Source organism: Jilunia laotingensis (assembly GCF_014385165.1).
Lineage (GTDB): Bacteria > Bacteroidota > Bacteroidia > Bacteroidales > Bacteroidaceae > Bacteroides > Bacteroides laotingensis.
In genome coordinates this window covers 4,498,374-4,613,716 of record NZ_JACRTF010000001.1, presented here as the reverse complement: position 1 = coordinate 4,613,716, position 115,343 = coordinate 4,498,374, and the positions used below count along the sequence as shown (strand labels likewise).

Here is a 115,343-nt window from a genome sequence, read left to right as displayed (position 1 = left end):
CTATTTAGGAGAACCGACTCCTTATTATACTGACTGGCCCAGCCACTCTTCTTTATTCGGCATCGTGGACTTGGCAGGTTTGCCTAAAGATCGTTATTATTTGTACCGTAGTCATTGGAATAAGAAGGAAGAAACGTTACATATTTTACCTCATTGGAATTGGAAGGGACGTGAGGGAGAAATAACGCCTGTGTTTGTATACACGAATTATCCCTCTGCAGAACTGTTTATTAATGGTAAAAGCCAGGGCAGACGTACGAAAGATCTGTCTGTGACAGTTGATAACAGTGCGGATTCTGTTTCTATGATGAATTTTAAGCGGCAACAGCGTTATCGGCTGATGTGGATGGATACGAAATATGAACCGGGAGTAGTAAAAGTCGTAGCTTATGATGAAAATGGAAACGCTGTTGCTCAAAAAGAAATGTACACAGCAGGCGAACCTCATCATCTTGAGCTTGTACCGGATCGAACTCTATTAAAAGCTGATGGCAAAGATCTTTGTTTTGTGACGGTGAAAGTGGTGGACAAAGATGGACGGTTGTGTCCGGTGGCCGATAATGAACTACGTTTTAAGGTGAAAGGAGCTGGTACTTATCATGCCGGTGCCAATGGGAACCCTGCATCTTTGGAATCTTTCCAATTGCCTAAAATGAAAGCTTTCAGCGGCATGATGACTGCAATTGTACAGACACAGGATAAACCGGGAGATATTACTTTAGAAGTTACCGGCAAAGGCCTGAAAAAAGGAAGTTTGAGTTTAAGGAGTGAATAAATAGTTTACTACAGTTGTCGAAACGAATAAGTTACCTCTTCTTGTCATTTTTCCAAAAAAAGTGGTGTAAGGGAGTTAGTAATTTATTCGTTTCGGTTGTATTATATATAAATTGCACTAAAATATCGTTAACCGATAAAATACTAAGTTGATGAATAGAAAAAATTTCGACCCTGTAACGTGGGTTCCTACTGTATACTTCGCTATGGGGTTACCTTTTGTAGTCTTGAATATGGTTTCTGTCCTAATGTTTAAGGGCTTGGGGATCTCTGATGCGCAAATAGCCCTTTGGACTTCGTTGATTATGATGCCATGGACATTGAAATTCCTTTGGAGTCCGTTTCTTGAAATGTATAAGACTAAGAAGTTTTTTGTGGTACTGACCCAGATACTGTCCGGTGTATTTTTCGGATTGGTGGCACTATCATTACAATTGCCGCATTTCTTTGCCTGCTCTATTGCTTTATTGGCAGTGATCGCCTTTAGTGGTGCAACACACGATGTAGTTACCGATGGTGTTTACATGAACGAATTGAGTAAACAGGAACAAGCTCAGTATATCGGTTGGCAGGGAGCTTTTTATAATATAGCCAAGATTGTAGCATCCGGTGGATTGGTTTGGATAGCTGGTTGGCTTGTGAAATATTTTGGAGGAACGGAAGGGGCTTCTCCGGAAGTGATGCATGGGGCAAATGTACACGGATGGATGATCGTGATGTTTATTATGGCAGCAGTCATGATACTCTTGGGTATTTATCACACGCGTATGCTTCCTTCGGGCGGTGCAGCGGCTACGGCAGAAGGGCGATCGGTTAAAGCTACATTTGATAAACTCATGAGTGTTATTCTTGATTTCTTCAAGAAAAAGCATATTGTCTATTACATTGCATTTATTATTCTTTATCGATTTGCAGAAGGGTTTGTGATGAAAATCGTACCCCTATTCCTGAAAGCAGGTCGTGAAATCGGTGGATTGGGACTTAGTGAACAGCAGATCGGTATTTATTATGGAACGTATGGAGCGGCAGCATTTGTATTGGGATCTTTGCTTGCGGGTTATTATATTTCGCATAGGGGATTGAAGAAAACACTATTTTCACTATGCTGTATTTTCAATCTGCCTTTTATCGCGTATACTTTATTGGCTATTTATCAGCCTACTAACAGTATGTTGATTGGTAGTGCCATTGTTCTTGAATATTTTGGATATGGATTTGGGTTTGTGGGCTTGACATTGTTTATGATGCAACAGGTTGCCCCAGGAAAACATCAAATGGCTCATTATGCTTTTGCTTCAGGGATTATGAATCTGGGAGTCATGCTTCCGGGAATGATCAGTGGTTTTGTCAGCGACTGGCTTGGGTATAAGGATTTCTTTATCTTCATTCTATTTGCAACAATTCCTGCATTCCTGATTACTTATTTTGTGCCCTTCACATATCCGGATGCGCCTAAGAAATAATAATGAATATATACATATAAATATAAAAAAACTATGAGTGAGAAATTTAATATGCCTTGGGAAGATCGTCCGGTTGGTTGTAAAGATGTCATGTGGCGGTATTCTAAGAATCCGGTTATTGAACGTTACCAGATCCCATCATCAAATAGTATTTTTAATAGTGCGGTAGTTCCGTTTAAGGATGGATTTGCCGGTGTGTTCCGTTGCGATAACAAAGCGGTACAGATGAATATTTTTGCCGGTTTTAGTAAAGACGGTATCAACTGGGATATCAATCATGAACCGATCCAATTCAAAGCCGGTAATACGGAAATGATCGAGTCGGAATATAAGTACGATCCACGTGTGACATGGATAGAAGACCGTTATTGGATAACTTGGTGCAATGGTTATCATGGACCTACAATCGGTATAGGCTATACATTCGATTTTAAAGAGTTTTTTCAGTGTGAGAATGCTTTTTTACCTTTTAATCGTAACGGAGTACTTTTCCCGCAGAAGATAAATGGTAAATATGCAATGCTTAGCCGTCCGAGTGATAATGGACATACTCCTTTCGGAGATATTTATATGAGTTATAGTCCCGATATGAAATATTGGGGCGAACATCGTAGTGTTATGAAGGTAACTCCGTTTCCTGAAAGTGCATGGCAATGTACAAAGATTGGTGCGGGTTCTGTTCCTTTCCTGACTGAAGCCGGTTGGCTTATGTTCTACCATGGAGTTATCACTACTTGTAATGGTTTCCGTTATTCCATGGGAGCAGCTATTTTGGATAAAGACAATCCAGAGAAAGTACTATATCGTACGCGAGAATACCTACTTGCTCCTGCTGCTCCGTATGAATTGCAAGGTGATGTTCCCAATGTGGTATTCCCTTGTGCAGCTCTGCAGGATGGTGAAAAGGTTGCTCTGTATTATGGGGCGGCAGATACAGTCACAGGACTTGCATTCGGATATATTTCCGAGATTATTGAGTTTGTAAAAACAAAAAGCTTATAAAAGAGAGGAGAAGTGAGAGGGACTAAGAATTGATCCTTCTCCCATCTCCCTTATCGATTCTCCCTTCTCTTACAGTTTTGTTATGAATAGAATATTGTTAACTTGCACATTAGTTTTGTCTCTGCTTCCTGCTTATGCAGGCGGTGGAGACAAACTTACCCCTGTTGATTATGTCAACCCTTTTGTCGGTACTACCAATTTTGGTACGACTAATCCGGGGGCGGTCTGTCCCAATGGGATGATGTCTGTCGTTCCTTTTAATGTAATGGGTTCTGCTGACAATAAATACGATAAAGATGCCCGTTGGTGGTCTACTCCTTACGAATATCATAATTGTTTCTTTACTGGTTATTCGCATGTCAATCTAAGCGGTGTGGGCTGTCCTGAATTAGGCTCTTTATTACTGATGCCTACTACGGGAGAATTGAATGTGGATTACAAAGAGTATGGTAGCCAGTATAAAGATGAACAAGCTTCTCCCGGCTATTATTCGAATTATCTTACTAAATATAATGTAAAGACAGAAGTTACAGCCACTCCCCGTACCGGAGTTACCCGCTTTACATTCCCAAAAGGTAAAAGCCACATCTTACTTAATTTGGGTGAGGGACTTACCAATGAAACCGGTGCAATACTTCGTCGGGTAAATTCACAGGAGATAGAGGGTATGAAATTACTAGGTACTTTCTGTTATAATCCGCAAGCTGTATTTCCAATCTACTTTGTGATGCGTGTCAACAAGCAACCTTCCGGGATAGGTTATTGGAAAAAACAACGACCAATGAGTGGTGTCGAGGCAGAATGGGACCCTGATAATGGTAAGTATAAACTGTATACCAAATATGGAAAAGAAATAGCTGGTGATGATATTGGTGCCTATTTCACTTTTGATACCGAAGAAGGTGAACAAGTGGAGGTAGAGATGGGAGTTTCATTTGTCAGTATAGAAAATGCACGACTTAACTTGGATAAAGAACAAAAGGAGAAAAATTTTGACCAGATACATACTGAAGCGCGTAACCATTGGAATAATGATTTGTCTCGCATTTTGGTAGAAGGTGGAACAGAAAACCAAAAGATCGTTTTCTACACCGCTTTATATCATTTACTAATCCATCCCAATATCCTTCAGGATGTGAATGGAGAATATCCAGCAATGGAAAGTGACAAAATATTGACTACAAAAGGAAATCGGTATACTGTTTACTCTTTATGGGATACTTATCGGAACGTGCATCAATTACTGACACTTGTTTATCCGGAACGTCAGATAGATATGGTACGTACTATGCTCGATATGTATCGTGAGCATGGGTGGCTTCCAAAATGGGAATTGTACGGGCGTGAGACTCTTACTATGGAAGGTGATCCGAGTATTCCTGTAATTGTGGACACATGGATGAAGGGTTTACGTGATTTTGATATTGATCTGGCTTATGAAGCGATGTATAAATCCGCTACTCTTCCAGGTGCTGAGAATTTAATGCGTCCTGACAATGATGATTATATGTCCAAAGGATATGTGCCTCTTCACGAACAATATGATAATTCGGTTTCTCATGCTTTGGAATATTACATTGCAGATTTTGCTTTGTCCCGCTTGGCCGATGCTTTGGGTAAAAAAGAGGATGCCAAGTTGTTCTACAATCGTTCATTAGGTTATAAACATTATTATTGTAAGGAGTTTGGAACACTTCGTCCGATTCTTCCCGATGGTACTTTCTATTCTCCTTTCAATCCGAAACAGGGAGAAAATTTTGAGCCAAGTCCTGGATTTCATGAAGGTAATTCATGGAATTATACTTTTTATGTTCCCCATGATGTTTATGGGTTGGCACGTTTGATGGGTGGAAAGAAACATTTTGTTAATAAATTGCAAAAGGTATTCGACGAAGGTTTGTACGATCCGGCTAATGAACCTGATATAGCCTATCCATATCTTTTCTCTTATTTTAAGGGTGAAGAATGGCGTACTCAAAAAGAGACCCAGCGATTGTTAGCCAAATATTTTACAACTCAACCGGATGGTATTCCCGGAAATGATGATACGGGAACAATGTCTGCTTGGGCTATTTTCAATATGATGGGCTTTTATCCGGACTGCCCCGGATTACCTGAGTATACATTGACTACCCCTATATTTGATAAGGTTACGATCAAGCTTGATCCGAAATGGTATAAAGAGAAAGAATTGATAATTACAACGGCCCGTCAACAGCCGGACGCATTATATATAGAAGACGCAAAATTAGGTAATAAGAAAATCAATCGCTTCCGTATCACCCACGATGAGTTGGTGCATGGAGGGTGCTTGGAGTTTTCAATAAAATAAAAGTTGGTTTAAAAGGTAAAAAGTAGAAAGACTGTCCGGACATGGTTTGTTAGGACAGTCTTATTTTTTAGTATGTTTATGCTTTGGATTGTATTATTATAAAACATTTTAATTGCTATGAGAAATTTAGTCAACCTTTTCTGGATTACTGTCTTCATGTTGTCAGGTTGTGCCAAGGAAGAACCTGCTTGTTGCATAATACCACAACCACAATCTGTGGAGGTTTCTGAAGGTAATCTAACATTATTTAAACCTTTGCTTTTCATTTCCGATTTGAAAGGAAATGAAGGGGAAGAGTTTACTTCTTATCTGAAACAATCACCATTGGCTCTAGAGCCCCAAAATGGGAATGTACAAGACGCTCCTATTCGATTTTGTATAGTAGATTCGATTCCGGGATACTCTTCGGAGGAAAGTTACCAGTTACAAATAGATAAAGGCTTTCTTACTATATCCGCAACTTCTGCTGTCGGATTGTTCTATGGTTTCCAATCGCTACTTCAATTGGTGCAGCAAAATACGGATAATTCGGTTGTTTTTGCATTAGCGAAAATAAAGGATGCACCCCGTTTCCCATACAGAGGTTTACATCTGGATGTTTCACGTCATTTCAAGACAAAGGAGTTTGTGAAAAAACAGTTAGATGCGATGGCACGGTACAAACTAAACCGCTTTCACTGGCATCTGACGGATGGTGCCGGGTGGCGTCTTGAAATCAAACGTTACCCTGAACTTACCGAGCAAACGGCCTATCGTCCTTATCCGAATTGGAAAGCGTGGTGGGAAGGGGGACGTACTTATTGTACAAAAGATGCTCCAGAAGCTGATGGTGGATATTATACACAAGACGATGTGCGTGAGATAGTTGAATACGCCCGTTTGCGCCATATTACAGTGATTCCGGAAGTAGAAATGCCGGGACATTCGGAAGAAGTCTTAGCCGTATTCCCACAACTGTCATGCTCCGGCAAACCCTATGTGAATTCAGAGTTTTGTATCGGCAATGAAGAGACTTTTACCTTCTTGGAAAATGTCTTGTTGGAAGTGATGGAACTGTTTCCTTCAGAATATATCCATATCGGAGGAGATGAAGCTAATATGGAAATTTGGAAACATTGTCCTTTGTGTCAGAAACGGATGAAACGGGAGGGGTTGAATAATGAGAAGGAACTGCAAAGTTATCTGATCCATCGGATGGAGAAATTCTTGTCAGCTCATAATCGCCGTTTACTGGGATGGGATGAGATTTTGGAGGGTGGTTTAGCTCCAGAGGCTACCGTAATGTCCTGGCGTGGAGAGCAAGGTGGCATTGCCGCTGCAAAAGCTGGCCATGATGTAATTATGACTCCGGGAAGTCATTGTTATCTGGATGCTTATCAAGATGCTCCTACTACGCAACCGGAAGCGATAGGGGGATATCTTACAATTGATAATGTCTATTCTTATGATCCTGTATCGTCAATGTTATCTGCAAAAGAAGCCACTCATGTCAAAGGGGTACAAGCCAATGTATGGGCAGAATATATGCCAACTCCGGAACATATGGAGTATATGATTTATCCTCGTCTTTTAGCTATAGCAGAGGTGGCATGGACACAACCGGAGAAGAAGAACCTGGAACATTTCAGAAAATGTGTGCTAAAAGAAACAGAATGGTTACAGGCTAACGGGTATAATCCGTTTGATTTGAAACAAGAAATAGGAGAACGAGCTGAGGTAAAGGAAACGGTAGAACATTTAGCCAAAATGAAACCGGTATATTATGTAAATCGCTATGCCGACCAATATACTGCCGGAGGTGATTCTGCCCTAGTGGATGGTTTGCGAGGTGGATGGACTTATGGTGATAAACGGTGGCAAGGTTTTCTTAATAAAGACATGGATGTGACGATCGATTTAGGGAAAAAGACCGATCTCCATCTTATTTCCGCTGAATTTATGCAGTTGAGGGGACCTTACGTATGGCTGCCTCGTGAGGTTGTAATTTCGGTGTCTGATGATGGAAGTTCTTTCATGGAATTGGAACGGTTATCGACAGATGTACCTGTGACGGAAAGTAAGCTTACTTTTCGTACCTATCGTTGGGAAGGAGAGATTCAGGCCCGGTATGTGCGATATCATGCCTTTTCTAATGACATAGAAGGAGGATGGATTTTCACAGATGAGATTATTGTAAAATAGATGATTGGATAAATAAATATTGAACCTTACTTTTATTTTCTGAAATAATACGTATTTTTACGCAAGTTAGAAAAAATGCGGACTATGAAGAAATTACTATTTGCAATTTGGAGCATGTTATTCGTTATGGCTATTCAGGCTCAACAAGCGGATATGAGGGTAGGGGAGTTGATTAATCGGTCTGATTGGTTTTCTTTGGAAGAAGAATATCCGGTATTGAAAGATTCTATTCAGGCAGACTTTCTTAAATTATTGGCTGAGGCTATGCTCGCTACTAATTTTAATCAGCCTGATAGAGCTATTGAATGTATCGGTCAATTGATGGCGGAACATCAGGGGGAATTAGGTTTTGGTAATATACAAAATTTAGTAACCCTCGCTTCGAGTATCGATTGGAATCGTGGAAATTATGCTCGTTCCGCAGATGGTTTAAAGGATTTTATATCCGGAGTGAAAGCTGCGGGGATGACTGAAGATATAGAGCCTGTTGCTAATCTTTATGAATTTTTCAATCAATTTCGGGATTTGCCTTCACCGGCACTTACTCGTCCTGATAAAGATGTAGAAGTTGCTGTCTCTATTGAAAAAGTCAAACTGCCTACATCGGTAGATGAAAAAGGGTGGAGAGGAACGCAAATACTAATGCCGGTGACAGTACATGGAAAGGAGTATCATTTTATTTTTGATACCGGAGCAGGTACGACCTATATGTCCGAACGATTTGCCAAAGAAGTAGGAGTCAGTATTGTCAAGGATTCATTTCTTATCAATGGCGGGCTTCCGGGAGCAAGTTATGGAATGTTAGGATATCTGGACAGTCTCCAAGTAGGAGAGATGACATTCCACAACGCAAAGGTTACTATCGCGCGTCCCAATGCAATGGATAGCGTTTTGCAGGTAGATGCAATTCTTGGGATTGATTTTATGAACTTGACGGGAGAGTTCCAGATTTATCCGAAAGAGGGAAAAGTAGTATTTCCATTGCAATCGACACGACTTCCGGCAACGGGTAGAAATCTTATGATGCCTAATGGTTGCCCTGTGCTGAAAGCATATTCCGGTAACGATCTATTAAAATTTATTTTTGATACGGGATGTACTACAGGGGAGCTTTATTATCCCTATTACCAAAAATATAAAGACCGATTAGACAGTATCGGTAAGAAAGATTCCGGTATCGGTGGAGGGTTTAATTTCATTGAGAAAAAGGAAATACTTCGTATCCCTTCTGCGTCATTCAGCATTGGAGATATTCCTGTCGAGATTAGTGATATCAGTGTCAGTTATGTCCCTGTAACCTATGGTGGAAACGAGGATGGAATACTGGGTATGAGTTTGGTCAATCTATTCAGGAAAGTTACTGTCAATCTGAAGGATATGTTTGTGACATTTGAATAAGGGTGAAGATAGGAGAGCCAAGATGCCTTATAAAAAAGACCTGAACCCTTCAGTTCGATTAAAACTATCGGGGTCCAGATCAAAAATTTCAGGAGGTAAAATCTACGGGAATAAAACTTACTTTGTGTTGTAAGCTGTCAACATCCACACCATCTTTTCCTGTTCCTTCAGATAATCGCTCATCAAGGCTACGGTAACTTCATCACCTGCTTGTGAAGCAACGGATAGCAATTTCCGCTCTTCACCAATCAGGTGGCTATATGTTTTGAGAATATTCTGCAGAGCTTCGTCACCATTACTTATATGGTCTACTTCATTGACTTTGGACATTTTCAGGTAATCGCTGAACTTATTGGCGGGTGTACTTCCCAACTGAAGGATACGTTCTGCAATTTCGTCAACTTTCTCGGCTGCGTCATTGTACAATTCTTCAAACTTACTGTGCAGCACGAAGAAGTCGTGCCCTTTTATGTTCCAATGGAAACCGCGAAGGTTAGAGTAATATACTTGGAAATCTGCCAGCAATTGATTTAAAGATGCTACTACGCTGTTTGCTCCCGATTCACTTAAGTGGATGTAATCTAAAGTTTTCATATTGTTTTTATTTTATTGATTAATACTATTTTTCTTTTTCGTACTGCAAAGATAAGGCGGAAATGTATGCGTGTCAAACTGATAATTTCTATCTTTGCATAGACAGAATCTATAACTCTTAAAACTTTGATTGATGACTATACAACAATTGGAATATATCTTGGCCGTAGACCAGTTCCGGCATTTTGCAAAAGCAGCGGAATATTGCCGGGTGACGCAACCTACATTGAGTGCCATGATACAGAAACTGGAGGATGAACTCGGAGTGAAGCTTTTTGACCGTGCCGTACAGCCGGTGAGTCCTACTAAAGTGGGAGAGAAAGTGATAGCCCAGGCTCGGGTCATTCTGTCAGAAACCTCTCAGGTGAAAGATATTATCAGTGAAGAGAAACAATCTTTGTCAGGTACATTCCGTCTGGGAGTCTTGCCCACCATTGCACCTTATTTACTTCCGAGGTTTTTCCCACAGTTGATGGAGAAGTATCCGGAATTGGATGTACGTGTTACCGAGATGAAAACGCAAGATATCCGCCAGGCGCTCCGTGATGGTGAGATCGATGCTGCTATTCTGGCAAGTATACTGGATGAACCTTCGCTTTCGGAAGAAATCCTTTTCTATGAACAATTTTTCGGATATGTGTCGCGTAAGGAACCTCTGTTCAAGCATGAGGTTATCCGTACATCGGATATAACAGGCGAACGCTTATGGTTGCTTGACGAAGGGCATTGCTTCCGTGACCAGTTGATGCGTTTTTGCCAGATGGAGGCAGTGAAGTTGAATCAAATGGCTTACCGATTAGGAAGTATGGAGACGTTTATGCGTATGGTGGAGAGCGGGAAAGGCATTACGTTTATCCCTGAACTGGCAACATTCCAATTATCTGCCGAACAGAAAGAACTGGTACGTCCGTTTGCCATACCGCGTCCTACACGTCCGGTTGTGCTTACCACCAACAAAGACTTTATCCGTACCAGCCTGTTGACTGTGCTGAAAGACGAAATACGTGCGGCCGTTCCGAAAGAGATGTTGAGTCTGCAAGCTGTACAGTTTTTGGTATGATCTATTCGCTGCTCTCGGTTTTATTAAATTGAATAGACAATGTATATGCATGAAAAACGGCTACTTTCACAAAGAGGAAAGTAGCCGTTTTCACATTTTATTAATCAGAATTAATAGTATGTATTGTCTGTATAGTTAGATGGATTAAGTTGTTGTGTTGTCATTGCCTCGTTGCTTCTGGTATCTTTCTCAAGGTCGATCTTATAATATTTTATACCATCGTAAATGGTATTTACACGTATCTTCAATCCTTTGGCTGTTTCCATCTCCTTGGCCACTTTATCCAGTTTAAAAGAGACAAGGCCTTCACCCAAATCGGCTTTTCCATCATCGTAAGCATTGTGGCGGAATTCGAGGTTGATGTACCCTTCTTCATCTACCAACTCGGTATCTTCATTGTCCACCAGGTTTAGCATATGTTTCTGGTTTGGGTTGTGAGTACCGTAATACTGGAATTCCATCGTCAGATAGCCCTGTGCCACCCAATGGTGGGTCATGTTGATACGATCGTCTCCGATGCTATCGGCTGTCTTTTTTGTCAATGGAATGATGGGTTTGGTCAATATGGTTTCTATGTAAAACAGCTCGGCATTCAAATCATATCCTTCTACCGCCTCGGGACTATTGTTGTCGATCGTTTTTATATAGATGAATGCACGCTGACCTTCTATGATTTTCTTACTGTCATTGTATTTTTTAATGGCAGGATATACGGTCTTTCCATTGTCTAATGTGAAGTAATACTCGTTGGTAGAATTCTCATCTGTCAGATGTATTGTTGCGATACCGAGTTCTGTGTCCTCAGGAAAACAATCGAATCCGTTGCAATCGTCATCAAGGCAGGATTGCAAGAAAGGTACAAGCAATAAAAGCAGAGTTGCAGCAATTAATTTCAATCTTTTCATGATAATGTTTGGTTTTTTAGTTTCTGTTTTTGTAAGGTAAATGCTTTAAATGGCAGAATATTGCGCATTAAAATGTTAAAGAAATAAAAGCCATAAAAGATTTGTACTCTCTATGCAGTATTTCTATCTTTGCTGCATTTATAGTGTAAACACGTGTTTAAGAGAATGGAAGAACAGGAACTGGCGGCACAATGCAGACAAGGAAATAATAGTGCCCGCAAGGAACTTTATGAGCAATATGCAGGGCGGATGCTCGGCATCTGTCTTCGGTATGCCGGTGACAGGGATACGGCACAGGACTTGCTGCATGATGGTTTCCTGAAGATTTTCAGTTCTTTTGATAAGTTCACCTGGCGTGGTGACGGTTCTCTAAGAGCGTGGATGGAACGTGTGATGGTAAATGTGGCATTGCAGTATTTGCGCCGGAACGATGTGATGAGTCAGGCTATGGGTTTGGAAGAAGTCCCTGAAACTTACGAAGAACCCGATGCAGCAGCGATAGATGTCATTCCGCAAAAAGTGCTGATGCAATTTATAGAAGATTTGCCTGTGGGATATCGTACTGTATTCAACTTGTATACATTTGAAGATAAGTCACATAAAGAGATTGCCCAATTATTGGGCATTAATGAAAAATCCTCAGCTTCACAATTGTTTCGTGCTAAAAGTGTGTTGGTCAGGAAGGTGAAAGAATGGTTAATGACGAATGACAGATGAAAGATGAGAATATAAAAGATAAAGAACAGTGGATGGACAAGCTGAAGGAGAAGTTAGAGAACTACTCCGAGCCTGTACCCACTTTCGGTTGGGAACAGCTGGAAAAGGAGCTGGTATCCCCTGCTGAGAAACGGATTATATATCCATACCGTAGATGGGTAGCAGTAGCAGCGGTAGCGATATTGCTGATTGCTTCGTCCGTAAGTGTTTATTTCCTTAATAGCCCTGTGGCAGATGAAATACGCTATGCGGTAGTCCCTGAATTGCCTGCCGAACCCGATCACTTGCCGTTGACAGCTAAACCGAATATGGAAGTTCCTGAAGTGGAACCTGTAAAAGAGATGCGTCCTATAGTAGCTGTAGTCAGAAAAAATACGAAGAGAGCGGCTCTCGAACCCTCGGTACTTGATGGAACCACGCTGTCTGATGAGGAGAAAGGAGAACACGAAGTTGTTGGAGAAACTGTGGTTCCCCCTAAGGAAAAGAAAGAAACCGTTGAAGAAGCAAAAACGGAAACTAAGGACGAACGTGCCACAGTACGCCCGCGTAGACCTTCAGGTAAAGATAAATTGCATTTGCCGGTAGGGAAACCTGTAAGGGAAAAAGGTCGTTGGTCGGTAGGTGCAGCCGTTGGTAATGCAGGAGGTAGGATGGATTCTGAAAACCCTAAAAGTAATATGAACGGTCAGGAAAATGGGGCACGAATTAATCTGGCATCCGATCAGGAAGACGGAACGATCCGTATCCCTTCCGATCAGATGGTCGTTTTTAAAGAAGGTGTGCCCTATCTGCAGAATGCAAATGATATAGTGGACATTAAGCATCGTCAGCCGATTGCTTTCGGCCTGTCTGTACGCAAAGAGTTGCCTAAAGGCTTTTCGGTGGAGACGGGAGTGACATATACATTACTGTCCTCGGATGTGAAAATGGTGGGGAACACTGCTGAAATAAACCAGAAGCTGCATTACATAGGCATTCCTCTTCGTGCTAATTGGAATTTTCTGGATAAAAATCGTTTTACGCTGTATGTGGCTGCCGGAGGAATGATAGAGAAATGTGTTTATGGAAAAAGAGGCAAGGATAAGTTGACGATAGATCCGTTACAGTTCTCAGTATCAGGTGCTGTGGGTGCGCAATTTAATGCAACGAAGCATGTCGGTATCTACGTGGAACCGGGTGTTGCTTATTTCTTTGATGATGGCTCGGATATCCAAACGATTCGTAAGGAGACACCTTGTAACTTTAATATTCAAGGGGGAATTCGTTTTACTTATTGAAAAATCTGTCAAGAGCAGATTTATTAATTATTAACGTCTGCTGCTTTCGGTTGACGGCTTGTTGCTAAATTATATTTTGGGCACCGAGGAAGGATGGTCTCATCACCGATGAACCTGGCTTTCCTCACCGATGAAGATACCCTTCCTCACCGATGAAGATTTTCTTCCTCACCGGGGGAAAATATATAAATAAATCATATTCCCCTTTTTGACTGCTTTAAGAATGGATTGTTAATAAAAAAGGAGAAAGCCATGGCTTTCTCCTTTTTGTGTAGTTTAACTGAAACTATTTTATGATTACGTCCGTAAAGATACTGCTTTAAAAAGTGAAAGTCAAGCTTTTCTGCATATATTTGTGTTTAAAAAGCTTCCCTTTTTTATGTTCTCAATTGACTTGCACTGTTTTGAAATACTCTTTGAACAGTTTGGCTGCTTGCTCAAGCTGTTCGGGTGTATTTTCTTTCACCCCTTTAAGCAGATAATCCTGTCCCATGGCATCATATTTATGTACACCCAATGTGTGATAAGGGAGTATTTCCACTTTTTGGATCATCCGGTATTTCCCTAATTGCTCACCTAATCCGCGGATATCCGTTTCAAAATCACTATATCCCGGTACGAGAACGTATCGTAACCAAAATGGTAGGTGGTTCTCTTCCATCCATTCGGCTGTGCGTAAGGTCTGTTCATTGCTTCTTCCCGTCAGCTTCTGATGGTGTATGGGATTGAATTCTTTAATGTCCAACAATACCAGATCTGTCAATTTCAGCAATTCCTCCACCTGCTCGTTCCATAGTCCGCCATTGCTGTCCAAGCAGATATGTATATTTTCTTCTTTCAGCCTGCGGAATAAAGGTAGTAATGCTTCTGCTTGCAATGTCGGTTCTCCTCCCGAAAACGTGATCCCCCCTCGTTTGCCGAAGAAAGGTTTTTGGCTGACTGCCATGCGTACAATCTCTTCCGGATCGGTAAGTGTTCCCCCTTTCGTGGTGATCGTATCCGGATTGGCGCAATACAAGCATCTAAAATTGCATCCTTGAAGAAAAACAACGAGCCGGAGTCCCGGCCCGTCGAATGTTCCCATACTTTCGTATGAATGTACTTTTATCATTTTACAAACAAATTACATACGTTCGTGGAAACTGCGAGAGATTACTTCCAATTGATGTTCACGGCTCAATTTGATGAAATTGACCGCATAGCCTGACACACGTATGGTCAGTTGCGGATATTTCTCAGGATGTTCCATGGCATCTTCCAGCATTTCACGGTTCAGGACATTCACGTTCAGATGGTGCGCTCCTTTTGTGAAGTATCCGTCCATCATCGTCACCAAGTTCTCAATGCGGTCTTCCAGAGTTGCACCCAGTGATTTCGGCACGATGGAGAAAGTATTGCTGATGCCGTCCTGTGAATCACGGTACCGCAGTTTGGCTACCGAACTCAGCGAGGCGATTGCACCGTTCTTATCACGTCCATGCATCGGATTTGCGCCCGGAGCAAAAGCAACACCTTTGGCACGTCCGTCAGGAGTAGCACCGGTCTTTTTGCCATACATCACGTTGGAAGTGATCGTCAGCAACGAAAGTGTGGGACGGGCATTCTTGTAAACAGGTAATTTCTTCAGTTCCTCACTGAAATAATACACTAAGTCGACTCCCAGATGGTCCACTTTGTCATTATCGTTGCCGAAACATGGAAATTCTCCATCAATATCGAAACCTTCCGTCAGTCCGATTTCATTGCGTCGAGCTTTTACTTTTGCATATTTGATGGCGGACAGTGAGTCGAGTGCGATAGAAAGCCCTGCAACTCCATAAGCCAGGTTGATGCGAGGATCGGTATCTACAAATGCCATTTGAGCCTTTTCGTAATAATACTTATCGTGCATATAGTGGATGATATTCATGGCATCATTGTATACCCGGGCTATCTGTGTCAGCACTTTCTTGTAATTGTTCATTACTTCTTCAAAATTCAGAACATCGTTTGTCAACACGGGGATATCTTTTACCATTACCGTACCGGTGTTTTCACAGCGTCCGCCATTGATAGCAAGCAGCAATGCCTTGGCCAGGTTGCAACGTGCCCCGAAGAATTGTATTTGCTTTCCGATTTCCTGATAGGATACACAACAAGCGATGCCGTAATCATCCGATTGGCGTACTTCACGCATCAAATCATCGTTTTCGTACTGGACGGAAGAAGTGTCAATCGATACTTTTGCACAGAACTCTTTGAAACCTTCGGGCAGGTCGGGGCTCCAAAGTACTGTCATGTTTGGTTCCGGTGATGGTCCCAGATTATACAGTGTTTGTAAGAAGCGGAAGGAAGTCTTTGTAACCTTTGTGCGACCATCATTGAAGCGTCCGCCAATAGATTCTGTAACCCATGTAGGATCGCCTGCAAAGATATCATTGTACGATTGCATACGCAGATGGCGTACCATCCGCAACTTTATGACAAACTGGTCGATCAGTTCCTGAGCAAAACTTTCATCTATATTTCCATGTGTCAGATCATATTCAATATATATATCAAGGAAAGACGAAACGTTACCCAACGACATGGCAGCACCGTCTTGTTCTTTCACGGCAGCCAGATAAGCCATATATACCCATTGGATGGCTTCTTGTGCAGTATAAGCCGGGCGACTGAGATCCAGACCATAATATTCGCCCATAACCTTTATATCTTTCAAGGCCTTGATTTGTTCGGCTACTTCTTCACGAAGTCTGATGCGGGCCTCTGTCATAGGTCCGGTCAAATGGTGTAAGTCTTCCTGTTTGGCTGCAATCAAACGGTCGATGCCGTAAAGGGCCAAACGGCGGTAGTCACCGATGATACGTCCGCGAGCATAATTATCGGGTAGCCCGGTCAAGAATCCTAATGAACGGAACGAACGAATCTCTTCCGTGTATACATCGAATACACCGTCATTGTGGGTTTTACGGTAATGTGTGAAGATGTCTTTTACACGTTCGTCAACTTCAACACCGTTTTCATGACAAGCCTTTGCCACTACATTGATGCCACCAAACGGCTTGATTGCACGTTTCAGCAACTCGTCTGTCTGTAATCCGACAATCAGTTCATTTTCTTTATTAATATATCCGGCTTTATGAGAAGTGATGGTTGATACAGTCTTGTGGTCGAGAGAGCGTACCCCATTATTGGCTCTTTCTTCTTCAAGTGCTTTGAGGCAACAATTCCAAACCGCTTTCGTCCGTTCTGTAGGTCCTTGTAGAAAGGATGCATCCCCGTAATAAGGAGTGATGTTGTTACTAACGAAATCTCTTACGTTGATCTCCTTGCTCCAAAGTCCGTCTTTAAAGTTCTTATTCAATTCCATAAATTAATTGGTTAGTCATTGAGTTATCCATTCATCTTTAGAGCGCGCAAAGTTACAACCAATTTTCATATTATAAATATGAATATCCTCTATTTTATGTTTAAGAGCATAAAATACCTATTGATAGGGATGAAATGTATAATTTCATATCAACTTTTTTAGTGAAATATTTGCCGTATTAAAATCTCTTCGTATCTTTGCACCGCTTTTAACGAAAAGCTCTTCTTTGATAAGGAGTTTTGGAGAGGTGGCAGAGTGGTCGATTGCGGCGGTCTTGAAAACCGTTGTACTGCGAGGTACCCGGGGTTCGAATCCCTGTCTCTCCGCGATAAAGGGTGTAAATCAAGCATTTGCAAGATTTACACCCTTTTTACACCCCAAATTTTGATCCCTGTTTTGGACTTCCTAATATATTATCGAAGTGTTGTGCGGTCTGCAAGCATGAAATAATTCTAACAAATATTCTTTTTAATATAGAATCATCAAATTCATTCTATATTGTTGTTGAATACATTACAATTGTTTAATTTTATAGCCCCAATAAAAAATTGCCAATTAAGCTGTTTATGTAAAATAAGAAATATAATGAATATAAAGAATTACTATGGTAGCCTGTGTACAGAAATGTATGAAATCCTGCATGATAAAGCACCGCAAGACGAATTGGATTTTTACCTTTCATATGCAGGAAAAAATAAAAAAATCTTAGAAATAATGTGTGGAAGCGGTCGCTTCCTTGTCCCGTTTCTGGAACATGGATATGACATTCGTGGGATTGATTTTTCAGTTGAGATGCTTGAAAAGCTGAAACAAAAAGCTCCTGAAGCTGATGTGGAGTATGCTGATTTCGCAGAATATACGACCGATGAACAATTTGACTATATATTTATTTCTTCCGGGTCAGTATCATTATTTACAGATATGATTCTTTGCCAAAAGATCTTGAAGAAAATAAAAGGCATGTTAACCCCCGCAGGACAGTTTGTCTTTGCGGTAGATACTATTGCGGATAAATGTCAGGACAATGATGATTATGAAATGTCTGTCTCTGTAAAAATGAAAAATGGCCTTGATCTGGTCTTGAAGACTAAAAACTATTTTGATGTACAAAGACAGATACAGTTTTCACCGGGAATATATGAACTTTATGATGGGGGAAGACTGCTGAAAAGTGAATATATGGACTTCCAGACCCATCTTTATAAGTTCGGTGAAATGGAAGGTTATTTGAGAGAAGCCGGATTTGCGGAAATCAGTACCTATTCCTCTTTTGAAAAGGAAACAGCCATTAATGATTGTTGTGAAATGTTTTTGTTTGAATGTAAGTTATAATATGAACACCCCTACACTTGAAACAGGACGCTTGATTTTGAGGAAATTTACAGAATATGATTTAGAGGCGCTTTTCCTCATTCTCAAAGACGAAGAAGTCAACAGATTTTTGCCCTGGTATCCTATAAAGGACCTTGAAGAAACGAAAAAGTTTTATGAAGAACGATATGCTTCAAAATATGCACAGCCGCAGGCATATGCGTATGCAATCTGTTTGAAAGAGGATAACTATCCCATCGGCTATATCAAAGTCGATATGGAGGAACATCACGATTTTGGTTACGGATTACGTAAAGAATTTTGGCATAAAGGCATTGTTTCGGAGGCTGGCAAGGCTGTTGTCGAACAGGTAAAGAATGATGGATTGCCGTACATTACTGCCACACATGACAGGAACAACCCAAGAAGCGGTAACGTAATGCGGGCTTGCGGAATGAAATACTGTTACACATATCAGGAATTGTGGCAACCTAAAAACTTTTTAGTTGAATTTCGGTTGTATCAGCTGAATTTCACTAAAGAAGATAACTGGATGTATAAAGAATACTGGGATAAATATCCGATTCATTTTATTGAAAAGTTGTAGCCCTATAGGATAGTGGGCTATTTTTCGCTATATTAGTTATGATTATTTTGATTGCTGGTGACACGCATACGGGAAAAACCTTGCTTGCACAAAGACTGTTGGAGAAATACAAATATCCCTATCTGTCAATAGACCATCTGAAAATGGGGCTTATCAGGAGCGGACGGACAAGTCTGTCGCCAGAAAGCCCGGATTCAGTCCTGACAGATTTTCTGTGGCCTGTTGTACGGGAAATCATAAAGACCTGCGTTGAAAACGGACAGAACCTGATTGTGGAAGGATGCTATATACCGTTTGGCTGGGAAAAAGACTTTGCGGATGATTATCTGCGGAATATAAAATACATTTGTTTGATATTCAGTGAAAAATATATAAGACAGCACTTTGCGGACATTGCAAAAAACGAAAGTGTAATAGAGAAAAGGCTGTCTACAGACATTGTTGCCGATGACATGATTAAGTCCAACGTATATAATCTGGAACAATGCAAATTGAGAAGCTACAACTATGTTCTTATTGATGACGTATATCAAATAAATACGGATATAAAATAAGCACCCCAGTAACCTGAAGTGCCCCCCAAAAAGTTGGACTGGTTAAACATTATCCAATTATAGCAAGAGTTCGGTATTTTACCGGACTCTTTCCTTTTAACCGGTATTTTATTCTTTTATTGTTATAGTAGTCTATATATTTATCTAAAGCCTTTATGAAGGCTTTAGGCGATTCAAACTTTTCGGCATAAAGCAGTTCGTTCTATAGTAGAAACAAATTTGTATCATAAATTAGTTGAAGTGGCGAAAAGCTGAGCTTTCAGTTTAATCTATGTTTATTCTCAAACATTCGATAAACCTTCTAACGACTCGTATTGTTTGTAGTGAAATTATTCATTTAAAGACGAAAATAATATGGACGAAAAGAAGAAAGCTCGTGAAGGGAGAAACAAAGAGAAACTTACTCAAGGTGATTGGGTAATGGCTGAATTTTATGCAACATGGTGTCCCCATTGCCAACGTATGCATCCTGTTGTTGAAGAGTTTAAGAAGATGATGGAAGGAACACTTGAAGTGGTAGAAGTGGATGTGGATCAGGAAAGCGCTCTTGCTGATTTTTATACGATAGAAAGTACACCTACCTTTATATTATTAAGAAAAGGCGAACAATTGTGGAGACAATCCGGTGAATTGTCCCTGGAAAGACTAGAAAGGGCAGTAAAGGAATTTAAAAATGAATGATAATATGTACTTTCTGCAAAAGTAATATTTAAATATGATATGGCTTCATTGATCATTAGTCAATGAAGCCTTTATTGTATATTTTCTTCGTTATTAAAGTACGTTCTTTTGGCCCTTAAAATAAGTATTTCCTGAACATAAAGTATCTATTTTAAGATATCGTTAAAATACTAATCTATTAAGGTATAAAAATAGTCGTTGTCTATATAGCTATTTAGAGTACGTCACATAACAAATAAGGCAAAAAAATAGGAGCTGCTTTAAAAGCAACTCCCATCTCTTCGGGATAAATTCCTTTTATTTAACTCTTATGATGTCATAATTCAAATTGCTTACAGCTTCCTGAAGACTATCGTTGGTCAAGGTCAAAGTAGTATCATTAGCTATGATGAAATATACAGGTTCACTACCGTCACTAGGATTCAACTTAATAGCTTTTTTCGGTTGGTTCTTTACGGTCTTTTGAATCATCTGCGGCTTGCCTTTGGAAGTAAAAGTCTTATCTTTCCCTTTACCGTCTGCATCCAGATAAGTCATGTCCAAAGTATAGACAGTATCCACTGGATTCGCCTGCATGTTCAGAGTCAGGATGTAACGTATGCCCGGGCCGTCGGCAGCTGGGAGAACACCTTCATAAACAGCTGTTTCGTCTACAGTGGGTGTTAATGCCTCAATAGCGAGGCTGTCTGCTTCAGCTTCTGCGGCTTTGTTTGCTTTTGATTGGCAAGATGCCAGTGCAGCTACAAGTGCTGCCAACATAATTACTTTTTTCATTGCTAAGTGCTTTAAGTTAATATAATAAGTGAGTTGCTTAATTACTCTTTCTCATTTTTACGTATGACAAGCAGCTTATCAACTCTTCCACGATCCATGTCCACTACTTCGAATTGCAGGTTCTTGTAGGTGAAGATATCTCCCGCTTTAGGAATGCGTCCTATGAGGAACATTGCCAATCCGCCCAACGTAGTGAAGTCTTCAGAATCTATATCGTCGTAAGAAAGGATACCCATTTCTTCCATAAAGTCACCGATGTTCATCGAGGCTTCTACCAACAGCGAACCGTCTTGTCTGCGGACTATTTCTTCTTCTTCCGTATCATCTTCTTCAAGGATATCTCCAAAGATGCTTTCGGTAAGGTCGTGAAGGGTTATGATACCTTCTGTACTGCCATACTCGTTAACAACAACTGCGAACTTGTTTTTGTTCTTCTTGAATAGCTCTAAAACTTTCTTTGCGTATAAACTTTCAGGAATGAACAAGGCAGGACGTGCGATTTTTCGTAAATTAAACTCTTGGTTTGAGCCTACCATCAGGATAATATCCTTGACGGTTACTACCCCGATGATTTCATCTTTACTCTCGTTCACCAACAGATATTTGCTGAAGTGTTTATCATCGATGGTATGCAAAACCTCTTCTTTACTGTCGGAAGGATGAAGTACCACCAAGTCGCGGCGGTGAGTCATCAGTTCATTGGCACGCTTGTCAGCAAAACGGAAAACGTCTTTCAGCATTTCTGTTTCTTCTTTGTCTATCACTCCCTGTTCGGAACTTTGATGAAGTATCATTTTCAGTTCTTCTTGAGTCATTAACCGTTCTTCGCTTTTCAGACCAATGAGTTTGTTCAACAAGCGGGTGGAGATACTAAGCAACCAGACAAAAGGATAGGACACCTTTGTCAGCAATATCATGATAGGGCTCAACAGAGTGGCATAACGTTCGGGATTACTCAAAGCAATGGACTTTGGAACCAATTCACCTATAATGAGTGAAAGATAAGTAATGGCAGCTACTGTAGTAATCATTGCCAAATTCTTTGCATAAGCTTCCAGTCCGGGAATCATGGCGAAAAGAGGTGTCACATCATCGGCAATGGCAACACCTCCGAAGGCACCCGATACAATACCAATCAGCGTAATACCTATCTGTATGGTGGAAAGGAACTTTTCAGGTTCTTCCAATTGTCTAAGTACTCCGCGTGCTGACTTGTTCCCTTTGCTTGCCAAGGTTTCAAGACGTGCTTTGCTGGAAGAGACTAAGGCAATTTCATACATGGCAAAGATGCCGTTAAGGACGAGTAAAAGTAGAATGATTATAAATTCCATAAATTTATATGAATAGTTTCTGCCCCGAAAATTACACCAATCTGTTGGAATAATATTAACATCAAAGTTATATTAATGAATCTTTAACTTTTATTTCTTTGTATATTCGTCCGCTTTGGCTTTCATGCGTGCTACTCGCTTTTCCGTTTCGGGATGCGAGGAGAACAACTGGCGGAACTTTGATGACTTCGGAGCATCTTCGGATAGTTTTAACAATTTATTCAAGGCATTGTACATTGCATATGGGTCGATATTGTTTTTAATGCAGAATTCGAAACCATAATCATCGGCTTCATTCTCTTGCTTTTGTGAGAATTGGGCTCCGGCAAGGGATTCGGCCAAAGCACCGAGATCGGAATCCGTTAATTTGGCTACCGTTTCATTTGCAGCACCCGCTGCATTCTTTGCTGCAGAACGGAGGTAGGCACTTTTCATCGCATCTTTGGAATCTGTGTGAATGACATGCCCGATTTCATGACCTATTACAGACATTACTTCATCATCTGTCATCAGATCCATAAGACCTGCACAAATGCGTACACTACCGTCTCCACAAGCAAAAGCGTTTACATCAATCACTTCATAAACTCCGAAGTTTACTTTCAGCCCATCTACTTCTTTGATATTTCCGGTCAGTTTCTCAAGGCGTTTGCCGTATTCGCTGTCGGGTGCTGTCAGTGGGTTGTGTTGGTCCATCCATTGCATGTACTCTTTACTCATGGCTGCTACATCGGCATCGGACAGTGTGATGGCTTTTGCTGCATCGGCTCCTGCCTGCACTACTTTACCCACATTGATTTTCTTACCACCGATTTTAAATTGTGCGGATGCTGTGGTACTTAGTCCGCACATAAGTGCCATCATCAAAATAACTCTTTTTCTCATAATTGCTTTTAGTTTATAAATTATTATATCAATGTTGTTTCTTATGCGTTAGTATTCGAAAGTAATGCCGAGTGTCGGCATCAGCGTACCGCTTTTTTGTTCGATATACTTCATCTTGTAGCGTTGTTGAGCTTGAGGGGCGGTCGGATTTTCAATTTCTCCGGTACTCATCAGGATATCCGGTTGTTTGAAAGTGCTTTTTGTCACATTTTGCAAGTCAATATAGAATCCCAGCATGTAACGCTTGATATAGAATGTTTTGTCTACCCGCACATCTATCTGCCCGAAAGCCGGAAGCCGGCCGGTATTGTATTTACTATAGTCATAGTAAGGTCTGCCCTGTGCATTCCAAGCATTGACCAAAGAAGATTTTTCCACATCGTAAGGTGTATAAGGTGCGCCACCGATACAACTGACTTTCATCCCGAAACTCCAATGGTGAGGGAAATTATAGGTGCCGCTTAAATTGAATATATACTTGTTGTCCCATGCCGAGGCGATGTATTCACTTCTTTTGTCTTTCCTGTATTCGCTTTTGAAGAGTGTGAAGGAGGACGCCAGATTTAGCTTTTTGGCAATGAGCCATCTCAATAACACTTCTATACCATACGAACGTCCCTGTGCCGTGGAGGTAAGTTCTTCATTTCCTATCACGCCATAATCGTTTCCTTTACACGCTAACGGGATGCCATCTACGATGGAATAGGGAATGCGGTCGTATTCTTTATAGAATCCTTCCGCGGAAAGTTCGAAAGTGCTGCTCTTCCTCCAGCTTAGTCCGATACTTCCCTGGCTGACACTCATATAGCGTAACTGCTTGTTCACCAGTTCGCCATCATTGTTTTTAAAGCCCAGTCCGGTGTAAGGTGGCAGTTGGTAGTATAATCCTGCACTACCACTGGCATAAAGTCCTTCGATGAGTCGGTAGGATAGGGACAGACGGGGTGATAATTGTTCGGAGAGCTTGTTCATCCGAGAAGAATAATTGTTGGCATCGGCCCGTACCCCCAACGATGCTGTAAACTTTTCATCAGGCGATGCATAGCTCATGGTACCGAAGATGCCCCACCGTAATAACCCCAACGCTGTGCGGTAGTCGAATGTGTTCGCTTGTTGTATATACACCCTTTGGAGACTGGTATTGGTGTATTGGCTGTAATCAAGATTGAATCCGAGGTTTACTCTCCAAGCTCCGAAAGTTGAACTGTTTTCCAGTCGCAATTTTGTTTCCTGTTCGACAGAGCGCAACCGAAGCATCAGATTCTCTTCTGTAGATTCGTCATTATGCAAGTATTTGGTGTTCCGGTTGTTTAGATAGCTATGGCTGATGACAGCGGTCTGTACATGCGCATCGGCATAATGACGATATACGGCTCCCAATGTAAAGGTTTCCTGCTGAATTTTAGGGAGATAACTCAGGATATACTCTGCTTTCTCACCTTCCAGTTTGGTGTTGAGGCGCATGTTGTTGATTCCGGTGAGTCCCAGTACGGTCAATTCGTTTCGTTCGTTGAACCGGGTTTTCAGTTTGAATTGGGCATCGGTAAAGGTTGGCAGGAACGGAAGTCCTAACATGTCGAACAGGAATTGCAGGTAGGACTGACGTACAGATACCAGATAGGATGTTTTTCTCCCTAAGTGCCCGTTGGATGCGAGTGATACTTCCGAAGCACCGAGTGTAGCTTTCAATGAATTTCTTTCCATGTCGCCGTCACGCAATTTGAAGTCGAGTACGGAACTTAGCGAGTTGCCCCGATCGGCAGGAAAAGCACCCGTATAGAAGTTTACTTCCCGGATAAAGTCGGCATTGATAATGCCTACCGGCCCTCCTGATGCCCCCTGTGTACTGAAATGATTGATATTCGGTATCTCTACTCCATCCAGATAGAAACGGTTTTCGGAAGGAGACCCTCCTCTTACGATAAGGTCGTTGCGGTAACCTGCAGGTGAGAAGGCAACACCCGGATAAGACTGGACAACTCGGGAGATGTCTCTATTTGCTCCGGGACTTTTCTCTATTTCCTGTACACCGATGATACGTAACCCGACAGGACTTTCCAGGTCGCGCCGGAAAGGAGAGGCTGTTATGGTGACTCCTTGTAACTCGGTGGAGTTTTCTTCCATTTCAATATCTACATTTAGATTTTTTGTGGAGAGGATGTATTCGGAAGTAATCGTTGTCTTATAGCCTATGGCAGATGCCTGTAGGCGGTAAATACCGGGTGGAATGTCATCGATAATGAAATGTCCCACGGAGTCTGTGACGCTTCCTCGATCTGTCCCAATGATCAGTACATTGATGAATTCCAATGGTTGGCGGGTGCTTTTATCAATAACCACACCTTTTATCTGATGGGTAGGTTGTGCTGTCACCGAAGTGAATATACAGATGACAAGCATTGCGAATGCTAACAGTTCTTTCATGAGTTGGTTTTACTGTAATGAATAGATGTGCAAAATTAGTGAAAAAACATGTCTTATTGGATTTTTTCGGTAATTTTGTCCTCCAAAAACACATAATACAAGCCATGAAAAGAAAAACTTTATTGATTGCCAGCCTTTTGTTGCTGGTACTTTCGTCTTATGCTGCGAAGGTAGATACCTTGCTGGTGAAAAGTCCTTCGATGAATAAAGATATAAAAGTAATTGTCGTCACTCCTGATATAGCTATGGAAAGGAATGCGATCGCCTGTCCGGTAGTGTATTTGTTGCATGGTTTTGGAGGAAATGAAAAGAACTGGATTCAAGTGAAGCCTAACCTGCCGGAGATTGCAGATGAGAAAGGGATTATCTTTGTTTGTCCTGATGGCAGTAAAAGCTGGTATTGGGACAGCCCGATCAACAAGGACTGTCGTTATGAGACATTTGTCTCTTCGGAATTGATAGATTATATCGACGGACATTACAATACGATTGCCAACCGGAAAGGGCGTGCTATTACGGGACTGAGCATGGGCGGTCACGGTGCATTGTGGAATGCAATCCGTCATAAAGATGTGTTCGGAGCTGCCGGAAGTACCAGTGGAGGTGTCGATATCCGACCGTTCCCCCAGAACTGGGAAATGTCGAAACAATTAGGTGAAATGGCTGCAAATAAAAAAAGGTGGGATGACTATACGGTTATTAACCAGCTTGATAAGATAGAAAACGGGGATTTGGCATTAATTATCGACTGTGGCGAAGCGGACTTCTTCCTAGAGGTCAATAAAGATTTGCATAAGCGTTTATTGGGTAGGAAGATCGATCATGATTTCATTACTCGTCCTGGAGGGCATACCGGTGAGTATTGGAATAACTCAATTGATTACCAGATATTGTTTTTCAGCAAGTTCTTTATGAAATAAAGGGCACAATGCTTGATTCTTACAATTTTTTCCATTTCGTCATTCACTCATTTCCGAAGGCTTATCCGCAAAGGTAAACACAGCCTTTATATGAAAGCGGAAAGGTCGTGGCGGCAAGTTGTTTCGGTCAGGATCTTTCTTTTTCAGAGCATATGCAGCCCGAAGACCTTTTCTCCTTTCAATATTGTATTTGAAAACGCAGACTAGCAACGGAATGAGGGACTGACGAAAAGACAGGGAGTTATCCCAAGTCTTGGTATGTGCCTCTGCACTCCTGTTTCAATGCTTGCTCAATCTTGCTTCTCTTGTACAAGGCCTTATTGCCGAGAACATGGTACGGAAGTGTGCCGTTCCCCTGATACTCGCTCAAAGTTCTGCGTCTGTCTTCCACCTTGGTGACAACACGTTCCACGTCTTCAGGCAAATAATAGGTACGGCTACTGATTTTGGCATAGCAAGCATTCCATTATCACACAAGGTCTGCAATGTCCGCTTGCTGATTTTCAATTTCCGGCAGACATCTTAATGGGCAGACTATTCGATTGCTTTATTCTCACTTTTCAGGTGTGGCAGATTTGATACTCGCAGGATAAACTGCTCGATCTTGTTGGCAAATTCCTAGAAGACCTTTTTCTCAAAACAGATTATTTCCATTGCTTCTATATATTTATAATTACACATGTTTTTCGTTTCACGTCGCTAATATAATGCCCATTCGATCATTACTTCAAGCGTTTTGAATAAGTGGCAACTTGTTGTTTCGATTATGTTGGGGGTGAGCGATTCATAAACTCCCGTCTTTGTTCATACAGCAAATGAATACAAGAAAAACATACTGCCATAACATCGTCTACACATATCATATAGTGACATCACGTTTCATTTCCGATATGACATGAAAACAGTTTAAACTATTATTTGTTGTGCGTAATGATTCATAGTTTGTATACATAGCATTGTAATCAAACTTATGTATAAATATATAAAGCGGCTCGCCAGGATGGACAACCGCTTGCCAAAAGAAGAAATAGCTGAAAGCCAAGAATGTTTGAGTTTCACATAGGATTCAAGATTTAACTTAAAAGCAACTATAATGAAAGAAAATATGGAACCCATCATTGTAATGTTAGATGAACTGCTGACCATCGGCAAGTGCCAACTGACACCGCGAACGGTCAATGCAAACATAGATATTACCCTTATCCAGGCATTGATTGAAAAAAGCAACAGGCAAGAGCATACCGCGACTAAATTGATGATGTTTACCGAAACCATAGCAGGTGACTTAAACGCTATCAACAACCAGATAGGAGAGATAATCCAGAGGGAACAACCGGATTTAGAGGAAATCAAAAAGTTGTTGGTACAGACTGCTCGGAAGATGGACGAGGCAAACATACAGCATAACATCAACGAGGTTAGACACTCTTTCGCTCTCGAAACTAAATGGGATTTGGCAATCGTCATCAGTATTGTTCTCCTTGTAGATTCGTTAATATCAGCACTCTATTTCGTGTCAAGACCGAACTATAAGCATACTGACAACGATCTGAAGTACCGCTACATCAAAATGAAAGGTGAAGTGTTGCCCGAACGGATGGTTACATTGAGGGACATTTTGGAACTCAATGGTAATAATGGGAAGATAAGCCAAATGCGTAAGGATGTGAAAACTTACGAGGAAGCACTGTGGAAGCAAACCGCCCTTAATGAGCAAGCACGCTTAAAAGAGCAGGCTGTAAAGGAGCAAGAGAACAAATCCCAATTTATTAAGGATAAGCAGGAACTGTCAAAGGATAACCCAAGCAAAAAATCAAAACCGTAAGTTTATGACAAGTATTAAAGTGAAATTTCGTCCCTCGGTTGTTGCGGGCAAGGAAGGGACAATCTACTACCAAATCGTCTACAAACGTGTAATCCGCCAGATAAGGACAAATTACCGTATTTTCAGGAAGGAATGGGATGAAAATAAATCGTGCGTGATTATTGCAAACAACAGCAGAGAGGCGTTTCTCTGTGACATTGGTGAGCGCATAACACGGGATGTGAGACGCTTAAATGTAATAACCGGCAGGCTGGAAAGTGATGAAACCGATTTTACAGCGGATGATATCGTGAAAAAATACCATGAGGCGGCAGATGACCAATCCTTCTTTCGTTTCATGGAGGAGGTCATTGCCCGTTTGGAACAGTTGGGCAAGACACGCACATCGGAGACCTACACATCGGCAATGGGCAGCTTCATGCGGTTTAGGGAAGGTCGGGATGTCTTCTTGGACGAGATCGATTCCGAACTGATGATGGAATACGAGGCTTGTCTGAAAAGACAGGGCGTTTCCTTGAACACCATATCTTTCTACAACCGCATCCTCCGTGCCACCTACAACCGTGCCGTGGAGAAAAGGCTGACCGGACAGCGTTACCCGTTTAAGGGTGTCTATACTGGTATGGAGAAGACCGTCAAGCGGGCCATACCGATTGAGGCGGTCAGGAAGATAAAGAAACTTGACCTGCCGTCCAAATCAGTATTGGATTTTGCAAGGGACATGTTTCTCTTCTCGTTCTATACCCGTGGCATGTCATTCGTGGATATGGCCTACCTGAAGAAGTCCGACCTGAAGAATGGCCTCCTGTCCTATCGCAGGAAGAAGACCGGACAGCAGCTGCAAATGAAGTGGGAGGCCTGCATGCAAGAGATCGTGAAGAGGCATCCCAATGTGACCACGGAATACCTGTTGCCGGTGATAACTGATCCGGCCGTCCCTGAAAGGAGGCAGTACGAGAATGCCCTGCACCTTGTCAACCGCAAGTTGAAGGAAGTGGCGGAGAGGGCCGGTCTTGCCGTACCGCTGACGATGTATGTCAGCAGGCATTCATGGGCAAGCATAGCCAGGCGCATGAACATCCCGCTGTCAATCATCAGCGAGGGGATGGGGCACGATTCGGAGACGACCACGCAGATCTATCTCGCCTCGCTCGACACTTCCGTGATAGACAGGGCGAACGAGCTAATCCTTAAGGATTTGTAGGGAATATTCAGTGCGGGCTGGGCTTCGGATTGCCTGACGGGACGCTTCAACTCCTTGAAAGAGACGTATTTGTCGCTGCAAAGGTATGCAAAATACTGTAAACTAAAAAGGATTGATCAAACTTTTTTGGGTTTGCTCTCCCTGAGGCATAACTTATTTAGCAAAAACACCGCAACGCCACCTGGGGGACTCTAATATACAGTGATGTACGTTTCGGTCCGTCTCTTTCAAGGAGACGGACTGAAAGGACATACAGATATGATAAAGAAATTGTTTCTCACGGCATTGGCATTCTATGGCGGCTGTCTGTCGGCACAGACCGTGCATGAGGTACGAGATTCCGTGAAGATATACTTCCGGCAGGGGAGGATAGACCTTGTCCCTTCCCTGAACGGCAACCAGTCCGTGCTGGACAGGATGGCGGACAGCCTGCGTGCGAGTTACGCCGACTCCGTTTATCGGTTGCAAAAGATCCTTGTCGTGGGTGGTGCCTCACCCGAGGGGAGTGTCAAACTCAACAGGTGGTTGTCCGAAAAGCGTGCCGGGGTGTTGTTCGACTACCTTTCACGCTACGGGACGTTGCCGGATTCATTGAAGATGACCGACTTTCTCGGACGTGACTGGGACGGTCTGGCCCGTCTGGTGGAGAATGATCCGGAAGTGCCTTACAGGGAGGAAACCCTGGCCCTGTTGCGTGAGATTGTCGGGGAGACGCAAGGGAACAGCGACATGAAAGGTGACCATTTGGGTCGGATGCGGCGGTTGCGCAGCGGTGTGCCTTATCATTACATGTATAAAAATCTTTTTCCCAAACTCCGCGCCTCGCAACTCTACCTGTGGTACGAGAAAGTATGCAACCCGGCAGCTCCCATACCCGCACCGAAAGCGGAAGTCATGCTCCCCCGGGTGGATACGGTTTTCGTGCATGACACCATCTATATCGCACAGTGTCCGCCCTGCAAGCCTTTCTACATCGATGTACGGACAAACATGCTCTATGGCGCACTGTTGGTACCGAATGTCGGGATCGAATTTTATCTTGGCAAGGCCTGGTCTTTTGCCGCAAACTGGATGTACGGCTGGTGGAAGAGAGACCGTCGCCATTGGTACTGGCGTGTCTACGGGGGTGACATCGCCGTGCGCAAATGGTTCGGCGGGGCTGCCAGGGAAAAACCGCTCACCGGCCACCACCTCGGCATTTACGGGCAGATATTCACCTACGACTTCGAGACGGGAGGCCGTGGTTACATGGGCGGCAGGCCCGGTGGCACACTTTGGGGCAGGATGAACTACGCTGCGGGCGTGGAATACGGCTACTCGCTTCCCGTCGCCCGGAGGCTGAACGTCGACTTCACCATCGGTGTGGGCTACTGGGGCGGAACCTACCACGAGTACAAGCCCGTGGACGACTGCTACGTGTGGCAGTCCACCAGACAGCGGCACTGGCTCGGGCCGACCAAGGCCGAAGTGTCGCTCGTCTGGCTTATCGGCTGTGGCAATTACAACGGGGAGAAAGGAGGGGGAAGATGAGACGGAAAGGACTATGTATGATAATGTTTGTACTGGCGGTGTTCGCCTTTTCTTCCTGCAAGCACAAGGAACTGTGCTACCACCATCCGCACACGGCTACAATCAGGCTGGGGTTTGACTGGCGTGACGCTCCCGATGCCGCCCCGGATGGCATGTGCGTGTTCTTCTACCCGGAGGAGGGGGAGGACGCGCCCGTGCGCCGTTTCGACTTTGCCGGAAAGACGGGAGGGGAGATAGAGATACGGGTAGGAAGGTACCGGGTGTTCTGCTACAACAACGATACGGAGGTGGTACTCCTGCGTGGGACGGAGGGTTTCGGCACTCATGAAGCGTTCACCCGCGAAGGTGACCTTTTTGAAAGCGTCTATGGCAGTTCCGCGGGGAACACGGTACCCCGTGCGGAAGATGCGGAAGACGAGCGTGTCGTCATCAGCCCCGACATGCTATGGGGTTGCACGGCCACGGAAGTGGAGATTTCCGAAAACGGCACCAGTTATGTTTGCATCCCCGAAAGCGGGAAGGAGGAATGGACAGGGAGGCGGCCGGTGCATGACGAGCAGGCCATGACGCTCTATCCTCACGAGTTGACATGTACCTACACGTATGAAATCCGCCATGTGAAAGGGCTGGAACATGTATCCCAGATGTGTGGCTCGCTTTCGGGCATGGCATCCTCGCTGCTGTTCTGTGACGAATCGCTCGGGCGGGAATGCGTGACCATACCGTTCGAGGCCCATGCCGGTGACGAGTCAACCATCGTGGGGAGGTTCTTCACGTTCGGACATCATGAGGAGAACGCTGCACCGCACCGCATGCTACTTTACGTGTGGATGGACGACGGTTCGAAATACTGTTACGGGACCGAAAGCGGACGCTTCAACGTGACGGATCAGGTGCATTCCGCATCCGACGGGAAGCATGTGCATATCATTATCGACGGCCTCGACCTTCCGCAACCCATCGGTGGCGATAATATAGACCCCTCGGTGGACGACTGGCAGGAGGTCAACGAGGATATACATATGTAATTCGACATTTTACGGTATATATATTTTTTGTTCAATTAAATTTTTAAACGATGAAAACCAAGTATTTATTCGGGGCAATGGCGGCATTGATGATGGCCGCATGCTCACAGGACGAGGTAGTGAGCGTCCGGCAGGATGGCATCGCTTACGGAGTGTCGGCAGGAACGCAGACACGCGCAGCGGATTCCTATTGTAACAACACCCTCCCTGACTATTTCAAAGTCTGGGCGAAATCGGCCGACGGGCTTTACATCAACGGTGACAAAATCGTGAACAGCGACGGCGTATGGACTGATGCCGACGGTACGCGTTACTGGCCGGACGGCAAGACACTCGATTTCTATGCCGAAGTCAACGGTGACGAGGAGTTCAGCTTTAACAACGGGGCACCGACATTCAACGACTTCACGGTGAAAGATGCCGTGGCCGAACAAGTCGACCTGATGTATTCAGTGCGGAAAGGCCAGACCAAAACCGTCGACAAGGTGCAGCTCAACTTCCGCCATGCCCTGTCGCAGGTTTGTTTCAGGGCAAAGAACAACACAAAAAACATGAGCGTGGTGATCAAGGGCGTGAGCGTGGGGCACCTCACCGAAAAAGGGACGTTCACGTTCCCGGCTGCTGATACGGATTATAACTATGCAGACCATTCGGACAACAATGTAGATCCCGAAAAAGAAGTTAACGGTGGCACGTGGGTCATTCCATCCGGGGCGCAGTACAATAAAAAATATAGCGTCGCTCCATTGAACGGGAATGTCACATTGGCACCGGGTACGGCCTCCAACCTTACTTGTCCTGAGGACAGTCACGAAAACGGATTCGGGCAAGTGTTGACCCTGCTTCCCCAGACCGTTGCAGCCTGGAATCCGACAAAGGCCGGAACAGACTGGAATGGGGCATACTTCCTTGTGGACCTTGCACTTTCCAATATCACAGAAGATGATGAGGGGGCAGAGGTGTCCACAACGGTATACACAGGCGAGGCTGCCATACCTGTCAACGTGGCATGGGTGCAAGGCTACCGTTATATCTATACTTTCGTGTTCGATGAGGGCGGAAACGGAGGTTGGACTCCCGATCCTGAAAATCCGAAACCGGTGCTGACGACCATCAAGTATGACGTTACCGTAGACGATTTCATTCCCGTAAACCCCGATGGCGGTGATACCGAAAATGGTGGTACGAACATGGATGGAGATGATGAAACGGGATATGAATACAGCACTACTCTTAATCTCCATACCAATGACGGTACGGGCGCAGTGAGAACGGTAAAACTCAACAGTAACGAATCCACTTATTCTTTCACGCTCTCACCGGAATATACTCCGAGCCGTGATGGTGCCGAATTTCTTGGCTGGGCTACGGCTGCTGATGCAACAACTGCTGAATATGGGGAAGGACAGTCTGTTCCGGTTAACATGGAGGAAGAAAAATTTGATTTGTATGCAGTTTGGCAGAAAAATAAAACGACAATTACTCTTAGCTACGATGTTTTAGATGGTACTCCAGCTATTCCGTCTGTAGATCAAACGGTTACGCAAGGAGAAAGTGCTACATTTACTGTTACTTCAACTTTCCCCACCAAAGAAGGGCAATACCAATTCCTCGGTTGGAGTTATACCGCTAAAACAGGAGATGAGCTTAAACTGAGTGATGTGGAAGTACAAGCAGGTGCTGAAATTACAATATCCCGATCTACCACTCTTTATGCTATCTATGGTAAAACAACCCCTACTATAGGTGGTGGCGGTAGTGGCAGCGGCTTTGACAACTAATTTTCAATTTAAAATTACGACTACCTATGCTAAAGGAAACATATATATCAATAACATTGATGGTATCAATGTTGATACTATCATTTAGCTCGTGTTCAAACGATGAGCTGTTGATGGGCGAAGAACAAACATCGAAGGGGACTCTTGTCCATATGGTAGCTACAGCAAATGCTAGCATTGACATTCCAGATACGCGTACTACACGTCCGGAGTCCAATAATGGACTTGATTTCCGCTGGGCTGAGGGGGATCAGCTTTTAGTTACTAGCAATACCGGCATAAAGCTTGGTGTGCTTACCCTTGCTAGTGGAATTGATGCAAGTCAAGGTACATTTTCCGGTGAAGTGTATATTGACGGTGACGGCCAAGAAATCAATATATTCTATCTCGGTTCGGCCACAAATACTCAAACTTTTAGTGGAACCACATTCATTGACGACCTTTCTACTCAAGAAGGGACCTTTGAATCACTTCCTCAAAAAGACTTTATGGCAGCGAAGACAACTGTGTCTCTTATAAATGGACAGGCGTCTGTTAACTTCAACATTGTAAGCCAACTCAGTTTTGCCCATTATACCCTCAATGGGGGTACCAACGTCTCATTTGATGGAGTGGAAGTTACGATATCCGGCACTAATCTTTACAATGAGGTGACTTTCAATCTTGCCAACGGTGGAAAAAACATGAAGCAAGGTAGTATTAAGGCAAAGGCACATGGTAATGACTTGTACATAATACTTGGTCCGGCAGAAAATGTAGAACTGACATTTAACGCTACTGTAAATGGAAAAGAATATGCAGCCACTCTGCCGTCTCATACCTACAAGGAGAACCGCTATTTTGCAACCGGTGTCAGTCAAGGCTACGAAGTAAAGATGCAGGAAGAAGGAGCCGGTGAATGGGTTGACTTAGGTCTTACATCAGGAACGCTTTGGGCATCCAAAAATATTGGAGCTGATGAACCTTATAAGTCTGGTAATTACTATGGCTGGGGAGATGTGACTGGACAAAAAATTGTCAGTTCTGCGGCTCAATACGGACCATCAAATTATAATGAAGCTAATTATTCTACTGAGAACACTTATGGAACGCTCTACTATTGGCAATGCTGTGCAACTGAGAGCAAGTACGGTTCATATGATATCGCAGCATACCAACTCGGGGAACAATGGACAATGCCCACCCCGGATCAAGTAGATGAACTTATAAAAGAAACGACTTATGAGTCTACAACTCTTAATAGTGTGAGGGGATTTAAATTCATAAATAAAAAAGATGAGTCTAAATGGATATTTATTCCTGCTGCTGGATATAAACTTAGCGGTGTTGTGAAAAATAATGGATGCTTGTATGCATGGACAAGTGAGATTCATTGGTATCAGGGAAGATTAGTTGGTGGTAACGATTATCAATATGACTATGTAAAACGTGGAATTGCACTCACCGATTATTATGATGAGGGAAGTGATGTAACCTATGGTGTTTTCAATCCTGCGTATGGTTTCCCAGTTCGTCCAGTTAGAAAGTAAATAATAAAATTCTTTTATGAAGGCAGTCAGTTCCAATACAATGGGGTTGACTGTTTTTATATGTTGCGTCAATTAATCTTTAGATTAAACAGATGTCACGATGAATTACATTATTGTTGTTATTCGAATGATACCGTCTCGCGATTCAAAAGAATCTCCCCCTCTTAATCCCTGTTTTTAGTTAAGAATACGTAAATCTGCATTTGACAAAACAAGGTCATATGAATATTCTATATAGCGACTCCACGCTGCCCTTGTTGTTCCGGTTCGCATGGCACACGAAGTTACATAGCCTTTCTTGTCGGTAGTATAGCTGTAAGTCGTTACTTCATTGCTTCCTTCTATATCCAAACGTCCGGGAAGTAGTGGTAGAGGCGTACCGAGAATGTTGGCATAAAGTGCTTCTTCATGGAAAGATAAAGGATAACTTTCCGCAAGGAACACCCATGGCAATTTGCTTGTTTCGTTGGAGATACCCGGAGAGTCATTGTCGGTACTGGCTATATAAGTGTTTCCAAAATTGTCTACTTTGCCTGTGATTGTCATTTTGCCGGCAACAGTGGAAGGTGCAAGAGTGATTTCTGAATACACCTTCCCATTCATCTCTTCTTTGATTCCGCTGAGAATTCCATTGTCGGGAGAATAACTGAAAGTATAATAACGAATGTTCCCGGAAGGTTCGTTTCGGATACAACTCTCCGCACGTCCATTGTCATCCATTAGGTAGGTAGATACATTGCCGGCATCATCGGAGACGATGACTTTGCCCGATTCATAACCGATCTGTGTACTTACAGTCCATGTATACTCCGTTTGACAGAATAAATCAGTAAAGGTTTGGGTGGTGGTGTGTTGAACCAGTTTGCCGGTTTCATAGAAAAACTGTTGTTTAGTAGTTACTTTTTCAGAACCTTGTCCTGTTGTCTCGGTGACGGTGAGGGTTCTGATTTCTTCCTCCGGGCTTTCTTCCGGTTCGTTGTCACATCCCACCATAATGGAGAGAAGTAACAGTACCGGAAGACAGTATTTGATCTGATTCATTACCTTTTGCTGTTTAGTTGTTTTTATTTTAATCTTGTCCCGTTCCTTACCTTATCGGGATGGGCTTTGTTTATGCTTTTTATCGGTGACATTTTAGTTTTCGGCTTTTCATCATCCTTTGGCGGGTAAGTTCCGTCAATTAAGCCGATGGCAATGCTCAACAGGGCTTCATCTTTATTTCCAAACGGTAAGAACTTGGTGAGATCTTCCGATTCATTGGCTGTATAGCCGGCAGTGAAGCTTCCCCCTTCACCGGATTCATCTTCGCTATTATAAACGGTGCATACTACCGGATTGAGCGCCCAAGTGCGTTCAGGACTGATAAAAGCCTCGGTAGTCACTCCGGGACAAGCGACATTACTGCCGATTAAGACGTATTTCCCATGTGGTACTATGCAGTTAAGCATGATGCCTGCCATTCCTGATGTCGTACTGCTCGAGATGATAAATCCATAGGATAGGTTCATGTTTTTTCCTGTACTTCCTATTAATTCTGGATCGAACAATAATTCTTTATTTTTGGCAGTCTGTTTATCATTGTATTCCAAATAGGCAAAAGGAGTACCTAGCGCATTGGACGGTGCCATAAGAGTAGACAGTAATTGCGCACATTCCAAAGAACCGCCCGTATTGTAACGCAGGTCGAGAATGAAGTATGTGATTCCCGCATCGGCAAACTCTTTGGATATTTTCCGTAATTCGCTGTTATACTTTTCTTTGTCCGTTGCAGTACCGGATGTGAAATGGCTGTACACCAGATAACCGGCTTTAGCTCCCGTAGCCGTTGTTATGATTTCGCTATAGTGTACGGGATTATCTTCCACCACTTCTTCAGGGCCTACATTGATTATTTCTCCCGTTTCCGTTACGATCCCCTTTTCCACCACTTTCTTGTCATCTCCTTCTCCAGTCTCTACTTTCTTAATTTCATATTTTCCGAGAGACAGTTTCATGGCTTGTCCGGACTCGAATAGCTCCTTTTCATTTTTCTTGGTGATCAGTTCATCGTTCACTTTCACGATCCAGTCACCTCGTTCAAGTCCCGCTATTGAAGCGGGTGAATGGGGAAGCACATAAGTCACTAAAGCTTCATAAAGCGTGTCTGCATTTGCACTCCGGTGGGTCGTATAGTTGAATCCATAACTGGGAACGGGGGTATTTCGTATGGTGTCGATGTATGAATAGCTTTTGTCTTTTTCCGCGTATAAAAGGGATTTCAGGAATGTGCCCGGAGCTTCGAAATATTTTCCGCCCAAGGGAACAGAAGGCATCTCTTTGTACCATAGGTACTCCTGTTTCATCACGCTGTCTATCCATAAGTCCAGTTTTGTTTCGGAAGCATATTCCGGCCAACGGTCCACTCCGCAAGAGGATATGCCAGAGAATAATAGGATGAGCAATGAGGGAATTAGCAATATGTTTCTTATCTTCATATCTTTATCGACTTTATGAGTTGCAAATGTAGGAAATACTTCGCTTATCTACCACAATTGTGGTATAAAAATGCCTTTATTGTGTGATTGCCTGTAAACGTTATGCAGCCTATCTTTGCGTCTATGAAGAATATAGCAGCATTATTATCCGGTGGTGTGGACAGTTCAGTGGTTGTTCACCTTCTCTGTGAGCAAGGGTTTCGCCCGACTCTTTTCTATATTAAGATTGGAATGGAAGGGGAGGAGCATATGGATTGTTCTGCCGAGGAAGATATTGAATTGGCCAAGGTCATAGCTCGTAAATATGGTTTGTCTTTGGAGGTGATCGATCTGCATCGTCAGTATTGGGACAATGTGGCGGCATATGCCCTTGAAAAGATTAAGAAGGGACAAACTCCCAATCCTGATGTGATGTGCAATAAACTGATTAAGTTCGGTTGTTTTGAACAGCAGGTAGGCAAGGATTTTGACTATACAGCTACGGGACATTATGCCACAACTCTGGAACAGGATGGGAAAATCTGGTTGGGTACAGCCAAAGATCCCGTTAAGGATCAAACGGATTTTCTGGCTCAGATCGATTATTTGCAAGTTTCGAAACTCATGTTCCCGATCGGACATCTGATGAAGCAGGAAGTCCGGGAGATTGCACTGAATGCAGGTTTGCCAAACGCTCGAAGAAAAGATAGTCAGGGCATCTGTTTTCTGGGGAAGATTGACTATAACGATTTTGTCCGGCGATTTCTTGGTGAGAGAGAGGGGGCTATCATTGAATTTGAAACGGGGAAACGGATCGGCACCCATCGTGGTTATTGGTTTCATACCATCGGTCAACGAAAAGGGCTGGGGTTAAGTGGAGGTCCTTGGTTTGTCGTAAAAAAGGATATAGAAGAAAATATAGTTTATGTCTCTCACGGCTATGGAGTGGAGACTCAATATGGGACAGAGTTTATGCTTTCTGATTTTCACTTTATAACGGATGATCCTTGGAAAGACTCTGAACGGAAGGATATAGCCATTACTTTTAAAATTCGTCATACACCAGAATTTACCAAAGGTCGGCTTTTGATAGAAGATGGAAAATACCGGGTTCTTTCTTCCGGGAAATTGCAGGGAATAGCTCCGGGACAATTCGGAGTTATTTATGATGAAGCTGCGAAACTTTGTATTGGGAGCGGGGAGATAGGATAGCCATATCTTCTCGTGTCTACCCGGGCACTTATATATAGTATTCCGCTAAATCTACGATTCCTGCCCGCATAGCATATTTCGTGGCTTCATGTACATTATTCACGCCCAGTTTCCGGAATATGTTCTTCCTGTGACTATTGATCGTGTGAAAGCTTAAATTCTTATCGGAGGCGATCTCTTTGGTCGTCTTCCCCAAAGCTATCTCTTTTAGAATGATCTTTTCCGTAGGTGTGAGCAGATGGGCACTCCGGATCGTTTCCGAGGAGACGGTCGGCTGCGTATTTCCCGAAAGCAGTAGATTACTGACGTGATTGCATATGTAACGTTCCTTCCGGGAAGCGCATTGCAATGCCGTAATGATCTCTTCCTTCGAATTGTCTTTCATTACCACTCCGAAAGCCGTACTGCTAAAAAGTACTTGGCGTAAGAAGTTCATGCTCAATTCATCCGAGAAGAGCAACCAGTCCGCTTCCTTGAAACGTTCGCGAAGCACAACGAGTTCTTCTGCACCGGCAAAGTCAAATAAAGTATAGTCGAGGATTACTACCGCTTGCGGATATAAGCGCAGTTCTCTGATTAGTTCGGCCTTATTGTCTGCTACCGACAATCTGGATATATCTTTTTGTTTACTGAGCAGAAACATCATTCCTGCCTTAGTGATATCCTGATTGTCTGCAATGATATATTCTCTCATACTATCTGCGAATAAAATAATGTTGGGGCAAAGGTAATGATTTTGGGGAGAAAATAGAATGGGGATGATAAATAGGTTGTTCCATTTATCATCCCCGGATACTTTAATTTATATCACTTATCTTTAATTACCAGGAACGTCCCTTGAATACGTCTGACTGATCGAGCGGAACAAGATTACCGTTCAATGTGAGCGTATTATTGTTGAAGTTCGGGTTTACAGTAACAGTGGCGTTGTTACCGCCATTGGTCAATGAGATAAATATCTGTGCTGAAATGCCGATACCTTGTACACTGAAGGAGCAGTTTACGTTACCCTTCTTATCAGTTGTCATTTTCATATCCGATGCATTTCCATCGACTGTAATACCACCGATTCCGTTAGGGCCGGGATACGGAGTATTGAAAGCTACCTGGACTGTCGATCTTTGACCATTCATCATCACAAAGTTTGTGTTAGATGTAACATAGGCGCTCTGTCCGTTACGGAAGATGACTTGATTTGCTTCAAGTACAAACTGTTTATTCTTCAGTGCCTGTACTGCCTGCTGATAAGCCACTGCATCGGCTGCTTGTTCTTCAGCTTTCAATCTTGCTCTTTCTGCGTCTCTTTGTGCTTTACGATCAGCGCGACGTTCGGCTCTGTTAGATTCCTGGGCGTACATCATTGTAGATGTACTTACCAAAACTAATGCTAATAATGCAATTAACTTTTTCATAACTTTTTCTTGTTTAGGTTTAATAACGTTGTTCGTTTATTGCAAAAACAACGTGTATGAAAGATTGTTCATAGATGTTTCATAATTTTATATTTACTATGTCATGCATCGATGCCGGTAAACGTCTTCAAGGCATAGCCGATTAGAAAACTTATTCCAGCCACACTGAAGCTGAGAACTGCCATTTCCGTGAAGCGCTTGCGGAAACTTTCGCCTCGTGCAACCGAATAATAATAATTGAATAGGGCAATGATGCCTAATGCCATCGCTAACATTATTCCCAATGCCATCAACACGTTGCTGATCAGAATAAAAGGTGTAACCAATGCCGCTACGGTAATAATGTAAGCAATACCTGTATAAATAGCAGCCTTAACCGGGTGTTTGTTGGGATCGCCTTCCGATTTAGTGGACAGATATTCAGAAGATGCCATTGAAAGGGCTGCTGCAATGCCGGTAATACTACCGGTTAATGCGATCAGCCTGTGGTCGCTCAATGCCAGTGTGAATCCGGCCAATGCTCCGGTAAATTCGACTAATGCGTCGTTCAGTCCGAGTACCACGGAACCCATATATTCCAGTCTTTCTTCATTAATCAATTCCACAAGCTTTTCTTCGTGTTCTTCTTCTTCGCGTGAAAGTCGCTGCAAATCTTCACAATCTGTGTATCTTGAGTAATTATTGTGGGCATTTTCTTCCCTTGACTCCATGAGTTTAATAGCAAAAGTGATGCCCAAAACACGTGCCAGCCAATAATATTTGGCAATGCGCCATCGGTTGGGACGTGTATCTGTCAAAGTATATTTCTTTAACGTATGATAGTGAGCCTTTTCCTGAGCCGAAATCAGTTGAAGAACTTTACGGTTGGAAGGGTCTTTTTCAATAGCTGCCAAATGGTCGTAGACGATACTTTCCGTGATTTCATTTTGTTGGAAACGGGTAAATTCTTTCAAGTCTATTGGTGACAAACTCATGTTATTCTGTTTTTGGATTATTCAATACATGCCGCCTTATCCACCAGTAGCGGATGAACAGAAATCCTGTAGCGATCAGTGCCAGTGATAATCCCGTGTAAAACACGGATATGAAACTATTGGGTAACAGGTGCATGCTTCGGATACCGATTCCCAGTGAAATCATAAAAGTCATGATGACCCAACCCTTTACATCGAAAAATGAAAAAGGACAATTTTTCTCATGCTTCTTTTGGCTGATACGTTCGGTATGTTTATAGTACAACCTTCTGAATATAAGTATAAAAAACAGCAGGAATACCACTATGGCTTCCCCTATTTTAAAAAGCCAATATTGTGAATCGTTCAGCCATGTCACAATCCCTATCCGCAGGATATTGGCTCCCGCTACGATCCATACTATACCGGCGGTGATCAGTAAAACCTGTCTGTTGACTCCGTACTTCATAAGTTTTCAGGATGATATGCAAGATTAACAACAATCTTAAGCATTGTTTTGATCTACTTTCGTGAAAATAAAGTGATAAATAATGAACAGCTTGTCAGTATGACTCCTGTGCCTATCACGCCATACCATCCGAAAGATTGCCAAAAGGTACCTGCCAGAAATGTTCCGAAAGAGCCTCCAATGAAGTAGGTCGTCATAAAAATGGTATTGATTCGGTTAGAGGCACTGGGACACAGGCTGAAAAGACTCGTCTGGTTACTTAACTGGATGCATTGCATGCCTATATCGATAATAATGATCCCTGCAACGATCCCGAAATAGGTGTTTTCCCCCACGAATAGCAGAAACCAGGCAAAAAGTATTAACCCACAACCTATAAAATTAAACCGTCGCACACCAATCCGCCTTACATATTTACCGACCAATGATGCCGAAAGCGCTCCGGCAATGCCGCAAAGACCCAACATTCCGATGACGTTGCTGTTTGCATGGAACGGAGCTTGTCCCATCTTGAAGGCGAGACACGACCACATGGCAAGGAATGAACCGAATGCGAGCGCGGCACGGATCGAGTAAATTCGTAGTTGAGGGTATTCTTTCAACAACAAGAACAGAGATTTCATCAATTCGCTGTATTTTCCACTGAAAGTAGGTTTTATATCCGGTAAGACTTTGACTACAACAATCCCACAAATCAGCATCATTCCAGCTGCGATGTAATACATCTCTCTCCATCCGAAAAGTTCGCCTATGAAACCACTTATTACCCGGGATGCAAGAATTCCGGTCAGCAATCCCGACACTACGATTCCTACGTTCCTGCCTTTATTTTCCGGCTTTGAAAACTGAGAGGCTATCGGTATGAATATCTGTGGAATCACCGAACAGATACCGGTAAATAGAGACGCTATCAGTATGATGTGTATATTCGGAGCTAAAGCGATGGTCAGCAATGAGACAATCAGTATGGAGAAATTGGTGATGATAATGTTTTTCCGTTGGTACAAGTCACCCAACGGAATAATAAACAATAATCCCAATGCATATCCTATCTGTGTGATCATAGAGATAAGATTGGTTTTAAATTCGGATACTCCCAATTCCTGCCGTATCATATTTAGCAGGGGTTGGTTATAGTAAAGGTTTGCTACTGATATACCTGCGACAATTGCCAGTGTCCAAAGAATGGACGCTGGCAAACCTCCGTTTTCTTTTAAAATCTGCTTCATGGAGGCAAAGATACGAAGATTGTATCAATTTATGGGAGGAAGAGGTGAATGATTATATTCAACTTTTGTAGGTGAGTGAGTGGAATAAGTGACAAAGTGGAAGCAAATGATCTTGTTTCCTTACCGAGCATTTTGATTGATAGGTGCTGATAAATGAAACGGATGGATAAATATTCTATAATTAGGCGATATTATTCGATAACTTGCAAATATATACGCTTTGGGGAGCAGGGATTAGACTGGATGTCACCGATGAAGAACTTGCTCATCGGTGAGGAAGGGTAAGTTACTCACCGATGAATGTGTTGAAGCTCACCGAGGAAGATGCCGGAGGGCACCGGGGAGAGGAATCGGAGGAGAAAAGGAGTTTTTGGTGAGGCTCTTTCTGGGTAATTGCTTCGTCAATCCATACGGATAGGATTTGTTAAAATGTAAGTGAATAAGGATTATCACATCTTATAAGGAAAGAGTTTTATGTATAGATGGAACTTTTTAATTGACATAACCGGCATTTGCCATACTTTTATGGTTCAGTAGAAACTGCTACGATCGTTTCTTTTTGCTAACTAAGCCTTGTGGCTTCATTCAAGCTATTGATGGAGGCTCAGAATATACAAAATGTCAAAACTGACACAATGTTTTTTATTATTCGATGAAGAAGCTTACTGAAACCGCATTCCCTTCTCCGTCGACTACGGTGATTGAATGCTTGCCTGCGGAAGGAGTCAGGGAGACTTTGTGGAAATCTTTGGTTTCTGTAAGGTAGTTGTCGTCGAGATGCCAGTAAACGGTAGCGTCCGGATTACTGTGTACCAGTTGGAACGTCATTTGACCTTTGCTGCCGTCCATCTGCTTGGGCAGATGAATATGGGCATTCATGGTAGGGTAAATAAATTGCATGGGTCGGAAGCTATCTTCTCCGCAGCCGGGTTTGAAAGGAGGAAGTGTCCGGTACTCCGGATGATGCTGTTTATAATACCATTCCCATACCGGAGGCAATGTAAACCAGTTTTTCTGAATAGAAATTTCCGTATTAATACAACTTTCATACAATCGGAAAGTACCATCGGCGGACAATGTGACGGGGTGATGATAAGGGCAGACATCTGTCTTGAGTCCGGCAGGAAGTATCAGCACGGTGTCGGTCTCTTCACAGAATCGTCCTTTCAGATGTCCGGACAGACGGCATACCTCTGCATCGATAAATATATCTTTCGGGCGTGAGAACCAGGGAGAAGAAGGTAAAAGGTTGAACACATCGAACATTACAGGGCCGGCAGTACGTGCCCCTACCAGTCCCGGTTTGCCTTCGCCTGTGGCATTTCCCACCCATACTCCTACGGCATAACGGGGAGTGACTCCTACTGCCCATGCATCCCGGAAACCGTAACTTGTTCCCGTTTTCCAGGCGATAGTCTGCATGGAAGGAATGGTACGCCAATCTATTTCTTCAGGACGGTTGACCTCCTTGATGGCTTCGAAGGTTTGCCAGACTCCTCCCGGTTGAAATAGGTCGGGGAGGGTGAAGGGTGGGGGATCGGAGTGGGTGAGGGTACAATAGGTATGATCTAATCCTTTCAGGCTCCGAGCCATATCTGCGTAGGCTGTAGTGATATCCCATAGGGTTCCTTCGGCTCCTCCGAGGATCAGTGACAGCCCGTAATGTGAGGCTGGGCGGTTGAGGGTGGTAAGCCCTATTTCTTTCAGAAAGTTGTAGAATTTGGGTACACTGTAATGTTGTAACATGGTTACGGTAGGAATATTAAGCGAACGTGCGATGGCTTCGGAGGCCGGAACGGCACCTTCAAATTGCTGGCTGAAATTTTGCGGAGCAAAACCGTTGATATTGATCGGAATGTCCGGCACGAGCGTATGGGGTAACAGCTCGCCTTCTTGCAACAGGACGTAATAGAGAAAGGGTTTAAGAATGCTGCCTGTGCTTCGTGGAGAACGGATGATGTCTACTTGATTACCGCTTTGTTCTTTATTAAAATGCAGATTACCGCAATAAGCGATCGGCTCATTTCTTTCTATATCGATCACTAATATCGCAAGGTTCCGGATGTCACTTCGGGCAAACTCCTGGTTCCACCGTTCGACAAGTCCTTCTACCTGTGTTTGAATGTTCCGTTCGATGGTACTTACCGAATATTGATCTTGCCGGGTTTGAGAAAAATAATCTGTGAGGTGTGGCGCTATTTGGGGGAGTGGCTTTGGCTCTTGTGGCAATGGTTCGCTGACAGCCAAGTCATAGTCTGAATCGCTGATCTTACCGTTATCGTGAAGTTTGCTAAGGAGCCGGTTCCGTTTCTTGAGAAGCAAATCCCTTCCTTTTGAAAGGTGGATCATAGCCGGGGCATTGGGGAGTACTGCAAGCATGGCGGCTTCCGCCCATGAAAGTTCTTCGGCCGGATGCCCGAAATACCTCCATGCGGCAGCGTCCAGCCCGACTACATTTCCTCCGAAGGGGGCGTGAGAGACGTAAAGGGACATGATTTCTTCTTTTGAATAGCGGAATTCCAGACGTGTGGCCCATACCATTTCGATGAACTTTTCTTTAAAAGTACGCGGGTTATTACGTGCCAGGCGAATGGTCTGCATCGTGAGAGTACTTCCTCCGCTGACTATGTGCCCCTGTTTTATATTCTGAAAAGCGGCACGTGCTATCGCCAATGGGTTTACTCCCCAGTGTTGGTAAAAGTGATGATCTTCAAATTCGATCAGGCAGGTTTTGACTTTATCGGGAGTTGTATTGCGCAGAGGAAATCGCCACTGTCCGTCCGAAGCAATACGGGCACCAAGCAATTCGTTATTCCTGTCGGCCACTACGGTAGAATAGGGCACATGGAATAATTGTGCAGGGAGGCAAAAGATAAACCATACTAATAAAAGTAGGGTAATTATCCCTATTCCCTTTATCCACTTCTTTTTTAAGAAAGGAATTTTTGCTTGAATAAGATTACGTATCAACGCTATATAAAGTTTAAATGTCACGTACAAGGATTGTGTTCATTCATACAATCTGCATAAAATGATGTTAACGATTTAGTTAGACGCGGATTTCACTACCGTCTTTCCGGCCCGTGTTCTTGCCTGAACGACTGGATCATACATGGCTTCACATTGGATGGCCGGCAGAATGAATGTTCCTGCATAACTTGCCTGGAGCCTGATAGTGAATGTCTTGTATTGTCCCTTATTCAGGTTGAAATAGGTCAGCACACGATCATCCCGAATATTCCGGTAAGTATAAGTATTGTTGCTGTCTGCACTTCCTGCCTGTTCGGGATCGATAATCATTCGCTCGTTATATATTTCCCAACCGGAAGGAATGATATGGGTCAACGCCAGATTAGAATAATCCGTTGTGCCACTGATATTGGCTACGGTGACGGTTGCTGTGAAGTCTGTTCCCTGTTTCAACTCTCCGATATTTAAGGAAGCACCGTTTAAGTCCGTATACTTCACATCAATACGCAGATTGTTGGCTATGGCAGGCAATGTATCTTTCAATAATTGCGTTCGGGTGATCAGGTCTATATTCAAAACTCCTTTGCCATTATTGCTGACAGTCACTGTACCTTCACCCGGTTTCACCGGCAATGCTTTTTCAAATACAGCTTTCGCCGACTTTACCGCGGGTTGCTGTTTTCCTTGCAGAGACCAGGTGAAATCAAGAGTTCCTGATAACTTTTCAGCCAGCCGTCCCATCGCCATTAAGGCAAAAGCGGTAGATTGGGTACTGAACCACTCTTCTTGCGAAAGATGACGGGAGATTTGCTGTGCTTGTGCAAACGCTTCCCGGTCGCGGTTCATTAACAACAAAGTTTCCAGAATCATCGATTCATCCCGGTCATAGGAACCGTATATGTAATTTCCTTCGGAAGAGGAATACGGCTTGACGGTGGTTTGTGCATTGTACACTATTTCGTTGGCCGCTTTTATTTTTCCGGTCAGCGCATAGGCGGCTGCCAGTCTCCATTTGGCTTGCAGCGACAGATTTTGTTGCATCTCTTTCATACGGTTCATTGCCCCGTATTCCGGTGCCCCTGCCAATGCCAGTGTATAAAGGCGGAATGCTTGTTGTACATCCGATTGCCAATTATAATAGGTATTCTCATGAGGAGTACGCCAGTTTTGCGAAGCTGCCCGTTGGAACCGTTTCCATTTGTTCAGCACATTGGCATTCACGGCATAACCCTTTTCCTGTGCCAATATAAGGAACATTCCTGTATACGATGTGATCCATTCGTCAGCTGAGGCTTGCCCCGGCCAATAGATGAATCCTCCATTTGGAAGTTGGCGGCCGTAAAGCTGTTTGATAGCCTCTTGGACATTTGTTTTTGTACGGTTTGTTTCAGTTTCATCCATTGCTTTGAATTGCCCGATGAACAACAGAGGGAGAGCTTTGGATGTCAATTGTTCCGTGCAATAATGCTGATAGTTGTATAAGAAATCGAACCGGCGGCTGATATCTACCGATGGGATGCGTGATACCTCCAGTTTGACACTGTTTTCCGAAGAAGTGTTCTCGATCCGATAGGTCAATTCCGCTGTCTTACCGCTATCCAGCCATTTGCTTTCACGAAGGGTAACTACCGGATTCGGGTTACGTATTTCTATTTCTACTGTTTCAGTGAATTTCTTTCCACCTCCTTCGGCTACAATCCGGATAGTGGCTTTTCCACTCTTATTTCCCGTCTTGAGGCGGAAATAAACCATTTGGTCGCCCGGTCGGGCGAAAGTTACGGATTGGGTAGGGCTGTCCGTAACCTGTAAACCGCCTTTTACGGTGACGGATACTTTCACGTCCTTTACTTCCTTCTCCATAGCAAATACATTGACCGGAAGTTTAATCTCCTCTCCGGTGCTGAGGACGCGGGGGAGAGTCGAAAGAATCATTAAAGGTGTACGTACCGGCGTTGTCTTTTCCGCTTTTCCATAAGCACCGTTCTCACCCGCTACCACCATGGTACGTACCGAGCCGACATACATCGGTAAGGTAATGCGATGCGTCCGGTTTTGTCCTTTTCCTATGCTGAACGGGCCGATGTAGCGTACAACGGGTTTGAAACGATTGGCTTTGGTATCTGCCGGTTTCAAGGTTTCATCCCCACCGGTACTGAATAGGGAACCGTAACTCCCTGCATATGCACCCAACACATCATCATACATATCCCAGGTGCGGATGCCCAATGCTTCCCGGGCGTAGAATTCGTTCCAGGGATCAGGCGTTTTGAAGTTCGTCAAGTCGAGCAATCCGTCATCTACGATAGCCAAAGTGTAAGTCATCGGTTTTCCTTGTTTCTCGCTGACTGTCACACTAAATTCTGTTTCCGGACGTAATACCTCAGGCATCCGTATTTGTGGCTCAAGTACCGTACCTTTGTCGGTGACAAGCACCGGCATCACGCCATACATGCGGATGGGAAGATCGTTGACCGTCTGTGCATGAGGTTGCAATAACGTTACATGCAGGTAAACATTCGGAGCCATTTCCGGGGTAACTTTAAACTGGTATTTGGTATCTTTCTTTCCGGAAACTTCTATCCATTCGCGTTGCAGTACGGTCGATCCGTTTTCTAATGAAACCAGCGCTCTTCCACCGGCAGATGCGGGAAGAATGGCGGTAACGGTTTCACCGGTTTGATAGGAATCCTTGTCTAACGAGAAAGTCAGCATCTTGATACCGCTCGGATCGGATTTATTGGAACGGCCGCGCGATTCAGGCCAGTCTATAAAGACCGTTCCACCCGTTGCATGACCGCTTTCCATATCTTTGACATAAACCAGATAGCGTCCCCAACCCGGATAGTCGACCCGGAATTTGAAACTTGTCTTCCCATTCACCGTGCGTAGCTTTCCGGTGGCTACCGGCGTATAAGAACTGCTATTGACATAAGTCTCGAAAGATTCCTGAGAATCTTCCCACCACCAACTCCAATCGATGCGGTATATTTTGTATTCTAGGGCGGAACGATCCACTGGTTTGCCTTCCGGATTGACGGTAACAATATCGAATACATGATCTTTGTCTGTTTCGATGTATCGGTTCTTCGGTTGGTTGAGATTGATCCCGACATAGGAACTGAATGGAGAATAAGGAACGCTCATCGTATGGATACTGGCATCTCCTCCTTGTTCAAATACGCGGGAAGTGATGTTTGCCTGTAACAATCCCGGTGCATTTTTGGCATCCGGCAGTTTGAATGTAAATGAAACATTCCCGTTGTTGTCCAGCGTGCCGTTGAATATATCCAGACGGGAAGAGGTAAATTCCGTTGCCGGATTATTGAATATGTACTGTCCGTAATTCTTGAATTGCGTATTGACTTTGGACAGTGACATTTCCACTTTTGTTTTCAGTCCCGGTGCTTTGGCACCTGTCAACCAGGAAGACGATAAGTTGGCGCGTACTTCCTTATCCGAAGCATCCAATACTTTTCCGGGTAACTGGAGGTTGATTTTCAACCGGTTCGGCTTCACGGTTTCTATGCGCAATGATTTATGGAAGGCTGTTCCTCCCACTTTGATATAAGCATTCCAAAGTCCTGTGGGGTCTTCCGGTTTGGTGGGTACGGCAAAGGTATACAATCCTTTCACCCCGTTGGTTGAGATCATTTTATTGTAGAATTGACCTCTCGGATTGTAAATTTCCAGTGCTACCGGATGTTTGTCGGGAATCCGCTTGTTACGGTCTTCAAGCATGAACGATAGGTGAAGCGTGTCTCCGGGTCGCCAGACACCTCTTTCTCCGTAAATGAACCCTTTCAGTCCTTTCCGGATCTCTTTTCCTCCTGTGTCGAAGCGGCTGACGGATTCTTCCTCTCCGTCTACTACCCGGACATATGCTTTTTGTTGCCCGGATTCGGCTACGACGATAAAAGGTACTCCTTTTGATTCTATGACTGCAAAACCATTGTCATCGGTTACTGCTTTGCCTACCGGTTGAAGTTGGAAGTTGTAGGCGGTTACCACGGCTTTGTCAGTGGGGGTTGTGTCAAGGATATTGTTGACTGTGACCCATATCGTATTTGCTGAATTTCGTTTTACGGTCATTCCCAGGTTTGAGGCCAATACATTACAGGAAGCAACCCGGTCGGAACCCATATAATAAGACGGGTGGCAAGGATTGTCACGCTCTTCCCAGCGATATTGCCTCCAGTCCAGTGCATCGATATTTTGATAATAATAATAAGCTTCCGGTGTATTCCAGATTGCTTCGTCTTCTTCCGATAATTGTTCCGAAGAGATTTTCGTTAAGCCGTCGGAACCGGAAATTTGCAGCTCTTTCTCTTCATCCCCGCAAGGATAGGCTGAGTATGCCTGTTTAAAAGAGAGAATGATCCGGTAAATAGCTCCCGGTTGCTGATTGATCAGACCGGAAAGGTCGATGGAATAATCTTCCCAGCCATGAATGTCTTTTGAGGGATCCTGATCCAAACGGAGTGTCTTTTTGTAGACCAGTCTTCCCGAACGTCTCAATTCATTGGCGGAGGAGAGTGTGTTTGTTTGCATGAACATCAGCACGTTGCTCTCAAAAACACGGATCACATTTAAATCTACGGCATACAGATTAACAGCCCGGAAAGGTATGATCAGGTTTTTAGAGTCGGGGAGGATGGCGGCTTGTGTTTGTAATTCAACCTGCGGTTTCAATTTGGGTTGGCTGAAAGAGACCGAATGGGAGATGCCCAGACGTTTTCCCTGCATGTTTTTTACTCCTTCGTAAATGCGCACGGTCAATGTATTTGCTTTGGTAGGTTCAAAATATACGTTCACCTTGTCATTCACAACTTGAAATGTATAAGTTGAAAGCTCGGGTATTTCGATCAATCCTTTCAGGTCTTGTGTGTCTGATACGGGATCGGAGAAGGAAAGTTGTATCCCGTTTTCCGGTTGCTCGATCCGTTGTGCAGACATGAAACGGAATACATTTTTCGCTGGGATGATAAGATTCTCTGTCAACTTCCGGTCGATACCGACAGGTTTACCATCCAGCTTTATTTCTAGTTCATAGTCTTTCTCTGCTCTTGGAATACGGTTGATTGTAAAAGCATAACGTGCAGGATTACCGGTTGCCTCTATGGAAATGGGCAACGAGGTGGAACCGTTCCCTGAAACCGACAGGATTTTCTCTACATGGGCATTATCTATGACATCACTTATGACATCACTGAATCGGATCTCACCTTTTACGGATGCATAGTCGGGGGCTGCCGCTGTTATATCCAGAGGTTCCAGAGCGAGGGCGAAGTTTTTCTCTTGTACCCGGAAAGAAAAATTGAACTCTTTCAACCGCTTTTCCACCTTCACGAAATTTCCTAATTTGAAAGAGGCTTCATACAAGGTTCCCGGCTTTAATTCTCCCTCTTCCGGTAGAAATTCGATGCAGTTATTGCTGACCCAGTACGCCTTCCCTTTCAGTGAAGGCGAGAAGTGGAAGGGATTGTCTTTTAGTTCATTATTCAGATCTACCACCGGCTGATCGTGAGTCAATTCTATGCGTATGGGAGAGGATGATGATATGACTCCTCCCGTATAAGCATTTACATAAGGCGCATACTCGGAGGAAGGTATGACTTCTTTCTGACAGCCTGCACAGGAATTCATGCTAATGATGATCATCAGGAGCATTGAAAAGAAAACCGGGATAGATATAGTCCGTTTCATGGCAAAATGCTTTTTTAAGTTCAAGTAAAGCAAAGATAATGAAAATACGTATGTTAGCTAATAATTAGATGAAAAATATTCGCTTGGACTAAGAACCTGATTCGTGCAAAAGATATCTATTCTTTCTCTTTTGCTATCTTTTGATAAATGGAAGGAGTGATGCCTGTGATCTTTTTAAATATGATGATAAAGTTCGTATGTGATTTATAACCTACACTTTCTGCGATAGCTTTGATCGTGTAATTACCATATTGGGATGTGTTCATCAATCTGAGTTGTGCCTCTTTTATTCGATATTCGTTAATGAAAGCTCGAAAGTTTTTATTATAGGTCTCATTGATGATAAGTGATACATAGCGGGAGTTCGATCCGATGAGTGCGGCAAGACGTTCAAGGCTGAATTCGCAGTCGCAAAATTCGGCAGGATTATCCATGACCTTTTTGATGGCGTGGAGAAGATTCTCTTTTTGTTCTTCAGTGAGTTTATTGGCGGAATATAATTTTATCTCATCACTATCACCGGTTGTCTCTTCTGCTTTCTCATTTTCCTTTTCTAGGCTTCCTGTTTTATCGTTCTTTTCAGGAGTTGGTGCTTTTCCCATAGTGATAGTTAATTGTGCATTTTTTGTACGTTCTTCAATTAGCTTATTCTCATATTCTATTCTAAGTTTCTTGTTTTCCTGCTCCGATTGAAGCAGTTCGTTATTTCGATTAAATAAGTCTTTATATGCATGATGCAATCTTCTTTTGTGTGTATAAACTAAAATCAGCATGATTATAAATACAAGCAGACTTCCGGAAATGATGAATAAGAATTTCCGTTGTGTTTTTATCTGGATATCTTTTTGTTCTTTATCAGTGGTAAGGGAAGCTATTTTTTGATAGTTCTTGTCCATTTCATAAATGAACTGGGTGTTTTTCATTTTGTTGAATTCATTCATGCTAAAAAGAGAGTCCGAAACGGCTAAATAACGGCTTTTATACAGGAGGGCATTCTTTTTGTCGCCTGTTTTTTCATAGAGGGTAGCAAGGCTTTTGAGACTTTCGACCAGCATGTACATGATGTTGTGTTCCTCAGAATAATCAGTATTCAGATGACAGTAATGAATAGCAGAATCAGTTTGTCCGATCTTCTCATATAGCTTGGCTAATTCTCCATATACCGATCCGGTAAACCGGGGGGCTAGATGCATTTTAGTGGCATAAGCTGCCGATTGCTCATAACACTTAATGGATGCTTCATATTTTTTCTCATTAGCAAGTATGAGGGCTTTGTTCAAGTAACCAAAATATTCAATTAAAGTATCTTTTCCTGCAAATTTCATCATTTCATCATAATAAATTTTTGCTTCATCGGTTAAATCCGCATAACAGGAGATACCTGATAGGTTCATTAGTAGTTTGATTTCTGTTTTGGTATTACCGGTTTCTCTGGCAAATTCCAACCCTTTCTTGTAGCAATTAATTGCTTGCTGGAAATCTTGAAATGTGCTATATAAATTTCCTATGTTTTTATAAAACTCTGCCAAAAGATCGCTAAAGTTGTTCCTTTCACAGATTTGTACTCCTTTTAGATATAATTCAAAAGCTTTCGAATAATTATCTTTTTGGTGAAATATTTGTGCTGCCGAGTTACAAGCCATCGCACATAGATATTTATCTGATTTATCCATCGCGGTGTTATATTTTCCTGCCAATATGATGTAATACCCCATAGCTGTGTCTGTGTGGTTGAGTTTCATGTGGGCATCTCCATGTTGTAACAAATCGGATGCGGGTAGCTTTGCCAATTCCTCGTAATTGAGCATGTCATCAGCAAGTAACGGAAGGCTGACAATTAACAATAGTAATATATTACAAAGTATAAATATTCTTTTATTCATAAAAAACATTGATTTGTTTACAAATGTAAGCATATTCATTGCTTTATACAAGTTATTGATTTGTATTCTTATTTTAAAATGGGAAGTAATTTATGCAATGTCTTCCTTGTCATTATTTTCCGATTAAGAAAACTGACAATATATCCAGTAATGCATGCTGCTATAAGTGAACCTTCACGGACTCCTTCTATACATTGGGTGAAAAGGAGGGAAAGTACAACTGCCAATGTGACCAAGGTAATATCAAAATAAACCTTGAACTTTCCAAACTCCTTATGATAACGACGAGATGCATATTTCACAAATGCTTCGGCACTCATCATTGCTACTTTAGGTTTGATTTCAAGTACCACACCGACAGATTGCACAATACATCCTGTGAGTAATAAAGCTATTGACATGCCATAGCCGGATGGATGCAAATCATTGGTTAATGTCATATTGATGTCAATAAATGCCGAAAAAATGAAAGAGAAAGGTAATTGAAGAAGAATTTCTATTATGTCTTGTCTATTCTTGTTTTCCCTGATAAGCCAGAATTGTCCGATAATTAATAATGTGTTCACAATAAAAGTCCATGTACCCAATGATAAAGGGCTGTTAAGGCTCAAAACATAATTTACACTGGAAATGGGAGTGGTTCCTAATGCAGACCGTACAATCAGGACAATGCCTACAGCCAGGAAATAAAGTCCCATTACAAATACAGAGTATTTTTTCACAATCTCTTTCATAATCATTGCATATGATTTTGATACTACTGAAATATTATGCAAAGATGGTGCTTTTTTTATCAAAACAGCTATTCAATATCAAAGTAATTTATGGACTATCTATTAAATTGTACCTATATATTGATTCAGAGATCACTGCATTAAACGAATATGAAAGGTTTGAAATATGTATTCACTTCACGTTGCTGTAGTAAATTTCAGATTCTCGAAGAAACTTTTCATTAAGTGGATTATTTGTATTTTCTTTGTTGTGAAACAAAACAGATATTGATAGTTGAAAGTATGAAGGAATTCGCTCATCTGTCGGTTGAGCTTGGTAATGGATGGTGAGGGCATGTTTTTATACATAATTAAAATATAATGGTTACAAATGCTATTGTTAAAAAGTCAATGATGTGGAACTTGTGGCACGGTTGCCACAAGCTGAGTCCAGGTTGTAAGCATTGCTATGTTTATCGTGGCGATGCCAGGCGGGATGTAGATAGTTCGATAGTGACAAAGACAAAGAATTTCGATTTACCCTTGTGCAAAAAACGTAATGGGGAATATAAAATTCCTCAGGGTACGCTGGTGTATACTTGCTTCACTTCCGATTTTTTTGTGGAAGATGCCGACGAGTGGCGCGATGCCGCATGGAATATGATACGTCAACGGAGTGATCTCGATTTCTTGATGATTACTAAGCGTATCGACCGTTTCAAAGAGTGCTTGCCGGCAGATTGGGAAGACGGTTATGATAACGTAACCATATGCTGTACGGTAGAGAACCAGGCCTGTGCCGCTTATCGCTTACCAATCTACAAAACAGCTCCGATTAAACATAAAGTCATTATTTGTGAACCACTCTTAGAGGAAATCGACCTTCGTCCCTATGCCATCGGTGAATGGATCGAGCAAGTGGTTGCAGGTGGTGAGTCAGGGAAAGAGGCTCGTGAATGTCATTTTGACTGGATAATGGCGCTTCGTGAGGTGTGTATGGAAAGTGGCGCTGCGTTTTGGTTTAAACAGACAGGGGCGAAGTTCGTTAAAGATGGCAGGTTGTTTCTTGTCAAAAGACAATTTCAGCATTCGCAGGCACGCAAGGCCAATATTAATTTCTCCGGATCGAGCCAATCAGAAATAGTGGAAATTACAGACTGCTGAAGAACTAGCTAACTGAGAACTTCGCTTGGGTGGATTGATATCTTAATTTTATTTGCGCATCAATAAAGTATAAGTCACCATCAATTCCATATAATACGTTGTTAGGAACAACATCAAACACTTCGTAATCTTCATTATGGAATTCATCTATATAATCCATTTCAAATCCAAGTGCTTTCATGCATTCAGTGATTTCAGTTTCTGTCGCTTCACGTTTAGCTATGATATAGGGTTGTATAAGAACTGCACAAAATTCATGCTCACTATTATATGCGAAGCCAATCATGTGATAGGGAACATTGCCAAAGAATTTCACCTCCTTTACTTAAGAACTCTATATTCAGTTCAGAGAGAGAAATCCATAAGTTATTTGATTGGGCAAAGGAAATCAGTTCTTCGATTTGTTCTCTCTTATAGCTTTCTGTTGATTCAAGCGTTCCTGCTGCTTTCTTTTTTCTTCTAACGATGCAGGCTGCTTGCTCCAAGAGGCTATCGACTGGCGTGTACGCTTTATCCATTTTTTGTGAAATTCGTTGATGTATTCCATAATCCTTTAATTATGAGTTTATGCAAATGTAGCTATTTTGTTTGTATCTAACAACACGTATTGTTTAAAGTAACATCTATATTCAATGTTTGTTAGATTCCTGTTGTTAAAAGAAAATAGCTTTAATTCTTAATTTGACCAAATTATAATGGGACACTAGTGCATTCCTATTTGAAGATAACACTGTTTAAACAGAAACGTATTTATCTTTATGTATTTGCAAGTCTTTTTTAGAGTTATAAAAACGCAAATTGAAATCCGTTTAAAAGGAAAACACCTGTCCCATTAATATATATTCTTAATGACATTTTAAGAAAGTGGTGAGATGCACTTTGGTATTCATACATCTTAATCCTTTGTGATAAGTTATAATTATTCTACCGTGAAGGTAGTGATTTTTAAACCATTCTTTGTATTTGTATTATTCGGGTCACCCAAAACGATACCATACTCTCCGGGGGTAAGGTCTTCTATAATGATATAGTAGGAACTTTCACCGTATTTTTTTGCCTTGTAATCTATGCTTGCAAGATTGTTACTTTCAGCCTTGGATAGTGTACCGGCTTCTGCAACTTGATATCTGCGTTCGTCTTTTTTTACTTCAAATTTAAAAATGCTAATGAAAGAGTTTGGATCTGTTTTGTTATCGGCAGCCTTTATAATTAAACGAGTGGTAGAACCACTGATAGCCTTGCTAATCGATTTCGATCCTTTTAATGTAAGTCTTGATTTGACCTTTCCAATGCCTGTCAAATACAGACTTGCACCTGCTTTAGTTTTAATAGTCCCATTTTCACGATTCAATTTCACACCTTCGCTGTTTGAAGTTAGCAAAATAGTTTCTTCTGCAAATTCAGGCTCCTCAACGGTTACGTTTTGGGCTTTGACATTACTTGTTGTACACAACAATATTATTGCTACGATTGATATAATCTTTTTCATGTTTTTGATGTATTTAATAAAAAAGGAGAGTGTTCACAAAAACACTCTCCCCTGACATAATTTATAGTAACTTAAATTATTTGCTGAGTGCAGTAGCTACGTCAACCGCACAAGCCACAGTACAACCTACCATCGGGTTGTTGCCAATTCCTAAGAATCCCATCATTTCTACGTGAGCAGGAACTGATGAAGAACCAGCGAACTGTGCATCAGAGTGCATACGACCCATAGTGTCTGTCATACCATAGGAAGCAGGGCCGGCAGCCATGTTGTCCGGGTGAAGAGTACGGCCTGTTCCACCACCAGAGGCTACTGAGAAATAGGGCTTGCCTGCAAGAACGCGTTCTTTCTTGTAGGTACCTGCAACCGGATGCTGGAAACGGGTTGGGTTAGTAGAATTACCAGTGATAGATACATCCACACCTTCTTTCCACATGATGGCTACACCTTCGCGAACATCGTCGGCACCGTAACATTTTACTTTTGCACGAGGGCCGTCAGAATATGCGATCTCACGAACAACTTTCAATTCACCTGTATAGTAATCGAACTGAGTTTGAACATAAGTAAAGCCGTTGATACGAGAGATGATCTGAGCAGCGTCCTTTCCAAGACCGTTCAAAATGCAACGTAAGGGTTCTTTACGTACTTTGTCGGCTTTGGCAGCAATTTTGATTGCACCTTCAGCAGCAGCGAATGATTCATGACCAGCCAAGAAGGCAAAACATTTTGTTTCTTCACGCAATAACATTGCGGCAAGATTTCCATGACCTATACCCACTTTACGGTCATCGGCTACTGAACCAGGAATGCAGAATGCCTGCAAACCGATGCCAATGGCTTCGGCAGCATCAGCTGCATTTTTACATCCTTTTTTGATTGCGATGGCAGCACCTACTACGTAAGCCCACTTTGCATTTTCAAAGCAGATCGGCTGAGTTTCTTCACACGTTTTATAAGGATCAACTCCGGCAGCTTCGCAAATGGCGTTAGCTTCTTCGATGTCTTTGATGCCGTTAGCGTTCAAGGCTTCGATGATACCTTTGATACGACGGTCCTGACTTTCAAATTTTACTTCTCTAATCATAATTTCTTTTCCTCCTTATATTATTCGTGACGTGGATCAATGTGTTTAACAGCTCCCTGTTCGGCAGTGAAGCGTCCGTAAGTGCCGGTTACTTTCTTCAGAGCTTCGTTAGCATCTGTACCTTTTTTGATTTCATCCATGAATTTACCCATATGAACAAATTCGTAACCACAGATTTCGTCATTTTTGTCAAGAGCAATTGTCTTGATGTAACCTTCGGCCATTTCAAGATAACGGGGGCCTTTAGCTAAAGTGCCGTACAGCGTACCAACTTGGCTACGCAGACCTTTACCAAGGTCTTCAAGACCTGCACCGATGATCAGACCGCCTTCTGAGAAAGCCGACTGAGTGCGTCCGTAAACGATTTGCAGGAAAAGTTCGCGCATGGCTGTATTGATGGCATCACAAACAAGGTCAGTGTTCAATGCTTCCAGAACTGTTTTTCCAGGCAGGATTTCAGCAGCCATAGCAGCCGAATGAGTCATGCCGGAACATCCGATTGTTTCAACCAAAGCTTCCTGGATGATACCTTCTTTAACGTTCAAGGTCAGTTTGCAAGCACCTTGTTGAGGGGCACACCAACCGATACCGTGTGTCAGACCTGAAATATCAACGATTTCTTTTGATTTTACCCATTTGCCTTCTTCGGGTATGGGAGCCGGTCCGTGATTAGGACCTTTCTTTACAACACACATGTGTTCCACTTCGTGTGAATAAGTCATAATTAGCTCTTTTTAAGTGATATAAATAAATAATACGTAGTCTTGATTCTCAAATCGTCCGCAAAGTTACTTGTTTTATTGGTTTATGCAAATCAGCTTTTATTACTTTTTCCGAAAAAAAACGTAATACAGGAAGAGTTGTTTCAGTATTGTAATGTGGAGATGGCATTTTATTTCGAACTATTCTATGAGGATTTTGTTTCTCTTCAAAAATAATTATGGATTTCAATCAGGTAGATATACATTATTTAATTGCGGCAATTTGTGTCATCACGGGAGCATTGGTGTTTTACAGCATAGGTGTATGGGGGGAACGCATACAGAAAAAATTAAAATTCTGGCATATTTCTTTTTTCCTGCTAGGACTGGTTTGTGATGCGGTGGGAACCGGATTGATGAAGAATATAGCCCATATGACCGGATTGCATGACGAGCTTCACACGGTGACGGGTATTATTGCCATTTTATTGATGTTTGTTCATGCTATGTGGGCTATCTGGGTGTATGTCAAAGGTTCTCCTAAAGCAAAGATGCACTTCAATCGGTTTAGTATTGTTGTGTGGTGCATTTGGTTGATCCCTTATTTCATAGGAATGTATCTTGGGATGTCCATACACCATTAATGATATTTATATATTCATTATCTCCTGGTCCTCTGTCGAATATGGTAGATGCAAACGGGCACTTTTACAAATACGTGACATAAGCGCGATTGTCACGAATCGGCAAAGCCACAGTGACCTGTTTCCGTAATGAATCCATAACTTTGTGGTTGGTCGATGCAACGAAGCATTTCTTCATAAATCATACATTCATTATGAAGAATGACCAATTTACCCTGCTCCCAGTCTGCCACATGGCAAACGACAACATACTCCTGCTTATTGAAAAATGTGGCATGGAGGGTTATGGTATTTACATCGCATTGGTAGGCGAAATCCGTCTACGGGATGACTACCACGTAAGCAGTGAAATCTTTAGCTAACTTTTGTGTAAGCAATGCGTCGGCCATACGAAACGTGCTATAGTACATACTACAATCAAAAAGCCATTTCTTTTAGCGGAAAATTATACTGTGTAATGATTAAAGTTACTACCTTTGTGGCATTAATTTGTATATAGTAAGCGTATGATAGAAGTAACGGACGCGGCTTTGCGTAAAGCGGTGGGAGAAGGAATGGATGAGTTTATCCAGGTATTTACTGATAAATACAAAGAAGCTATAGGCGATGAATGGACAGCTGAGGCGATGTCTCTGCTTACGGGAGAACAGCATTCTTTGCTTGCTTATCAGATATTCCGGGATGAAGTAATGGCGGGAGGCTTTTGCCAGTTGATACAAAATGGATATGGAGGATATATTTTTGATAATCCTTTTGCCAAAGTAATGCGTATGTGGGGGGCGGAAGATCTTTCAAAATTGGTGTATAAAGCAAAAAAGATATATGACGATCATCGTGTCGATTTGGAGAAAGAACGTACGGATGACGAGTTTATGGCAATGTATGAGCAATATGAAGCTTTTGATGAAATCGAGGAAGAATATTTAGACATGGAGGAACGGGTGACAGCGTTAATTGCAAGATATGTTGATGAACATTTGGAACTGTTTGCGAAAATTAACAAGTGATCTATGCAGTATTTTTTAAGCCTCTGCATTTATTGAATGTGAATTAGAATTTATATCTTTGCAAACTCTAAAAAATAGATTTATGAAACAAGTGAACATTTTAATGTTAGCCCTGATTGTTCTTATGGGTGGTGGTTTTACTTCGTGTATGGATGGGGATAGCGAGTCTCCTTATGATATTGCGGCATATGTGACGGTAAGTAGTTATTTGGGATTGGATGCGACTTTAATATCTGATGATGGTTATAAATATAAACCGACTAATCCCGATTTCCTTAAGAATAAAACGACTGGGGAGTATGTAGAGAGAGCGTTTGTATACTTGAAATTGTCCGAAGGAGTCTCTCTGACACAAGACCAGACTAAGGAATACAGTGTCTCTATTGTGGATGCACAGGGACTTTTTACTAAAACTTTTTGCAATCGTCCGGATACGATAAAAAATGAATATCCTATCGTACAATTGGGAGAAGCATGGGCAACTGATCGTTATTATAACATAGCCTTTTCCTTCAATGGATATGCTACCAGTCCTGCCAGTTTTGATATGGTTCCTAAACGAGCAGAAAACAACACGTTGTATGTGAAATTCGTTCAAACGGTTGGACAAAAAGATGTATATAACCCGTTGACTGCATTTATTTCATTTAATATTCCTTATTTGAGCGCTGTAAACACATTGTTGAGTACTTATGAAAATCCTACCGTGTTGAAGGCTGATGATGAAGGATTTATAGAACTAGTTGTGGAGGCCGATAAAACTGGAGGAACTTTACAGAAAGAGCCTTTAAAAATAAAGTTACGATAATTGAATTACAAAGAATTATTTAAAATTGCAATGACACTGATTTCCTCTCCGGCCAAGGCTTGGGAGGAAATTCGTTTGGAGGAGGATAGGCGAAAAGTTTTCATGGCTTTTGTCTATCCTATGATTGGTTTATGTGGTCTGGCCGTATTTGCCGGTTCATTATTGGCTAATGGCTGGGGCGGTCCGCAAAGTTTTCAGATTGCAATGACACAATGTTGTGCTGTAGCAGTGGCTTTGTTCGGAGGCTATTTTCTGGCTGCCTACGCTATCAATCAGATGCAGGTGAAGATGTTCGGGAAGGCTGATGATATTCCACTTACCCAACAGTTTGCAGGCTATGCCTTGGTGGTCACTTTTTTGCTGAAGATAATTACCGGTTTATTGCCGGATTTTAGTATTATTGGCTGGCTATTGCAGTTTTACATTGTTTACGTAGTATGGGAGGGTGCTTCTGTTTTGATGCAAGTTGAAGAAAAGAACCGTTTACGATTCACCATTCTGTCTTCTCTGTTGTTAATAATATGTCCGGCAGTAATACAATTTGTTTTCAATAAACTTACAGCAATACTAAATTAAGAAAATAATGAAATTAGCTCCTGTAAATATAAAAAATAAGCGTGCTACGTTCGATTATGAATTGATCGATACTTATACGGCAGGTATTGTGCTTACCGGGACGGAAATCAAATCCATCCGCCTGGGCAAAGCAAGTCTGGTAGATACGTTTTGCTACTTTGCAAAAGGCGAATTGTGGGTGAAGAACATGCACATTGCCGAATACTTTTACGGTTCGTACAATAATCATACGGCTCGTAGAGACAGGAAGCTATTACTTGAGAAAAAAGAGTTGAAGAAGTTGGAACGGGGAACCAAGGAGACGGGGTTTACCATTGTTCCGGTTCGCATGTTTGTCAATGAGAAAGGACTGGCTAAGGTGGTGATAGCTTTGGCCAAAGGTAAGAAGCAGTATGATAAACGTGAATCTCTGAAAGAAAAAGATGATCGTCGCGATATGGACCGTATGTTTAAACGGTAATGATGAATGTTAATGATAAATAAATGAGGATGACTATTCCACAATTGGTGTCCCGACGTATCCTGATTTTGGACGGAGCGATGGGGACCATGATTCAGCAATACAACTTAAAGGAAGAAGATTTTCGTGGTGAACGCTTTGCTCATATTCCCGGCCAGCTGAAAGGAAATAATGATTTGCTTTGCCTCACCCGTCCGGATGTCATTCAGGATATCCATCGCAAATATCTTGAAGCCGGGGCGGATATTATAGAAACGAATACATTTAGCTCTACTACGGTTTCTATGGCCGATTACCATGTAGAAGAGTATGTCCGGGAAATAAATCTGACTGCTGTAAAATTAGCGCGTGAAGTAGCTGATGAATACACGGCAAAGAATCCTGGTAAACCCCGCTTTGTGGCAGGATCTGTCGGACCTACGAACAAGACTTGTTCCATGAGTCCCGATGTGAACAATCCTGCCTTTCGTGCTTTGACTTATGACGGATTGTCGGCAGCGTATCAACAACAGATGGAGGCTATGCTCGAAGGCGGGGTAGATGCTATCTTGATCGAAACCATTTTTGATACTCTAAATGCCAAAGCCGCTATATACGCTGCTGATCAGGCGATGAAGAAAACGGGAGTTGAAGTCCCCATTATGCTTTCTGTAACCGTTTCCGATATTGGCGGACGTACGCTTTCCGGGCAGACATTAGACGCATTTCTGGCATCCGTTCAACATGCCAATATCTTTTCAGTCGGTTTGAATTGCTCATTCGGTGCAAAGCAGCTGAAACCTTTCCTTGAGCAGTTGGCCACACGCGCTCCTTATTATATTAGTGCATATCCCAATGCAGGACTTCCCAATAGCTTGGGTAAGTATGATCAGTCACCGGCAGACATGGCGCACGAAGTGAAAGAGTACATTCGGGAAGGATTGGTGAATATTATTGGGGGGTGTTGTGGCACTACCGATGCTTACATCGCTGAGTATCAGTTTTTGGTCGAGGGGGCAACTCCTCATCTACCTGTCCTGAAACCGAATAGTCTTTGGCTTTCAGGACTTGAATTGCTGGAAGTGAAACCTGAGATCAATTTTGTAAATATAGGGGAACGGTGTAACGTAGCTGGTTCGCGTAAGTTTCTGCGTCTCATCAACGAGAAGAAATATGATGAAGCACTTTCCATTGCGCGTCAACAGGTAGAAGATGGGGCACTAATCATTGATATAAATATGGATGATGGCTTGTTGGATGCCTGTCAGGAAATGACGACTTTCCTTAATCTGATTGCTTCCGAGCCTGATATCGCCCGTGTGCCCGTCATGATCGACTCTTCCAAATGGGAAGTCATTGAAGCTGGATTGAAATGCTTGCAAGGGAAAGCCATCGTGAATTCCATCTCCTTGAAAGAAGGAGAAGAAGCGTTCCTGAGACATGCCCGTAAGATAAAACAATATGGTGCGGCAGTCGTGGTAATGGCATTCGACGAGAAAGGGCAAGCTGACACCTCGGCCCGTAAAATAGAGGTTTGTGAGCGTGCTTATCATCTTCTCGTGGACAAAGTCGGTTTTAATCCACAGGACATAATTTTTGATCCCAATGTGCTTGCCGTTGCTACAGGCATAGAAGAGCATAATAACTATGCCGTTGACTTTATCAATGCAACGGGATGGATTCGTAAAAATTTGCCGGGAACACATGTCAGTGGCGGTGTCAGCAATCTTTCATTTTCATTCAGGGGAAATAATTACATACGTGAAGCCATGCACGCTGTATTCCTCTATCATGCTATCCGTCAGGGGATGGATATGGGGATCGTGAATCCGGCAACATCTGTTTTGTATACGGATATCCCTTCGGATGTACTCGAAAAGATAGAAGATGTTGTTTTAAATCGCCGACCGGATGCTTCGGAGCGATTGATTGAATTGGCGGAAAACTTAAAGGCTGAAAAGGATGGAGGACATAGGCAAGTCGGCTCACAACCATCTATTTATCCTGCATGGAGGGACGGTACCATACAAGAACGCCTGCAATATGCTCTTGTAAAAGGGATTGGTGATTTCTTGGAAGATGATCTTGCGGAGGCGCTATCCCTTTACGATAAAGCGGTGGATATTATTGAAGGCCCTTTGATGGATGGCATGAATCACGTGGGGGATTTATTTGGTGCCGGTAAGATGTTCCTGCCGCAGGTAGTGAAAACCGCCCGGACAATGAAGAAGGCGGTTGCTATTTTGCAGCCCGTTATTGAATCGGAAAAACAGGAAGGGGCATCTTCTGCAGGTAAAGTGTTGCTTGCTACCGTGAAAGGAGATGTACATGATATTGGAAAAAATATTGTTTCTGTTGTTATGGCTTGTAATGGATACGATATCATCGATCTTGGCGTAATGGTTCCTGTAGAGATTATCATTCAGCGTGCCATTGAAGAAAAAGTCGATATGATAGGTCTGAGCGGACTGATTACTCCTTCGTTGGAAGAGATGGTTCATGTGGCTATGGAGATGGAAAAAGCTGGGTTGGACATCCCTTTGCTGATTGGTGGTGCAACGACTTCGAAAATGCATACGGCTTTAAAAATAGCTCCGGTCTATCATGCTCCCGTGGTTCATCTGAAAGATGCGTCTCAAAATGCCGGGGTTGCTGCACGTTTGCTCAATCCTAAAACAAAGGAAGAGCTTGCGAGGGAGTTGCATGAGGAATATCAAAAACTGCGTGAGAAGAGTGGGAAGCTGCGTCGTGAAACGGTGTCTTTGGAGGAAGCTCAAAAGAATAAACTGAATCTGTTTTAATCATAAGTTTATGAAAAGATATTCTATTTTGTGTATATTGGCCCTGTTGCTGGGTACTTTTGTCTCTTGTACTTTTACTCAGGAAAAGGAAGAGGGGAGCGGAAATGTAGCCTTGGATAATATTTTTGCCCGTAAAAGTGTACGTACTTATTTGAATAAAGGAGTTGAGAAAGATAAAATCGACAAGATGCTTCGTGCTGGAATGGCTGCTCCTTCCGGTAAAGACACGCGCCCCTGGGAATTTGTGCTAGTTACCGAACGGGCTTCTCTCGATTCGATGGCTGCGACATTGCCTTATGCAAAAATGCTCGCGCAAGCACGTTATGCAATTGTGGTTTGTGGAGATTCTGCCCGCTCTTCTTATTGGTATTTGGATTGTTCAGCCGCTGCCCAGAACATATTGCTTGCTGCCGAGGCGCAAGGGCTTGGTGCCGTTTGGACGGCTGCATATCCATATGAAGACCGGATGGAAGTGGTACGGAAATATACGGCTCTTCCTGAAAATGTTCTTCCGTTGTGTGTCATTCCTTTCGGTTATCCTTCCACTGAACAGCAGCCTAAACAAAAATTTGATGAGAATAAAATACATTACAACAGATACTGATAGAATGACATCGGGTATTGGTTGTAAGAATTCAGGTGTTAAGTAGGGACATTCAGTAAATGTCTTTAAAAACATAAAATGGCCTATGAAGATGCTTTGTTCATATCATCTCATATGCCATTTTTATTATCTATTTTTTCTCTCTGACCTAAAATCTTCTCCTTTTGGGCATGATGTTCCGGAAGAAGCCTGAGACTTCTTCTAACAGATTCTTTATACTTATGCTATGCAGCTTTCTTCTGTCCGTTTTTGATTTTATCAATCATCAATATTGCGTTTGCCGTATGTATCCCAAAGAAAATCCACAGGATTTCTGTTTTCCTGTTCCGTGCTTTGATTTTCGATAGCGAGTAATGCTGTTTTTGCGTACCGAAACTGCCTTCAAGCCTGGTGGCTCTTTCCCTTGAGAGTTCACTCCTGAGAGCCTTTCTCACCACCTCGTCCTTTGCAGCCCTTCCCTTGCGTACAAAGGAGGTTGATATCCCATATTTTGTACAGAACTTCCTGTTGGCATTATTGGCGTATATGGAATCAGCGGCCACACACCTGACCCTTACATTCATCAACTTCTGATGCATACGGATACAGTCTTTCAGACGTATGCCCTCATTGAATGCCTTGAAAGAGATGTGCCCGATGAACGAGATTCCGTCTATCTGTATGTTATTAGCCTTTGCACCGAACTCGACAGATTTTGTCTCCTTGCCCCTTACGATAGGGCGTACGTAATGACGGTCAATACTGACAATACGTTCACTGACCTTCCTGCCTTCAAAGAGTTCCTTTTCCTGTACAAGGACCTTTCTGATGATGGAAAGCCGTTTCTGATAATCCTGTGTATATGTGAGTGAAGAGCCGTATTCTCTGTGAATGTCATCCCGTTGTATGATGAGTTTTTCCAGGAGTCTGATCATGCGACGCTTCAGCATTCTTGTCCTCGAAGCCTTCCTCTTTCTTTTCTTGCAATAGGATAGATAGGATACCGCAACATCCGCATATTTGTTACGGGGACGCCTTATGCCGAGTTTCCCACAATGCATGCAGACATGCCGGTAGAGCCATTCGATGCTTTCCCAAAGGAGCTTCATGTCCGTAGGGAAACGCATATGACTTTCATAACATGTGGCATCGGTCATACACACGTGAAGGTTCTCAAGATAAGGCTTCCAGTGTGAGGCAAGGATTTTCTGAAGGGAGTCGATGTCAAGACGGGATGCTATCTCATTACGGATAGCGCTGATTATCTTGTAGTTGGTTATGGGGCAGGACGGGTCTATCATGATACCACAGAACAACTGATAGTGTATGTTTCCGTTAAGATGTTCTACCAGCAGCCTGTCAGAGAATCCGGTGTAAGCCTTCAGTACCATAAGGGCTATCTTCGCGGAAGGACTGAAACTGTTCCTGCGACCCAAGCGGGATTGTGAAAGGCCTGTCTCTTTGGCTATACTCTCGAACGGAAACACGGAATGAAGACTGCCAAGCTCACTCGCATGAAAACTCTTACGATATTTTTCCAGAATATCGAATTCTGTAAACCCTAAAGTAGGGTGAATTTCTGAAATATTTTGTATCTTCGCCATATCTTAGTGTGGATATTTCCCCCGTTTTGGCCGTCAAACCGTATTTTAGGGGGAATACCTAAAGATACAAAAAAGCCAACTAATTCGCAATACTTTTAGTATGAATTAGTTGGCTAATTTTATAGGATTTACTGAATATCCCTAAGTAAGAAGGTTTATCCATTCCTTAACATCTGACGCATTTATTCGACTGTATTTACTTTTTGATTTTCTTTTTATAGGCTTCGTAACGAGACATTATATCTCTGACAAAATTGAATGTTTCAATTCCGCGGAAATAACCGTTTTTACATACCGGGTCGGTGAAATATTCCTCATTACTCTTCAAGAGTATGTAGTTTTCTACATTATTGTCCCATACGTTTTTGTTTTTTCCATATTTGTTGGCAAGGGCCATCGCATCGAGAATATGCCCTAATCCTGCATTATAGGATGCTAAGATGAATTTGATGCGTTCTTGTTTGTCGGGGATCGTACGTAAGCTTTTGTCGGTTGCTGCTATATATTTTACGGCAGCTTTGACACTTTCTTCCGGGTTTTGCTCCATTCCTGGAGGAACTCCCATTGCCCGCGCGGTTTGAGGCATGAGTTGCATGAGGCCTTTGGCTCCTGCCCATGAGACGGCTGTGGTGTCGAAATTAGATTCAGTATATGCCAGTGATGCCAAGAGACGCCAATCCCAGTCTATTTCTTTCGAGTATTTCTTAAACAAGTCGTCGTAATGGGAGATTTTCCCTTCCCGCAGCGAAAGGATTGGAGAATGTGGGATTGCTTTGCTGATTTCAAAATATCGTTTCATACTGGCTGTATAGGCCGGTGAAGTCATATTCTCCTCATGCCATTTGTCGGCTGCGGCTGCAAGTTCGGGACAATCCTTACGTACCGCCCATGAAGCGCGTTGGTCGAAACTGATGGAAAGCCCGATATTCAAGTTGGGATAATACGTTTTATTTAGCATGGCCAAGTCATTGTCTGCTACCGTATAAGGAATTTTTCCCTGCGCTACTTGCGTGATTAAATCTTCTGCTGTGATACTGTCTCCCGTTACCTTGTGAATATGGATTCCACCGCCTAGTTCATTATTCAAATTTGTTAGACGCTCATAATATTTACCCGGTTTCACATAGACGTCCTTTCCGACTAGTTGGGTTACATCGGTCAACGGCTGGGTTTTCCCATTATTCCGCTGGACAATCACTTGGTGGGTAATGACTTCTTCCCCACAATAAATCAGGCTGTCTTTCCATTCTTTCGTAATAGGCAGATTGTAAGCGATCAGGTCTCCTTCACCAGCGAGCAACTTCCTGATCATATCAGATACATTATTAGCTACTTCAATGCGTAATTTTACACCTAGACTTTTGGCAAACTGTTCACTCAATTCATATTGGAAACCCATTTCCTGGCCTCGATAAATAAAGTAGGAGGTTGAACTATACAATGTCAATACTACTAATTCACCGCTGTCTTTTATTTGGGCAAGATCATGCGCCCCTACTTCATCTGCATGATTGTTAGTTTTGCGGCATCCTATTACGATACAGCAAATACTCACTAATGAAATCAAGTAAATGACAGCTTGGCGTTTCATCGCAATGATATTTTATAATTCGTACTTATTGCAAGTGCTTTTTGATATACATAGTAAGAATGTCGATTGCCACCTTATTGTTTCCACCTTCGGGCACTATTAAATCTGCATAACGTTTGCAAGGTTCTATAAATTGTAAATGCATCGGCTTTAGAATCCTTGTATACCTCTCCATGACAGCTTCTGCCGTACGACCGCGTTCAATTACGTCCCGTTGGATGACTCGTATCAGACGTTCGTCGGGGTCGGCATCTACAAATATTTTGAGATCCATCATATTGCGCAACTTCTTGTCACAAAGTGCCAGGATTCCTTCGATGATGATAACTTCACGAGGCTCGATATGAATCGTTTCCGGTTGGCGGGTACACGTCAGGTAAGAGTAAGTAGGCTGTTCGATGCTTTTTCCCTCTTTCAGTGTGGCCACGTGTTTGGAAAGCAAGTTCCATTCAAAAGCATCCGGATGGTCAAAATTTATATTCTGGCGTTCTTCTACCGGGACATGGCTACTGTCTTTGTAATAGGAATCCTGTGGAAGTAAAACTACTTCTCCGGCAGGAAGACTTTCGATGATTTTTCGTACGACGGTGGTTTTTCCGGAACCAGTTCCGCCAGCTATTCCAATAATTAACATCTGTTTATAGTGTATATTTGAAACAAATAGAGTAACTTTGCAATAATAATTGCAGCCTACGGCTGACAAATATAGGAACAATTAATTAAAATAGCAACGTAATGGTAAAACACATTGTATTATTTAAGTTGAAGGACGAAGTCCCGAAGGCTGAAAAACTGGTTGTGATGAAGAAATTTAAAGAAGCCATTGAAGCGCTTCCTGCGAAAATTGAATCTATTCGCAAAATAGAAGTAGGGTTGAACATCAATCCGGAAGAAGCGTGGCACATTGCGTTGTATAGCGAATTTGATAGTTTGGAAGACGTGAAGAGTTATGCAATCCATCCCGATCACGTGGCTGCCGGTAAGATTCTTGCAGAAACTAAAGAGAGCCGTTCGTGTGTGGATTATGAGGTTTGATTGCATGATAGCGTGTTTTTTCTAACTGATATAATATAAAACAATAAAAATTAAGATAATGAGAAAATTATATTCTTTGTTGCTGATGCTATTTTTCGTGATAGCAGCTCATGCACAAATTCAGGAACCGGTAAAGTTCAAGACTGAATTGAAAACCCTCTCGGAGACTGAGGCTGAAATTGTATTTAATGCTACGGTCGATAAGGGTTGGCATGTCTATTCTACCGACTTGGGGAGTGACGGTCCTGTCTCTGCGACTTTTAATGTTGATAAGAAAGAGGGAGTAGAGCTGATCGGTAAGTTAACTCCCCGTGGAAATGTGGTATCGAAGTATGACCCGATGTTTGAAATGACGCTTCGGTTCTTTGAAGACAAGGCTAGTTTCGTACAGAAGATTAAGTTTACCGCTCCTACTTATAAGATTGAAGGTTATTTGGAATACGGTGCTTGTAATGATGAGAATTGTTTGCCTCCTACGCAAGTTCCGTTTGATTATTCCGGCAAGACCAGTTTAAAAGCTGCTGTTGCGGATGCTAAAACGAATGATGTTGAATCTCAGGATACAGATGGAACTGAGGCAACTACTGGCCAAGGCGTTACTGAAGTCGCAACAACACCGGCAAGTGAACAGCCGGTAGTTTCTGCCGACATTCTTTGGGAACCGGTTATTGAGGATTTACAATCTTTCGGGGAGGAGCATGCACAGCAGAAAGATAAATCATGGCTTTATATTTTTATTACTGGTTTTCTGGGAGGTTTGATTGCTTTGTTCACTCCTTGTGTATGGCCTATTATACCGATGACGGTAAGTTTCTTCCTGAAACGTACGAAAGATAAAAAGAAAGGTATCCGTGATGCATGGACTTATGGTGCTTCTATTGTAGTGATCTATGTAATTTTGGGACTTGCAATCACGGCTATATTCGGTGCCAGTGCTTTGAATGCATTATCTACCAATGCGGTATTCAATATCCTGTTCTGCTTGATGCTGATCGTGTTTGCAGCTTCTTTCTTTGGCGCTTTTGAATTGACGTTGCCTTCGAAATGGAGCAATGCAGTAGATAGCAAAGCAGAGGCGACCAGCGGATTGCTCAGTATCTTCCTGATGGCATTTACCTTGTCGTTGGTGTCTTTCTCTTGTACAGGTCCCATCATTGGTTTTTTATTGGTGCAAGTCTCTACTTCAGGTAGTGTAGTCGCTCCTGCTATTGGCATGCTTGGCTTTGCCATTGCTTTGGCACTTCCGTTTACGTTGTTTGCCATGTTCCCGTCTTGGCTGAAGTCTATGCCTAAATCGGGGGGGTGGATGAATGTGATCAAAGTAACGCTTGGTTTCCTTGAATTGGCATTTGCACTGAAATTCCTTTCCGTTGCCGATTTGGCTTACGGATGGAGAATTCTCGATCGTGAAACCTTCCTGGCATTGTGGATAGTAATCTTTGCTTTGCTTGGCTTCTATTTATTGGGTAAGATTAAATTCCCGCATGACGATGATGATAATAAAGTCGGTGTAGGTCGATTCTTCATGGCACTCGCTTCCCTTTCGTTTGCTTTGTATATGGTGCCTGGTCTGTGGGGGGCTCCTCTGAAAGCTGTAAGTGCTTTCTCACCTCCTATGAATACACAAGATTTCAACCTTTATACGAACGAAGTGCATCCTAAGTTTAAAGATTATGATCTCGGTATGGAATATGCTCGACAGCATCATAAGCCGGTTCTGGTTGACTTTACAGGTTTTGGTTGCGTTAATTGTCGTAAGATGGAGCTTGCCGTATGGACAGATTCTAAAGTGAGCAATATTATTAATGATGATTATGTGTTGATAAGTCTTTACGTGGATGACAAGACGCCACTGTCTGCTCCGGTAAAAGTGGTGGAAAACGGCAAAGAACGTACATTGCGTACGATAGGTGATAAGTGGAGTTATTTGCAGCGTGTGAAATTTGGTGCCAATGCGCAACCTTTCTATGTACTGTTGGATAATGAAGGCAAACCTTTGAATAAATCTTATGCATTCAATGAGAGTGTACCTGATTATATTGCGTTCCTCAAAACAGGATTGGAAAATTACAAGAAGGAAAAATAAGAATTTATAGATTGTTTAGTAGAGAGAGGGTTCTGTATTTAGAATCCTCTCTTTTTTTGTCTGCTCCATGTGCTAATAGTCGTGATGTTATATAACATAATAAAAAGTACATACCAGTTCGTACTAGTATGATGTAATTGCTTTATCTTTGCGGCACAAACACGAATCATACTTTTTATTATAATTTGATTGAATTACAAATAGGGGTGTTCCCTTAGTGAATAATACAACCAATTTAAAACAATAATATTTATGAACCGACAAACTAATAGAATGAATCGATTGCTTTTAATTCCCTTTTTAACAGCCGCATTGGGAAATGGAACTGTATTTTCTCAAGCTCAAACAGCAAATGTTCGTATAGATGTAGATGCTTCTAGAATTGAAAATAGAATACCGGACTATTTGTATGGTGCATGTATGGAAGATGTCAATCATGAGGTGTATGGAGGAATCTATAATCAACGGATATTTGGAGAAAGCTTTGAGGAACCAACCCCTGGGATGATCTTTGATGACTTTTCCATTTATGAAGGGGGTTGGTCAGCCTCTCAGGGAGAACTCGATGTGAAAGGAACCGGAGGATCTAAATTTGTATACAATCCTGTCGAAATGAGAAATGGTTCTGTGGAGGTTGAAATCAAATTTGATGGCAAATCAGGTGACAATGCCGGTTTGATCACCCGAGTTTCTAAGGAGGCAAAAGGTGCCGACACTTTCAATGGATACGAAATAAGTCTTGCATCTAACGGACGGAAGGTAGCTGTGGGAAGACATGAACATAATTTCGGACATATCCGTGACATAAAAGTCGATTGTCATCCCACGGAATGGAATCGCTTAAAGGTTGTTATGAACGATGGAAGAATGGAAGTCTTTTTGAATGACAAAAGTATATTTGTACATAATGAAGACTATCCAAATTTAGCTAAAGGAAAGGTTGGGCTACGTTCTTGGAATTCGAATGTGAAATTTCGTAATTTTAGGATTAAAACAGAGGGTATAGATGAAGAATTACAATATAGAACAACTTCCCAACCGGAGGTCAGTTTACATTGGATACCTGTCCAAACCGGAGATGCAAAAGCTGTTTTCATTCATGATAAGAAGAATGCTTATAATACGAATTGTTCCCAGGTGATAGCTAAGAAAGGAGGCACCGGAAGAGTTGGAATAGCCAATATGGGCCTTAATAAGTGGGGAATTGCTGTGAAAGAAGGACAAAAATTCCAAGGGCGCATTTACATGAAAGGCTCTTATCGGGGGATTGTGAAAGTGGCTTTGCAGAGTGCCGATGGTACCAGAGAATATGCTATGCAAGAGTTGCAAGATGTAACTGGTAAATGGAAGAAATTTCCATTTGAATTGACATCAGATGCCACCGATGACAAAGCACGTTTCACCGTATATTTAGAAGATAATGGAAAGGTGTGGATCGATCAGGTGGTCATGATGGGGACAGGCGATGATCTTTATCATAATTTGCCGTTTAGGAACGATATTGCAGAGGTTTTTGCCAATCAGGAACTCACCTTCTTGCGGTATGGAGGGGGCATGATCAATGCCAAAGGATATAAATTCAAGAATATGATTGGTGATCGTGATAAGCGTCCGCAGTACAAAGGTACTTTCTATGACTATTCGACACATGGATTTGGTATTGAAGAATTCCTACAATATTGTGAAGCAGCCGGTATTGAACCGTGTTTTGCTGTCAATGTGGATGAAACTGCACAGGATATGGCAGATATGATTGAATATCTGAATGGTTCCGAAACTTCAGTCTGGGGTAAGAAACGTGCGGAAAACGGACATCCGAGACCATATAATGTAAAATATATAGAGGTGGGTAACGAAGAAGTGATTTGGGGTGATATCCGCGAGGATTATGAAAAATATACCCGTGACTTTAATCGTATATACGATGCTATCACAGCGAAGGACCCGAATGTGAAAGTGATATGTGGTGCGCAGTGGCGCCATGATTCACCTGCGAATATGAAAATGGTATTCGATGCTATAAATGGAAAAGCCGCCTATTGGGATTATCATCCTTGGGCTGACGTTCTGACTAACGGGAAGGAGACGGAACAGCGTTTGAAAGAGATGAAAAACTTTTTTATGCAATGGGATCCGAATACAGAAATGAAATGTGCCATTTTTGAAGAAAATGGCCGTATACATAATATGCAAAGAGTTTTGGGGCACGTGACGGTACAGAATGCCGTTCGTCGTATGGGGGATTTTGTGCTTACTTCTTGTGCTGCCAATGCATTGCAGCCCTATGAACAGAATGATAACGGTTGGGATCAAGGACAAGTGTTTTTCACTCCTTCTATGGTGTGGGCTATGCCTCCTTATTATGCACAAAAGATGGCATCGCGCCATCATAAGCCTTACCGGGTGTTTAACACGGCCGGAGAGGAACTGGACGTTACTGCTACGACTGATGAAAAAAGAGAAGAGGTCGTACTCCATGTAGCCAATACGCAAAATAGTGTCGTCACTGCCGATATCAACATTAAGGAGTTTGGAAAACCTTCACAAATAAAGGTTATTACGTTGGCGGGCCGTTTGGAAGATGTGAATACACCGGAGCAACCAGAAAGAATCGTTCCTCAGGAAAAAACACTTTTTGCCACGGATAATCTTAAATACGATTTTCCAGCTTATTCATATACGATTCTGGTTTATCAAAAATAAGACATTTACTAACCAATAATAAAATACCACGATGAAAGTTTTGAAAATAAACAGGTTATTGTTTGTACCTGTTATGATCGCTACGTTGGGTAGTAGCGGGCTCGCATCAGCACAAAATGCAACAGCACGGATCGATATTGATGCATCCAGAATTGAAAACACCATTCCGGCCACATTGTATGGCTCTTGTATGGAAGATGTAAACCATGAAATATACGGAGGTTTATATAATCAGAGAATTTTTGGAGAAAGTTTTGAAGAACCGGCCGGTAGTCCTGACCTGGTTGGCTTTTCGCGGTACGATGGGTATTGGACTGCTAAGAAGGGGATTCTACATGTGGATCGTTGTGGAGGAGCTAAGCTCGTTTTTGATGAGGCGGTCATTTCCGATGGGTATATAGAAACGGAAATCAAGTTTGACAATGCGAAAGGTGTTAATGCAGGCATTCTGGTACGGGTGTCCGAGCCTGCAACGGGAGGTCATAGCTTTAATGGATATGAAATCAGCATTGGCAATAATGGCAAGAGCTGTCTATTGGGTAAACTTCGACATAATTTTGAAATGCTGAAGGAAGCAAAAGCTGATTTTGATCCGTTAAAGTGGAATAAACTGGCAGTCCGTACGACAGGATCGCGTATAGAAGTGATGATTAATGGTAAGACTGTGATTGATTACGATGATGTTGTAAATCCGATATTATCAGGTAATCCTGGCATACGAATCTGGGATTCGGATACTTCCTACCGTAATTTCTTTTATGAGATCAATGGACAGAAGACTGCTATTCCGTTTGAGGCGGTACCTTCTCCTATGGTAAGTTCTATGTGGGATGCCATTGAAACCGGCTCTGCGAAAGCATCTTTTGCGCAAGATACCAAACAGGCTTATAATAGCAAGTGTTCTCAAATTATTCAAAAGAAGTCCGGTACCGGGCAAGTTGGTATTGCTAACAGAGGTTTGAATAAGTGGGGGATCGGCATCAAGCAAGGTCAGAAGTACACAGGTGATCTCTATTTGAAGGGAGCTTATAATGGAATGGTAAAAGTGGCATTACAAAGTGCGGATGGTTCTAAAGAATATGCAGTATGCGATTTGACCGGTATAACCAATAAGTGGCGAAGATTCTCATTCGATTTGATAGCAGATGCCACAGATACCAATGCCCGCTTTGCCCTTTATATGGAAGGTAATGGCAAGTTGTGGGTCGATCAGGTGACACTGATGGGAACAGGATCTGATCTTTTCCACGGATTACCATTTAGAAATGATATTGGGCAGGCAATGGTCGATCAAGGATTGACATTCTTGCGATATGGAGGGTCGATGGTCAATGTGCCCGATTATAAATTTAAGAATATGATCGGTGACAGAGCAAAACGTCCACAATATAAAGGGAACTGGTACCCTTATTCGACGAATGGTTTTGGTATTGAGGAGTTCCTTCAATTCTGTGAAGCCGCTGGTTTCGTCCCTTCTTTTGCGGTTAATGTAGGAGAGACTGCACAGGATATGGCGGATATGATCGAATATCTGAATGGTCCCGTCACTTCCGAATGGGGTAAGAAACGTGCGGAAGCAGGACATCCTGAACCTTACAATGTGAAATATATAGAGATTGGTAATGAAGAAGTGATTTGGGGAGATATCCGTAAAGATTACGAGAAATACATTCAAGATTTCAATCGAATTTATGATGCGATTAAGTCGAAAGATCCGAATGTTGAATTCATTTCGGCTGCTTGGTGGCGTCCCGATTCACCTGAGAATATGAAAATGGTATTCGATGCTTTGGATGGGAAGGCTTCCTATTGGGATTATCATCCTTGGGCAGATGATAATCACTTGGGTTCGCATGTAGAAGGTGAATTAAGAGAGATGAAAGATTATTTCCTCAAATGGAATCCTGCCACAAAAATGAAATGCGCACTTTTTGAAGAAAACGGACTTACACATGACATGCGTCGTGCATTAGGGCATGTGACCATTCAGAACGCAGCCCGCAGAATGGGGGATTTCATGCTGACCACATGTGCTGCCAATGCTCTTGAGCCTTACATGCAGAATGATAATGGCTGGAATCAGGGGCAGATATTTTTCACTCCGTCTTTGGTTTGGGGAATGCCTCCTTTTTATGCCAAGCAAATGGCTGCCGGACATCATAAACCTTTCCGGGTATTTACAGCTACGGAGGGTGATTTGGACGTGACGGCTGCCACTGACGAGCGGAAGAATGAAGTGGTAGTTCATGTCTCCAATGTCCACGACCGTACGATTAAGACTGCTATTAATTTAAAAGGTTTTGAGAATCCTTCTAAAATAAAGGTTATATTTTTGGCAGGTGATAAAAAAGAGAAGAATACGCCTGAGCAACCTGAGCGCATCGTTCCCCAGGAGAAAATGCTTTATCATACGAACGATTTGAAATATGAATTCCCGGCTAATTCATATACTATTTTGATTTATCAGAAATAGTGTAAGAGGGTAAACATATCAAAAAGCCAACTTCAATTTTGAAGTTGGCTTTTAATTAACCAGCTAAACCGGTGCGTTATATACTATATCAAAGTTTTTCTATCTCATAGGAACTTCTATCACGAGGATTGTAGCTTCTTTAATTATTTTGATTTGAAACTCTTTCGTTTCCCAAATACCAATACCATCTCGTTTTAGTAGATGATCACCTGCGGCTTCGATTTCTCCTTCTATCACAAATACGTATGCGCCATTGCCTTCCATATGTAGTTTATAGTTCATTACTTCTCCGGCATCGAAGGTACCCATTGAAAACCAAGCATCTTGTTTTATAGAAGCTTCACTTTCCCCAGTTGGAGAAATAATGACAGCCAACTCATTCTTCTTTAAGATGGGGCGGATATCATAATTATTATATTCCGGTTTGGTGTTTTCTGCTCTTGGAAATACCCATATCTGTAGAAATTCCAGTTGTTCTTTATTACTTCCGTTATATTCACTATGCAATATGCCGCTTCCGGTACTCATAACCTGTATTTCTCCCGGTGTGATTGTCTTTGTATTCTGTACACTATCCCCATGTTTCAGATATCCTTTCAATGGAATTGAAATTACTTCCATGTTTTTATGTGGATGTGTATCAAATCCCATGGATGGGTCGACACTATCATCGTTTAATACCCTCAAAGCACCGAAATGCATTCTGTCGGGATTATAATAATTAGCAAAGCTAAATGTATGATGGGTTTTCAGCCATCCGTGGTTGAAGAAGCCTCTGGATGAAGCTTTATCTACTACCTTTTTCATTCTTCTATTCCTCTCTCTTTAAATATACTTGATATATGTAACAAATTGGAACAGATATTGTTCTTCATTATTCTCCCTTCAAACGTTTCAAATGGCAAAACAATAATTTCCCTTCTCCATCCCTCAGATGCATCCCACTTCCTTTACAGTAGCTAAAATACTTACAATCGCCACATTCATCTTTTTTCATCCAGGTACGGTCTCGATAAGGTAGAAATTTTTCATTCCAGACGTCCATAAAGTTGTCCTTGTAAATATTCCCTTGATGATAATCGGCACGGATACTTGGGCAGGCGGAGATAGAACCGTCGATTAATACTGATCCGACGGTAATTCCGGCATGGCAGGAAAAAAGATTGTCTCTTACTTTTCCTTCATAATTCCCTAAAAATCCTTCACAACCATAGTTCAGGTGGATGCGACCTTCCGAACGGGTTTGGCGAATAAATTCCATCACTTCACGCATTTCTTGGTTTGATAGTTGCAAATCACTGTCTTCTGCCGCGCGTCCTACCGGAAATATAGTAAAGATACGCCAATGTTTCACTCCCAAACCGATTAGAAACTCTTTCATTTCCTTTAGGCGTAGAAAGCTATGTTTGTTGATACATGTCACGATGTCGAAAATCAAATTTGGTTCGGCAATCATCGTTTTTATAGCTTCTATGGCATGATCGTAACTTTCAGAGTTGCCTCTCATCCAGTTATGATCCGTAGCAAACCCATCGAGGCTGATGGCAATGCTACGTAGTCCGCTTTTCATTAAGGCATCCAGCCTTTGTTGGGTGAGGAAAAATCCGTTAGTCACCATTCCCCAAGGAAAACCTCTCTTTGTGATTTCCCTGCCACATTCTTCCAAATCTTTCCGCATCAGAGGTTCTCCACCGGTAATACTGATAAAAACTTGATTGGGATTCTTATAAAGTGCTACATTGTCAAGCACTCTCAAAAAATCTTGTAAAGGCATGTCCGGCTGTCCTGCTATTTTCTTGCAATCACTACCACAGTGGCGGCAATGAAGATTACAACGTAATGTGCATTCCCAAAATAGTTGATTCAAAGGGTGTTCCTTTATTTTTTCGTTTTCCAGTTTTCGGAAGATTTCCAATCCAAGACGTTGCCTCAAAGATAATGAATCACTTTTCATTTTCTTTTTCTATTTCTTTCAACTTCACAGTTATAATATCACCAGTGGGTAAATCTTTGAAAGCTATTTCTTCTGTTTTACTTTCGTATAAACCATTTTCTGTTCCATCGACATCATCGTATGTAAAAGTGAATTTGGTCTGTTCATCCGGATAGCAGGACGAAGTATCAGATATTTTATTATAAGCCATGCCATTTTGGTCAGTAAAAACGGTGTCTCTCACTAATGTCGTTTCATTTTCACCACTTACTTCCATGATGGTACGTATACCCTTGATGGGTTGGTCGGAATGATCAGTCACATGGGTAGAGAAAGATAGACTCGTTGGCATTGGTCCGTACATGAGCATAGGTCCGTACATATCGGGTGTCTCATTTTCGCAACCACTGAAACCTAATAGCCCTAATAGAGAATAGAACATACCTTTTTTGCTAAAGTATTTCATAAGTATATAATTTAGATGGTTTTACTTTATAAATGAGTTAAAATGAAAAATATTGCATCGTGAAGCCACGAATTTTAAATTAAAAACGCAAAGGGATGATAATGTTTCAAACTTTAGGACTTCTGAGGTAATCGGATGGTGGAACGTGGAAATGCTTTTTGAATATCTTGCCAAAGTATTTTGCATTGCAATAGCCCACCATTTCGGCTACTTCCGTAACGTAATATTGTTGTGTAAGCAAAAGCTGTTTAGCCCTGTTCATTCTATACTCCAGTATACAATTGGTAGGAGGCTTTCCGGTAATTTTTATCATTTTGTTATAAAATGCAGTACGGCTCATGCCTATATCCTTACTTAATTTCTTTATTGTATACTTTTCTACGTTTAATTTTTCTTCCAGAACTTCATATACTTTGTTTATGAATTTGGCATTTTCCTCTTCGATCGAGGAGGATTGTGGTTGCTCAGTTTCCGGTTCTATCGGCAAAACTTTTTTAGATTGATTCAGGTATGCTAAATGATTGTCAATGAGTACTTGGATTTCGGCCTTCAGTTTACAGATATTCGTTACTCTCATTTCCAGTTTATCTGCCCCACAACGAAGTCTTGACAAATAGCTTTCGTTATCATCCGAACTTATCAAAAGAATAATGGGTATGGAGGAAGTGTTGGTTTCCGATTTTATTTTTGAACAGAGACTCTCTCCATTAACGCCTTTGATGATTTCATCAATAATGATCGCATCCGGATGGTGCTGAATGGAAAACTGGAAAATATCTTCCGGCTCTTCAAGTATCGTAATGCGGAAAGCTGTCGATAAGGTCTCTCCTAAATAATTGCTTAATTCTGTATCGGCCATTGCCAGCAAGATGTTCGGAACATTATCTGCCATCGAAGACAATTTGTTGCGGTTGTTAATGTTTTCATTATTCAAAGGGGTGAGTCCGGTGCTTTTAAATGCAGAATTTGTCAGATGCGGTTGATTGGCCATGTTACTATAGCATTTTGCCGGAATGATAATCTTGAACATAGCGGTTTCACCATGACAGCTCCCAGTCATTTTTCCTCCATGCAGATGGATAATCTTCTTTATAGTTCGTAAACTTCCAAATGCAGGCATTAGTTTTAAGGCAGAAATAGCTGAAATCATTTCTTTGCTGTTTTTATCATAATTGGAGCAATTGCTAATTTGCAGGCACCAACTATCGGTTACATGAGAAATGACGATGTTTACACTACCTTTGTAAGGTGTGGCGTCTATAATCTTATTCAGCAAACATTGCAAAGCCGCAGTCATGACTATTTCATTTATCTGGCAGCTGATGTAAGTGAAATTTTTACTGACATTCAGTTGTATTTGCCGGCTGTTGGCGTATATCCGGCATTGATTGGAAACAGAGATAATATAAGTATATAGTTCGAATTCGATTGTACTCAAACTGTAAGAGGACAGTTTCTTTTTGAGTTTATCGATTATTAGGACGTTTTGGTAACATGCCGAGACATGATTGGCGTGCTTGAGCGCACGTTCAAGTTTTTGTAATGTGGCTTTGGGAAGCTCTTCGGAAAGAGTACTTTCCAACAGATGTTGAATTAACGACAAGGGTGTTTGAGTTTTGTGCATTATGCTTAAAATAAGCCCTAACTTTTCTTCAGAAAGAAGTCCTTCGTTGTTTTTCATCCGGTTGTACATCATCAAGAAGATCAATGATGCTGTTGCTAAAATTTCAACCGGATAAGCCCCAATAATCTGCCATAGAGAAATGGTGAAGATGTTTGCTGTTTGTTGTAATGTAAGAATAACTTTCATGTAAATACCAGTGTTAATGTTAGACATTTTTTTCATAAATCGCAGAAAGCTATGAAGCGCGTCCTTTTGCCACCTATTCAATATGCATCTCTCATTAGCTTTCCGATGCAATTATAGGGGTTTTTGAACATTTGCGTTGGGCATAATTCTTCAAAATGTAGGGTGATTTTTATCAACTGCCCGGCAAAAGTTAATTTTAGATGTTTTATGAACAGCTTCTTCTGTTATTCTATTCGAATATGTTTTTACTGTCACTCTATTTTTGATGGATTTCAGAATTATTTTCGATTTAGGTTTGTATCTTTGTGTCTTAAACATTCAATGATGAAAAGGAAAAACTTTAAAATATATATTTTATTCTTTTGTCTTTTATGTAATGGAGTTTCTTTCCTTCATGCGCAAGCTGATGATTTTAGGACATGGACAGGTATATCGGCCAAACATAAGTTCTCAAAAGAGTTATCTTTAGCAGGAAAGTTAGAGTTGCGTACTAAAGATTCTATGAAAAAGATGGATCGTTTTGGCGCTTTTCTGTCTGGTTCTTACAAGCTTTTCCCTTTCTTGAATGCCGATGCCGGTTATGAGTTGCATTATCGTACTGTAAATGAAGGGTGGAGATTTCGACATCGTTATCACTTGGGAGTTGTGGGGCATTTAAAGTGGCAACAGTTCAAATTCTCCCTGCGTGAGAGATTTCAACAGACATTGTCGGAAGGAGAAGCTGAAAATCGGCTTCGTTCAAGATTAAAAGTAGCTTTTGAGCCGGAGAAATGGAGGGTGTCACCCTATTTTTCTGTCGAACTTTATCAGGCTATAGGAGATGCCGCTTTCTTTGATGTGTCACGTATGCGCTACAGACCTGGTGTAGAGATCGGTTTGTCCGAAAGATGGTCGTTGGATGTGTTTTACTGTTATCAGTATGAGACGGAGCATAAACGGCATATATTGGGAGTGGAGTGTGGTTTTGCTTTTTAATATTTTATTTACAATAGTATGAATAATCAAACTTTTACGTCATGCAGGTTTCCATTACTGTTGGTTTTAACAGTTATGATGCAGCCGGCTTTTTCTCAACAGAAACTGTCGGATACCCCTCAAATAATTGCGGCTCGTACCGCTGTATATCAGGCTGTCCGAAAAGATACTGCATGGGTAACGGGCGCGATTGTTGATCATATCTATTTTGTAAAATTTGATAAGCTGGGTCGGAAGTTGGTAGAGAATTCGTTGGCTCCTGATGGGAGTGCCAAAAATAAGCTGTTGTATATTTATGGAGAAGACGGTAGGATAAAGGAAGAGATTACAGCTTCGGTTACGACAGGTGGGGTTGATAATATTTATCAATATTATTATGATTCTCAGGGAAGATTGAATGGAAAGAGAAGATTGGATGCCGAGAGGCAGGTTTTAGTAGCCGATACAGTCATTCGTAACCAAGCCGGTCAAGTAATGAAAAAGGTTACGGGAGATATTCGTCTTACTTTTCGTGATGGAACTCATCAGAAGTATAAAGTAGTCACGGATGTTATTTATGATGAAGCCGGCCGACCGGTCGAAGTACATGAACAAAATACGTTATCGGTAAAAAGTACTAAAAAGCCGGTTGTGCGATCTGTTGAAAAGCAGGATACAACGGGATTGAGACTTTATTCCGAAGGAGCATTCAAACGGTTTGATGCACCGCGCAGCAAGAAGGTGGATTATGTTTATGATGAATATGGTAATTGGGTGAGACGTACGGAGTATAATGGTGTAAATCCAGAATACATTGTAGTGCGGACTATTAAGTATGCCGGAGAGGAGAATGACCGGATGGATCTTGCTTTGATAGGGAAAGTAAAGAGCGTTCGCCAGACTTCTTACGTTGCTGTTCCCAAAGGACCGGGCAGCATAGATAAAGGTGAGAAAATGGGTAAGTTCTTTACCTTCCATTTTGATCGTAGCGGTCGTAAAACAAGGCTCGAACATTTCTCCGAAACAGGTGTTTTGCAAGGAATAACGGAGTACGAATATGATGTGGACGGAAATGTTTCGAAGGAAATAAATAGATTGTCCGGTGGTGATGTTGAGAATGTGATGGAGTGGAAATACAACCAAGCGGGGCAATTGAGAAACAAGGTATTGATTAGTCCTAAAGGGGAGACACTTCGGAAAGGTGTCTTCCGATATGATTTTGAAGGCAATTGTGTATCCGAAATTTGGTTTGCACAAGGTGGAGAGAAGATCAGCGAATTTGATTATCAATATGATCCTTATGGACAACAAACGGTAAAACAGGTGTTGTTTGCTCCGGAAGGTACATCCGATGTTGATTATGAGCCGGTGAAACGTTCTTGGAACTCACGAGGCAGAGTTGAAGAAGAATGGATTGGACTGCCTCAGAATGTACGACATTATACTTATAAATATAATGTGCGCGGAGGGATACTCTCCGGCACTGAACCGGGTAAAGATCAGCCCGATGTGAAATACGTCTATAAATTCTTCAACGATGAGCAGGGTAATTGGAAAAAGCGGGTAAAGTTTATCGATGATACTCCTGTAGTATACGAAGAGCGAGAATACACCTATTATAATTAATAAAATATTTGCAGCATGAAGAAGATTATTAACCCTTGGAAGGGATTGGAAGGTTATAATTGTTTTGGATGTGCCCCCAATAATGAGGCTGGTGTCAAAATGGAATTTTATGAAGATGGTGATGAGGTGGTGAGTATTTGGAAACCCCGTCCTGAGTATCAGGGATGGATCGATACTTTGCACGGAGGCATCCAGTCGGTTCTTTTGGATGAGATTTGTGCCTGGGTGATTCTCCGAAAGCTTCAGACAACCGGGGTAACTTCTAAAATGGAGACTCGTTACCGAAAATCGATTAGCACGAAAGACACCCATCTTGTATTACGGGCTTCTATCCGTGAAATCAAACGCAATGTCGTATTGGTAGACGCGAAACTTTATAATAAGGATGGAGAACTTTGTACCGAAGCTCTTTGTACTTATTTCACTTTTTCGCAAGAGAAAGCGAAAGAAGAGATGCATTTTCTGGCTTGCGATGTTGAACCTGATGAAATACTTCCTTTAATTTGAAATAAAAAATGAAGATTTAGTGATAAATGTTTGGAAGTTTAAGGTGAATACTTTACTTTTGTCGCATTAATATAGATAATATGAATCTTACAGCTATACATCACCATCATCATATTCCTGACGAACAACTCGGTGGGCGTAGATGATATTGTATAGAAACAATGATATTATTGATGAAGGCTTACCGGTTGGTAAGCCTTTTTTATTGTAAATCCTAAAAATACAACTACAACTATGCTAAGAATTGCAGTACAAGCCAAAGGCCGTCTGTTTGAAGAAACGATGGCGCTTTTAGAGGAGTCGGACATAAAACTAAGTGCTACGAAACGTACATTATTGGTACAATCCACTAATTTTCCTGTGGAAGTATTATTTCTTAGGGATGATGATATTCCTCAATCGGTAGCTACCGGGGTCGCTGATCTGGGGATTGTCGGTGAAAACGAATTTGTGGAAAAAGGGGAAGATGCCGAAATCATCAAACGTCTCGGGTTCAGTAAATGCCGTCTGTCACTGGCCATGCCGAAAGACATCGAGTATCCGGGTGTGGAATGGTTTGCCGGAAAGAAGATCGCTACTTCCTATCCGGTAATATTGAATAAGTATATGAAGGAAAAAGGAGTGAGTGCCGAGATACATGTCATTACGGGATCGGTCGAAGTGGCTCCGGGCATTGGGCTTGCGGATGCGATCTTTGATATTGTAAGTTCAGGCTCTACGTTGGTAAGCAACCGGTTGAGGGAAGTGGAAGTGGTCATGAAGTCGGAAGCATTGCTGATTGCCAACAAAGATCTGAGTGATGACAAGAAGGAAATCTTAAACGAGCTGTTGTTTCGTATGGATGCGGTGAAAACAGCGGAAGATAAAAAATATGTCTTGATGAATGCTCCTAAAGAGACGTTAGACGCGATTGTAGCCGTACTGCCGGGAATGAAAAGTCCTACGGTTATGCCTTTGGCACAGGAAGGTTGGTGTTCTGTACACACGGTACTCGATGAGAAATGTTTTTGGGAAATAATAGGAAAGCTGAAAGCGTTGGGGGCAGAAGGCATATTAGTGTTACCGATAGAAAAAATGATTATTTAAAAAACTGTATTATGAAGTTGATCAAATATCCATCCAGGACGGAATGGGCAGAGATATTAAAACGCCCATCTCTCGATACGGAGAATCTGTTCGATACTGTGCGCAGCATCATTGACCGGGTGAAAGATGAAGGTGACAGAGCGGTGAAAGAATACGAAGCAGTGTTTGATAAAGTAGAATTGTCTAACATTGTCGTTACGGAAGAGGAGTGGACAGAAGGAATTGCCAATGTCGGTGAGGAGTTGAAAGCTGCCATCACATTGGCAAAAAAGAACATTGAGACCTTTCACGCTGCACAGCGTTTCACAGGGCAGAAGGTGGAAACGATGCCGGGAGTCACCTGCTGGCAGAAAGCAGTTGCCATTGAAAAAGTGGGGCTTTATATACCCGGTGGCACCGCTCCTCTGTTTTCTACCGTGTTGATGCTTGCTGTTCCGGCTAAGATCGCAGGATGCCAAGAAGTGGTGCTTTGTACGCCTCCCGGTAAGAATGGCAAAGTTCATCCGGCCGTTCTTTTCGCTGCACAATTGGCGGGTGTGGATCGAATATTTAAAGTCGGTGGTGTTCAAGCCATTGCTGCAATGGCATACGGAACGGAAAGTGTGCCTAAGGTATATAAGATCTTCGGACCGGGCAATCAGTACGTAACGGCAGCCAAGCAGTTGGTCAGCCTGCGGGATGTAGCCATTGATATGCCTGCCGGTCCATCGGAAGTCGAGGTCTTGGCAGATGCTTCTGCCAACCCCGTGTTTGTTGCCGCTGATCTACTTTCGCAGGCGGAACATGGTGTCGATAGTCAGGCTATGTTGGTTACCACTTCCGAAGATTTGCTGTTGGAAGTAGTTGAAGAGGTGGAGCGGCAATTGATCGAGTTGCCTCGTTGGGAGATAGCTGCCAAATCTTTGTCAAACAGTAAACTGATACTTGTAAGGGATATGAAGGAAGCCTTGGAGTTGACCAATGAATATGCTCCCGAACATTTGATTGTGGAAACGGAAAGTCATACTGAAGTGGCGGAACGGGTGGTAAATGCCGGTTCCGTATTCTTAGGTTCATACTCGCCCGAAAGTGCGGGGGACTATGCTTCGGGAACCAATCATACTTTGCCTACCAACGGTTACGCAAAAGCCTATAGTGGTGTCAGTCTGGACAGTTTTATCCGCAAGATCACTTTTCAGGAAATACTTCCGGAAGGTATTGCCGCCATTGGGCCGTCTATAGAGATTATGGCTGCCAACGAACAACTGGATGCGCATAAAAATGCGGTTTCCGTTCGTTTGGAGAAGATCGATAATAAGAAATTAAAATAGGAGACGATGAAAACATTGCAAGAACTAACCCGTCCTAACATCTGGATGCTAAAACCTTACTCTTCGGCACGGGATGAATATAAAGGTGCTGCTGCTTCCGTATTTTTGGATGCCAATGAAAATCCGTACAATTTGCCTTACAATCGTTATCCCGACCCTATGCAACGGGAGTTGAAGGAGGAACTGGGCAAAATCAAGAAGGTAGATCCGGAATCCGTTTTCCTGGGAAACGGGAGTGATGAGGCGATTGACCTTCTCTTCCGTGCATTTTGTGAACCGGGTAAAGATAATGTGGTTGCTATCGATCCTACATACGGGATGTATCAGGTTTGTGCCGATGTGAACAATGTGGAATACCGGAAAGTTTTACTCGACGAACGTTTTCAATTTTCTGCCGACCGACTGCTTGAGGCAACGGATGACAGTACGAAACTTGTCTTCCTCTGTTCTCCCAACAATCCGACGGGAAATGACTTGTTGCGTCCCGAAATTGAAAAACTTTTGGGTACATTTCAAGGTTTAATCGTACTGGACGAAGCGTACAATGACTTTTCCGAAGCTCCTTCTTTCCTTTCGGAACTGGACAAGTACCCCAATCTGGTACTTCTGCAGACTTTCTCCAAGGCATGGGGATGCGCTGCCATACGCTTGGGCATGGCTTTTGCTTCTAAGGCAGTCATCGGGGTATTGAATAAAATCAAGTACCCTTATAATGTGAATCAACTCACTCAGCGGCAAGCCATCGAAATGTTGCATAATTATGATGAAATCGAACGTTGGGTGAGTACGTTGAAAGAAGAGAGAAAGTATTTGGAAACCGCTTTTGTTACATTGCCTTGTGTCCTTGAGGTTTTCCCTTCCGATGCCAATTTCTTTCTTGCCCGGATGACGGATGCTGTAAGGATATACGATTATCTGGTGAGTGAAGGCATTATTGTACGCAATCGCCATAACATTTCCCTTTGTCGCAATTGCCTGCGGGTCACGGTAGGCACGCGGCCGGAGAATGAAAGGTTGCTGGAAGCTTTGAGACTATATAAATAAAGGTAGAGAAATAGAACGAAGATGATGAAGAAGAAAATATTGTTCATAGATCGTGACGGGACGCTCGTCATTGAACCTCCGATGGATTACCAGCTCGATTCGTTGGAGAAACTGGAGTTTTATCCGAAAGTATTCCGTAACCTTGGATTTATCCGCAGTAAGCTCGATTTCGAGTTTGTCATGGTAACCAATCAGGATGGTCTCGGAACGGATTCTTTTCCGGAAGAAACCTTTTGGCCTGCTCATAACCTTATGTTGAAAACCTTGGCAGGAGAGGGGATTGTCTTCGATGATATCCTCATAGACCGTAGTTTTCCGGAAGAGTTGGCACCTACGCGCAAGCCGCGTACGGGAATGCTGACCCGGTACATCGGTAATCCTGAATATGATTTGCCCGGCAGTTTTGTGATCGGTGATCGCCCTACGGATGTGGAACTGGCGAAGAACCTCGGCTGTAAGGCTATTTATTTGCAGGATTCGACCGATTTGTTGGAAGATAGAGGACTGAAAAGCGTTTGTGCATTGGCCACTACCGATTGGGATAAGATAGCCGAGTATATTTTTGCCGGTGAACGTACAGCGGAAGTTCACCGTACCACTCGTGAAACGGATATTTTCATCTCACTGAACCTTGACGGCTCCGGCATTTGCGATATTTCGACCGGACTCGGCTTCTTCGATCATATGTTGGAACAGATCGGCAAACATTCCAGCATCGATCTGACCATTCAGGTGAAAGGTGATCTTGATGTGGACGAGCATCATACGATCGAGGATACGGCCATAGCATTGGGAGAGTGTATTTATCGGGCTTTAGGCAGTAAAAGGGGAATCGAACGGTATGGTTATGCTCTTCCTATGGACGATTGTCTCTGCCGGGTTTGTCTAGACTTCGGAGGCCGTCCCTGGTTGGTATGGGAGGCGGAATTTAAACGTGAGAAGATAGGGGAGATGCCGACAGAGATGTTCCTCCATTTCTTTAAATCGTTGAGTGATGCTGCAAAGATGAATCTGAATATCAAGGCAGAGGGGCAAAACGAACATCATAAGATTGAAGGTATCTTCAAAGCTTTGGCACGCGCGTTGAGGATGGCTATCAGGCGGGATATATATCACTTCGAACTTCCGACTTCCAAAGGAGTGTTGTAAAGTAGTATTTCCTACGGTATCTTCAAATCCCATATCAATCGTTCTTAACATGGATTCAAAAGTATTGCCTAAAAAGAAATTTTCTATTATAAGTTGACCATTTATAGTTTTTACACTGCTTGCTGTAATATGTACTTTGATAGACTGATCAATAGGCATAAACCGCCAATGGCCTTTCATACGAGCAACGAAATCCGGCCAGTTCAATCCGTGCATGTGGTCAAACTCCTTGCCACCGAATTTGAAGGGATGTTCGCCATCCCCCTTGTTCTTAAAGATACCACCAAAGGGATAATAGCTGTTCGATTGTCTAACCGTCACACCGTTCTCGTTCATAACGACACGGACATTACTCAGATGATCTTTAAGGAAATAATGATAGACGGGGATATCGCCATTCATAGTGATATAACCTTCTTTAGTAAGGATGTGTTCAAGGCTTACATCAGGTGCGGTCACGAAAAAAACGCTGCCTTTACTGACACAATTATAAATGAGGTTCCCGCAATATTTGGTGGTGGTTATGTAACGGTCGGGCTATTTTTTGATTGGAATATCTTGCAAGGGAAGCCATCAGGGTGAAAACAAACCCCTAGGCGGTCACGTGCGTGACACTGCGCCTTAAGCCGTTGGAATCATAACCGTAAGAAATATTACGAGGATTGCCATCACATAGAAAAGCGATGTCGTTCGGGAGATTCATGCAATCATTCTTTTGAACTTACAGGAACTCCCGGATATTTTTTCCGCCTATTAATACGGTACCCCTATTGTGAAAACTTATACACATATAGAATCTATAACCACACATTTTTATTGTTAAACCGTAAAGTACATTTCTTTAAGTACTGAATTAGTTACTTATTTTCCTAACCCATATATCTGGTTGACCTAAAAAGAAACTGAACTTTATAAATGTTAGCTAAATGAATTAATCTAATAAATCCATAGAGACAGAAAAGACCTCATATGAGAGTGCTTGTTTGTTAAAATTAAGCTCATCAAAATAAAATGCATCGTAAGAAGTTAATAAACTAACATCTTTATAAATGGCAAATTCAACTTTAATCCGCTGACACCTCTTAGGAATCACATCTTTAAATTTAATTGTACTATCAAATTTCGAGTAATCTTTAAGGGTTATTTCCTTTACATATTCTTTTGAGTAGAAGACCTTTCGAGGAACAGCAATTTGTATGCAACTTTGTGGTGGAATAGGTTTAAAATGATATAATATTTGCCCCTTTCTAATAAGTTTATTTTCTCCTGCCACAACAACATCTGTATAATTCACAGACAAAAAAGGCAATATTGGCAAAAATGACAATTTGCACTCTTTTAACTTCATATCATATCTATGTAAGTATTTAGAACCATACAAATCTTCATTTATGATTGAATACGTCCCATCTAAATAACTATCAAATAAATACAAGCTATCATTAGATTGATTGATAAAATCAAAAACGACATTCCCGTCAGTATCATTTGATACATTTAATATCAACGTTTCATCTTTGGATAAATCTGTATTGATAATCCAGTTTTGTTCTACTTTTTGCGAACTCAAATAAATAGAAAACGCTATTAATAATATAATCACACCTATTTTATTACTCATATCAATAAACTCCTCTTTTTACATTTTTATTATGATGTTCATCATAAGGTCTAGGAGTAAGCAAAAGCCTATTTCTTGATTTATTATGATAGTCTATTACTTTATTTTGGGATTTCCCTTGATAAATTACGTGCCCAATTTCATGAAATGTAACATCACCGCTGGCGGTGTTGGTCAGGTAAGAGGTGGAGACGGGATGTTGCGACCAAGCCGCACCGGGACCATACTGCTCGACCACGCGGTTCAAGGGGGAGTTCTCATAGATTGTCTCGGCATAGGGACGGCTGTCACCGTTGTAAGTGCCGGGAACGGAGTTCTTGAAAGAACCGGGGTCAAGATAAGTGGATGTGGTGACATGGGGGAGCCAGCTTTTAGTTGCACGGCCGAAGCCGTCATATTCCTGCAAGGTGACAAGGTTGGCACGGCTCGGGGTGACACCTTTCTGGACATTCTGCGAAGGACGGCCCAGACCGTCAAAGTACTGGATGTTGTCGATGTACTGCGTGCCCGACTCGTTGAGCATCGTGCGCGTAAGGACATAGTTCTGGTTGTTGTTCTGTGATGAGAGGGAACAAGCCACCGACAAAAGAGATAGGAATAAATAAAGTCTTTTCATTGTGTTTCTGCTTTTAAGGTTCAAAACAGGATTATAGTATGGTATCTCAAAGACTACCGCTTCAAGACTTTCTCGCCATAAGTCTTTCCGCCAACAACCAGACGGAGAAGGTATTCACCGTCCGGAAAATCAGACAGGGAGAACGTCTCGGTATAGTTTCCGACCGGACTTTGCTGTTGACGGACAGGACATAACTGCCGCCCTTGCAGGTCATAAAGACCGACCAGCACCTCGGCAGGTTCATTGAGGAGATAGTCTATCCTTAATTCGCCTTGCGAATCAATGCGGATGGAGTAGCTGACCCGGTCGTCGGAATAATCCCTGCCTTCGCTGCCATCATTAAAGGCGGAATACTCTTTTTCACTCAGATCCTCACGTTTCTGCCGGTTCTCGGAATCTTCCCCCAGGGCATAGCATTGTTCGTGGGGAGGATAATAGAAGGAGGTGGCGAAATAGGGGGACGCTTTTCCAAGGCAGCAGACAGAGCCGGAGACGGACTCGAAGATGGGATAGCGGTAGCCGTCCGCATACCAACGCCAGGTGTCCACCTGAAGGGAGGAGGAGTCATTGGCAAGATACCAGTCGATGCTGTCCCGGTTCAGGATGAAAGGGAGGGTGTCCGTGCGCAAGGCGGAGCCGGGAATGGAAGGGAACACGAGCAGGGCTTCCGGCCGGTGGTAACGGATCAGGGTGGTGGGGTTCTCATAGCCAAGCGAGCAGAGGGAATCGCCACGAAGATGGTAATAGTACATCGTGCGGTGTTCGATACCCGCAAGGGTGTCCGAACATGTGTTCAAAGTACGGTACTTCAGTTCGTAATGGTCGTTCAAAGGGGTTTGGTCGCTGAAATCCCAGACGAGGTCTGCCCCTGCCGCACCGGGAGCTTTATAATCTACCTGTTGCTTGGCAAGGCGGTCGCCCGGACGGGGAAGGTTGCACGAACTGTCCAGGGTGGTCTGGCAGAACAGCCCTAGAGGGAGCGCAAGCACGAAAGAGAGGAAAAGGAGCGGTTTCATAAGCCGGAGTTTTTGAAGTGGATATTCCTGTATCTTATTATTTTATTCAAGAACTGCTTTTAATTATTTTTGTAATGATAATCATGAGTCCCGACAGTCCTGATGCTTCCTCCCGGTTCCTGGACGCTGATCTTTTGAAGGCGGTTAAAAGCATCATACGTATAGAAAGTGGTCAGTCCCGTTCATCATGTTAAGGTTGACCATCTTGGCGTAGACAACCTGGCCTTTGTATTAGGCATCGGTCGGATATAAGGTCTCTTCCGCCTGGTTGTTACCGGAACTGCCACTGGTCGTGACACTTTTCAACAAAAAGTTGGAATCGTAGGAATAATGGCGGGTAGTGGTTACGGTATGACCGCCAAATACTTCATCTTCGGTGACGGACGATAAAAGCCGGTGCCCCCTCGTGATGGAATAGTCGGCAAAGAGGAACACAGGAAGTCCGAGTTCATGGGCTACAAGCTTTTCCGACCGATGGTACTCATTGTCGTTTATAATCTGGATATATTTAAGATAGTCAATTATCACCGTAGAATGGCTTACCGGATAATCGATGAATTTGAAAAGAGATGAAACTTCAGGAGATGGAGGAATGAATTTGGGGAGTTGGGTATGACTGGCAGGATCCATCCCCGATGAGCGCATGACCGGCACACTGTCGATCGCATGAATCTCTATACTACGGGATGGTTCCTGGGAATAACCGAGTGTGCTGTGCAATAACAGCAGGGATAGCATCAATTTCTTCATGGCATTATATGTTTTTAAGCAATGCAACGGCTTTTGCAAATATAAACAATTTTATTTATTAAATGCAAACAAAAAGCATATAAAATCAGGACAGCCGCACACACTGAGCCATTCATTAATATGTCTGGCAACAGATGTAGACGACGACCGGTACACGAGGATCGGTATCTTTGGAAAAGTAAGGAAATGGATTCGTTCTTTTGTATGTTTACGCATTGCTTTTGCAGAGTTACTGCCATGCTTTTGCAGTGATGCTGTATTCCCTTTGCAGTAGTACTGCACTCCCTTTGCAGTGGCGCTGCAATACTATTGCAATGATGCTGCATTAGCATTGCAGTTGTCATGCTATGGCGATATGCGTCATTAACTATGTAATTGTATAAAATAGTGTATCAGGATGTGCCTATATGGCATTCTGCTTACCATACAATTACTTGTTCATAATCATCGAATTTGGGAGTGGTGTCAAGGCCGGCAATTCGGAACACATTGGCTATCTTCCGCTGTTCTTCGGGTGAAATCAGTCTATTGCCATTTCGACTATGGTAGAAATAACGTTCGCATGAGAAACATCCGATAACTTTGTGTCGTATGGTGCGAGCTTGCTTTACAGGTATTTCATCGAAAATATGAGACATGCCTTTGGCGTAGCGCAACGGTTCGCTTGAACGGTAGAGTGGGCATGAGGTTTGGTCGGCCAACTGATCCACATAGGCTGCATTTACCATATTGATGGTTTGGGGTTGCGTATCTTTGCTCTCTTCAAGCAATTTTGCTGCGATAGCTCTCAGGCAACTGTCTGCTTTAGGGCATCTGTCTTTACCGGCAAAGCAATGAGCATAGCCTTGGGGTATGTCTTTTTGTAATATTACCATAATTTGAAGTTGAATGGTTTGACACTAATAGTTCTATTGTTTATCTCCGTTGTCCTGTGAGGGTCGCATCGATCTGCTACAGACTTTCAATTTCTTTCAGCCATGCCGCGGAAGACGCATCGCTCGGCATCCGCCAGTCTCCGCGCGGACTGATGGATATGCTTCCCACTTTCGGCCCATCGGGTAAACACGACCGTTTAAACTGCTGATTGAAGAACCTACGGAAGAAAATGAACAACCATTTCTTAATTGTTTCTTCATCATGTACCCCGTTGAACGTCCGTGAAGCCAACATGAATATTTTGGAAGGGCGGAAACCGAAACGCATGAAATAATAGAGGAAGAAGTCATGAAGCTCATAAGGGCCGACTAGATCTTCAGTCTTCTGTTTGATCTCTCCGTTTTCATCTGCCGGTATCAGTTCCGGACTGATCGGGGTGTCCACGATGTCGAGCAACGTAGTGCGTGATGTATCATCCATTCCATTGTCAGCAACCCATTTCACAAGATATTTCACCAGTGTTTTCGGGACGCTGCTATTGACACCGTACATAGACATGTGGTCTCCGTTGTAAGTAGCCCAACCCAATGCAAGTTCCGAAAGATCACCTGTCCCGATCACCATTCCATTGGTCTGATTGGCGATGTCCATCAATATTTGCGTGCGTTCGCGTGCCTGTGAATTTTCGTAAGTGACGTCATGGACATTTATGTCATGGGCGATGTCTTTGAAATGTTGGATACACGCTTCCTTGATGCTGATTTCCCGAACGGTGACTCCTAACGATTCCATCAGAGAGAGTGCATTGTTGTAAGTGCGGTCTGTGGTTCCGAATCCCGGCATCGTAACACCGATGATATTCTTGCGCGGCAGGCTGAGTTTATCGAAAGTCCTGATGCAGACAAGCAGTGCCAATGTAGAGTCTAATCCGCCTGATATACCTATCACAGCTGTCTTGGCTCCTGTATGGACAAGCCGTTGTGCCAAACCGGCAACCTGAATGGAGAATACCTCTTCGCAGCGTTCATTCAAAGCTTTGCCCTTGGGGACGAAAGGATGCATGCTAAAGTTGCGCGTCAGATTTAATTCCTTGCTATTGACAAATTCCGTGGCGATGCGTATCGGTTTCCGATCTGCCGGAAGATTGCCTTTACAGGCAGCGAACGTAGTATTGATTCTCCGTTCGGCACGTAGGCGTTCCACATCTATCTCACTGATCACCAATTGCTCTTCCATGCTGAATCGTTCGCTGCTTGCCAGTTGTCTTCCATCCTCATAGATAAGTCCGTTGCCGGCAAATACCACGTCCGTGGTCGATTCCCCGAAACCACAGGAGGAGAATACGTAGCCGGCAATGCACCGTGCCGATTGCTGGCCGATAAGCGAACAAAGATAACTGTGTTTTCCGATGCCTTCGTCATCGGCCGAAAGGTTGAACAGGATTTCTGCTCCTTGTAAAGCCAATGTCGAACTGGGAGGGATGGTGGACCACAAATCCTCGCATATTTCCACTCCGAATGTGGTATCCGAAGTTTCAAAAAGGAGATTTGTGCCTAAAGGAACCACCTGCCCGCAAAGCCGAACACTAGTCTCGGCTACTTGCAACGCAGAAGTAAACCAACGTTGCTCGTAAAACTCCTTATAATTAGGTAAATATGTCTTGGGAATGACTCCCAATATTTTTCCTTTCTGGATAACTACGGCTGCATTGATCACGGTGGAATTCACCACTACAGGCATCCCCAGGATAGAGATGATATCCAGTTGGCGCGTATTATTTAATATTTGGATCAATGCCATTTCCGCCTCTTCCAATAAGAGCTGTTGCCCAAATAAATCGCCACAGGTATATGCGGTGATGCACATTTCCGGGAAAGTCACGATTTGCACTCCTTTTCCTTCAGCAATGGCTATCAAGCTTTCAAGTTGTCCGGCATTATATTTGCAGTCCGCTACTTTAACATGGGGCACTGCTGCCGCCACCTTTACAAATCCGTAATTCATATAAATAAATGATTTGATGTACTAATTGGATGCAAAATTAGGAAATACTTTTGAGATATCTGTCCAACTACTTGCCATATTCTCCCCGGCCGGATGAAATGTAGTATGTTTTTTGTGAAAAATGTCTTTAATTTATTTGTAGAAATGAAAGGAATCTCTATCTTTGCATCAGTTTTAAGATTGTAATGATTACAACTCTGAAAATGAAAAGATATGAAACCATACGACCGATTATTAGCGTACAATATAAAACCTTCCGTTCAGCGCATTGCTATTATGGAATATCTGATGGAACATCGTACACATCCATCGGCCGATGAAATATACACGGCTCTATCTGACTCAATGCCAACACTTTCTAAGACGACAGTCTATAACACGTTGAAGTTGTTTTCAGAGCAAGGAGCTGCGTTGATGCTCACCATCGATGAGCGTAATACTAATTTTGATGCGGATACTTCCCGGCATGCCCACTTCCTTTGTAAAAGTTGCGGACGTATTTATGATCTTGCAATGCCTAAGGGAGTAAAAGAAGTTGAGGGAGTCCAAATGGATGGCCATGAGGTGACTGAAATGCATTACTATTACAAAGGTGTGTGTAAGAATTGTTTGAAAAATATACGTATTGACTAATTAATTAAAATTAAAGACAAAATGAAGAAATTTAGATGTACTGTCTGTGGTTACGTTTATGAAGGTGACGCAGCTCCTGAGAAATGTCCGTTGTGTAAAGCTCCTGCTAGCAAATTCGTAGAAGTAGTTGAAGAAGAAGGTGGTGCTTTGTCTTTCGTTGACGAACATGTGATCGGTGTGGCTAAAGGTTGCGACGAAGAAATGATCAAGGATTTGAACAATCATTTCATGGGTGAATGTACTGAAGTTGGTATGTATCTGGCTATGAGCCGTCAGGCCGACCGCGAAGGCTATCCTGAAGTTGCCGAGGCCTTCAAACGTTATGCATGGGAAGAAGCTGAACATGCTTCCAAGTTCGCTGAATTGTTGGGTGACTGCGTGTGGGATACAAAAACCAACCTTGAAAAGAGAATGAATGCTGAAGCTGGTGCTTGCGAAGATAAAAAACGTATTGCTACACGTGCCAAAGCGTTGAATCTGGATGCTATTCACGATACCGTACATGAAATGTGTAAGGACGAAGCTCGTCACGGTAAAGGTTTTGAAGGACTTTACAACCGTTATTTCGGTAAGAAATAATAAAATATAATTCGTAAATGAGGAAAAGACTTGTGTCACATGGTTGATGCAGGTCTTTTTTTATTAAACTTTCTTACAGGATGATTTTTGCATTTGAGATTCGGTTATATTTGTACATCGAACTTTAAAATGGACAGATTATGAAGAAGGTACAACTGTTGTTTATGTGTTTGTTATTATCAGTGACCCTGTATGCGGCTGATAAAGTGATTCGTTTGCCAAAACCGGATATGAACCGTGGCGGAACCGTGATGAAAGCGTTGGCGGACAGGCATTCCACACGCGAATTTGCGGCCAAGGCATTGAGCATGGCCGATCTATCCGATTTGTTGTGGGCAGCCAATGGAGTCAATCGTCCTGAGAGTGGAAAACGCACGGCTCCATCGGCTATGGACAAGCAGGATGTGGATGTTTATGTAGTATTGCCACAAGGAACTTACCTCTATGATGCCAAGGCTCATCAGTTGAATTTGGTGTCTGAAGGAGATCATAGGGATGCAGTAGCCGGTGGGCAGGCATTTGTGAAAACAGCTCCTGTGTCATTGGTGTTGGTCAGCGATGTGGCTCGTATGGGGGATGTGAAAGACAGCCATGCACTTCTGATGTGTGCCGTAGATGCGGGAATCGTTTCACAGAATATATCGGTTTTCTGTTCGGCTGCTAACTTGGCCACGGTGCCGCGTGCTTCGATGGATGAGGCTAAATTAAGGACGGTGCTAAAGTTGAAAGATAGTCAGAAACCGTTGATGAATCATCCGGTGGGGTACTCCAAATAAATATAAATAAAGGATGGAAAATTCTATGGCAGTGCATTGTGGGATACTGCTATGATTTTCCATCCTTTTGTCTATTGTTTAAACTGGTTCTTAATCTTTTATTTTAATAAGAATTCGTCAATCGCCTTTTTATAGGTCGCTTTATCTGCTGCTCCTCGGAAAAGTTGTGGTTCACCTTTCATCGGGATGAATACGAAGAGCGGGATGCTTGTTGCGTTAAACAGTGCTGCCAGCTCTTTTTCCTTATCCACATTTACTTTATAAATCACGATCTTTCCGGCATATTCTTTAGCTAATGACTTCATGATAGGCGCTGTACTCCGGCATGGCCCGCACCAATCGGCATATAAGTCTATGATGGCAGGCTTGTCGCCTTTGTATTTCCATTCTTGGCTGGTCTGGTAATCGAACACGTCTTTGATAAACATGTCTTTGTCCATTACGACCACCTCGCTGTCTTTTACTTCATTTTTGCTTTCTTGGTTTACTTTGGCTCCCTCATCATTGAAAGCGTAAATGATTACACTGATCATGACCAGGGCTACTAATGATAATACTTTTTTCATTCTTAATCTTTATGTGTATACTTCTCAATAACTCCTGTCAACTCGCTGGCATGAATCATTCCCGAATGACGCCACACTGCTTCCCCCTTACTGAATAGTATGAATGTGGGCACGGCTTGTATGCGGTATTTTGCTGCAAGTTGTTCATTTTGATCCACATCTATTTTAGCGATGCGGGCACTGTCTCCTACTTTGGATTTCACCTCTTCAAGAATAGGTTTCATGGCCTTGCAAGGTCCACACCATTCTGCAAAGAAATCCACTAAAACGGGAACTGGTGACTGTATCAAATCTTCAAACTTTTCCATAATTTTTCCTTTCTTAAATCTAATGAATTGTCAGTCTTATCGACTGCGAATATAGTTATTGTTTCTGATTATATAACGTGGAAACGCAGAAATTGTTCATCGTATAGTAATCGCAAGGACATATGTTTGTAACTTCATGTGACGAAATTTGCGTATCGAAAAAACAAAAAATTATCCGTATTGTTGTTTTTGCCTAAAAGTAATAGCCTATGAAGTTTTTATTTATCGTACAGGGAGAAGGAAGAGGACACCTTACGCAAGCGTTGACTCTTGAAGAGATGTTACGACGTAATGGTCACGAGGTTGTGGAAGTGTTGGTCGGGAAAAGTTCCTCACGTACTTTACCGGGCTTCTTCAACCGGAACATACAGGCACCGGTAAAGCGTTTTCTAAGTCCCAACTTTTTGCCATCAGCGGATAATAAAAGAGCTGATCTTGGTAAAAGTGTACTTTATAACCTGATTCGTGTGCCGGAGTATTTTAGAAGCATGTTTTATATTAATCAGCGGATACGAGAAACGGGAGCGGATGTGGTAATCAATTTCTATGAACTTTTGACCGGGCTTACTTATACTTTCTTTCATCCTTCGATTCCCTATGTTTGTATTGGGCATCAGTATTTATTTTTGCACCGTGAATTTGAGTTTCCCGAAAAGAATGCCTTGCAGCTTTCCATGCTTCGTTTTTTTACGCGCTTGACAAGTTTGCGGGCCAAAAAACGCTTGGCACTCTCTTTTAAGAAAATGTCCGATGATCCGGATCAAAACATATCGGTGGTGCCTCCATTGCTCAGACCGGAAGTCACGGCTATTCATCCCGAGAAGGGAGATTATGTACATGGGTATATGTTGAATTCGGGCTTCTCCGTAAGTGTAGAGGCTTTTCATAATGCTCATCCTGAAATTCCTTTGCAATTTTTCTGGGATAAACCTGATACCGAGGAAGTGACTCGGGTAGATGAGACATTGAGTTTCCATCAGATTGATGATGTTAAATTCCTTAATTACATGGCAGGTTGTCGCGCTTATGCCAGTACCGCAGGTTTTGAATCTATTTGTGAGGCGATGTATTTGGGAAAGCCTGTCCTGATGGTACCTGCGCATATTGAACAAGATTGTAACGCATATGACGCAGCACAAGTAGGTGCGGGGATTATCAGTGATTCATTTGCACTCGAGTCGTTGCTGAGCTTTTCCGATCATTATTCCCCGAACCGGGAATTTGTTTATTGGGCTCGTAGCAGTGAGCGTCATATCATCTGCGAACTTGAAAAATTGTTTAATCCTCAATCGATAATAAATTTACCTACCCTTACTAATTATATGCCAATATGAAATTGAAGAAGACAGATTATGTGCTTGAATGCACATTCGATGGCGGGTATTATGCCTGGCTTACTGTGAATATGCAATGTAATGCTTATGGAGATTCTCCTGAAGAGGCCGTTGATAATTTGCAACAGACTATGGAAGAATTAATCAATGAAACGTATATGATGGAAGATTTTAATTAATGATTCATAGCCTATTCATCCGAAAAGTCATATCAAAACTGGAAAGGTGATTAAGAGAGAAGAAGGAGAGGGTAGGAAGAGGGAAGAATTAAGAGTTAAGTCGGAAGTTCTCTATTTATGCAAAATAGTGGATACTATCAGAAATCTTCCTTTTTCACTCTTCCCTCTTCCTGCTCTCTCCTCCTCTCTTTACTAATTCACAATATCCAGTTCGTTGATTAAATGTGAAGCACCCGCATATTTATCAATGATAAATAAGATGTAGCGGATATCTACACAAGCTGCACGTTGTGAAGAAGGCCGGAAAGCAATATCACCGGTTAGTCCTTCATAGTTGCGGTCGAACCCCGTACCGATAAGTTCCCCTTTGCCATTGAATACGGGACTTCCGGAATTACCTCCCGTATTGTCTGTGTCAACGATAAAGCAAATAGGCATTTCACCGTTTTTCATGGCATAACGACCGAAATCACCGTTTTTATATAATTCTTTCAACCGGGCCGGTACAACAAATTCCCAGTTGTCAGGGTCTTCTTTTTCCATAGCTCCTTTCAGGGTGGTGTAATAATCATATACCACTCCGTCGGCCGGTTCGTAGGAAGCTACCTTGCCGTATGTCAATCTTAAAGTAGAGTTTGCATCGGGATAAATAGGTATACCGGCTTCCTGACGCATATCCATCATGCCTTTCACCCATACTTTATGCGCTGCGTCATAATTTTGGTTGGCTTCCTTCATAGCTTGGGTCGTTTGTGTCAACCCATCCACGATAGAGTACTTGAACAGAATCATCCAATCCTTATCCATCTTGTTCAAAGTCGGTTTTCTAAGGAATTTCTCGAAATTAGCCTTGTTTCCGAAAATAGAATACTTAAAGCATGCATCGATAAATGCATCGCTATCTCCTTTGAACCGAGTGTCGATTACTTTGAATATGCTGATACGTTGCTTTTCAGGAATGTAGCTCATATATGTCTTCAACATCTGCTTGCCAACCAAATTCTCTACCTCAGGAAAACGTATGTCGTCAAAGTATTTCTCACCTTCTTCTTTTAAGATTGCAAGAGCCGCTTGTGTTTCTTCACGGTTTTTACTCTTTAAAGCTTCGGTTAGTTTTTTCGTTGATGGAATTCTCATAAAGTCCATTCCCATAAGTAAGGCTTCGGAGATTGCCTGTTGATGATACATTGCATCTCGCCGATGAGCTATGATAGAACGAATCTCATCGAATGCTTTTTGATAGGAGTCATCGCCTATTTTACGACCTCGTGCTAACAATTGTTCCTGCTGGCTACGTTTTGTGTCAAGCACTTTCAGCCGTACAAGTCCTTCGTTCATACCGATAGCATTTTTCCAGTAATTGGCAGATGAAGCGTATTTACTGGCATAATGGATACGGACTGCAGGGTCTTTCTGCATCTGTTCCATTAATACTTTCTGACGATCGCCACGTACGTGATGACGCATGAAGTTAGTAGTTTGCATACGTTCTTCCACTTCATCGGAAATCATATACCGCCAGTTACGTCCCGGGAATCCCATTATAAATGTAAAATCTCCCTCCTGTATTCCTGCTAAGCTGATTTTTAAGTGCTTCTTTACTTTCAAAGGCACATTATCTTTAGAATATTCGGCCGGTTTGCCATCTTTAGCAGCGTAAATGCGGAATAATGAAAAATCACCTGTTTGACGAGGCCACATCCAGTTGTCTGTGTCTGCACCGAACTTACCGATAGAAGAGGGCGGGGCGCCTACCATACGTATGTCACTGTAGACTGTTTTGACGAAAAGATAATAGCGATTACCCCCGTAAAAAGCTTTTAATTCCAGTTTGGTGGCAGGAGTAATTTCTATCTTTTCCGCTTGTGCAAAACGATCGGCTACTTTTTCCAGATAGGTTGGAGATAAATAGTTGGTACCTTCCGGATCTTCATCCTTTTTCAATTGTTCATTGACATACGATGTTATATCCAATATGCGATCGATAAAAGTGATTGTTAATCCTTTGCAGGGAAGTTCTTCCTCCCGGTTCATAGCCCAAAAGCCATCAGTCAGGTAATCATGTTCTACGCTGCTGTGTTGTTGAATAGCTCCGTAGCCGCAGTGGTGGTTGGTTAATACAAGACCTTCCGCTGAGATAACTTCGGCAGTGCAGCCGCCACCGAAGTGGACGACTGCATCTTTCAAAGCTATTCCGTCGGGACTATAAACTTGTTCGATAGGAATTTCAAGTCCCAGGTCTCTCATAACAGCAGCATTCTGTGCCTGCAAGTCGGTCAGCATCCACATACCTTCATCGGCATGAGCTGTAAGGGCTGCAAGAGAAAAAGCAGCTATTAATAGATGTTTCCTCATTCTACGATTGTCATTTCATTAATTAAATGTCCACAGCCACCCAACTTTTCAAGGATGAAAAGAACATAACGGATATCCAAGTTGATACAGCGTTGCAAGTTATTATCAAAATTGATGTCACCGCTCAGTGATTCCCAGTTTCCATCGAAAGCAGTTCCAATCAATTCACCGTTCTCGTTCAATACCGGGCTACCGGAATTACCACCTGTGATGTCATTGGTAGACAGGAAGCAAACCGGCATAGTGCCGTCTGCCATGGCATAACGTCCAAAGTCTTTTTTCTGGATTAGTTCCTTCAGTTTGGCTGGAACGTTGAATTCACGATCTTCAGGATTTTCTTTTTCAAGGATTCCATCGGTAGTCGTATAATACTTATAGAATACACCATCTTTGGGGCTGTAAGGTTTTACATTACCATATGTCAGGCGTAGCGTAAAGTTTGCATCAGGATAAGATGGAACGGGAAGTTTCATTTCACCTAATCCACGAATATAGATTTTGTGTAATGAAGCTAATTTCTGGCTTTCGCCCTTTAAATTATCTACTAACGCCAGATATTTGTCATACTTGGCCTTTGAGTATTGAGTAGCCAGATCGTTTTTAATAGCTTTCGTTGTTGGCTTTTTAATAAACTTATCGAAGTTGGCCTGGTTCGACAGGATGGAATTATCATATAAAGCATCGATATATTTATTATAATCCCCTTTATATTCCTTTTCAATCGTATTGTAGAAAGCTGGACGTTGCTCGGCTGGGATCATTTCTGCGTAGAGTGGGAAAATGGCTTTAGCCACTTTACGATCTACTTCGTGATCATAGTCTTTGTTATGAATAGCATCATATACTTCTTTCAGGATTTTTATATTGGCATCGATAGCCGAATCATTTTTTTCTTCTATGGCATTTTCTAACTTCTCCATGATCTGGAAAGGACTTCCAAATTCAATAGCGGTGAAGAAAGCTTCTGTTAAGCTGGTAAATTGGTAGTTCAAGGGAGCTGTGATAGCTACGGCATCATCAATCTGTTTCACTACGTTCATGTAGTCGGCATTATTTTTCTCTTTGGCAAATGCCGCGAAACGAGCTTCTTGAGCAGCTTTAGTTCCCAATACGTCGTTGTCTATGATCGCCTTATTCATACCGATTGAATTTTTCCAGTAATTGGAAGACCCTGCGTATTTATTGGCGTATTGAATACGAGTTTTATCGCTGGCATTCATAACCTCTTTCAGAACGTTTAAGCGAGCAGTACGTACACGGATGCGTGGCTCATTGGTAGAATTCATGCGTTCTTTTACTTCTGAAACGGTGAGGTAGCGACTGGTACTTCCTGGGAATCCCATGATCATCGCATAATCACCCTCTTTCAAACCTTTCAGAGAGATAGCCAAGTGTTTTTTGGTTTTCAAAGGAATGTTGCTTTCGCTGTATTCAGCCGGTTCACCGTTAGCATCGGCATAGATGCGGAACATCGAGAAGTCACCGGTATGGCGTGGCCACATCCAGTTATCCGTTTCGCCACCGAACTTACCCACTGAAGAAGGGGGAGCCGCTACCATACGTACATCAGGATATACTTTCTTATAGAACGTGTAGAATTTGTTTCCGGCATAAAAAGGTAGTGCTTGTGGAACAATCCCTGGTTTATCTTTCAAATCGCTCTTTTCCAGCAGTTCTTTTGCCAGGTTATTTAAGAAAGCAGAAGTGAAAGATTCGGCTTCGGTAATTTCTTTATTTGCAATCTTTTGATTTACCAGATCGGTAATATCTTCGATTCGCTCGATAAAAGTGAACTTGAGTCCCGGTGTAGGCAATTCTTTATCTCTGGAAGTTGCCCAAAAGCCGTCTGTCAGATAATCATGTTCAACAGAACTGTGTTGTTGGATGGATGCATAACCGCAATGGTGGTTTGTCAGAATTAATCCTTCCGGTGAGATAATTTCTCCGGTACACCCTCCTCCGAAGATGCCCACAGCGTCTTTTAATGAAACGCCATTGGGATTGTACAAATCAATAGCCTCCAGTTTCAATCCTTGCTTTTTCATCATGTCGATGGAGTTTTGCTGTTGCATTAATTGTAGCAACCACATTCCTTCATCCGCCTTTGCGGAGCAAACTACCAGCGTTGTCAACGCCAGCATGTAAAATTTTAGTCTGTTTACCATCTTTCTCTTTTATTACAGTTAAAATAATGTTCAATCTTCGATTATTAGTTCTCCGTTTTTTAAAGCCTCCATAATATTTGCAGGAGGGCGCTTATTCATCAGTTCTTTTTTCATGAAGTCCATATAGGGAGCTACATGCTTGAAGAACCGGTGATATCCTTTACATAGGTAATTTAATCCTGGTTCCCCGTTAGATGTTTTGGCAAAGCGGTTTTTGGGACATTCTCCGTTGCAAGCAAAGAGGAATTCACATTCTTTACATTGAGTAGGAAGCGAATTCTGCTTCATTTGACCAAAAGTATTCTGCTTTTCGCTATACATCATTTCCACCAATGTTTTATTGTAAATGTTCCCGAGCTTGTATTCAGGAAAAACAAAGTGGTCACATGAATATACATCACCGTTGAATTCCATGACGCCCGCATGGCCACAAGTTTTAGCCATTGTGCAAACACCCGGCTGTTCCCCAACCCAATTGGCGAGAGTCGAATCAAATATTTGTATATAGTACTTACCTACGTCTTCTTTTACCCATTCATCAAAAAGTGTGCAGAGAAATTTCCCCCATTGTTCCGGTGTTATTGAGAAATCTGCTAGTTTTCCATCTTCCCGCTCTGCTAATGAAGCTAGGTGTCTACCGTCATTATGTTCGAAAATGCGCTCTACTATAGGAGCGAATTGAATATAATGACAGTCGAGTTCTTTGAAGAAGTTGTAAAATTCAATCGGATAATCTGCATTATAGTCATTTACTACCGCCATGGCATTCCATTGTACATCATGCTTTTTTAGAAGATTGATACCTTGCATTACCTTCACAAAAGAAGGTTTGCCTAGTTTGTTTTTACGATATTCATCATGAAACTCTTGTGGACCATCGATTGATACACCTACTAACCAATTATTTTCATGGAAGAATTCACACCACTCATCTGTTAGAAGCGTACCATTGGTTTGGATACAGTTATCTATGGTTCTTCCTTTAGCATATTTCTTTTGTAATTCCATTGCTTTTTTATAGAAAGCTAAAGGTCGCATCAAAGTTTCTCCTCCATGCCAGGTGAATAATACTTGAGGCATTATTTGGGAATTAATATACTCTTCAATAAACTTTTCAAGGAGTTCTTCGTTCATTACATGTTTAGGATTCTCCCTGTATAATTTGGCTTTTTCTAGGTAGTAACAATATTCGCATGCGAGGTTGCACACTGCTCCCACTGGTTTCAGCATAACGTAGAGCGGTTTAGCAAAAGGTGCGTAAGTTGACATTTTATTATTGTTTTTGAATTTTGAGTTGTTAATTATGACTTCCTAAACTGACTATTTGTCAAGTCATAGTCTGCAAATTTAGGTAAACTAAATGAAAATACATACCAAAAACTAATGTTTATAAGGATTATTAAAGAAAAGAGTCTTATGTATTTTAAATATTGATAAAATGTTTCACTGAAAAATGAATACGTTGTACCTTTGCCGTATGAAAATCTACAAACAGATGCGTGTGAATAAACATTTACCTCTTTTTCTTTGTCTTCTGGTCTTTGCGTCCTGTAGTCGTAATTATAAGATAGAAGGTTCGTCATCGGTGAGTAGTCTGGATGGCAAGATGCTTTTTATAAAGATATTGCAAGATGGACAGTGGGTGAAATTGGATTCTGCTGAAGTTATTCATGGCTTGTTTTCGATGAAAGGTAAAGTGGATTCTGTAATGATGGCTACTCTTTATATGGATGATGAGGCCATTTTGCCTTTGGTTGTTGAGGGAGGTGACATTGAGGTTACAATTACCAATACACAATTGCAAGTAAAAGGGAGTCCTCTGAATGATGCTCTTTACGAATTTATTGAGAAGAAAAATTCTCTGGACTTACAAATCGAAGAATTGGAACGAAAAGAGGCACGTATGGTGATGGAAGGTGTCGATCTTGCTGAAATCCATGAACAGTTGATGAAAGAGGGGGAAGAATTGGTGAATGAAATGAATCAATATGTCAAAAAGTTTATTTCCGATAATTATGAAAATGTATTAGGTCCCAGCGTTTTTATGATGCTTTGTAGTAGTCTTCCTTACCCTGTCATGACTCCTCAGATTGAAGACATCATGAAAGATGCTCCCTATTCCTTTAAAATGAATAAGATGGTAAAAGAGTTTGTTTCCAAAGCGAAGGAAAATATGAAGCTCATTGAAGAACATCAACTTCTTAAACAAAATACACCGGTGGCTAACTGATAATTAAGTTTTTTATGTATTTTTGCAAAAAAACTTAGCGAAACATGTTGTTACGTCGCCTTCTAAATTATTCTACATTATTACTGATGTTATCCATATGGATAGTATCTTGTCAAACTACCCCGGATTCAGTCGTTCAAGCATTAACACAGGTCGAGCAATGTATAGATGTTTATCCTGATAGTGCTTTAAAACTTCTAAAACAAATACCTCATCCGGAGACATTTCGCAGTAAAGCCCAAGCTGATTATGGATTACTGATGACCCAAGCCATGGATAAAAATTATATCAAGCCAGAATCTGATTCTTTGATTTCACTGGCTGTAGGATATTATGGCTCCCATGGAGATCATCCTAAGGAACAAGGGAAAGCATTTTTTTATTATGGTAGGGTGATGATGGAAATGAATAGGCCAGAAGATGCAATGAGGTATTTTTTGAAATCCAAAGAAATTTTTGATGGAAGTAAAGAGTATAAAATGCTGGGGCTTATATCAGAAGAAATTGGTAATTTGAATTGGAAACAAAAAGTATATAAAGAAGCGCTTTCTAATTTTCAGGAATCTTATGAGTACTATGTTTTTTCAAACGAAGTACTTGGTATTAGTTATGCATTGAGAAATATTGGTCGAGTATATTTGTTAGATCCATCATTATCAGATAGTATAGCTTTAGATTATTATAAAAAAGCATTGAAAATTGCACATGAGAACAATTGTATTTCAGAATATAGTATTTTACAAGAAATAGGAATGACATATAGAGCCAAAAAAGAATATAAAAAGTCTGAGTATTATTTTTTAAAAGCACTTCAGGCAAATACAAAAAGTAGCCCCATTTCAGAAACGTATTTATCACTGGGTTATTTATATCTATTAATGGATAATTTATCTGAAGCTGAGAGCTATTTAAAAATGAGTTTATCTTCTTTAGATTTGTATACAAAAATGAGTGGATACAATACTCTTTATTGGCTTGAAAAATCAAGAAAGAATCCTTGGATAGCTATTAATTATAAGGAGAAAGCAGATTCACTAAACGATGTTTTACATAATCGTGACGTATTAGAGCGTTTGGGTGATTTGCAAAAGAAATATGACAAGGAAATAATGCTGAAGAAGAATTTACAAATAAAGGTTCGTTATCAATCTATTGCCTTATGTTCTATAGTGCTATTTTTTGTTGCCGTTTCTGTTGGGTGTTTTTATTATTATAAAAATCGCACTAATAAGAAAAGGATACAAGAAATTGAACAGGAGATAATAGCGAATAACGAAGAAATTGATTTTTGTCAACAAAAAATTGCAGAGTATGAACGATTTAAGGATATATCTGTGGATTATCAAACTAAATTTGGTGAATTGAATGGAAAAGTTTTTTTGCTAACTCAACAAAATAAAAAATTAACGATACTTCTACAGGAATTAGGTGGAGATATAATTTTTGATAAAGAATTTAAAGTGGATAAAAGAGCTAATGCATTTAGGATGCTTTTATTTTTGAAAGATGGTATATTTCAAAGAGAATTATCCAATGAAGAATGGGACTATTTATTTGGTTTCTTTAATTTAATCTATTGGGGAGTGGTTGATCGTTTGAAAAACGATTTCTCTTTAACAAAACATAATATTGCATTCTTCTGCTTATTAAAATGTGGTTTTACAAATGAAGAGATAGGGCGTATTTTTGTTACTAACTCGGATTCTGTAACTAAAGCGAAAGGAAGATTAAAAAAGCAATTGAAGGTTTCTGCAGAAAAGGATTTTGATGAATTTATAAGAGATTATTAAGAAAATAATTTCTTATTTGTCCGGGTACTTTTTATTTAATTCTTAGTTAATATATTGTATATTAATATTTTATTTGATAATTAAGATGTCTAAAATGTCCGGGTTGGTTTTTTGTTTTTCTCGTTAGCTTGCTCTACTTTTGCGAAGAACAAAAACAATATTCTTATGAAATTACATTATTTTTTAATTTTGTTGGTAGGACTATCTATTACTAGTACTATTAATGGCACTTCTTTCAGTGGGAATGATATTTCCTATAAAGATAGTTTCATTTCTCAGTTAACAGAGAATTATCCTTTATATCTAGAAGGTGAATTTTCTCAGTCAAGTACTCGTTCTTTACAATCACTTCCTGTTGAAGCTGCAATATCCGAAGGCATATTGTATGTTGAATTCTCAACCGCAGTTGGTGAAGTTAATCTTTCAATTGAAGGTGCTGGCCAAGTTGTTTATACTTCAACAGCTGACGTTGTTGCTCCATGGCATTTGATATCTATTCCTTTGGATAACTATAATCCAGGCACTTATAAATTAGAATTAACAAATGGTGATGGTGGCTATGTATATGGTGAATTTACTATAGAGTAATTCAACATGAAGAAAATTCTTTTTTCTGCTTGTTGTAACACATATACACAGCAAAAGGCCTGTGAAGGCTTGATCAAGCTGTTGAAAGATAATAGTTATCAGGTAGATATGGCAAATGATATTAATAGGGAGATATGGACTTCTTACAATCTCGCTTTTGCTTTTAATCAAAGAGGATATCAAAAAATACAGGAGATTCATCCAGCCATACCGATTATCTATTCAGTCTTAGCAGATGATTATGAAAAAGAGTTCATTGAAAACAGTGTAAATCAATATGATCATTTATTGATTATAGCACCTAATAAGCCTTGTAGTTGTACTGATGATAGTACTACTATGCATTTTCCGTGTTTTGAAGAGATGAATGCATTTCCTAAATATCGTCATTCGACTCCTTCCATACTTGTTGGAGCGGGTAACGGACATTCAGCGTTGAGATTATTCATCATACTTAACACCTTGAATGATTATAAGGTTAATATCATATATTCAGGTGAAGAGGAACTTTTTGGGATAGGGTATGCACCGCATGTGATTGTGCGTGAAGAATTTGAAGTAAATTCTTTGATCCAAGAAGCAAATATTATTGTAGGACATAAATATATAGCTTTACAAGGAGCGCTTCAGAAAAAGCCAGTGATTGTTGTTGGTGATTGTGGCTCTGGTGGCTTATTGACTTCGAATAATGTATTGGAACAGTATCACAATCGTTTTGCAGGGCAGATTGGTGGAGAAAAGGATGCTTATTTTTCTCTTGACCAATTTCAGAAAGATATAAAAGCTGCTTCTAAAATTTCGTCTCGCGAATTAGAGGCCATTGCTTTAAAGTTGAAAAATGAGATGTCAGAGAACAACAAAAGAGTTTTGAACGTAGTATCATCTCATTTGCATTTTTAGATAGGATTATATTTTAAATCCTTTATGTAAGTTGTAGAATAGGATCTCTATGCAATCTCTATGAAGAAAATGTGTATAGATTAATACACGATTGGTTTTTTTAGTGTGAAGTACGTGAGTATTTCACACTATTTTTATGTGTTTATCTGCAATACATTGTATGTTCTTAATCATCTTTTAGAGTGAATAGAAAAGGCTACACGTCAATGTTGATTGAGAAGCATTATATATATTAGAGTATCAACGATCTTGATCCTCATTTTTTATCATTCCTTTGTATTTTTCAGGTAAAGCACTTTCCACAGTTGAATACGCTTCGGCCATGGTTTCCTTAATATTATCCAATCCCTTTCCTTTGGGTGGAATCGGGTCATGAATCGTTAATATCATGCGATGGCGGTGAATCCATTTTCCAGTACGGGGGAGGATTTCGAAAGATCCGTCGATTGTCACAGGTACCACGGCTAGTTGCAAATCATCGGCTAACTGAAAAGCACCTTTTTTAAAATATCCCATATGTCCTGTGAAAGAGCGGGCTCCTTCTGGGAAAACAACCAAAGATACACCGTCTTTTAGTGAATCTTTTGCTTGGCGAATTGTTTCAAGTACTTTTTTAGGCCCCGAACGATCAACAAATATATGTCCTGCACTTTCGCATGCTTTTCCGACAAAAGGTATTTTACGTAAACTCTTCTTCATCATCCATTTGAAGTTGCGTCCAAGAAATCCATAAATGAGGAAGATGTCAAAAGATCCTTGATGATTAGGAACAAATATATAAGATGTATGTTTATGAATCTTTTCGCGACCATGCACTTTTACAGGTATTAATAAAAACAGGCAGATTAATTGTGACCAAATCTTTCCGGGATAATACCCCCAAATGTGCGCTCCTCCGAGCAATGAACCTACAATCGTGACAATAGCTGTCAGAATCGTTAATACTAAAAGTATAGGCAATGCAAAACAAATCTGATAGATGTAATATAGTATTTTCATAAGCTTTGGATTTTCGAAGGACAAAGATAAGAATTCTCTTTCTATTGTTATACTTTGAAGCAAATAAAAAATAAGGTGATATCAAATGCACTAACGATGCTATAAGAGCATCTATGTATAAATGTAGGAGATCTTTGATGATAATCGGTGTTTATGACTTGTTTGTAACCATTATAAACTTGTTTTTGGGGATAAGTGCGATGAAAAATCAATAATTGTTCATTTTTTGGATGTAATTGCGGTGAAAAGAAAAGTCATGTTTCTTTTTCAGTAATCAAATGGAAATGTTTGCTTTTTTTTGAGTAGATTTGTCATCTGAATAATATAGACTGATACAAACATATATATCAATTTGCCATTTAATGAAAATACTATTGAGAAATCTTATACTAAGTATTTGTTGTTTATTGTTGAGCAGCAGGCTGATGGCAAATACAGCAGATGATATTATTCTATCTTTTCGCAACAGTCTTGGATTTTCTTTTTTGGAGGAAGAGGACAGTATTATTCTCAATTGTGATAGTTTGTTGGAGGTACTAGAAAAACATAATCAATATGATGATTATTTTGAATTTGAACGAATACTTATAAAATCACAGATACTCAGAGGGCAAACTCGTATGGCGATTGCCCAGAGTGACGTGATGTATTCAAAAGCAAAAGCGCAGGATAATCTTTTGGGAATGGCTTTGGCACTTAATGCTATTGCAGAAGTATTTATAGCCACCGGAAGACATGATGAAGCCGCAGAAGTTTATGAACGTTCATTAGAACTTTTTGAACAGTATGATGGAGATATTGCTTTAAAGAAAATCTTGTTAGTAGAACTAGCGGAATATTATCTCCATATTAAAAATATGGATGCAATGTCAAAATACATCAGGATGTTGGAAAAATGCTCTTCAGATAAATGGTCGGATACAGAACACGCAGTCATAAATATCTTCAAAATCTATTATAATATCTATGCAGGAAAATCGGAAGCGTCTGGCAGATATTTGTCTGAAGTTGAAAAGATAAAGAATAAATTAATTCCTGAACTCTATCAATATTATTTGGTGGCAAAGGCTTTTTATCTGAAACGCACCGACAGACCGGAAGAAGCTCTAAAAGTGTATAATCGTTTTTTCAGCATGGAACGTGCTAATAATGATTATTCCCTGTTTATCAGTGCATTGCATTCAAAAGCCGAATTATTAGAGGAGATGGGACATAAAAAAGAGTCGTTTGATCTATATGATACAATTTACTCTTACATAAATTCAGTTTTTAAAGCAAATTATCCGAAAGAAATCGACCAACTTTCTATACGTTTTCAGGCTGATCAGTTAACGTATCAGATAGAGCAGGCACGTAGTGAGTCACTCCGCTATTATACAATATCAATAATTGGTTGCGTATTTGTTTTGTTTCTTTTTATTTTTCTTAGTTGGCGAAAAATATTCCGTTTGAATCAATCTAAAAAGAAACTGGAAATAACGAGAGTGAAAGCAGAAGATGCAATACGCAAAAAGAATCTGTTTCTTTCAAATATGAGCCATGAGGTGCGTACACCGTTGAATGCAATTGTAGGTTTCTCTACATTAATGGCTTCTGATGAAATGGAAGTAGATGAAACCTCCAGGAAAGAGTTCTGCGAGATTATTAAAGTGAACTCTTACCAACTCTTGAAACTTATTAATGATATCATTGATTTTTCTGATTTTGATGAAGATAATATCAGCATGAATATAAAAGAATATGATGCTGTGAAAATATGTCGTGAGGTTATCGAAACGATAGCTGCCTCTTATAAGTTGGAGGTTGAATTGCGTTTTGTTACTTCTCTTGAAACATTGGCGATTGAGACTGATGATGCCCGTCTGCGCCAGGTATTGATAAATCTTTTGGTTAATGCTACAAAATTTACGAAAGAAGGTTCCATTGTTCTAAGTCTTGATAGAAGCTGTGAAAATGCAGATATGGCTTTATTTTCAGTTACGGATACGGGATGCGGCATACCTGTTGAAAAGCAGAAACTCATTTTTGAACGTTTTGAGAAGTTGAATGATTTTGTGCAGGGTACAGGATTGGGATTATCCATTTGTCTTTTGATTATGAGGCATCTGAAAGGTCGTATTTGGATAGATGCAACTTATTTACAAGGAGCGCGCTTTTGCTTTTTGCATCCTTTAAAGCAAATAGAGAATCCACAAACTACTAAATCATGAAAAGGCTGATAATATCACTATATTTGATTTTTTCTGTTCTTTTCTGCTTGTTTGCTGGGGAGAGTAAGGAAGATATTATGTATCGGGATAGTGTCATGAGACGGGTGCAACAAATGCCGCATGACTCTACTCGGTTGTATCTCCTCGATGAAATAGCTTATCTACATCAATATCCTCCTCATAATAAATTCTTTGCCACTGCTTTGTATGAGGAAGGTAAATTGCAGCAGAATCTTTATTATGAGAATCAAGGTGCTTACTATATTGCTTCATATTATGATAAAAAGCATGATCCTGACAGTCTGTCATATTGGGTGGAAGAATTAAAAGAATTTGCTCAGGAGATGGGTACATATGATTATTATTTGGAACAAAAAGCTGCTGTAAGTCGTGCGTTAGCATCTAAAAGAATGATTGAAAAAGCGGTGTATGTGGCAAAAGAGACATTGGATGAAGCAACGAAATGGAAAAGTAATAATGGTAAGATTGCTGCATATAATAGTTTGGGATGTGCTTATGGAGTATCTAGCCGTTCCGAGCGGGCTTTAGATATTTTTCTAAAGGCTTATCAAATTTTTGAACCTGAAACAAAAGAGTACTTGAAAGTAGATGTTCTTTCACGAATAGCCCAAGTATATGGGAATTCAGGAAAAGATAGTCTGAGAATGCCATATTTAGCTGAAATGAAGAAAACTTTGCAAGAAGTGTTGGAAAGAGAGCCTGATACACAGAAGAATTGGGCAAATCTGATCATTGATTGTGAAGTGAAGTATGTATTACATTATATGGTTAATAAAGATTATGAGCGTGCTATGGCACACATTGAAAAGGCGGAAGCTTTGTTAGGTCCGCATGTCGATGCTGTATTTTGGTTAAATATACAATTGATCCGGCTTCAATATTTTTCACGGACGAAGGAATATGATAAGAGTATTGCATTGATAGATAAAGTAACTCCGATTGTTCTGAAGAATAATGTAAATACATTTGGTGTGTTGATGAATTATAAGGCCACAACGCAGTGGGGAAAGGGGGATTCTATCGGTGCCATCGAAACCCGTAAATATCTGATAAGAACGCAAGACTCATTGAATAATGCTTTCTCTTCCAATCAGTTGGATCAAATAAAGGATATTTATCATATAGATGAATTATTACTTGAGAAACAGAAAGTAACGAACATAAATTATGTGCGTATCTTTGTTATTTTATTGATACTTTCGATTTTGGCATTGATCTTTTATATTTATACACGTTACCTTTCGCGTAAAATTGTGCAAGCTGAACGGGAGGTTGCGGAAGCTGCCGCCCATTCTGAAGAAGATAATATGGCGAAAGAACGTCTGAAAATGGAAATCAGTCATGATATACGGACTCCACTTAATGCCGTAGTAGGATTTGCCGAATTATTGGCCGAAACGGACGATCTTGATAAAGAGACCAAGTTGGTATATGGGAAGATTATTCAGGAAAATGCAGAGCAATTATTGGATTATGTAAATAATATACTGGAACTTTCCCGTTTGGAATCGGGAAAGATTAAATATGAAGAGGAAGAAGTAGAAATCATCGGATTATGCCGAGAGATAGTTCGTTTTGCCAATGGAACGGAAGATGGTAATGAAAGAATCTCTATACAGACTTCTGTTGATAGCCAGTTGATTTGTACCGATAAAAAATGGTTTGTGTCGTTGTTGAGAAGTCTGTTTACTACTCCATCTGGTGATCATCAGGAT

Annotated in this window: 94 protein-coding genes, 1 tRNA gene and 4 pseudogenes (2 of these 99 cut by a window edge); 56 read left to right on the top strand and 43 right to left on the bottom strand. The window is 41.7% G+C overall.

Annotated elements, in window-relative coordinates; translation table 11 throughout:
* From galB to H8744_RS18145, 6 genes are all read left to right on the top strand, one after another.
* Positions 1-775: the 3' portion of a beta-galactosidase GalB gene (gene galB, locus H8744_RS18170; protein WP_262436207.1), read on the top strand. 1,739 nt of this gene lie to the left of the window's left edge; 775 of the gene's 2,514 nt are visible here — the last part of the coding sequence; the start codon falls outside the window, past its left edge; the stop codon is at positions 773-775.
* 151 nt (positions 776-926) lie between these two features.
* The gene (locus H8744_RS18165) at positions 927-2,237 is read left to right on the top strand and encodes an MFS transporter (protein ID WP_262436206.1); all 1,311 of its coding nucleotides are present in this window, start codon (positions 927-929) and stop codon (positions 2,235-2,237) included.
* A gap of 33 nt (positions 2,238-2,270) precedes the next feature.
* The gene (locus H8744_RS18160; protein ID WP_262436205.1) at positions 2,271-3,239 is read left to right on the top strand and encodes a glycoside hydrolase family 130 protein; all 969 of its coding nucleotides are present in this window, start codon (positions 2,271-2,273) and stop codon (positions 3,237-3,239) included.
* An 82-nt stretch (positions 3,240-3,321) separates the two neighbouring features.
* A complete protein-coding gene (locus H8744_RS18155; protein ID WP_262436204.1) occupies positions 3,322-5,571 on the top strand; it encodes a GH92 family glycosyl hydrolase in 2,250 nt (749 codons plus the stop codon).
* 117 nt (positions 5,572-5,688) lie between these two features.
* A complete protein-coding gene (locus H8744_RS18150; protein ID WP_262436203.1) occupies positions 5,689-7,752 on the top strand; it encodes a glycoside hydrolase family 20 protein in 2,064 nt (687 codons plus the stop codon).
* A gap of 84 nt (positions 7,753-7,836) precedes the next feature.
* A complete protein-coding gene (locus H8744_RS18145; protein ID WP_262436202.1) occupies positions 7,837-9,150 on the top strand; it encodes a retropepsin-like aspartic protease in 1,314 nt (437 codons plus the stop codon).
* 117 nt (positions 9,151-9,267) lie between these two features.
* On the opposite strand, the gene H8744_RS18140 is transcribed toward H8744_RS18145, so the two are convergent.
* Positions 9,268-9,744, bottom strand: coding sequence for a Dps family protein (locus tag H8744_RS18140; protein ID WP_262436201.1), 477 nt, complete (start codon positions 9,742-9,744; stop codon positions 9,268-9,270).
* A gap of 133 nt (positions 9,745-9,877) precedes the next feature.
* Here H8744_RS18140 and H8744_RS18135 point away from each other — a divergent pair, with 133 nt between their 5' ends.
* Positions 9,878-10,804: a hydrogen peroxide-inducible genes activator gene (locus H8744_RS18135; RefSeq protein ID WP_262436200.1), complete on the top strand. Its 927-nt coding sequence runs from the start codon at positions 9,878-9,880 to the stop codon at positions 10,802-10,804.
* A 110-nt stretch (positions 10,805-10,914) separates the two neighbouring features.
* Here H8744_RS18135 and H8744_RS18130 read toward each other — a convergent pair whose 3' ends face one another.
* On the bottom strand, positions 10,915-11,709 hold the full coding sequence (locus H8744_RS18130; RefSeq protein ID WP_262436199.1) for a NigD1/NigD2 family lipoprotein: 795 nt from the start codon (positions 11,707-11,709) through the stop codon (positions 10,915-10,917).
* A gap of 165 nt (positions 11,710-11,874) precedes the next feature.
* On the opposite strand from H8744_RS18130, the gene H8744_RS18125 reads away from it, so the two are divergent.
* The gene (locus tag H8744_RS18125; protein ID WP_262436198.1) at positions 11,875-12,426 is read left to right on the top strand and encodes an RNA polymerase sigma factor; all 552 of its coding nucleotides are present in this window, start codon (positions 11,875-11,877) and stop codon (positions 12,424-12,426) included.
* An 11-nt stretch (positions 12,427-12,437) separates the two neighbouring features.
* On the top strand, positions 12,438-13,703 hold the full coding sequence (locus tag H8744_RS18120) for an outer membrane beta-barrel protein (RefSeq protein ID WP_369411084.1): 1,266 nt from the start codon (positions 12,438-12,440) through the stop codon (positions 13,701-13,703).
* A 385-nt stretch (positions 13,704-14,088) separates the two neighbouring features.
* Here the strand turns inward: H8744_RS18120 and pflA are convergent, their stop codons facing one another.
* Together pflA and pflB are read right to left on the bottom strand one after the other, a co-directional pair.
* Positions 14,089-14,814 (bottom strand): pyruvate formate-lyase-activating protein, encoded by a 726-nt coding sequence (pflA, locus tag H8744_RS18115; protein WP_262436196.1) that lies wholly within the window; start codon positions 14,812-14,814, stop codon positions 14,089-14,091.
* Positions 14,815-14,826: 12 nt separating this feature from the next.
* Positions 14,827-17,055, bottom strand: a complete 2,229-nt coding sequence (gene pflB, locus H8744_RS18110; RefSeq protein ID WP_262436195.1) for a formate C-acetyltransferase — start codon at positions 17,053-17,055, stop codon at positions 14,827-14,829.
* A gap of 241 nt (positions 17,056-17,296) precedes the next feature.
* Between pflB and H8744_RS18105 the strand changes: the two genes are divergently transcribed.
* From H8744_RS18105 to H8744_RS18090, 4 genes are all read left to right on the top strand, one after another.
* Positions 17,297-17,381 (top strand) — tRNA-Ser (locus H8744_RS18105).
* Between the two features lie 259 nt (positions 17,382-17,640).
* Positions 17,641-18,387: a class I SAM-dependent methyltransferase gene (locus H8744_RS18100; protein WP_262436194.1), complete on the top strand. Its 747-nt coding sequence runs from the start codon at positions 17,641-17,643 to the stop codon at positions 18,385-18,387.
* A 1-nt stretch (position 18,388) separates the two neighbouring features.
* Entirely contained in the window at positions 18,389-18,973 is a 585-nt protein-coding gene (locus tag H8744_RS18095) for a GNAT family N-acetyltransferase (protein ID WP_262436193.1), read from the top strand.
* 38 nt (positions 18,974-19,011) lie between these two features.
* Complete coding sequence (locus tag H8744_RS18090; protein WP_262436192.1) at positions 19,012-19,527, top strand: P-loop NTPase family protein; 516 nt, start codon at positions 19,012-19,014, stop codon at positions 19,525-19,527.
* Between the two features lie 49 nt (positions 19,528-19,576).
* On the opposite strand, the pseudogene H8744_RS18085 reads toward H8744_RS18090, so the two are convergent.
* Positions 19,577-19,717: pseudogene (locus H8744_RS18085) on the bottom strand (IS3 family transposase); the annotation flags it as partial.
* Between the two features lie 164 nt (positions 19,718-19,881).
* On the opposite strand from H8744_RS18085, the gene H8744_RS18080 reads away from it, so the two are divergent.
* Entirely contained in the window at positions 19,882-20,208 is a 327-nt protein-coding gene (locus H8744_RS18080) for a thioredoxin family protein (protein WP_262436191.1), read from the top strand.
* A gap of 297 nt (positions 20,209-20,505) precedes the next feature.
* Here the strand turns inward: H8744_RS18080 and H8744_RS18075 are convergent, their stop codons facing one another.
* The 4 genes from H8744_RS18075 to H8744_RS18060 all read right to left on the bottom strand — a co-directional run bounded on the left by H8744_RS18075 (position 20,506) and on the right by H8744_RS18060 (position 25,622).
* A complete protein-coding gene (locus H8744_RS18075) occupies positions 20,506-20,982 on the bottom strand; it encodes a copper resistance protein NlpE N-terminal domain-containing protein (protein WP_262436190.1) in 477 nt (158 codons plus the stop codon).
* Between the two features lie 41 nt (positions 20,983-21,023).
* Positions 21,024-22,313, bottom strand: a complete 1,290-nt coding sequence (locus tag H8744_RS18070) for a hemolysin family protein (protein ID WP_262436189.1) — start codon at positions 22,311-22,313, stop codon at positions 21,024-21,026.
* 90 nt (positions 22,314-22,403) lie between these two features.
* A complete protein-coding gene (locus tag H8744_RS18065; RefSeq protein ID WP_262436188.1) occupies positions 22,404-23,198 on the bottom strand; it encodes a M48 family metallopeptidase in 795 nt (264 codons plus the stop codon).
* Positions 23,199-23,246: 48 nt separating this feature from the next.
* The gene (locus H8744_RS18060; RefSeq protein WP_262436187.1) at positions 23,247-25,622 is read right to left on the bottom strand and encodes a TonB-dependent receptor; all 2,376 of its coding nucleotides are present in this window, start codon (positions 25,620-25,622) and stop codon (positions 23,247-23,249) included.
* Positions 25,623-25,726: 104 nt separating this feature from the next.
* Between H8744_RS18060 and H8744_RS18055 the strand changes: the two genes are divergently transcribed.
* The 8 genes from H8744_RS18055 (at position 25,727) to H8744_RS18020 (ending at position 35,439) form a co-directional block, all read left to right on the top strand.
* A complete protein-coding gene (locus H8744_RS18055; RefSeq protein WP_262436186.1) occupies positions 25,727-26,542 on the top strand; it encodes an alpha/beta hydrolase in 816 nt (271 codons plus the stop codon).
* 331 nt (positions 26,543-26,873) lie between these two features.
* Positions 26,874-27,068 carry a hypothetical protein gene (locus tag H8744_RS18050; protein ID WP_262436185.1) on the top strand — a complete coding sequence of 65 codons (195 nt, stop codon included), beginning with the start codon at positions 26,874-26,876 and terminating at the stop codon, positions 27,066-27,068.
* 567 nt (positions 27,069-27,635) lie between these two features.
* A complete protein-coding gene (locus H8744_RS18045; protein ID WP_262436184.1) occupies positions 27,636-28,367 on the top strand; it encodes a hypothetical protein in 732 nt (243 codons plus the stop codon).
* Between the two features lie 4 nt (positions 28,368-28,371).
* Complete coding sequence (locus H8744_RS18040; RefSeq protein WP_262436183.1) at positions 28,372-29,571, top strand: tyrosine-type recombinase/integrase; 1,200 nt, start codon at positions 28,372-28,374, stop codon at positions 29,569-29,571.
* Positions 29,572-29,829: 258 nt separating this feature from the next.
* On the top strand, positions 29,830-31,101 hold the full coding sequence (locus tag H8744_RS18035) for a DUF3575 domain-containing protein (RefSeq protein WP_262436058.1): 1,272 nt from the start codon (positions 29,830-29,832) through the stop codon (positions 31,099-31,101).
* A 17-nt stretch (positions 31,102-31,118) separates the two neighbouring features.
* Positions 31,119-32,129, top strand: a complete 1,011-nt coding sequence (locus H8744_RS18030; protein WP_262436059.1) for a DUF5119 domain-containing protein — start codon at positions 31,119-31,121, stop codon at positions 32,127-32,129.
* Positions 32,130-32,179: 50 nt separating this feature from the next.
* Entirely contained in the window at positions 32,180-33,910 is a 1,731-nt protein-coding gene (locus H8744_RS18025; RefSeq protein WP_262436182.1) for a fimbrillin family protein, read from the top strand.
* A 26-nt stretch (positions 33,911-33,936) separates the two neighbouring features.
* Positions 33,937-35,439 (top strand): fimbrillin family protein, encoded by a 1,503-nt coding sequence (locus tag H8744_RS18020; protein WP_262436181.1) that lies wholly within the window; start codon positions 33,937-33,939, stop codon positions 35,437-35,439.
* Positions 35,440-35,616: 177 nt separating this feature from the next.
* Here H8744_RS18020 and H8744_RS18015 read toward each other — a convergent pair whose 3' ends face one another.
* Positions 35,617-36,480: a DUF4595 domain-containing protein gene (locus tag H8744_RS18015; protein WP_262436180.1), complete on the bottom strand. Its 864-nt coding sequence runs from the start codon at positions 36,478-36,480 to the stop codon at positions 35,617-35,619.
* 23 nt (positions 36,481-36,503) lie between these two features.
* On the bottom strand, positions 36,504-37,913 hold the full coding sequence (locus H8744_RS18010; RefSeq protein WP_262436179.1) for a S41 family peptidase: 1,410 nt from the start codon (positions 37,911-37,913) through the stop codon (positions 36,504-36,506).
* Between the two features lie 123 nt (positions 37,914-38,036).
* Here H8744_RS18010 and mnmA point away from each other — a divergent pair, with 123 nt between their 5' ends.
* Complete coding sequence (mnmA, locus tag H8744_RS18005) at positions 38,037-39,104, top strand: tRNA 2-thiouridine(34) synthase MnmA (RefSeq protein ID WP_262436178.1); 1,068 nt, start codon at positions 38,037-38,039, stop codon at positions 39,102-39,104.
* Between the two features lie 28 nt (positions 39,105-39,132).
* Here mnmA and H8744_RS18000 read toward each other — a convergent pair whose 3' ends face one another.
* The 9 genes from H8744_RS18000 to H8744_RS17960 all read right to left on the bottom strand — a co-directional run bounded on the left by H8744_RS18000 (position 39,133) and on the right by H8744_RS17960 (position 54,463).
* A complete protein-coding gene (locus tag H8744_RS18000) occupies positions 39,133-39,798 on the bottom strand; it encodes a response regulator transcription factor (protein ID WP_262436177.1) in 666 nt (221 codons plus the stop codon).
* Positions 39,799-39,925: 127 nt separating this feature from the next.
* A complete protein-coding gene (locus tag H8744_RS17995; protein ID WP_262436176.1) occupies positions 39,926-40,516 on the bottom strand; it encodes a DUF4251 domain-containing protein in 591 nt (196 codons plus the stop codon).
* Between the two features lie 101 nt (positions 40,517-40,617).
* The gene (locus H8744_RS17990; protein ID WP_262436175.1) at positions 40,618-41,490 is read right to left on the bottom strand and encodes a VIT1/CCC1 transporter family protein; all 873 of its coding nucleotides are present in this window, start codon (positions 41,488-41,490) and stop codon (positions 40,618-40,620) included.
* A gap of 1 nt (position 41,491) precedes the next feature.
* Positions 41,492-41,938 (bottom strand): hypothetical protein, encoded by a 447-nt coding sequence (locus tag H8744_RS17985; RefSeq protein WP_262436174.1) that lies wholly within the window; start codon positions 41,936-41,938, stop codon positions 41,492-41,494.
* A 53-nt stretch (positions 41,939-41,991) separates the two neighbouring features.
* Positions 41,992-43,167, bottom strand: a complete 1,176-nt coding sequence (locus tag H8744_RS17980; RefSeq protein WP_262436173.1) for an MFS transporter — start codon at positions 43,165-43,167, stop codon at positions 41,992-41,994.
* A 645-nt stretch (positions 43,168-43,812) separates the two neighbouring features.
* On the bottom strand, positions 43,813-46,086 hold the full coding sequence (gene pbpC, locus H8744_RS17975) for a penicillin-binding protein 1C (RefSeq protein ID WP_439649388.1): 2,274 nt from the start codon (positions 46,084-46,086) through the stop codon (positions 43,813-43,815).
* Between the two features lie 126 nt (positions 46,087-46,212).
* A complete protein-coding gene (locus H8744_RS17970; RefSeq protein ID WP_262436171.1) occupies positions 46,213-51,840 on the bottom strand; it encodes an alpha-2-macroglobulin family protein in 5,628 nt (1,875 codons plus the stop codon).
* A 116-nt stretch (positions 51,841-51,956) separates the two neighbouring features.
* Positions 51,957-53,723 carry a tetratricopeptide repeat protein gene (locus H8744_RS17965; protein ID WP_262436170.1) on the bottom strand — a complete coding sequence of 589 codons (1,767 nt, stop codon included), beginning with the start codon at positions 53,721-53,723 and terminating at the stop codon, positions 51,957-51,959.
* A gap of 68 nt (positions 53,724-53,791) precedes the next feature.
* Positions 53,792-54,463: a YczE/YyaS/YitT family protein gene (locus tag H8744_RS17960; RefSeq protein ID WP_262436169.1), complete on the bottom strand. Its 672-nt coding sequence runs from the start codon at positions 54,461-54,463 to the stop codon at positions 53,792-53,794.
* A 354-nt stretch (positions 54,464-54,817) separates the two neighbouring features.
* On the opposite strand from H8744_RS17960, the gene H8744_RS17955 reads away from it, so the two are divergent.
* Complete coding sequence (locus tag H8744_RS17955) at positions 54,818-55,600, top strand: DUF5131 family protein (RefSeq protein ID WP_305067401.1); 783 nt, start codon at positions 54,818-54,820, stop codon at positions 55,598-55,600.
* Between the two features lie 4 nt (positions 55,601-55,604).
* Here H8744_RS17955 and H8744_RS18975 read toward each other — a convergent pair.
* From H8744_RS18975 to H8744_RS17930, 4 genes and pseudogenes are all read right to left on the bottom strand, one after another.
* Positions 55,605-56,118: pseudogene (locus tag H8744_RS18975) on the bottom strand (putative polyvalent protein kinase domain-containing protein).
* A 401-nt stretch (positions 56,119-56,519) separates the two neighbouring features.
* Positions 56,520-57,089, bottom strand: a complete 570-nt coding sequence (locus H8744_RS17940; RefSeq protein WP_262436165.1) for a hypothetical protein — start codon at positions 57,087-57,089, stop codon at positions 56,520-56,522.
* Positions 57,090-57,165: 76 nt separating this feature from the next.
* Entirely contained in the window at positions 57,166-58,176 is a 1,011-nt protein-coding gene (locus tag H8744_RS17935; protein WP_262436164.1) for a GGGtGRT protein, read from the bottom strand.
* A gap of 20 nt (positions 58,177-58,196) precedes the next feature.
* Positions 58,197-58,898, bottom strand: a complete 702-nt coding sequence (locus H8744_RS17930; protein ID WP_262436163.1) for an iron-sulfur cluster assembly scaffold protein — start codon at positions 58,896-58,898, stop codon at positions 58,197-58,199.
* Between the two features lie 218 nt (positions 58,899-59,116).
* Here H8744_RS17930 and H8744_RS17925 point away from each other — a divergent pair, with 218 nt between their 5' ends.
* From H8744_RS17925 to H8744_RS17890, 8 genes are all read left to right on the top strand, one after another.
* The gene (locus tag H8744_RS17925) at positions 59,117-59,521 is read left to right on the top strand and encodes an HsmA family protein (RefSeq protein WP_262436162.1); all 405 of its coding nucleotides are present in this window, start codon (positions 59,117-59,119) and stop codon (positions 59,519-59,521) included.
* Between the two features lie 194 nt (positions 59,522-59,715).
* Positions 59,716-59,883, top strand: coding sequence for a Lin1244/Lin1753 domain-containing protein (locus tag H8744_RS17920; protein ID WP_262436161.1), 168 nt, complete (start codon positions 59,716-59,718; stop codon positions 59,881-59,883).
* Between the two features lie 144 nt (positions 59,884-60,027).
* A complete protein-coding gene (locus H8744_RS17915) occupies positions 60,028-60,528 on the top strand; it encodes a DMP19 family protein (RefSeq protein WP_262436160.1) in 501 nt (166 codons plus the stop codon).
* A gap of 82 nt (positions 60,529-60,610) precedes the next feature.
* The gene (locus H8744_RS17910) at positions 60,611-61,336 is read left to right on the top strand and encodes a NigD1/NigD2 family lipoprotein (RefSeq protein ID WP_262436159.1); all 726 of its coding nucleotides are present in this window, start codon (positions 60,611-60,613) and stop codon (positions 61,334-61,336) included.
* 30 nt (positions 61,337-61,366) lie between these two features.
* Positions 61,367-61,912 (top strand): Yip1 family protein, encoded by a 546-nt coding sequence (locus H8744_RS17905; protein WP_305067535.1) that lies wholly within the window; start codon positions 61,367-61,369, stop codon positions 61,910-61,912.
* 7 nt (positions 61,913-61,919) lie between these two features.
* Positions 61,920-62,372 carry an SsrA-binding protein gene (gene smpB / locus H8744_RS17900; RefSeq protein ID WP_262436157.1) on the top strand — a complete coding sequence of 151 codons (453 nt, stop codon included), beginning with the start codon at positions 61,920-61,922 and terminating at the stop codon, positions 62,370-62,372.
* A gap of 23 nt (positions 62,373-62,395) precedes the next feature.
* Positions 62,396-65,152, top strand: coding sequence for a methionine synthase (metH, locus tag H8744_RS17895; protein ID WP_262436156.1), 2,757 nt, complete (start codon positions 62,396-62,398; stop codon positions 65,150-65,152).
* A gap of 10 nt (positions 65,153-65,162) precedes the next feature.
* Entirely contained in the window at positions 65,163-65,756 is a 594-nt protein-coding gene (locus H8744_RS17890; protein ID WP_262436155.1) for a nitroreductase family protein, read from the top strand.
* A gap of 224 nt (positions 65,757-65,980) precedes the next feature.
* On the opposite strand, the gene H8744_RS17885 is transcribed toward H8744_RS17890, so the two are convergent.
* The 3 genes from H8744_RS17885 to udk all read right to left on the bottom strand — a co-directional run bounded on the left by H8744_RS17885 (position 65,981) and on the right by udk (position 69,564).
* Positions 65,981-67,339 (bottom strand): transposase, encoded by a 1,359-nt coding sequence (locus H8744_RS17885; protein WP_262436154.1) that lies wholly within the window; start codon positions 67,337-67,339, stop codon positions 65,981-65,983.
* Positions 67,340-67,535: 196 nt separating this feature from the next.
* A complete protein-coding gene (locus tag H8744_RS17880; RefSeq protein WP_262436153.1) occupies positions 67,536-68,930 on the bottom strand; it encodes an MltF family protein in 1,395 nt (464 codons plus the stop codon).
* 25 nt (positions 68,931-68,955) lie between these two features.
* A complete protein-coding gene (gene udk / locus H8744_RS17875) occupies positions 68,956-69,564 on the bottom strand; it encodes a uridine kinase (RefSeq protein ID WP_262436152.1) in 609 nt (202 codons plus the stop codon).
* Positions 69,565-69,665: 101 nt separating this feature from the next.
* On the opposite strand from udk, the gene H8744_RS17870 reads away from it, so the two are divergent.
* From H8744_RS17870 to H8744_RS17855, 5 genes and pseudogenes are all read left to right on the top strand, one after another.
* The gene (locus tag H8744_RS17870; RefSeq protein WP_262436151.1) at positions 69,666-69,965 is read left to right on the top strand and encodes a Dabb family protein; all 300 of its coding nucleotides are present in this window, start codon (positions 69,666-69,668) and stop codon (positions 69,963-69,965) included.
* A 58-nt stretch (positions 69,966-70,023) separates the two neighbouring features.
* Positions 70,024-70,477, top strand: a pseudogene (locus H8744_RS19130) (protein-disulfide reductase DsbD domain-containing protein); the annotation flags it as partial.
* Positions 70,478-70,560: 83 nt separating this feature from the next.
* Positions 70,561-72,051 (top strand): annotated as a pseudogene (locus H8744_RS17865) (protein-disulfide reductase DsbD family protein); the annotation flags it as partial.
* Positions 72,052-72,303: 252 nt separating this feature from the next.
* Complete coding sequence (locus H8744_RS17860; protein WP_262436149.1) at positions 72,304-74,754, top strand: alpha-L-arabinofuranosidase family protein; 2,451 nt, start codon at positions 72,304-72,306, stop codon at positions 74,752-74,754.
* Between the two features lie 31 nt (positions 74,755-74,785).
* A complete protein-coding gene (locus H8744_RS17855) occupies positions 74,786-77,227 on the top strand; it encodes an alpha-L-arabinofuranosidase family protein (protein ID WP_262436148.1) in 2,442 nt (813 codons plus the stop codon).
* Between the two features lie 99 nt (positions 77,228-77,326).
* Here H8744_RS17855 and H8744_RS17850 read toward each other — a convergent pair whose 3' ends face one another.
* The 4 genes from H8744_RS17850 to H8744_RS17835 all read right to left on the bottom strand — a co-directional run bounded on the left by H8744_RS17850 (position 77,327) and on the right by H8744_RS17835 (position 81,436).
* On the bottom strand, positions 77,327-78,034 hold the full coding sequence (locus tag H8744_RS17850) for a pirin family protein (protein WP_262436147.1): 708 nt from the start codon (positions 78,032-78,034) through the stop codon (positions 77,327-77,329).
* 67 nt (positions 78,035-78,101) lie between these two features.
* Positions 78,102-79,181: a TIGR04133 family radical SAM/SPASM protein gene (locus H8744_RS17845; RefSeq protein WP_262436146.1), complete on the bottom strand. Its 1,080-nt coding sequence runs from the start codon at positions 79,179-79,181 to the stop codon at positions 78,102-78,104.
* Positions 79,171-79,626 (bottom strand): radical SAM-associated putative lipoprotein, encoded by a 456-nt coding sequence (locus tag H8744_RS17840; protein WP_262436145.1) that lies wholly within the window; start codon positions 79,624-79,626, stop codon positions 79,171-79,173. Before H8744_RS17840 ends, H8744_RS17845 begins: the two co-directional genes overlap by 11 nt.
* 106 nt (positions 79,627-79,732) lie before the next feature.
* Positions 79,733-81,436: a response regulator transcription factor gene (locus tag H8744_RS17835; RefSeq protein ID WP_262436144.1), complete on the bottom strand. Its 1,704-nt coding sequence runs from the start codon at positions 81,434-81,436 to the stop codon at positions 79,733-79,735.
* 324 nt (positions 81,437-81,760) lie between these two features.
* Between H8744_RS17835 and H8744_RS17830 the strand changes: the two genes are divergently transcribed.
* From H8744_RS17830 to H8744_RS17795, 8 genes are all read left to right on the top strand, one after another.
* The gene (locus H8744_RS17830) at positions 81,761-82,411 is read left to right on the top strand and encodes a DUF2490 domain-containing protein (RefSeq protein ID WP_305067534.1); all 651 of its coding nucleotides are present in this window, start codon (positions 81,761-81,763) and stop codon (positions 82,409-82,411) included.
* Between the two features lie 18 nt (positions 82,412-82,429).
* A complete protein-coding gene (locus tag H8744_RS17825; RefSeq protein WP_262436142.1) occupies positions 82,430-84,016 on the top strand; it encodes an RHS repeat domain-containing protein in 1,587 nt (528 codons plus the stop codon).
* Between the two features lie 15 nt (positions 84,017-84,031).
* The gene (locus tag H8744_RS17820) at positions 84,032-84,523 is read left to right on the top strand and encodes a PaaI family thioesterase (RefSeq protein WP_262436141.1); all 492 of its coding nucleotides are present in this window, start codon (positions 84,032-84,034) and stop codon (positions 84,521-84,523) included.
* A gap of 234 nt (positions 84,524-84,757) precedes the next feature.
* Positions 84,758-85,609: an ATP phosphoribosyltransferase gene (hisG, locus tag H8744_RS17815; protein ID WP_262436140.1), complete on the top strand. Its 852-nt coding sequence runs from the start codon at positions 84,758-84,760 to the stop codon at positions 85,607-85,609.
* 11 nt (positions 85,610-85,620) lie between these two features.
* Complete coding sequence (gene hisD / locus H8744_RS17810; RefSeq protein ID WP_262436139.1) at positions 85,621-86,919, top strand: histidinol dehydrogenase; 1,299 nt, start codon at positions 85,621-85,623, stop codon at positions 86,917-86,919.
* 6 nt (positions 86,920-86,925) lie between these two features.
* Positions 86,926-87,963: a histidinol-phosphate transaminase gene (gene hisC, locus H8744_RS17805; protein ID WP_262436138.1), complete on the top strand. Its 1,038-nt coding sequence runs from the start codon at positions 86,926-86,928 to the stop codon at positions 87,961-87,963.
* Positions 87,964-87,987: 24 nt separating this feature from the next.
* The gene (hisB, locus tag H8744_RS17800; RefSeq protein WP_262436282.1) at positions 87,988-89,112 is read left to right on the top strand and encodes a bifunctional histidinol-phosphatase/imidazoleglycerol-phosphate dehydratase HisB; all 1,125 of its coding nucleotides are present in this window, start codon (positions 87,988-87,990) and stop codon (positions 89,110-89,112) included.
* 216 nt (positions 89,113-89,328) lie between these two features.
* Positions 89,329-89,694, top strand: coding sequence for a hypothetical protein (locus tag H8744_RS17795; protein WP_262436137.1), 366 nt, complete (start codon positions 89,329-89,331; stop codon positions 89,692-89,694).
* Between the two features lie 349 nt (positions 89,695-90,043).
* Here the strand turns inward: H8744_RS17795 and H8744_RS17790 are convergent, their stop codons facing one another.
* The 6 genes from H8744_RS17790 to H8744_RS17765 form a co-directional block, all read right to left on the bottom strand.
* Positions 90,044-90,733 carry a hypothetical protein gene (locus H8744_RS17790; protein WP_262436136.1) on the bottom strand — a complete coding sequence of 230 codons (690 nt, stop codon included), beginning with the start codon at positions 90,731-90,733 and terminating at the stop codon, positions 90,044-90,046.
* Between the two features lies 1 nt (position 90,734).
* Positions 90,735-91,349 (bottom strand): DUF6443 domain-containing protein, encoded by a 615-nt coding sequence (locus H8744_RS17785; RefSeq protein WP_262436135.1) that lies wholly within the window; start codon positions 91,347-91,349, stop codon positions 90,735-90,737.
* A gap of 53 nt (positions 91,350-91,402) precedes the next feature.
* A complete protein-coding gene (locus H8744_RS17780) occupies positions 91,403-92,365 on the bottom strand; it encodes a T9SS type A sorting domain-containing protein (RefSeq protein ID WP_262436134.1) in 963 nt (320 codons plus the stop codon).
* A 231-nt stretch (positions 92,366-92,596) separates the two neighbouring features.
* Entirely contained in the window at positions 92,597-93,115 is a 519-nt protein-coding gene (locus tag H8744_RS17775) for a hypothetical protein (RefSeq protein ID WP_262436133.1), read from the bottom strand.
* 419 nt (positions 93,116-93,534) lie between these two features.
* A complete protein-coding gene (locus tag H8744_RS17770; protein WP_262436132.1) occupies positions 93,535-93,990 on the bottom strand; it encodes a DUF6078 family protein in 456 nt (151 codons plus the stop codon).
* A gap of 76 nt (positions 93,991-94,066) precedes the next feature.
* A complete protein-coding gene (locus H8744_RS17765) occupies positions 94,067-95,995 on the bottom strand; it encodes an NAD(+) synthase (RefSeq protein ID WP_262436131.1) in 1,929 nt (642 codons plus the stop codon).
* A gap of 213 nt (positions 95,996-96,208) precedes the next feature.
* Here H8744_RS17765 and H8744_RS17760 point away from each other — a divergent pair, with 213 nt between their 5' ends.
* The 3 genes from H8744_RS17760 (at position 96,209) to H8744_RS17750 (ending at position 97,983) form a co-directional block, all read left to right on the top strand.
* Entirely contained in the window at positions 96,209-96,628 is a 420-nt protein-coding gene (locus H8744_RS17760; RefSeq protein ID WP_262436130.1) for a Fur family transcriptional regulator, read from the top strand.
* 21 nt (positions 96,629-96,649) lie between these two features.
* Complete coding sequence (locus H8744_RS17755; protein WP_262436129.1) at positions 96,650-97,207, top strand: NADH peroxidase; 558 nt, start codon at positions 96,650-96,652, stop codon at positions 97,205-97,207.
* 140 nt (positions 97,208-97,347) lie between these two features.
* Positions 97,348-97,983, top strand: coding sequence for a SagB/ThcOx family dehydrogenase (locus tag H8744_RS17750; RefSeq protein ID WP_262436128.1), 636 nt, complete (start codon positions 97,348-97,350; stop codon positions 97,981-97,983).
* A gap of 98 nt (positions 97,984-98,081) precedes the next feature.
* Here the strand turns inward: H8744_RS17750 and H8744_RS17745 are convergent, their stop codons facing one another.
* Together H8744_RS17745 and trxA are read right to left on the bottom strand one after the other, a co-directional pair.
* Positions 98,082-98,549, bottom strand: coding sequence for a thioredoxin family protein (locus tag H8744_RS17745; RefSeq protein WP_262436127.1), 468 nt, complete (start codon positions 98,547-98,549; stop codon positions 98,082-98,084).
* Between the two features lie 2 nt (positions 98,550-98,551).
* Complete coding sequence (trxA, locus tag H8744_RS17740; RefSeq protein WP_262436126.1) at positions 98,552-98,857, bottom strand: thioredoxin; 306 nt, start codon at positions 98,855-98,857, stop codon at positions 98,552-98,554.
* Between the two features lie 209 nt (positions 98,858-99,066).
* On the opposite strand from trxA, the gene H8744_RS17735 reads away from it, so the two are divergent.
* Both H8744_RS17735 and H8744_RS17730 read left to right on the top strand, forming a co-directional pair.
* Positions 99,067-100,191, top strand: a complete 1,125-nt coding sequence (locus tag H8744_RS17735; protein ID WP_262436125.1) for a glycosyltransferase family protein — start codon at positions 99,067-99,069, stop codon at positions 100,189-100,191.
* The gene (locus tag H8744_RS17730; RefSeq protein WP_262436124.1) at positions 100,188-100,370 is read left to right on the top strand and encodes a hypothetical protein; all 183 of its coding nucleotides are present in this window, start codon (positions 100,188-100,190) and stop codon (positions 100,368-100,370) included. Before H8744_RS17735 ends, H8744_RS17730 begins: the two co-directional genes overlap by 4 nt.
* 192 nt (positions 100,371-100,562) lie before the next feature.
* On the opposite strand, the gene H8744_RS17725 is transcribed toward H8744_RS17730, so the two are convergent.
* Genes H8744_RS17725 through H8744_RS17715 form a run of 3 tightly spaced genes read right to left on the bottom strand, consistent with a single transcriptional unit; the run spans position 100,563 to position 106,159 of the window.
* Positions 100,563-102,725: a S46 family peptidase gene (locus tag H8744_RS17725; protein WP_262436123.1), complete on the bottom strand. Its 2,163-nt coding sequence runs from the start codon at positions 102,723-102,725 to the stop codon at positions 100,563-100,565.
* Positions 102,722-104,890, bottom strand: a complete 2,169-nt coding sequence (locus tag H8744_RS17720; protein WP_262436122.1) for a S46 family peptidase — start codon at positions 104,888-104,890, stop codon at positions 102,722-102,724. The genes H8744_RS17725 and H8744_RS17720 overlap by 4 nt, the downstream gene beginning before the upstream one ends.
* A gap of 30 nt (positions 104,891-104,920) precedes the next feature.
* Complete coding sequence (locus H8744_RS17715; RefSeq protein WP_262436121.1) at positions 104,921-106,159, bottom strand: anaerobic sulfatase-maturation protein; 1,239 nt, start codon at positions 106,157-106,159, stop codon at positions 104,921-104,923.
* A gap of 232 nt (positions 106,160-106,391) precedes the next feature.
* Here H8744_RS17715 and H8744_RS17710 point away from each other — a divergent pair, with 232 nt between their 5' ends.
* From H8744_RS17710 to H8744_RS17695, 4 genes are all read left to right on the top strand, one after another.
* Positions 106,392-107,120: a DUF4369 domain-containing protein gene (locus H8744_RS17710; RefSeq protein WP_369411082.1), complete on the top strand. Its 729-nt coding sequence runs from the start codon at positions 106,392-106,394 to the stop codon at positions 107,118-107,120.
* 44 nt (positions 107,121-107,164) lie between these two features.
* Positions 107,165-108,910: a tetratricopeptide repeat protein gene (locus H8744_RS17705; protein WP_262436119.1), complete on the top strand. Its 1,746-nt coding sequence runs from the start codon at positions 107,165-107,167 to the stop codon at positions 108,908-108,910.
* Between the two features lie 165 nt (positions 108,911-109,075).
* Positions 109,076-109,498 (top strand): DUF3244 domain-containing protein, encoded by a 423-nt coding sequence (locus H8744_RS17700; RefSeq protein ID WP_262436118.1) that lies wholly within the window; start codon positions 109,076-109,078, stop codon positions 109,496-109,498.
* Positions 109,499-109,504: 6 nt separating this feature from the next.
* Positions 109,505-110,398, top strand: a complete 894-nt coding sequence (locus tag H8744_RS17695; RefSeq protein ID WP_262436117.1) for a hypothetical protein — start codon at positions 109,505-109,507, stop codon at positions 110,396-110,398.
* Positions 110,399-110,638: 240 nt separating this feature from the next.
* Here H8744_RS17695 and H8744_RS17690 read toward each other — a convergent pair whose 3' ends face one another.
* Positions 110,639-111,397: a lysophospholipid acyltransferase family protein gene (locus tag H8744_RS17690; protein ID WP_262436116.1), complete on the bottom strand. Its 759-nt coding sequence runs from the start codon at positions 111,395-111,397 to the stop codon at positions 110,639-110,641.
* A 362-nt stretch (positions 111,398-111,759) separates the two neighbouring features.
* On the opposite strand from H8744_RS17690, the gene H8744_RS17685 reads away from it, so the two are divergent.
* Both H8744_RS17685 and H8744_RS17680 read left to right on the top strand, forming a co-directional pair.
* Positions 111,760-113,607, top strand: coding sequence for a tetratricopeptide repeat-containing sensor histidine kinase (locus H8744_RS17685; RefSeq protein WP_305067400.1), 1,848 nt, complete (start codon positions 111,760-111,762; stop codon positions 113,605-113,607).
* Positions 113,604-115,343: the 5' portion of a sensor histidine kinase gene (locus tag H8744_RS17680; RefSeq protein ID WP_262436114.1), read on the top strand. It continues 225 nt past the right edge of the window; the window shows 1,740 of its 1,965 coding nt (coding positions 1-1,740); it begins with the start codon at positions 113,604-113,606; its stop codon lies off the right edge, out of view. Before H8744_RS17685 ends, H8744_RS17680 begins: the two co-directional genes overlap by 4 nt.

Coding starts and splice junctions, on each gene's coding strand:
- H8744_RS18165 (WP_262436206.1), top strand. CDS start 927: ATGAATAGAAAAAATTTCGACCCTGTAACGTGGGTTCCTACTGTATAC.
- H8744_RS18160 (WP_262436205.1), top strand. CDS start 2,271: ATGAGTGAGAAATTTAATATGCCTTGGGAAGATCGTCCGGTTGGTTGT.
- H8744_RS18155 (WP_262436204.1), top strand. CDS start 3,322: ATGAATAGAATATTGTTAACTTGCACATTAGTTTTGTCTCTGCTTCCT.
- H8744_RS18150 (WP_262436203.1), top strand. CDS start 5,689: ATGAGAAATTTAGTCAACCTTTTCTGGATTACTGTCTTCATGTTGTCA.
- H8744_RS18145 (WP_262436202.1), top strand. CDS start 7,837: ATGAAGAAATTACTATTTGCAATTTGGAGCATGTTATTCGTTATGGCT.
- H8744_RS18140 (WP_262436201.1), bottom strand. CDS start 9,744: ATGAAAACTTTAGATTACATCCACTTAAGTGAATCGGGAGCAAACAGC.
- H8744_RS18135 (WP_262436200.1), top strand. CDS start 9,878: ATGACTATACAACAATTGGAATATATCTTGGCCGTAGACCAGTTCCGG.
- H8744_RS18130 (WP_262436199.1), bottom strand. CDS start 11,709: ATGAAAAGATTGAAATTAATTGCTGCAACTCTGCTTTTATTGCTTGTA.
- H8744_RS18125 (WP_262436198.1), top strand. CDS start 11,875: ATGGAAGAACAGGAACTGGCGGCACAATGCAGACAAGGAAATAATAGT.
- pflA (WP_262436196.1), bottom strand. CDS start 14,814: ATGATAAAAGTACATTCATACGAAAGTATGGGAACATTCGACGGGCCG.
- pflB (WP_262436195.1), bottom strand. CDS start 17,055: ATGGAATTGAATAAGAACTTTAAAGACGGACTTTGGAGCAAGGAGATC.
- H8744_RS18100 (WP_262436194.1), top strand. CDS start 17,641: ATGAATATAAAGAATTACTATGGTAGCCTGTGTACAGAAATGTATGAA.
- H8744_RS18095 (WP_262436193.1), top strand. CDS start 18,389: ATGAACACCCCTACACTTGAAACAGGACGCTTGATTTTGAGGAAATTT.
- H8744_RS18090 (WP_262436192.1), top strand. CDS start 19,012: ATGATTATTTTGATTGCTGGTGACACGCATACGGGAAAAACCTTGCTT.
- H8744_RS18080 (WP_262436191.1), top strand. CDS start 19,882: ATGGACGAAAAGAAGAAAGCTCGTGAAGGGAGAAACAAAGAGAAACTT.
- H8744_RS18075 (WP_262436190.1), bottom strand. CDS start 20,982: ATGAAAAAAGTAATTATGTTGGCAGCACTTGTAGCTGCACTGGCATCT.
- H8744_RS18070 (WP_262436189.1), bottom strand. CDS start 22,313: ATGGAATTTATAATCATTCTACTTTTACTCGTCCTTAACGGCATCTTT.
- H8744_RS18065 (WP_262436188.1), bottom strand. CDS start 23,198: ATGAGAAAAAGAGTTATTTTGATGATGGCACTTATGTGCGGACTAAGT.
- H8744_RS18060 (WP_262436187.1), bottom strand. CDS start 25,622: ATGAAAGAACTGTTAGCATTCGCAATGCTTGTCATCTGTATATTCACT.
- H8744_RS18055 (WP_262436186.1), top strand. CDS start 25,727: ATGAAAAGAAAAACTTTATTGATTGCCAGCCTTTTGTTGCTGGTACTT.
- H8744_RS18050 (WP_262436185.1), top strand. CDS start 26,874: ATGGTACGGAAGTGTGCCGTTCCCCTGATACTCGCTCAAAGTTCTGCG.
- H8744_RS18045 (WP_262436184.1), top strand. CDS start 27,636: ATGAAAGAAAATATGGAACCCATCATTGTAATGTTAGATGAACTGCTG.
- H8744_RS18040 (WP_262436183.1), top strand. CDS start 28,372: ATGACAAGTATTAAAGTGAAATTTCGTCCCTCGGTTGTTGCGGGCAAG.
- H8744_RS18035 (WP_262436058.1), top strand. CDS start 29,830: ATGATAAAGAAATTGTTTCTCACGGCATTGGCATTCTATGGCGGCTGT.
- H8744_RS18030 (WP_262436059.1), top strand. CDS start 31,119: ATGATAATGTTTGTACTGGCGGTGTTCGCCTTTTCTTCCTGCAAGCAC.
- H8744_RS18025 (WP_262436182.1), top strand. CDS start 32,180: ATGAAAACCAAGTATTTATTCGGGGCAATGGCGGCATTGATGATGGCC.
- H8744_RS18020 (WP_262436181.1), top strand. CDS start 33,937: ATGCTAAAGGAAACATATATATCAATAACATTGATGGTATCAATGTTG.
- H8744_RS18015 (WP_262436180.1), bottom strand. CDS start 36,480: ATGAATCAGATCAAATACTGTCTTCCGGTACTGTTACTTCTCTCCATT.
- H8744_RS18010 (WP_262436179.1), bottom strand. CDS start 37,913: ATGAAGATAAGAAACATATTGCTAATTCCCTCATTGCTCATCCTATTA.
- mnmA (WP_262436178.1), top strand. CDS start 38,037: ATGAAGAATATAGCAGCATTATTATCCGGTGGTGTGGACAGTTCAGTG.
- H8744_RS18000 (WP_262436177.1), bottom strand. CDS start 39,798: ATGAGAGAATATATCATTGCAGACAATCAGGATATCACTAAGGCAGGA.
- H8744_RS17995 (WP_262436176.1), bottom strand. CDS start 40,516: ATGAAAAAGTTAATTGCATTATTAGCATTAGTTTTGGTAAGTACATCT.
- H8744_RS17990 (WP_262436175.1), bottom strand. CDS start 41,490: ATGAGTTTGTCACCAATAGACTTGAAAGAATTTACCCGTTTCCAACAA.
- H8744_RS17985 (WP_262436174.1), bottom strand. CDS start 41,938: ATGAAGTACGGAGTCAACAGACAGGTTTTACTGATCACCGCCGGTATA.
- H8744_RS17980 (WP_262436173.1), bottom strand. CDS start 43,167: ATGAAGCAGATTTTAAAAGAAAACGGAGGTTTGCCAGCGTCCATTCTT.
- H8744_RS17970 (WP_262436171.1), bottom strand. CDS start 51,840: ATGAAACGGACTATATCTATCCCGGTTTTCTTTTCAATGCTCCTGATG.
- H8744_RS17965 (WP_262436170.1), bottom strand. CDS start 53,723: ATGAATAAAAGAATATTTATACTTTGTAATATATTACTATTGTTAATT.
- H8744_RS17960 (WP_262436169.1), bottom strand. CDS start 54,463: ATGATTATGAAAGAGATTGTGAAAAAATACTCTGTATTTGTAATGGGA.
- H8744_RS17955 (WP_305067401.1), top strand. CDS start 54,818: ATGGTTACAAATGCTATTGTTAAAAAGTCAATGATGTGGAACTTGTGG.
- H8744_RS17940 (WP_262436165.1), bottom strand. CDS start 57,089: ATGAAAAAGATTATATCAATCGTAGCAATAATATTGTTGTGTACAACA.
- H8744_RS17935 (WP_262436164.1), bottom strand. CDS start 58,176: ATGATTAGAGAAGTAAAATTTGAAAGTCAGGACCGTCGTATCAAAGGT.
- H8744_RS17930 (WP_262436163.1), bottom strand. CDS start 58,898: ATGACTTATTCACACGAAGTGGAACACATGTGTGTTGTAAAGAAAGGT.
- H8744_RS17925 (WP_262436162.1), top strand. CDS start 59,117: ATGGATTTCAATCAGGTAGATATACATTATTTAATTGCGGCAATTTGT.
- H8744_RS17920 (WP_262436161.1), top strand. CDS start 59,716: ATGAAGAATGACCAATTTACCCTGCTCCCAGTCTGCCACATGGCAAAC.
- H8744_RS17915 (WP_262436160.1), top strand. CDS start 60,028: ATGATAGAAGTAACGGACGCGGCTTTGCGTAAAGCGGTGGGAGAAGGA.
- H8744_RS17910 (WP_262436159.1), top strand. CDS start 60,611: ATGAAACAAGTGAACATTTTAATGTTAGCCCTGATTGTTCTTATGGGT.
- H8744_RS17905 (WP_305067535.1), top strand. CDS start 61,367: ATGACACTGATTTCCTCTCCGGCCAAGGCTTGGGAGGAAATTCGTTTG.
- smpB (WP_262436157.1), top strand. CDS start 61,920: ATGAAATTAGCTCCTGTAAATATAAAAAATAAGCGTGCTACGTTCGAT.
- metH (WP_262436156.1), top strand. CDS start 62,396: ATGAGGATGACTATTCCACAATTGGTGTCCCGACGTATCCTGATTTTG.
- H8744_RS17890 (WP_262436155.1), top strand. CDS start 65,163: ATGAAAAGATATTCTATTTTGTGTATATTGGCCCTGTTGCTGGGTACT.
- H8744_RS17885 (WP_262436154.1), bottom strand. CDS start 67,339: ATGGCGAAGATACAAAATATTTCAGAAATTCACCCTACTTTAGGGTTT.
- H8744_RS17880 (WP_262436153.1), bottom strand. CDS start 68,930: ATGAAACGCCAAGCTGTCATTTACTTGATTTCATTAGTGAGTATTTGC.
- udk (WP_262436152.1), bottom strand. CDS start 69,564: ATGTTAATTATTGGAATAGCTGGCGGAACTGGTTCCGGAAAAACCACC.
- H8744_RS17870 (WP_262436151.1), top strand. CDS start 69,666: ATGGTAAAACACATTGTATTATTTAAGTTGAAGGACGAAGTCCCGAAG.
- H8744_RS17860 (WP_262436149.1), top strand. CDS start 72,304: ATGAACCGACAAACTAATAGAATGAATCGATTGCTTTTAATTCCCTTT.
- H8744_RS17855 (WP_262436148.1), top strand. CDS start 74,786: ATGAAAGTTTTGAAAATAAACAGGTTATTGTTTGTACCTGTTATGATC.
- H8744_RS17850 (WP_262436147.1), bottom strand. CDS start 78,034: ATGAAAAAGGTAGTAGATAAAGCTTCATCCAGAGGCTTCTTCAACCAC.
- H8744_RS17845 (WP_262436146.1), bottom strand. CDS start 79,181: ATGAAAAGTGATTCATTATCTTTGAGGCAACGTCTTGGATTGGAAATC.
- H8744_RS17840 (WP_262436145.1), bottom strand. CDS start 79,626: ATGAAATACTTTAGCAAAAAAGGTATGTTCTATTCTCTATTAGGGCTA.
- H8744_RS17835 (WP_262436144.1), bottom strand. CDS start 81,436: ATGAAAGTTATTCTTACATTACAACAAACAGCAAACATCTTCACCATT.
- H8744_RS17830 (WP_305067534.1), top strand. CDS start 81,761: ATGAAAAGGAAAAACTTTAAAATATATATTTTATTCTTTTGTCTTTTA.
- H8744_RS17825 (WP_262436142.1), top strand. CDS start 82,430: ATGAATAATCAAACTTTTACGTCATGCAGGTTTCCATTACTGTTGGTT.
- H8744_RS17820 (WP_262436141.1), top strand. CDS start 84,032: ATGAAGAAGATTATTAACCCTTGGAAGGGATTGGAAGGTTATAATTGT.
- hisG (WP_262436140.1), top strand. CDS start 84,758: ATGCTAAGAATTGCAGTACAAGCCAAAGGCCGTCTGTTTGAAGAAACG.
- hisD (WP_262436139.1), top strand. CDS start 85,621: ATGAAGTTGATCAAATATCCATCCAGGACGGAATGGGCAGAGATATTA.
- hisC (WP_262436138.1), top strand. CDS start 86,926: ATGAAAACATTGCAAGAACTAACCCGTCCTAACATCTGGATGCTAAAA.
- hisB (WP_262436282.1), top strand. CDS start 87,988: ATGAAGAAGAAAATATTGTTCATAGATCGTGACGGGACGCTCGTCATT.
- H8744_RS17790 (WP_262436136.1), bottom strand. CDS start 90,733: ATGAGTAATAAAATAGGTGTGATTATATTATTAATAGCGTTTTCTATT.
- H8744_RS17785 (WP_262436135.1), bottom strand. CDS start 91,349: ATGAAAAGACTTTATTTATTCCTATCTCTTTTGTCGGTGGCTTGTTCC.
- H8744_RS17780 (WP_262436134.1), bottom strand. CDS start 92,365: ATGAAACCGCTCCTTTTCCTCTCTTTCGTGCTTGCGCTCCCTCTAGGG.
- H8744_RS17775 (WP_262436133.1), bottom strand. CDS start 93,115: ATGAAGAAATTGATGCTATCCCTGCTGTTATTGCACAGCACACTCGGT.
- H8744_RS17770 (WP_262436132.1), bottom strand. CDS start 93,990: ATGGTAATATTACAAAAAGACATACCCCAAGGCTATGCTCATTGCTTT.
- H8744_RS17765 (WP_262436131.1), bottom strand. CDS start 95,995: ATGAATTACGGATTTGTAAAGGTGGCGGCAGCAGTGCCCCATGTTAAA.
- H8744_RS17760 (WP_262436130.1), top strand. CDS start 96,209: ATGAAACCATACGACCGATTATTAGCGTACAATATAAAACCTTCCGTT.
- H8744_RS17755 (WP_262436129.1), top strand. CDS start 96,650: ATGAAGAAATTTAGATGTACTGTCTGTGGTTACGTTTATGAAGGTGAC.
- H8744_RS17750 (WP_262436128.1), top strand. CDS start 97,348: ATGAAGAAGGTACAACTGTTGTTTATGTGTTTGTTATTATCAGTGACC.
- H8744_RS17745 (WP_262436127.1), bottom strand. CDS start 98,549: ATGAAAAAAGTATTATCATTAGTAGCCCTGGTCATGATCAGTGTAATC.
- trxA (WP_262436126.1), bottom strand. CDS start 98,857: ATGGAAAAGTTTGAAGATTTGATACAGTCACCAGTTCCCGTTTTAGTG.
- H8744_RS17735 (WP_262436125.1), top strand. CDS start 99,067: ATGAAGTTTTTATTTATCGTACAGGGAGAAGGAAGAGGACACCTTACG.
- H8744_RS17730 (WP_262436124.1), top strand. CDS start 100,188: ATGAAATTGAAGAAGACAGATTATGTGCTTGAATGCACATTCGATGGC.
- H8744_RS17725 (WP_262436123.1), bottom strand. CDS start 102,725: ATGAGGAAACATCTATTAATAGCTGCTTTTTCTCTTGCAGCCCTTACA.
- H8744_RS17720 (WP_262436122.1), bottom strand. CDS start 104,890: ATGGTAAACAGACTAAAATTTTACATGCTGGCGTTGACAACGCTGGTA.
- H8744_RS17715 (WP_262436121.1), bottom strand. CDS start 106,159: ATGTCAACTTACGCACCTTTTGCTAAACCGCTCTACGTTATGCTGAAA.
- H8744_RS17705 (WP_262436119.1), top strand. CDS start 107,165: ATGTTGTTACGTCGCCTTCTAAATTATTCTACATTATTACTGATGTTA.
- H8744_RS17700 (WP_262436118.1), top strand. CDS start 109,076: ATGAAATTACATTATTTTTTAATTTTGTTGGTAGGACTATCTATTACT.
- H8744_RS17695 (WP_262436117.1), top strand. CDS start 109,505: ATGAAGAAAATTCTTTTTTCTGCTTGTTGTAACACATATACACAGCAA.
- H8744_RS17690 (WP_262436116.1), bottom strand. CDS start 111,397: ATGAAAATACTATATTACATCTATCAGATTTGTTTTGCATTGCCTATA.
- H8744_RS17685 (WP_305067400.1), top strand. CDS start 111,760: ATGAAAATACTATTGAGAAATCTTATACTAAGTATTTGTTGTTTATTG.